Source organism: Streptomyces sp. NPDC096310, assembly GCF_044763125.1.
Lineage (GTDB): Bacteria > Actinomycetota > Actinomycetes > Streptomycetales > Streptomycetaceae > Streptomyces.
Genome location: NZ_JBIWFO010000006.1, coordinates 51,976 through 166,631 on the forward strand (window position 1 = coordinate 51,976; position 114,656 = coordinate 166,631).

Below are 114,656 nucleotides of genomic sequence, written 5' to 3' on the forward strand. Positions count from 1 at the left end.
CGCAAGCGTGCGGCCCAGGTGACGCCCGGGGGGGGGCCGCCCCGCCCCCAAACCAACCCCCGCAAAACCCCCGCCCCCCCCCCCCGCCCCCCCCCCCCGGGGGGGGGGGGGGGGGGGGCGCGGGCCCCCCCCACCCCTCCGTCGGTCTCCGTCACCCGGCCGGCCGCTGCCGGCCCGCCGGGTACGACCGGTCACGCTAGTCGTTGCCGCTGAGGATCGAGAAGAGCCGCAGCATCTCCATGTAGATCCACACCAGGGTCAGCGTGAGACCGAAGGCCGCCAGCCAGGACTCCTCGCGCGGAGCGCCGTACGCGACGCCGTCCTCGACCTGCTTGAAGTCGAGCGCCAGGAAGCACGCGCCGAGGATGATGCCGATGATCCCGAAGAGGATGCCGAGGCCACCGCTGCGGAAGCCGAGGCCGTCGCCGCCGCCGAAGACGCTGAAGAGCATGTTGGCGACCATGAGGAGCACGAAGCCCATCGCGGCGGCCATCACGAAGCCGTAGAAGCGGCGGGTGACGCGGATCCACCGCATCTTGTACGCGAAGAGCACGCCGGCGAAGACCGCCATCGTGCCCATCACGGCCTGGACCACCACGCCGGGCGCGATGTACGTGCTGACGACGTTGCTGATCACTCCGAGGAAGACACCCTCGAACGCCGCGTACGACAGGATCAGCGCGGGGGACGGCTTGCGCTTGAAGGACTGGATCATCGACAGGACGAACGCGACGAGCACGGCGCCGATGGCGATGCCGTACGACGTGCCCATGTTCGCCGGGTCGACCGGCAGCAGCACCCAGGAGAGGACCGCCGTGAGCACGACCGTGCCCAGTGTCATCCCCGTACGGGTGACAACGTCGTCGATGGTCATGACACCGGTGTTCGGCGGTGCCTGCGGCGTGCCGACCGGGGTGCCCTGCTGCTGCGCGTAGGGGTTGGTCGCGTACGGGTTCGTCGCGTACGGGTTGGTTCCTACGGCGGGGCCCCCGGCCTGCGGCGCCGCGTTGAAGCCCGCGTGGCCGTTGTCGCGGCTGAAGCCCCGTCGCGAGAAGACCGGGTTGCTGCTCCTCATCTCACTCCTCCATGGCCACCCAGCGCGGCCTTGCGTCAAGAGTAATGGGAGAGCAAAGCGTACGTCCTAGTGCTCGGGGAGGATCTTTCGCCGAATCCGGACGCTCACGGCGTGCCGCTCGTCACAAAAGCCACCCAAAGGGACCGCGACGCCGACCGGCACGTGGCGCGTGATGTGCCCGGAGCCGGACTTGAACCGGCACGCCCCCGAGGGGCAGCGAGGTTTAAGCTCGCCGTGTCTGCATTCCACCATCCGGGCAAGGCGCGCGACGCCGCGTTGGCACAGGAGCCTATCGGGACACACCACTCGAACAGCCGAGCGCCTACCCGATGTTGTCTTATTTTATTGACGTCTGAGGGTGCGTCAGGGCACGTAACGAGCCATCGGCACATGCCGGGCGCGGGTGGTCATCTCGTACCGAGGCACACGAGAATGACGAAAAGTCGCCGCCCGGTCACGCATCCGGCACAGGCACCACCCGGGGCGTACGCCGGGGCGCCTCCGGCGCACAGGTGGGCGCGCGGGCGGCCGGGGGTTCTCCGGAGATCGTACGTACCTCCTCTCAGGGGCGGTGTCATACCCGAGGAGGAGAGCGCGCCCCTGTGGGTCAGACCCAAGAGGGCCCCGGGAACGGGCATCGGGAGGGACGCCTTGGGGGGTCCGGCGAGAAGAGGATGGAGGAGTCCGCCGAGGGAGGGATTCCTCCGTCCGCGGAGCCCAGCCGCCGGCCCAGCCCCGGTCCCGTCCTGACCGTCCGACAGGAGTTCTTCCGTGACCACCACCCCGCTCGCCCACCGCGCCACCACGGTGGCCGCTCGCGCCTCCGATCTCTCGAAGGTCTACGGAGTGGGCGAGACCCAAGTGGTCGCGCTCGACCATGTCTCCGTCGACTTCCGCCAGGGCGAGTTCACCGCGATCATGGGCCCGTCCGGCTCCGGCAAGTCCACGCTGATGCACTGCGTGGCCGGCCTCGACAGCTTCAGCAGCGGCTCCGTCCGCATAGGCGAGACCGAACTGTCCACCCTGAAGGACAAGAAGCTCACCCAGTTGCGCCGGGACAAGATCGGCTTCATCTTCCAGGCGTTCAACCTGCTGCCGACCCTGACGGCCCTGGAGAACATCACGCTCCCCATGGACATCGCCGGCCGCAAGCCCGACAAGCGGTGGCTGGACCAGGTCATCACGATGATCGGCCTCTCCGACCGGCTCGGCCACCGGCCCACGCAGCTCTCCGGCGGCCAGCAGCAGCGCGTGGCCGTCGCCCGCGCCCTCGCCTCGCAGCCCGAGATCATCTTCGGTGACGAGCCGACCGGGAATCTGGACTCGCGCTCCGGCGCCGAGGTGCTGGGCTTCCTGCGCAACTCGGTACGGGAGCTGGGCCAGACCGTCGTGATGGTGACGCACGACCCGGTGGCCGCGTCCTACGCGGACCGGGTGATCTTCCTCGCCGACGGGCGCATCGTCGACGAGATGTTCGCGCCCAGCGCCGACGGCGTGCTGGACCGGATGAAGGCGTTCGACGCCAAGGGCCGCACGAGCTGACCGGACGCCCGCCCAGCCCGACCGTACGGCCGCCGTTCCGACCGTACGTCCGTACGCCCGCGCTTCCGTAGTTCCGCAGGTCCGTACGTCCGTACGCCCGGCGCCGTACGCGCCGCCCCGTCCCCTCCGGCCCACCCTCACCAGGACTTCCATCATGTTCCGTACCGCCCTGCGCACTGTGCTCGCGCACAAGGCCAGGCTGCTGATGACCGTGCTCGCCGTCATGCTCGGCGTCGCCTTCGTCTCCGGCACCCTGATCTTCACCGACACCCTCGGCAGCGCCTTCCGCAACCAGTCGTCGAAGAGCTACAAGGACGTAGCCGTCTCCGTCACCTCCTACGACCTCCGCGAAAGCGACGACCCGGAGGACCGCAAGGCCGGCCCGGGACTCGGCAAGGCCACCATGGACCGGATCAAGGCCCTCGACGGGGTCGCCTCCGTCACCGGGCGCGTCGTCGGCTTCGCCGGGGTCGCGGACCCCGACGGCAAGCTGATCGGTGACGGCTGGTCCAACACCGGCTCCAACTTCTCGCCCGGCGAGAACGGCAAGGACCCCGCGTACACCTTCACCGACGGCTCCGGCCCCCGCGAGGACGGCCGGATCGCGCTCGACAAGGACACCGCCGCCAAGGGCGAGTACAAGGTCGGCGACACCGTACGGGTCGCCACCAACGGGCCGGTGAAGGAGTACACCCTCTCCGGTGTCTTCACCACCGAGGACGGCGCGGTCAACGCGGGCGGCAGCCTGGTCCTCTTCACTCCCGAGGTCACCCAGAAGCTCTATCTGGAACCCGGCTACTACGAGAGCGCCACCGTCACCGCCGCCCCCGGCACCTCCGACGCCGCCCTGCTCACCGCGGTCGAGAAGCTTCTCCCGAAGAACGCCGAGGCGGAGACCGGCGACGCACTGGCCGAGAAGCAGGCGAAGGACATCGAGTCGGGTCTCTCCGGCCTCAACCAGATGCTGCTGGCCTTCGCCGCCATCGCCCTGTTCGTCGGCGTCTTCCTGATCTCCAACACCTTCACCATGCTGGTCGCCCAGCGCACCAGGGAACTGGCGCTGATGCGTGCCGTCGGCGCCTCCCGTAAGCAGGTCAAGCGCTCGGTGCTGGTCGAGGCGACCATCGTCGGCCTCATCGCTTCGGTGATCGGCTTCGCCCTCGGGCTCGGCCTGGCGATCGGACTGCGCGGTCTGATGGACTCGTTCGGCGCGAAGATCCCGGCCGGACCGCTGATCGTCTCCCCGGTCGCGATCGCCGCCGCCCTCGGCGTCGGGGTACTGATCACCGTGTTCGCCGCCTGGCTGCCGGCCCGCCGGGCCGCGAAGATCCCGCCGGTGGCGGCGATGAGCAGCGTGCACGCCGTGGCCACCACCAAGTCCCTCGTCGTACGCAACTCCATCGGCCTCACCATCGCCCTGCTCGGCGCCGCCGGGATCCTGACGGGCGCGAACATCGGCTCCGACGGCCGGTTCATCCTGGCCGCGGGCGGGTTCCTCACGATGATCGGCGTCATCGTGCTGATCCCGCTGCTCTCCCGGCCGGTCATCGCGCTCGTACGGCCGCTGCTCGTACGGGTCTTCGGGGTGTCGGGCAAGCTGGCGAGCCAGAACGCCGTGCGCAATCCGCGGCGTACCGGAGCCACCGCCTCCGCACTGGCCATCGGGCTCACCCTGGTCACCGCTCTCACCGTGCTCGGTGTCACGATCGGCCAGGCCATCGACCAGATGACCACGGACAACATCAAGGCCGACTACATGGCCTCGATGGCCAACGGCAGCCCGCTCGACCCGAGCGCCCTGAGCGCGCTGGAGAAGGCGCCCGGCGTCAGCGCGGTCTCCCCGCAGCAGGGGGTCGACCTGGAGATCAAGGGCGAGTACGAATCGGCCTCCGCGGTCACCCCCGGGGACATCGAGAAGGTCTTCAACCTCACCACGGTCTCCGGCTCGCTCGGCTCGCTCTCCGGCAACGCGCTCGCGGTCGCGGAGGACACCGCGAAGTCCAAGGGCTGGAAGACCGGCGACACCGTCCAGGTGAAGTACACGGACGGGAAGACCGCCGACCTGGAGATCGGCGCGATCTACCAGGGGAACGAGTTCCTCTCCCCGCTGCTCATCTCCCAGGACCTGGCGAACCCGCACGAGACCAAGCAGTTCATCCGCGAGGTGTGGGTGAAGATGGACGGCGGCGCGAGCAGCGCCCATGAGCAGGCCCTCGTGGACGCCCTGGGCAAGAACCCGGCGATCACGCTGATGGACCAGCAGGACATCAGGAACCAGACCAGCGGCCTGATCAACACGGCGCTGAACATCATGTACGGCCTGCTGGCGATGGCCCTGATCATCGCGGTCCTCGGGGTCGTCAACACCCTGGCGATGTCGGTGTTCGAGCGGCAGCAGGAGATCGGCATGCTGCGCGCGATCGGTCTGGACCGGCGCAGGGTGAAGCGGATGATCCGGCTGGAGGCCGTGGTGATCTCGCTCTTCGGCGCGGTGGTCGGTGTCGGCCTCGGCACCTTCCTGGCCTGGGCCGTCGGTCAGACGATCAAGAACGCGATCCCCGGGTACGCACTGTTCATGCCGTGGGACAGGATCGCGCTCTTCCTGGTGCTGGCCGCCCTGGTGGGTGTCCTGGCCTCGCTGTGGCCCGCGCGCAGCGCGGCGAAGCTCAACATGCTGACGGCGATCAAGACCGAGTAGCGGCGCACCGGCGGGCCTCCTCCGGGGGCCCGCCGGGGTGTACGGACGGGGTCGGCCCCCTGGCGGTTCCTTCGCCAGGGGGCCGGCCCTTCTCCGTACGTGTGCCGGTGTCTCACGTGCTCCAGAGTCGGGCCCGCAGCTCCATCCCGGACGCGCCGCCGTCCGGGGGCCGGACGGCGAGGATCTGGTTGACGCCGATCCGGTTGCGTTCGAAGGCGAGCGCGGACGCCGCCATGTAGAGGCGCCAGACGCGCGCGCGGCCCGCGGAGGTCGCGCGCACCGCCTCCGCCCAGTGCTCCTCCAGGTTGGCCACCCAGCGGCGCAGGGTCAGCGCGTAGTGCTCCCGGATCGACTCGACGTCGCGGGCCTCGAAGCCCGCTTCCTCCAGGGTGGAGACGGTACGGCCGAGCGGCGCCAGTTCGCCGTCGGGGAACACGTACGAGTCGATGAAGTCGTCGATCTGGTACTGCCCCTCGTCCTTTTCGGGGCGCCGGGCGATCTGGTGGTTCAGCAGCCGGCCGCCCGGCTTGAGCAGGCCGTAGAGGTCGTCGGCGTACTCGCGGTACCGGACCGAGCCCACGTGCTCGGCCATCCCGATGGAGGAGATCGCGTCGTACGGGCCGTCCCGGACGTCCCGGTAGTCCTGGACGCGGATCTCGATACGGTCCGTCAGCCCCTCCTCCGCGATGCGCTTGCGGGCGAACGCGGCCTGCTCCCTGGAGAGGGTGACGCCGGTGACCCGGGTGCCGTACTCGCGGGCCGCGTGGATGGCCATGGAGCCCCAGCCGCAGCCGACGTCCAGGAGCCGGTCGTCCTGCCGGAGGCCGAGCTTGCGGCAGATCAGGTCGAGCTTGTCGCGCTGTGCGTCTTCGAGGGTGAAGCCGGGATCCGCGTCCCAGTAGGCGCAGGAGTAGACCATGGACGGGCCCAGGACCAGGGCGTAGAAGTCGTTGCCGACGTCGTAGTGGTGGCTGATCGCCTCCTTGTCACGGCGTCTGGTGTGCAGGCCGCCGTGCCGGCGTCTGATCTCCTCGACGGGCGGGGCGGGCGGCGGCCAGGGTCCGGCGATCTCCACGAGCCCGCGGGCCGCGGCGCGCATCCGGGGGTCGCGTACCGGGTGGACCTTGTGCTTGTCGTCCCCCTCGGCGTCGTGCTCCCAGATGAGCCCGGCGAGACGTTCGAGGACCGCGTACAGATCACCGTCGACATCGATCTCCCCCGCGACCCAGGCGCGTGCGAGCCCCAGCTCGCCGGGTTTCCAGAGGAGGCGGCGCAGGGCCCGGCGGTGCCGGATGATCAGGGTGGGGGCGCCGGGGGGACCCGATTCGCTGCCGTCCCAGGCGCGGATACGGACCGGGAGCGGGGCCCCCAGCAACTCTTCGGCAAGAGTGGTCAGCCGCAGCGCGGCGTCGGCCATGGCGTACACCTCCGTGGTGGTGGATACCGGACATGCTCAACACCACGTAAACACCGGTCGGGTACGGATGCAGTCCCGGTGGAGGGCAATGAGACAGCAAAATACTTGCATCTACCATGGACTTCGGCCGGGTGCGGCTCCCCGCCTGTGACCCCGTACCCCCGGCCCGTACCCTTCGCCGACTCCCGCGCCAGTCGCTTCCCGGCCTTTCCCCGGCCTCTCCGGGCCTTCCTGGCGCCGGTGGATCCAGAACGGGCCTGCTGGTCCGTCAGAGCGACCGGTCTACGCCGGAACACGCGGGCCCGGACCGCCGGTACGGGCGGTCGCGGGCGGGCCCGCGTGGTGCGGGCATGCGGAAGGGCCGTCCGCACCACGGATGGCGGACGGCCCTTTCGGTACCGCGTGCGTCAGGAGGCCTTGGCCTTCTCCGCGGGCGCGGGCGCGGGAGCGGCCGACGCGGCGGCGGGCGCCGGGGTCGGCTTCGCGGCCTCGTAGAACTCCTCGCGCGGCGTCTGCATGGCGCCGAGCGAGACGACCTCGCGCTTGAGGAACATCGCGAGCGTCCAGTCGGCGAAGACCCGGATCTTGCGGTTCCAGGTCGGCATGGCCATGCCGTGGTACCCACGGTGCATGTACCAGGCCAGCCGGCCCTTGACCTTGATCTTCATCTTGCCCATGACGATCATCGCGACGCCCTTGTGGACCCCGAGACCGGCGACCGCGCCCTTGTTGGCGTGGCTGTAGTCGCCCTGCGGGAAGCCACGCATGCCCGAGATGACGTTGTCGCCGAGGACCTTGGCCTGGCGCAGCGCGTGCTGGGCGTTGGGCGGGCACCAGGCGTTCGGGTTGCCGGCCTTGCGGCCCACGAGGTCCGGGACCTGGGCGTTGTCGCCGGCGGCCCAGATGTAGTCGGTGCCCTGGACCTGGAGCTTCTCGCTGGTGTCCACGTGGCCGCGGGGGCCGAGCGGCAGACCGTAGCGGGCGAGCGCCGGGTTCGGCTTGACGCCCGCGGTCCACACGATGGTGTTGGAGTCGACCTCAAGGCCGTTGTTGAGCACGACGTGACCGTCGACGCAGGAGTCCATGCCGGTCTTGAGGTAGACCTCGACACCGCGGCCTTCGAGGTGCTCCTTGCCCCAGGCGCCCAGCTTCGGGCCTACCTCGGGGAGGATCTTGTCCGCCACGTCCACGAGCAGGAAGCGCATGTCCTCGCGCTTGACGTTCGTGTAGTACTTGGCCGCGTCGCGCGCCAGGTCCTCGACCTCGCCGACGGTCTCCGCGCCGGCGAAGCCGCCACCCACGAAGACGAAGGTCAGCGCCTTGCGGCGGACCTCTTCGTCGGTCGTCGAGTCAGCCTTGTCGAGCTGTTCGAGGACGTGGTTGCGCAGCCCGATGGCCTCCTCGATGCCCTTCATACCGATGCCCTGCTCGGCGAGGCCGGGGATCGGGAAGGTGCGGGAGACCGCGCCGAGCGCGACGACGAGGTAGTCGAAAGGCAGCTCGTAGGCCTCGCCGACGAGCGGCGCGACCGTGGCGACCTTGCGGTCCTGGTCGATGGTGGTGACCCGGCCGGTGAGCACCTCAGCCTTGGGCAGCACGCGTCGCAGCGGGACGACGACATGCCGAGGCGAAATGCTGCCGGCGGCGGCTTCGGGGAGGAAGGGCTGGTACGTCATGTACGAGCGAGGGTCGACGACCGTGACGGTCGCCTCCCCGTAGCGCATCTTCTTCAGAATGCGACGAGCTGCGTACAGGCCTACGTACCCACCGCCTACAACGAGGATCCTGGGACGCTCCGTGGTGCTCATGCCATCGAGTATCCACCCCCCTCGGAGGGGGTGCTCGTGAGCCCCTTCACAAGGTGTCACCCCCCTCGTGTTACACTGCGCGGCTCACGTGATCCAGGTCATGGTGCACCAGGGGAACCAGACGGGGCGTTTGGACGTTGCATACCCCTCGTGAGCTGGCCATTCCACCGCCCCCGGACACCGAACCAGCCATACGATTCACGCCGTCGCGAGGGGCCGGGAACCGGCCGGTACAAGGGCACGGAGGGCTCGCGCTCCTGACAGCGGGGCCTCCCGGGCGGACCCGGACCCCCACCGGAGCGTTTTCCTTGTGAAGAAGTTCACGAACTTTCCGGCGGGGGCCTTCCCTCAGTCCCGGGTCATGGCATCAGACCCGGGTGGCGGCGTTCATCAGGTCGGTGAAGTTCCGGCTGTACGCGTCGTACGGAGCGGCGCCCTCCAGGCGGAGCAGCGCCTCGTCGTTCCGCTGGAGCGAGGCGTAGTCCAGGTTGTGGGAGCCGGTGAAGGTCCACTTGGTGTTGGTGTGGCCCGCGTATGTCCCCTCGACCAGGAAGTACTTCGAGTGCACCAAGTGGCCGTCGGCGGTGTTGAGCTGACGGATGTCGATGTTCTGCCGGCCGGTGAGCTTCGCCGCGTCGTTGCTCTCCGCGTACACGATCCGGATCGCGCAGCCCTGGGCGGCCATGGACCGCAGCTTCTCCGCGACCTCGTCCCGGTGCAGCGCGAAGGCGGCCACGCTCACCTTGCTCCTGTCCGCGCAGGAGACATTGCCGAGCAGGCTCACCACGATGTCGCCACTGCTCTGCGGGAAGAAGTAGTACTTCTCCGTGCCGACTTTTCCGCTGGTGAAGTAGTTGGCGTTCTTCTTCATCGCGGCCAGGTCGTTGAAATACCCCACATACGCCGTGTAGAGATCGGTGTTGCCGACGACGGTGTAGGCATTGTTCCAGTATTTCGCGGTGTTGAGACTTGTCTGGTTGGCCGATGTCTGGATGACGACGTCCTCGGCCTCTCCCGCGCTGCCGATCCGGGAGAAGGTGAAGAATTTATTGTGATTGATCATCGAACTGTGACCGGTGGCGATACACGCGCCACCCGCCGTGCAGACCCGCGCCCACGACGTGGCGGTACGGTCCGTCCCCAGGTCGGCGATGAGGCTCTTGGCCGCCGCCGAGTCGGCGTACTTGGCGTCGAGCACGACCCGGATCATGACCCCGCGCGCATGGGCGGATTTCAGCGCGTTCGTGTAATCCTGATCGTTCAGGGCGTAGAGCGCGCCACGGATCAACCGCCCGCTCTGGGTCTTCCCGATGGCGTCGATGATGTGATTCTTCACTGCGTTCTGCGCACCCGCCGAACCCTGCGGATCATTGAACACGGCCCCCGTGGAAATCGGCGGATCGGCCTGTACGGCGGAGGCCGTACCACCCGTGATCATCGTGCCGACGAACGCCGTCACCACCGCGGCCATTCCCGCTCTCGACAACGACCGGCGCACGCGGACAGACTTATACGGAATCAAGAATTCCCCCCGTTTCGATTCACCCGGTAATCCCGGGATGAAGAGGCGCAATGTTTTCACGCGGATCACGGGGGTGTCCATAGGATTCGGGCCTCGCCGTCAAGGTCGGCGGCCGGCGCGACGTTTGCCGCGCCATCTGACAACGGGCCGCCCCGAGTCCGAGGACCCGGGGCGGCCCGTTCACTTCCGCAGCGTCACGCCCCGTCGAGTGCGCACTCCCAGGCGATGCCGTCCAGGATGTCGTGTTCGCTGACGACGACCTCCTGGGCGCCGGTGCGTTCCATGATCGAGAGCAGGACGAGGGCGCCCGCGCCGATGACGTCCACCCGGCCCGGGTGCAGCACCGGGATCGCGGCCCGTTCCGCGTGGGTGGCGGTGAGGAGGCGGTCGGTGATCTCCTTGACCCGCCCGTAGGGGACACGGGAGCGGTGGATCGCCTCGGAGTCGTAGCTCTCCAGGCCCAGCGCGATCGCGGCCACCGTCGTCACCGAGCCGGCCAGGCCGACCAGCGTACGGGGCTCACGCAGCGGAACGGCCTGTTCCGCGAGGTCGAGGGCCGCCTCGATGTCGGTGCGGATCGCGGCGATCGCGGCGGGCGTCGGCGGGTCGATGACGGCGCCGTCCCGTACGAGGTGGCGCTCCGTCAGCCGGACGCAGCCGATGTCCACCGACCGCGCCGCCCGTACCCGGTCGTCCCCGACGACGAACTCGGTGGAGCCGCCGCCGATGTCCACCACCAGAAAACTGTCCCGCCCCGGCAGCTCCTTCGTCGCGCCGGTGAAGGAGAACGCCGCCTCCTGGTCGCCGGTGATCACCTCGGGCTCCACACCCAGGATGTCCAGCACCCCGCGCACGAAGTCGTCACGGTTCTCGGCGTCGCGCGAGGCGGACGTGGCCACGAAACGGATCCGCTCCGCGCCGTGCTCGGCGATGACCGCCGCGTACTCCTGGCAGGCGGCGAACGTACGTTCCAGCGCCTCCGGCGCGAGCCGGCCCGTCCTGTCGACGCCCTGACCGAGCCGGACGATCGTCATCCGCCGGTCGAGATCGACCAGTTCGCCTGTTTCCGGGTGGACGTCGGCGACCAGCAGGCGGATCGAGTTCGTACCGCAGTCGATGGCCGCGACCCTGGTCATTCCGCCCCCGCCCCGGCGCCGGACGGCCCGGACACGCACGGCGTGACGCACGGCCCCTTCGCCCACCACTCCGGCAGCATCGCCAGCGCCTCGTCACCCAGCGGGTTCACTCCGGGCCCGGCCGCCAGCGAGTGGCCGACCAGGACGTGCAGGCACTTCACCCGGTCCGGCATGCCGCCCGCGCTGGGGAAGCCCTCCAGCACCTCGATGGCGTCGCGCCGCGCGAGATAGTCCTCGTGCGCCGCGCGGTACGCGGCGGCCAGCTCGGGGTCGGTCGCCAGGCGCTCGGTCATCTCCTTCATGACGCCGTTCGCCTCCAGCGTGCCGATGGCCGAGGCCGCGCGCGGGCACGTCAGGTAGTACGTCGTCGGGAAGGGCGTGCCGTCGGGGAGCCGCGGCGCGGTCTCGACCACGTCCGGCTGTCCGCAGGGGCAGCGGTGCGCGATGGCGCGCAGCCCGCGCGGCGGGCGGCCGAGCTGTTCCTTGAAAGCGGCGACGTCCGCCTCGGTGGGCTCGGTGCGTACGGTCTGCGGAGGGGGCGTCTTCATGCCTGCCTGGTTCTGCCGTTCCGGATTCTTGTCGTGCGGTGCCGTGGTGACGGGGTGGGGAAGGGGGGATCGCGCGTGGGGAGGACACGTACCTCACGTGCCGGGACGGTCCGCCTCGTCCACGCCGTCCAGGACGTTCGAGTACCAGGGGCGGTCCGCCGCGCCCTGGTCCGCGCGCCGCTCCTGGGCCGCCTCCGGGTCGATGACGGTGAAACCCGTCTCCCCCGGCCGCAGGTAGTGCAGATGCTCACGGGCCAGCCGCTCGATGTACGCGTCGTCCTGGAGCCGCGCCTTCTCGTCGCGCAACTCGTCCACCTGCCGCTCGGCCTCCTGACTCAGCCGCTCCTGCTCGGCGATCTCGTTCCGCTGCGACACGTACTCCCGCATCGGATACGCGAGCGCCACCACCAGGGTGCAGACCACCAGCGCGAGGAAGGCCGCCCGTCCCGTGAGCCGGGAGCGGCGGTCCTGTCTGCGGTTCTGCGAGCGGTAGACCCGCGCCGCGGTCTGCTCACCGAGCAGCCGCAGTCTGGTCGAGGTGGAGAACCGGTCCCGGTTCCCGGCCATGGCCCGCCTCCCCTGTCATGTACGTACGTCCCCGGATACGGTACGGGACCGCGGCCGGGGACGTACGGACGACGGGCGGACGGCCGCCCGTGACGGGTTACGGGTTACGGGTTACGCAACCTCTTCGGCCTCAGCCGTTCGCGGAGCGGAACCGCGGGAACGCGCTGCGGCCCGCGTACACCGCCGCGTCGTCGAGGATCTCCTCGATACGCAGAAGCTGGTTGTACTTGGCGACGCGGTCCGAGCGGGCCGGGGCGCCGGTCTTGATCTGACCGCAGTTCACCGCCACCGCGAGGTCGGCGATGGTGACGTCCTCCGTCTCACCGGAACGGTGGGACATCATGCACTTGAAGCCGTTGCGCTGGGCCAGCTCGACGGCGTCCAGCGTCTCGGTCAGCGAGCCGATCTGGTTGACCTTGACGAGCAGGGCGTTGGCCGAGCCCTCCTCGATACCGCGGGCGAGACGCTCCGGGTTGGTGACGAACAGGTCGTCGCCGACGATCTGGACCTTGGCGCCCAGCTTGTCGGTGATGATCTTCCAGCCGGCCCAGTCGTCCTCGAAGAGCGGGTCCTCGATGGAGACGAGCGGGTAGGCGGCGACCAGCTCCTCGTAGTACTCGGTCATCTCGGCGGCCGAGCGCGACTTGCCCTCGAACTCGTACGAGCCGTCCTTGTAGAACTCGGACGCGGCGACATCGAGCGCGAGCGCGATGTCACGGCCGGGGACGTAACCGGCCTCCTTGACGGCTTCGAGGATGAGGTCGAGCGCGGCGCGGTTGGACTCCAGGTTGGGCGCGAAGCCGCCCTCGTCGCCCAGGCCGGTGGAGAGGCCCTTCTGCTTCAGGACCTTCTTGAGCGTGTGGTAGACCTCGGCACCCCAGCGCAGCGCCTCGGAGAAGGACTCCGCGCCGATCGGGGCGATCATGAATTCCTGGATGTCGACATTCGAATCGGCGTGCGAGCCGCCGTTCAGGATGTTCATCATCGGAACGGGCAGCAGGTGCGCGTTCGGGCCGCCCAGGTAGCGGAAGAGCGGGAGGTCGGACGCCTCGGAGGCGGCGTGCGCGACGGCGAGCGAGACACCGAGGATGGCGTTGGCGCCCAGCGAGCCCTTGTTCTCGGTCGCGTCCAGGTCGATCATCGCCTGGTCGATCAGCCGCTGCTCGGTGGCGTCGTACCCGACCAGCTCCGGGCCGATCTGCTCGATGACGGCGAGGACGGCCTTCTCGACACCCTTGCCCAGGTAGCGGTTGGCGTCTCCGTCGCGGAGTTCGACGGCCTCGAACGCACCGGTGGAGGCACCGGAGGGGACGGCAGCACGACCCGTGCTGCCGTCGTCGAGGCCGACCTCGACCTCGACCGTGGGGTTGCCTCGGGAGTCGAGGATTTCCCGGGCTACGACGACGTCGATGGACGGCACGAGCATCTCCTTCTGGGATGTGACGCGTGGGTGCAGGGTCTCTTGGCCTTGCGACATGAGCCTAACCGGCTCCGGGTCATCGGCCAGCCGGTGCCCGCCCCCTAAGACGCTCCCTGCGCCCGGCCGGGCGACCTCAGGCCCGGCGCCGTGCCCGGAAAGGCCCCGGCCCGGCGCGTACGGGGGTGACGCGCCGGGCCGGGGAGGACGGGTCAGCTCAGGTGGAGCTGCTGACCCGGGTAGATGACGTCCGCGTCGGGGACGATGTCCTTGTTCAGGTCGAAGACCTTCTCCCAGCCGCCCTTGACCTTGTGGGCGGTGGCGATCTTGGAGAGGGTGTCGCCGGACTTGACCTTGTACTCGCCGTCACCCTTCTTGATCGTGGTGGGACGGCTCTGGCCGCGCGAGGCCGGCTGCGCGTCGTCACGGCTCGACTGCTGCGCCTGCTGGCTCGGGGCGGACTTCTGCGTACCGGAGTTGCCGGAGCTACCGGAGTTGCTGGAGCTACCGGAGTTGCTGGAGCTGCCCGAGTTGCTGGAGCTGGAGGAACCGGAGTCGGAACCGGAACCGGTCGAGCCGCCGCCGTACGAGGCGCCGGAGAGGTTCACGCCGCAGTTCGGCCAGGCGCCCTTGCCCTGGCCCGCGAGGACCTTCTCGGCGACGGCTATCTGCTGCGACTTGGAGGCCTGGTCGGCGCGCTGGGCGTAGGAGGTGCCGCCGTACGCGGCCCAGGTGGAGGGGGTGAACTGCAGGCCGCCGTAGAACCCGTTGCCGGTGTTGATCGACCAGTTGCCGCCGGACTCGCACTGGGCGACCTGGTCCCACTCGGAGGCGGAGGCGGCGGAGGCGGCGGTGGCACCGAGCAGGGGGGCCGCGACGGCGGCACCGGTGATCCCGGCGAGCGTCGCGTAGCGGACGGCCTTGGACGGGCGACGGTGCTTGGCCTTGCTGGAACGCAGCAGCATGGAACACATCTCCTCACCGACGCCTACGAGGTGAGCTGTCGGGTTCGGGCCAATGAGTTGCCCGGCCGCGTGTTCGCACACGCGGCTTCACCCCAAGCCGGCCTCCGGACGTCTCTCGGCGTCCGGGCCCGGCGCAAACCTATGGGTCCCCCGCTCCTGCCTTCGGCGCTGTAAGCGACGATTACTCCCCCCGACCGACGGCAGGATTCGGCGTGACGGTCGACGAGGCCCGCGGTGCGAGCGGTTCAGACCGTAATCACAGCCCTGCCGGTTGTTCAAAGGAGCACATCCCGGAAAAAACGCCCTTACCTCCTCCGACGGACAATAGGTTTCCGCAGGTGGGAACCGCATTCGCCCAACCGCCGGGGAGAAGAGCCCGAGTTGCGGCAAAGAGACCCTTGTCTCACTTGCGCAGAAGTGGACATACGGTCGCTAACTGACCGCGTTCCGCCCGGAGATCGGAGGCGCTGGCCAGGACGGACACAGCCGAGGGGGCGTCAACGGGGCACCGTTCAACGGCAGTCACCCGCACCCGCCCCGGAGCCACCGGCTCCGCTCGCGCGAGGGCTGCGCGCCGATGCCGGAACGGGTGGCTCCGGTCACCGGGCCCGGACACGCCGATCCCGGGGCGGGCCGCTCCGGATGTCGCAGCGGCCCGCCCCGGGATCGGTGGCCCGGGATCGGTGTGGACGGATCAGACCCAGCCGCCGATGACCTTCTGCCCGCCGCTCGCCAGGGAGAGGTGGCCGCCGACCGTGGTGACGACCCGCTCCACCTCGCGCTCCACGCCCTCCGTCAGCTTGCCCGCGTCGCGCGACCCGCCGCCGGATCCGCGGGACGCGCGGCTGTCCGCGCCGCGCTCCTCGGCCGTACCGCCCGGCGTCGCGCTCTCGTCGGCCGCCTGGCCGCGGTGCTTGCCCTTGGACGCGTCGCCCTTGCCGTCGGCGTCGTCCTCGCCGGCCGCGGAGCCGGTGGCCCCGGGGCTCGGGCTGGTGGCGTCCGGGGACTCGTCCCCGTCCCGCGCCGTCCCCGTACCCGTGCCCGCGCCCTTGCCGGGCGTGCCGTCGGTCGACGGCGATGTGCTCGCGGACGGGTCGGACGACGGGGCTCCGGACGGGTCGGCGCTCTCGCCCCCGCCCGTCACCCCTTCCACGATGCCGGAGACGGCGCCGCCGACCGCCTTCGTCAGCCCGGAGACGCCGGCGCAACTGGACCACGCCTGCGCCCCCTGGGCGGCGAACACCTTCTCCGCCACGGCTATCTGCTGCGAGCGGCTGGCCAGGTCGGGGCGCGCGGCGTAGTCCGCGCCCCCGAACTCGTCCCAGGTCTCCTGGGACATCTGGAGCCCGCCGTAGTACCCGTTGCCGAGGTCGGCGCTCCAGGTGCCGCCGCTCTCGCACTCGGCCACGTGGTCCCAGGTGGAGCCGTCCGCCGCGCTGGCGGCGCCCGCGCCGAGCAACGGGATCGCGATCGCGGATCCGGCCACCCCGGCGGCGACGAGAAGTGCAGGGGCCTGACGAGGTCGACGGTGTCGGCCGTTCCGGGACATGCGGTTGCCTTCCGTGTGACTGTCAATTCAACTCCGGCATGGTGTTGCCGAGTCGTCGTGAACGTAGCGGTACTCGAATGCTTGTCACAAGTCGATGCAGCGGAGATCACGCGAAAGTCACAGTATTGACGATCCGTCAGGCAATTACGGGCCGGACAATGGCGCGAACTGCACCGGAAGTGTGCGCAATCCCCTCATGATGAGCCCGCCGCGCCAGCGCAAATCGGAAGGATCTTCCGCAAGCCGCACATCGGGAAGGCGGGTCAGCAGCGTGGCGATCGCGGTCCGCCCCTCCACGCGGGCGAGCGGCGCGCCCAGGCAGTAGTGGATGCCGTGCCCGTACCCGAGGTGCTGATTGTCACGGCGCCCGAGGTCGAGCACGCCGGCGTCGGGGAAGCGCTCCGGGTCGCGGTCGGCGGCGGCCAGCACGACCAGGACGGGGTCGCCCGCCGCGATCCGCTGCCCGCCCAGGGTCAGCGGCTCGACGGCGTACCGCCAGGTCGCCATCTCCACGGGCCCGTCGTACCGGAGCAGCTCCTCGACCCCGGTCGCCAGCAGCCCGGTCTCGCCGGCGGCCAGGGAACTTTGCAGGCGTTCACGTTCGGCCGGATTTCGCATAAGCGTGTACATGCCATTACCGATGAGATTCACCGTGGTCTCAAAACCGGCGAACAGAATGATAAAGGCCATGGCCGCGGCCTCGTTCTCGGTCAAATGCTCACCGTGATCGCTCGCCCGGATCAGACCGGAGATCAGATCGTCGCCCGGATTCTCTCTTTTACGGTGGATGAGTTCGGCCAGATAGCCGCGCATCTTCTTGACCGACCGGGCGACCCCGCCGCGCGGTCCGCCCGCATGGCGAATCATCATGCCCGCCCAGTCCCTGAAGTCGTCCTGGTCCTCGGGCGGCACGCCGAGCAGATCACAGATCGCGTAGATGGGCAGCGGGAACGCGAAATCGTGGATCAGATCCGCACTGCCCCGCTCGGCGAAGCCGTCGATCAGACGGTCGGTCAGCTCCTGCACACGCGGCGCGAACTCGGCTACGCGCCGGGGCGTGAACGCCTTGGACACCAGCCGGCGCAGCCGGGTGTGGTCGGGCGGGTCGATGTTCAGGAGGTGCGTCATCAGCTCCGCCTTGCGCTCCCCGGGGATGCCCGTCTTCCCCCGGGCGTGCGCCGGCTCGGCGTGGTGCGTGGGGTTCTTGGAGAGCCGCGCGTCGGCGAGGGCCTGCCGGGCGTCCCCGTACCGGGTCACGAGCCAGGCCTCGACCCCACTGGGCAACACCGTGCGGTGCACGGGGGCGTGTTCGCGCAGCCAGGCGTACGCGGGGTAAGGGTCGGTGGCGAACTCCCAGGTGAAGAGGGCGGGAGCAGCGCTGGCAGCGGGATTCTCGGACGCATCGGACACGCCCCGACCGTAACCGCTGCCGCATACGGCCCCGGGCCGAGGGGCGCACGCCTCGTACTCCTGACGCGCCGGTGCACCGACGGCCCCCTTACATACCCCGTTTACGCGCCCGACGTGCCCCCGGGCGCGCGCTCAGCGGCCAGGATCCTGTCCCTGTATACGCGAGCCGCCGCGCGCAGCGCCGTCTCCGGGTCGACGCCCGCCCTCTCCGCCCGTACGGCCAGGGCCAGCAGCTCGTACCCGATGGACTCGCCCTCCGGGAGCGCGACCTCCAGACCGGCGGTCCGGGCGCGGCCCGCGAGCTTCGCGGCGAGGGCGAGCCCCGGCTGACCGAGCGGTACGCCGTCGGTGACCGAATCGCGCTGCTTCTCGACCGCTTTCATCCGGAGCCAGTGCGCCTTGACCTCCTCTGGGGTGTCGGCGTTCGCGTCACCGAAGACATGGGGGTGGCGATGGATCAGCTTCTCGACGATCGTGCCCGCGACGTCGTCGATGGAGAACGCCCCGCTCTCCTCGCCGTCCTCCCCCGGCTCCCCCGTCCCCCCTTCTGGGCCCTCCTGGGCGATCCGGGCGTGGAAGACGACCTGGAGGAGTACGTCCCCCAGCTCCTCGCGCAGCTCGTCGGCGTCGCCGTCCTCGATCGCCTCGACCAGTTCGTACGCCTCCTCGATGGCGTACTTGGCGAGCCCCTTGTGCGTCTGGCCCGACGACCAGGGGCACTCGTTCCTGATCCGGTCCATGACCTGGACGAGGTCGAGGAGCCGGGCGCCCGGCAGGTCGTACGAGCCGGGCAGCAGCTCCAGGTCCGGCATCCGGACCCGGCCCGAGCCGGCCAGCCGCGCGAGGCCGTCCGTCAGCGCCGCGTCCGTCCCGTCCCCGCCGGCGGCGGGGATCACCACGACGGTACGGCCGCCGGCGCACGCCTCGACCAGGTCCCGCGCGCCCGGCGCGGTGTGCTCGACGGTGACGCCGGCCTCGCGCAGATACGGCAACTGCGGATGGCCGGCGTCGGCGCACACCACACGGTCGGCCGCGTGCAGCGTCTGCCAGGCCGGCCAGGACAACAGGCCGGGCGCGACCCGGTGGCTGGCGGTCAGCAGGACGATACGGCCGGGGGCTGCGGGAGCTTCGTCTGTCACCTCTCGAACCTACCTCCGGCCGCACCCCGCCCGGCGCACGGGCCCATCAGGACCCGGGGCCGCGACGTCAGGCGTCCGAGGGCTGCTGCTCCGGGGCCTGGCGGGTGACCTGGGTGATCCACGGCGTCTTCGTCTCGCCGAGCCGCACCTCCTGGTCGTTCCAGCTCCCGTACCGCGGGTTGACGTCGATACCCATCGCCTTCGACGTCTTCGTCAGCTCGGCGAGGACCGTCTGCTGTCCCTCCGGGGTCGAGGTGTTCGCGCCGAACGCCCCCGCGACCTTGGTCAGCAGCACCTCGCGGCGGATCGCCGCGTCGATCTGCCCGGAGGAGAGCGCGCCCTGCTGGAGCAGCATCGCGGCGAACCGCTGCTCCCCGCCCGACTGGGCGGCGGCCCGGGCGCGGGTGTCCTGGATCTCCTTGCGGCTGACGCCGACCCCGGCGTCGTCGGCGGCGCGCTGGAGCACCCGGTCGAAGATCATGCTGTTCAGCTTGGCCTGGCTGAGCTGCGCGGTGTCCTTGATGAGCTGCGCGGACTCCGGTGTGGCCCGCTGCGCGTCCCGTACGTCCCGTACCGCGGACTGAAGCGTGGACACCTCGATCCGCTGCCCGTCGACGACCGCCGCCGCCCCGGGATGGGCGTCACCGCCGCAGGCGGTGAGCAGCGGGGCCGCGGCGAGCAGGGCGACGGACAAGGAGAGCGCGGTGCGACGGCGGCGGTGCAAAGGGGGCCTCCCGGGGAGATTGTGCGGCGATGCACAAGACCTTGCAGTGATCGATGGTAGGCAGTGGACGTGGTGTGGGCCACTGCTTCGACCAACGATTCGCGAGCGGATCGGGGCACGTACCGACGCGGGACCGCCGATTCCGGCCCTCGGGAACCGAGTCCAGGATGCGAACCCGCTCACCCTCCCACCGCCGCGGGACGGCGGTGGCGACAACGGCCCCGTCCGGCCGGGCCGGGCGTGGGCCGCGCCGCGTAACCGCCGTGCGCGCCCACCCATGTCCCCTGCCGGTGTCCCGGTCCGCGCCCGCGCGGGATCTCGGCGTACACCACCACCACCGCCACCGCCACCGCCAGGCCGGCGAGAGCGAGCGGGCACGACTCCCCACAGGACGGATCCCGGTCACGGGTTCCCCCGCACAGTCTCCCCGGAGCCGTCACCCGGACGGAGTTCGGCCCACACCGTCTTGCAGGGCGGCGGCCCCGGCACGACACCCCACGCATCGGCGAGCGCGTCCACCAGGATCAGGCCACGCCCCGACTCGTCCTCCGTGACCACGCTCCGCGCCGCGACGGGCAACGCCTCGGACCGGGCGTCGGTCACCTCGATACGCAGCGTGCCGGACGCCCGCAGGACCAGCGCGACCCGGAAGTCCCGCCCGGCGACCCGCCCGTGCGACGCGGCGTTCGCCGCCAGTTCGGCGATGATCTGCGCCGCGCGCTCGACGGGCACGTCCCACGTGCGGAGCTGCTCGACAGCGAGCAGCCGCGCGAGCCGCGCGCCTCGGCGGGTGGAGGACAGCAGGACACGGAACTCGCGGGCGGAGGGCGCGGGTTGCGGCGTGGGGGGTGACGTGGCGTTTTTGAGGTTCACGTCACACAGCGTGGCCGGATGTGCGTAACCTGACCAGTGACGGCGCACTTACGGACGGTGACTGTCTCTTGCCTGGTCCGGCCCTGTCCGGGCCTGTCCATGGGGGCCATCCATGCGCTGACGCCGATGTTGTGGCATACGGACATCTCGGAGGTGTGTGCGGTGAGTACGGACATGGACGGTACGGACCCGGTGGCGGACGGAGCGGACGAGCCCGACTGGGAGCCTGGACTTGAGGACGACGACTCGGGCTCCGTGGTGGCGGCGGTGGGCCGGCAGATCAAACTCTGGCGTACCGGCGCGGGGCTGAGCCAGGCCGAGTTGGGTGAGGCGATCGGCTACGGCGAGAACCAGGTCTACAAGGTGGAAGCCGGGAAGCGCATCCCGAGGCCGGAGTTCCTGGACAGGGCGGACGAGGTCCTGGGGGCGGGCGGCAAGATCGCGGCGATGAAGGAGGACGTGAAGGAGGCCCGGTACCCGAAGAAGATCAGGGACCTGGCGAACCTGGAGAAGCGGTCCGTGGAGCTGGGTGCCTACGGCAATCACAACCTGCACGGCCTGTTGCAGACGAAGGAGTACGCGCGAGCCCTGTACGACATGCGGCGCCCCACCCTCTCGCCGCGCGACCTCGAACGGTACGTGGCCGCTCGGATCTCCCGGCAGGAGATCTTCACCCGCGAACCGGTCACAGCCCTCTCCTTTGTCCAGGAAGAGGTCACGCTGACGCGTCCTCTCGGGGGCAGAATGGTGTTGCGGCGCCAGCTCGAACATCTGCTGGAAATCGGCCGGTTGCGCCATGTCGAGATCCAGGTGATGCCGACGGACCGCGAGGACCATGCCGGGATGGGTGGTGAGCTCCAAGTACTGAAGCTCCGGGACGGCGGGACAGTGGGATACGTGTCAGGGCAACTGACCACCCGTCTGTTCTCCGCCCCGAAGGAGGTCCAGACCCTGGAGCTGCGATATGGGATCATCCGATCCCAGGCTCTCAGCCCACGGGAGTCGCTGGCCTTCATCGAGAAAGTGCTGGGGGAGACATGACCCGCGAGGCGTCGACAGGGACCACGCCCGAACCGCAGTGGTTCAAGAGCAGCTACAGCGGCAGTAACGACAACGACTGCGTGGAGGTCGCGTCGGCACCCCACGCAGCCATCCTGGTCCGCGACTCCAAGAACACCCACCGCCCCCACCTCCACTTCACCCCCGAGGCTTGGGCCGCCTTCGTGGCAGTGCGGGCCGGTATCAAGAGGTAACTGGCCTGACCCGGAGATGCATTGGTCGCCGCAGGCCCGCCCCCTCCCTGATCCGATGATCGCGCCTCCGGGCCGGGCGTCAAGGGCGCTCCTGCGTCGCGTCGGCTTCGCCGATGTCGCTGCGCTCCACCCTTGACCCCCGCCCCTCCACCGCTGGAACAGGCAGAGGGGAGGGGGCGGGGGGGGAAGGGTCCACTGGAAAACACCTCTGTTCCGTCGGCGGGTTGCAGGCTGCCGGGCCGGTTCGCCCTGCGGGGCGCGCGGCAGTGGAGTGGGGTGGCCCGGCTTTCGTCAAGCGGCTCCCCACCGCATGCGTGTTGGGCTTCATGCCCCGCTGGTCACCCGCCATTGGGGGAGGCCAGCCATACCCGGGGGCCCGACGGGCTTAACCGGCGAGGCAGATGTGACATGCGGGGCGGCAGTGGTGCCCCGGAGGGGGTAGCTGTACCGGAAGTCCCGCATGGGTGCGCTTTCAGTACAGACCATGGAACAGGAGTGGTTCCAGGGCCTTCTGGCGGCTCCAGGGGACCCTGGGAAGAACCCCGGGCGGCTCACGGAGCCTCGGGCGGCCCACGCAGTCATGGATGGCCAGCCGCTCACCACCCGGCCCAACCACCCACGGCGAGTGACCAGCGGGGCATGAAGCCCAACCGCTACCCGGTCGGCGGACGCTTGACGAAAGCCCGGCTGCCCCACTCCACTACCGCGCGCCCCGCAGGGCGAACCCACCCGGCAGCCTGGAACCGACCGGTAGGACACGCGCGTTTCCCAGGGGACCCCTCCCCCCGCCCCCTCCCCCTGCCTTATTCAGCGGCGGAGGGACGGGAGTCAAGGGTGGCCGAAGGCCATCGCGCAGCGACGCGACGCAGGAGCGCCCTTGACGCCCGGCCCGGAGGCGCGACCATCGGATCAGGGAGGGGGCGGACCGCCCGCACCACACACCCCCGGCCCACCCCGACAGGCCCCCGGCCACGCCCCCGCCCCGCCTCGGGCCCGACAGGCCCTCGGCCCCGCACCCCACCAAGCGCCACCAGCTCCGCTTCCAGCCACGGGCCGGCCCCGGGCTGTTCACCGCCCGTTCGCGGACGGCTCCGCCGTCGGTGACCCGGCAGCCCCGGCAGCCTCGGCGGCCCCGCCGACCCCGGTAGGCGCCGGGGCGGGTGCCGGGTCGCGGGGGAGCATGATGGCTCGCGAGACCAGGAAGGTGATCGGGACCGCCCCGCCCGCCGCGAGCAGCGGAGCGAAGCGGCTGCCGAGGTGCAGCACGTCGACGAGGACATAGACGCCGACCGTCGTGATGAGGAGGTTCGCCGCGTTGGTGAGCGGGAAGAGCAGGAACTTCCGCCAGGTCGGGCGGGTCCGGTAGGTGAACCAACTGTTCAGGAAGAACGAGCCGATCATGCTCAGCCCGGAGGCGACGAGGTGTGAGGCGACGTACGGGAGCCGGGTCAGCAGGAGCAGGTAGAACGCGTAGTACGTGCCCGTGTTCGCCGCTCCCACGAGCGCGAATCGCACCATCTGGCTACGGACCGTCATCCGCGTACGGGCTCCTCCCCCCTGGTTACGGCAGAGCGCGGCCGGGCGCCGCACCTCCAGGAGTGTGACACAGCGGGGTGGACCGGCCCTGTTCACCACGACACCGCGCCCACCAGGAAAGACCGCCGTCGCGCCATGCCCGCGTCGCCTGTGCGTCACCAACCCTTCACTCATTGAGCATGGCGGTGTGGTCCGCCGCGACCTGACGAGGCGTAGTTTCCGCGCCATGTCCTCCCTTCTGAGCAACCGGCTGACGCGGCGGATCCTCCGTCCGGCCGCCGCCCTGGTCGACCGGCGCATCCGGCGATCCACCGGACCGCTGCGCTCCGACCTCGACACCCTCCAGCGTGAGATCACGGAACTGAGGAGTCAGAGTTACGCCTTCGGCCTGTTGTTCGACAAGACGGGCCGCAACGGATCCCGGGTGCCGACCCCCGGCCAGTTCGACACCCTCGTACGCCAGATCACCCAGACGACCGGGAAGGACGGCACCCAAGCGCGCCGTAACGTCACCGTCGCCTTCCGGCAGTTGATCGCCCTGGAGGCGCTGGGCCTGGGCAGGCTCGCCGGGTCCACCTCGAATGTCTGCGGCAAGCTCGCCACGGTGCCACTGCTCGACCCGCCGAACGAGGACGTCCTGGAGATCGGCACGCTCTACGGACTCTTCTCGGCCTCGCTGGCGCGGATGCTGCACCGGGCCGGCACGGAGCCCCGGCTGACGATCGTGGATCCCCTGGTGGGCAGCCAGCTCCAGCCGGGCACGAAGGAACCGGCCGATCCGACCGGCACCCCGGTGCGGATGGACGTCGTACGCGCCAACCTCACGCTGGGCGGCACACCGGGCGCCGAGGCCCGGGTGCACCAGGGGTTCTCGGGCGACCCCGAGGTGCGGGCGGCGGTCTCCGACCGGGCGTACGGAGTGATCGTCGTGGACGGCGACCACTCCATGGAAGGGGTCCTCGCCGACCTGGAGTGGGCCGAGGAGATCGTGGCGCCCGGCGGGATCGTCGTCCTGGACGACTACGGCGACGCCAACTGGCGGGGCGTCCAGCAGGCCACCGAGAAACACCTCGCGGCGGGCGACTCACGGCTGGAGATGCTGGGGCAGGTCTCCACATCGGCCTTCCTGCGGGCCCGCGCCTGACCGGCCCCCCGGCCCCCTGCCGCCCCGCCCCCGCCGCTACGCCCGCAGTCCCGCCCCCGTACGTACGGGCGTCAGCCGCCGCACTGGGCCAGCATCGTCTCCTTGTCCGCCGTGGTCACGGGCAGTTCGTACTTGAGCGCGACCTGGGCGAACCGTATGGCGTAGGAGCAGTGGATCCGCTCGCTCGGCGGCAGCCAGTCCGCCGGGCCCGAGTCACTCTTGGAGCCGTTGGTGGCGCCGTCCACGGGGACGAGGTTGAGCGGATCATTGGCGAGCTGCTTCCGCTTGGCCGCGTCCCACCTGGACGCACCCATCTTCCAGCCGTAGGAGAGCGGTATCACATGGTCTATCTGGACCTTGGCCGCCGCCTCCTTGCGCCACTCGATCTCCTTGCCCGTGTACGGGTCGTTCAGGTTCATCGAGACGACGATGCAGTCGGAGCCGGAACGATACTTCAGGTCCTTCCCGTCCCTGGCGAGCAGGTCGTTGCGGGTGTCGCAGCCGTTCCCGGCCAGCGGCACACCGTCCGCCGTGTCCATCCAGGCGTAGCCGAACTTCTTCCGGTCGTAACCGGAGCTGGAACCACGGCTCTTGGTGGTCACCTCCTCGATGACCTCCAGCCCGGCCTTCTTGTCGGCGTCGGAGGTGAGCGGCGCCAGCCCCGGCTTCGTACCGTCGTCGTTGCCCAGCGGACTGGCCCCGAACGCACCGGCCTCGGCGCCGCCTCCGCCGCTGCCCGCGGATCCGGCAGTACTCGACGCCGACGCCGAGGGGGACTCCTTGGCGCCCGATTCCAGCTCCTCCGCGCACCCCGCCAGCGCCAGGACGGAGAGGGCGAGGGCTCCGCCCCGCAGGACGGTTCGCGCTATGTGTTCGTCAACTCTGCTCACCCCGGAACCTTAGCGTCTGCAGGCCACAGAAACCCTCCTCACGTGCGGTGATGACGGGGCGTCAGGCCTTACCGTCAAGGCGCGTCATGACGGCTGTGTGTCGCCGCCCCTCTCCCCGCCCCGGTGCAGCGCTTCGAGGCGGGCCAGTTCCTCGTCCGTGAGCTTCAGCGCGCCCGCCGCCACGTTGGCCGTCAGGTGGTCCGGGTTGCCGGTGCCCGGGATGGCCAGGACGTGGGGGCCCCGGGAGAGGGTCCAGGCGAGGCGGATCTGTGCGGGCGAGGCGTCGTGCGCCTCGGCGACGGCGAGGAGTTCGGGGCTCTCGGCCGGCCCCGCGCCGCCCGCGCCCGCTTCGCGGCCCGCGCCCGCGATCGCGTAGAACGGCACGAACGCGATGCCCGCCTCGCCGCAGAGCCGCAGCAGCGCGTCGCCGTCCGCCGCGCCGATGCCGTACGGGTTCTGGACGCAGACCACCGGCGCGATCGCCCGCGCCTCGGCGAGCTGCTCCGGGGTCACGTTGGAGACCCCGAGATGGCGGATGAGCCCGGCGTCCCGCAACTCGGCCAGCGCCCCGAAGAGTTCCGCGATCGAGCGGTTCCCCCGGGTGCGCAGATTGACCACGTCGAGGTGGTCCCGGCCGAGCTGGCGTATGTTCTCCTCGACCTGGCCGCGCAGCTCCCTCGGCGTGTCGGCCCACACCCACTCGCCGGTGTGATCCCGGCCGGGACCCACCTTGGTCGTGATCACCAGGTCCTCGGGGTACGGCGCGAGCGCCCGGTTGATCAGCTCGTTCGCGGAGCGCAGCCGGGAGAAGTAGAACGCGGCGGTGTCGATGTGGTTCACCCCCAGCTCCACCGCGCGGCGCAGCACCCCGATCGCCCGGTCCCGGTCGCTCGGGGTGGCGTCGGCGCCGAACGCCGCGCCGTGCTGCGGCAGGCGCATCGCGCCGAACCCCATCCGGTGGACGCTCAGGTCGCCGAGCCGCCACGTACCCGCGTCGGACGCGGTGATCTTCTCCGAAGTCGTCATGGACGGAGTCTCCCACCGCTCGCCAGGCGCCGCCGGAGCCTGTGGATAACTCCGGCACCCCGCCTCAGCCCAGGATCGTCGCCAGGAACTCCCCCGTCCACGCCAGCAGTTCCCGCCCCACCGTCGGCTTTCCGCCGATCTTGCCGGTCGTCGGGCGTGGCACCAGGATCTGGCGAGTGGCCGGCTTGATGACCGTACGGGGATGCAGCCGCTTCAGGCGCAGCTCCTGCGACTCCCGCAGCTCCACCGGCGCGAACCGGATGTTGGAGCCCTGGAGCACGATCTCACCCACCTCGCACGCCCGCGCCAGCATCCGCAGACCCGCCACCAGCAGCAGGTTCTCCACCGGCTCCGGCAGCTTGCCGTAGCGGTCGGTCAGCTCCTCCCGTACGGCGGCGATGTCGGCCTCCGTGTTCGCGGAGGCGATCGCCCGGTACGCTTGGAGGCGCAGCCGCTCGCCCGGGGCGTAGTCGTGCGGAACGTGTGCGTCCACCGGGAGTTCGATCTTGACCTCCAGCGGGGCCTCCTCCTGCTCCCCGCCGTCCAGCGCCGCCCGGTAGTCCGCGACCGCCTCGCCGACCATCCGTACGTACAGGTCGAAGCCGACGCCCGCGATATGGCCCGACTGCTCGCCGCCCAGCAGATTGCCCGCGCCGCGGATCTCCAGGTCCTTCATCGCCACGTACATGCCCGCGCCCATCTCCGTGTGCTGGGCGATGGTCGCGAGCCGCTCGTGCGCGGTCTCCGTGAGCGGCTTCTCCGGCGGGTAGAGGAAGTACGAGTAGCCGCGCTCGCGCCCGCGCCCGACCCGGCCGCGGAGCTGGTGGAGCTGGGAGAGGCCGAAGTTGTCGCCGCGCTCCACGATCAGGGTGTTGGCGTTCGAGATGTCGATGCCGGACTCGACGATCGTCGTGGAGACCAGCACGTCGAACTTCTTCTCCCAGAAGTCGACCACGACCTTCTCCAGCGCGGCTTCGCCCATCTGTCCGTGCGCCGTCGCGATCCGCGCCTCGGGGACGATCTCGCGCAGCTTCGCCGCCGCGCGGTCGATCGACTCGACCCGGTTGTGGATGTAGAAGACCTGGCCCTCGCGAAGCAGTTCGCGCCGTACGGCCGCGCCGATCTGCTTCTGTTCGTACGGTCCGACGAATGTGAGCACCGGATGCCGCTCCTCCGGCGGCGTGGTGATCGTCGACATCTCGCGGATGCCCGTGACGGCCATCTCCAGCGTGCGGGGGATGGGCGTGGCGGACATGGTGAGCACGTCGACATTGGCACGGAGCTTCTTGAGCTGCTCCTTGTGCTCCACGCCGAAGCGCTGCTCCTCGTCCACGATGACCAGGCCCAGGTCCTTGAACTTGGTCTCGGAGGAGAACAGCCGGTGCGTGCCGATGACGATGTCGACGGCGCCCTCGCGCAGCCCCTGGAGGGTCGCCTTCGCCTCCGTGTCCGACTGGAAGCGCGAGAGCGCCTTCACGGAGACCGGGAACTGCGCGTACCGCTCGGAGAACGTCCCGAAGTGCTGCTGCACCAGCAGCGTCGTGGGGACGAGGACCGCGACCTGCTTGCCGTCCTGGACTGCCTTGAAGGCCGCCCGTACGGCGATCTCCGTCTTGCCGTAGCCGACGTCGCCGCAGATCAGCCGGTCCATCGGGACCGTCTTCTCCATGTCCTCCTTGACCTCGGCGATGGTGGAGAGCTGGTCGGGCGTCTCCACGTACGGGAAGGCGTCCTCCAGCTCGCGCTGCCAGGGCGTGTCGGGGCCGAAGGCGTGCCCGGGGGCGGCCATCCGGGCCGAGTAGAGCTTGATCAGGTCGGCGGCGATCTCCTTGACGGCCTTCTTGGCGCGCGCCTTGGTCTTCGTCCAGTCCGCGCCGCCCAGGCGGTGCAGGGTCGGGGCCTCGCCGCCCACGTACTTGGTGACCTGTTCCAGCTGGTCGGTCGGGATGTACAGCCGGTCGCCGGGCTGGCCGCGCTTGGCCGGCGCGTACTCCACCAGCAGGTATTCGCGGGTCGCGCCCTGCACCGTACGCTGCACCATCTCCACGTACCGGCCCACGCCGTGCTGCTCGTGGACGATGTAGTCGCCCGGCTCCAGCGTCAGCGGGTCGATGGTCTTGCGGCGCTTGGCGGGCATCCGGGCGCCCTCCTTGCCCGCCGCCTTCTGCCCGGAGAGATCGGTCTCGGTGAGGACGGCGAGCTTCAGCCCCGGGTCGACGAAGCCGTAGTCCATCGAGCCGCACGCCACATGGACGACGGACGGGACGATCTCGGCGAGCCCCCCGGCCGTACGCGCGCCCGGGGTGTCGAGCCGCGCGGCGATGCCCTCGCCGCCCAGGACCTCGACCGTACGGGACGCCGTGCCGTGGCCCTCGGTGACGAAGACGGTCCGCCAGCCGTCCGCGAGCCAGCCCTTGGTGTCGGCGAGGGCGCGGGCGGTGTCGCCGCGGTACGACTCGGGGGCGTGCATGCCGAGCGTGATGGCCTCGTCACCCAGCTCCTCGTCGACCGCGAAGGGGGAGACGGACCACCACATCATGCCCAGCTCGCGGGCGTGGTCGCGGACGTCCGCGACGGACCACAGGGAGGCCGCGCCGACATCGATGGGCGCCTCCCCGCCGCCCGCGCCGGCGGCCCAGGACGCCGCCAGGAACTCCTGGCTGGTCGCGACGAGGTCGGCGGCCCTGGTCCGGACCCGCTCGGGGTCGCAGACCAGCGTCATGGAGCCCTTGGGGAGGACATCGAGCAGCAGCTCCATGTCGTCCACCAGGACCGGAGCGAGGGATTCCATGCCCTCGACGGCGATCCCCTCGGCGATCTTGCCCAGCAGATCGCCCAGTTCGGGGTGGTCCTCGGCGAGCGCGGCGGCCCGTTCCCGTACCTCGGGAGTGAGCAGCAGCTCACGGCAGGGCGGCGCCCACAGCCCGTGCTCGGCGACCTCCAGGGAGCGCTGGTCGGCCACCTTGAAGTAACGGATCTCCTCGATGTCGTCGCCCCAGAACTCCACCCGGAGGGGGTGCTCCTCGGTGGGCGGGAAGACATCCAGGATGCCGCCGCGTACGGCGAACTCGCCGCGCTTCTCGACCAGCTCGACCCGCGCGTACGCGGCGGCGGCCAGCGCCTCGGTCACCTCGCCCAGATCGGCGCTCTGCCCGCTGCGCAGGGCGACGGGCACCAGCTCACCGAGCCCCTTGACCTGCGGCTGGAGCACGGACCGCACCGGCGAGACCACGACGCTGACCGGCCCGGCCGACGGATCGTCCGACACGGGGTGCGCGAGCCTGCGCAGTACGGCGAGGCGGCGGCCCACGGTGTCGGAGCGGGGCGAGAGCCGTTCGTGCGGCAGCGTCTCCCAGGACGGGTACTCCACGACGGTGTCCGGATCGAGCAGCGACCGCAGTGCGGCGGCCAGATCCTCGGCCTCCCGCCCGGTGGCGGTCACGGCCAGCACGGGCCGCCCCGCCTCCCGCGCCAGCGCGGCCACGGCGAAGGGCCGCGCGGCCGGCGGCCCGACCAGATCGACATGCGTGCGGTGACCGTCGGTGGCGGCCTTCACCGCTTCGGCGAGCGCCGGGTCCTTGATGACGGCGTCGAGCAGACCGTGCAGGCTCATGAAGGGGGTTTCCGTCCAGATCCGGTGAGGCGTGTGGGTCGTAAGGGTCGTAAGGGTCGCGGGAGGGGGCAACGCGAAGGGCCCGACACGTCGCACGGGCCGGGGTTCTCCAGCGTACGACGCCGGTACGACAGCCGCGGCCGGAGCGCGTGAGGGGGCGAGGAGGTGGCCGCTTCTTGCCGGTACCGGAGGGGTGCGCGCGGCGCGGGTGCGCTCAGCACGGGTGCGCTCAACAGTGCACCCTTTCCTGTGACGTTGCGCATATGCCAGACTGCTTTGCGTTACGACAGTTCGGGAGGCTTCACGAAAGGGGCCGACATATGGGTACGCACGGGGACGGCAAGGGCGGGACCGAGGGCGACAAGAAGCAGTCGCCCCGCGAAGGGGACGGCAGGTGGACCAAGCCGGTCACCAATCCCCCGAAGAAGAAGGACACGTGACCTGACATGAGCACCCCGGCGCGCCTGCTGGAGATCTTGACCTCCCAGGGGGCGGTCCCCACCGGATGGGCGGACACAGTGGGCGCCGTCCGGCGTGAGTTGTTCCTGCCGGACACGATCGAGGCCGGAGGTTTGACGATCTCCCGGAGCGAGAGCCCGGAGCGGTGGCTCGCGGCCGTCTACGACGACCTGCACGTCATCACCCAGGTCAACGACGGCCGGGAAACCCCTGAAGGCACCTACCGGTTGCCGACCTCGTCCAGTTCCCTGCCGAGCATCATGCTGGAGATGCTGGACCTCCTGGAGGTACGGGAGGGACAGCGCGTCCTGGAACTCGGCGCGGCCACCGGCTACAACGCGGCCTGGCTCGCCCACCGCCTGGGCTCGGACCACGTCACCAGCGTCGACATCGACCCCGCACTGGCCGAGCAGGCCGCCAGAAACCTCGACGCGGCCGGTTTCCACCCCCAGGTGTTCTGCGGGCCCGGCGAGTACGGCCGACCGGACGGGGCTCCCTACGACCGCGTCATCGCCACGTACACCGTGCCCGAAGTCCCGTATGCCTGGGTCGAGCAGGCACCCACGGGCCGGATCATCACCCCCTGGGGCGGGAGTTTCTTCCCGTACAGCTTCGCTGTGCTGGACGTGACCGACGGCGAGGCACACGGCCGCTTCACGGGATACCCCGCCTTCATGCGCACCCGCCGGAACCGTCCGCACCGGGGTTATCTCGCCGACTTCCTGCATCACCGGGAGGAGGCCGCCGAGTCCCGTACGGACCTGTCGCCCCTCAGTTTCGACGGCGACCCCGACGCCCTGTTCTTCATCGGCCTCGACCTGCCCGACGCCTGGTACATGAGGGTCGACGCGGACAACGGCAGCGGCGAGGCGACCTTCTGGATCCTGGCGGACGACCGAAGGTCCTGGGCGGCGGCCGACCATGCCCCGGGGGCCGGCGAGTACGTGGTCACGCAGTACGGGCCACGCCCCCTGTGGGATGAGGCGCAACGCTCCTACCGGCGCTGGGAGAAGCGCGGCCGCCCGGAACGCGACCGCGCCGGCCTGAGCGTCACGCGCGACGGCGAACGGGTATGGCTGGACACGCCCGGCGACGTCGTCCGGTAGCGTCCGCTGTTCGGCACACGCAATCGGGGTGGGCCAGAGGTGCGTTGGGCACCGCGGGCCCGCCCCCTCCCTGATCCGATGATCGCGGCTCCGGGCCGGGCGTCAAGGGCGCTCCTCCGTCGCGTCGGCTCCGCCGATGGCCTCCGGCCACCCTTGACCCCCGCCCCTGCACCGCTGGAAAGGCAGAGGGGAGGGGGCGGGGGGAAGGGTCCACTGAGGGACTGCTCTGTTCCGTCGGCGGGTTGCAGGCTGCCGGGCCGGTTCGCCCTGCGGGGCACGCGGCAGTGGAGTGGGGTGGCCCGGCTTTCGTCAAGCGGCTCCCCACCGGATGCCGGCCGGGGCTCATGCCCCGCTGGTCACCCGCCGTGGGTGGAGAGGCCAGGTGACCTCGGGGCGGGTGTGACATGTGGGGCGGGGGTGGCGCTCAAAGGGGGGTGCGTGGACCGAGAGTCCCGGATGGGGGAGCTTTTGGTACCCATGAGCGGAACAACGGGCACCCAACCCCCAACCCGACAGGCCTCCGCCTGAACCCGCACCCGCCACCCGACAGTGACCAGCGGGGCATGAAGCCCAACCCCCATCCGGTCGGCGGACGCTTGACGAAAGCCGCCACCGCCCCACTCCACTACCGCGTGCCCCGCACGGCGAACCGGCCCGCAGCCTGGAGCCGACCGGTAGGACACCGGTGTTCCCCAGTGGACCCCTTCCCCCCCCGCCCCCTCCCGAAAAGCTCTCCCAGCGGCGCAAGGGTGCGGGTCAAGGGTGGCCGGAGGCCATCGGCGGAGCCGACGCGACGTAGGAGCGCCCTTGATGCGCACCCTGGAGCCGCGACCATCAGAGCTGGAGGGGGCGGACCGCCCGCCACAACACACCCCGGGCCCGCCCCGACAGGCCCCCGCCTCAACCCCGACAGGCCCCGACACCCCGACAGGGACGCACCCCGGCCCCGATGGGCGTTGGAGGACGTCCACCGGGGCCGGGGTGACTACCGTACCCGCGTACGTACGCGCGTGCGCATGCGCGGTCGTACGCCCTGGTCCGGCTACTCCGTGGCGATCGCGTTCAGGACGTTCATGCGGCCCGCCCGGAATGCCGGGATCAGTGCTGCGAACAGGCCTACGAAGGCCGAGGCCACGAAGACCGTGGCGATGGTGGGCCAGGGGATCTCCAGGATGCCCAGACCCTCCAGGGCCAGTAGTTTCTGGGCCGAGGTGCCCCAGCCCAGGCCCAGCCCCAGGCCCAGCAGCGCGCCGAAGAGGGCGATGACGACCGACTCCAGGCGGATCATGCGGCGGAGCTGGCGGCGGGAGAGGCCGATCGCCCTGAGCAGGCCGATCTCGCGGGTGCGTTCGACGACCGAGAGGGCCAGGGTGTTCACCACGCCCAGCACGGCGACGACGATCGCGAGGGCGAGCAGGCCGTAGACGATGTTGAGGAGCTGGCCGATCTGGTCCTTCAGGTCCTGCTTGAAGTCCGTCTGGTTCTGCACCTTGTACTGCGGATAGGCGGCCAGCGCCTCCTTGAGCGCCGCGTACGCCTGTTTCTCCTTGCCGTCCTCCGCCGCCGCGAACATGATCATGTTCTTGGGGACCTTGTCGGCCGGCAGATACCGCTCGACGGTCGTGATGTTGACGTACATCGCGCCCTTGTCCACATTCACATCGTCCGAGGTGATCGCCGCGACCTTCAGCTTCGCGGTCCGCCCGCCGGCGAAGGCCACCGTCATCTCGTCGCCGACCTGGACGCCGTGCCGCTCCGCATAGCCGTCGCCGACCGACATCGCGTCCTTGCCGTACGCCGCCGTCAGTTCACCGCTGACGGTCTCGCGGCGCAGGTCCGTCGCGTACGTCGGGTCGGCCGCCGAGAGGCCGGCGCTGTCCGTCGTCCCGTCCGGCGCGGTCATCCGGACCTCGACCCACTTGTACTCGGTGAAGTGCGCGATGTCGGGCGCCTTCTCCAGCGCCGCCTGGGCCTGCGGCACGATCGGCTGGCCACCCGCGCTCTGGATGATGAAGTCCGCGCCGACCGACCGGTCCAGCTCGTCCGTCGCGGAGGCGACCATCGAGGAGCCGACGACCGACAGACAGGCCACCAGGGCGAGCCCGATCATCAGGGCCGCGCCGGTCGCCCCCGTACGCCTGGGGTTGCGCAGCGCGTTGCGCTCCGCCATCCGGCCGACCGGGCCGAACACCCGCAGGACCAGCGCGCCGAGCACCCGCACCAGCCCGCCCGCGAGGAGCGGGCCGATCACGACGAAGCCGAGGAGGGTCAGGACCACGCCGACGCCGAGGTGGAGCGAGCCCTCGTCCGCCTTGTCCGCGCGCGCCGCCAGCAGCAGCGCGGCTCCGCCGGCGCCCGTCAGGATCAGGCCGACGACCGCCCGTACCCACCCGGAACGCCCGTCCGCCGGGGTTCCCGCGTCGCGCAGCGCGGCCATCGGGGAGATCTTCCCGGCCCGCCGCGCCGGTACGTACGCGGCGACGACCGTGACGACGACGCCGAGCACCAGGCCGAGTACCGGGGTCGTCCACTTCACCGTCAGGTCGTCGGTGGACAGGTCCATGCCGATGGAGGACATGAGTTTCATCAGCCCGACGGCCAGCCCCACCCCCGCCGCGACGCCCGCCACCGAGCCGGTGATCCCGAGGAGCACCGCCTCCAGCAGCACCGAGCGGTTGACCTGTTTGCGGCTGGAGCCGAGGGCCCGCATCAGGCCGATCTCGCGGGTCCGCTGCGCGACCAGCATCGAGAAGGTGTTGACGATGAGGAAGATGCCGACGAGGAAGGCGATCCCGGCGAAGCCGAGCATCGCGTACTTCATGACGTCGAGGAAGGAGCCGATGTCCGAGCGGTTCGCGTCCGCGGCCTCCTGCCGGGTCTGGAGCTGGTACGTGCCGGCCCCGAGCGCCGCCGCGACGTCCTGCTTGAGGCGCGTGTCCGTGACGCCCTGAGCGGCGGTGACGTTGAGGTGGGTGAAGCGTCCGGCCGTGCCCAGCAACACGCGCTGGGCGGTGGCGGTGGCGAAGAAGACGACGGTCGCGCCCGGGTTGGTGACGGTGAAGTCCGCGATCCCGGAGATCCTCGCCCTGACGTCGCCCGTGACGGCGATGGTGCGCAGTTCGTCACCGAGCGCGAGACGGTGCTTGTCGGCGGTGGCGGCGTCGATCATCACCTCGGTCGGGCCGCGCGGCGCGTGGCCGGAGGTGATCCGCATGGACCGCAGGTCGTTACGGGTCCAGTTGCCGGCGATGGTCGGGGCGCCGTTGCTGCCGCCCAGGTCCTTGTCCGCGTCGTCGACGACGGTCACGCTCATGCTGCTGACGGCGCCCTCGACGGACCGTACGCCCGCGGTCTCCCGTACGGTCTCGATCGTGGACGCGGGCAGCGACTCGGGCCGGCCGGTCTGCGAACTGCCCGATTCCGCGTCGGCCTTGGCCTGCTTCGGGCTGACCGTGACATCCGCCGAGGTCGCGGCGAAGAGCTTGTCGAACGTCGTGTTCATGGTGTCGGTGAAGACGAGCGTGCCGCAGACGAACGCCACCGACAGCAGGACCGCCACGGCGGAGAGCGCCATGCGTCCCTTGTGCGCGAGGACGTTGCGCATCGAGGTCTTGAGGACGGTCACGACGTACGCCCCCGGGCGTCGAAGTCCTTCATCCGGTCGAGCACGGCGTCGGCGGTCGGGCGCTCCATCTCGTCGACGATCCTGCCGTCCGCGAGATACAGCACCCGGTCCGCGTACGAGGCGGCCACCGGGTCGTGCGTGACCATCACGATCGTCTGGCCCAGGTCGTCCACCGAGCGGCGCAGGAAGCCGAGGACTTCGGCGCCGGCCCGCGAGTCCAGGTTCCCCGTCGGCTCGTCACCGAAGATGATCTCGGGCCGTGCGGCGAGCGCGCGGGCCACGGCGACGCGCTGCTGCTGGCCGCCGGAGAGCTGGGTCGGGCGGTGGTGGAGGCGGTCGGCGAGTCCTACGGTGTCCACGATCTGCCGGAGCCACGCGATGTCCGCCTTGCGGCCCGCGATGTCCATGGGGAGCGTGATGTTCTCCAGGGCATTGAGCGTCGGCAGCAGGTTGAACGCCTGGAAGATGAAGCCGACGCGGTCCCGGCGCAACCGTGTGAGCTGCTTGTCCTTCAGCCTGGTTATCTCGGTCTCGGCGAGGTGGATCTCGCCGGAGGAGACCGTGTCCAGTCCGGCGAGGCAGTGCATCAGCGTCGACTTGCCGGAGCCGGACGGGCCCATGATCGCGGTGAACTCCCCCCGGGCGATGTCCACGTCGACATGGTCCAGTGCGAGGACCCGGGTGTCGCCCGAGCCGTACGCCTTGACGAGCTGCCGCGCTCGCGCCGCGACGGCCGTCCGCCCTCCAGTACCCCCGTGCCTGGGGATGGTCACAGCCGTTGTCACGGTATATCTCCTCTTCCGCTTTTCATGCGATACGGGTTTTCCGCCCCCCGTGTCCGTAAGAACAACTTAAGGAGCGGGGAACGGCCCGCACGTCCTCCACCGGGACGAACGGCCCCTGGCGAGACGTAAGGAGGTACCCCTAGGGGACTCCACCCGCGGAGGGACCCGCCGACGGGCCCCGGGCGCCCCCTTTCGTCCCCTCCCGCCCTGTGAGGTGCGGGTGAGAAGGTGTCCCCGACCAGATACGTGTACGGGGAAGGGAACTTGTGAGCGGCTCCGGAGGAAGTACCGAGGGCACGGAACACACCAAGGACACGGGCCCTGCGGAGGCGATACCCGGCGGGCCGCGCACCCCCCGCGGGCGCGGTCCCGTCGTCGCCGCGCTCATGCTCGGGATGGCGCTCGCCGCGCTCGACGGCACCGTCGTCTCCACGGCCGTCCCGCAGATCGTCGGCGATCTCGGCGGATTCGCCGTCTTCTCCTGGCTGTTCTCCGGCTATCTGCTCGCCGTCACGGTCACCCTGCCCGTGTACGGAAAACTCTCCGACACCCTCGGACGCAAGCCCGTACTGGTCGCCGGGATCGTCCTCTTCCTCATCGGCTCGCTGCTCTGCGCCACCGCCTGGAACATGGCTTCCCTGATCGCCTTCCGCGTCGTCCAGGGCCTGGGCGGCGGGGCGCTCCAGGGCACGGTGCAGACCATCGCCGCCGACCTCTACCCGCTCAAGGAACGACCCAAGATCCAGGCCAAGCTGTCGACGGTCTGGGCCTCCTCGTCCGTGGCGGGCCCTGCGGTGGGCGGGTTCATCGCGGGGTACGCGGACTGGCGCTGGATCTTCCTGATCAACCTGCCGGTCGGGGCGGTGGCGCTCTGGCTGGTCGTCAGATACCTCCACGAGCCGCACCGCGCCCGGAGCGGTACGGATACGGCACGCGGTACGGGGACGAGGGCGGGGACGGCAAGCGGTGCGGGTACGGGACGGGCGCCCCGTTCCCGGCCGCGTATCGACTGGGCCGGCGCCGTGGGCGTCTTCGCGACCGGCGCGCTGCTGCTCACCGCGCTCGTCCAGGGCGGGGTCGCCTGGCCCTGGCTCTCCGCACCGTCGCTCGCGTTCCTCGGCGCCAGCGCGTTCCTCGCCGCGTTCACCGTCGTCATCGAGCGCCGGGCCGCCGAGCCGATCATCCCCGGGTGGGTCTGGCGCCGCCGCACCATCGCCGCCGTCAATCTCGCGCTCGGCGCGCTGGGGCTGCTGATGGTCGCCCCGACCGTCTTCCTCCCGACGTACGCGCAGTCCGTCCTCGGGCTCGGCCCGATCGCCGCCGGGTTCGTGCTCTCCGCCATGACACTGAGCTGGCCGGTCAGCGCGGCCTTGTCCAACCGGGTCTACAACCGCGTCGGCTTCCGGCAGACCGCCGTCATCGGCATCTCCCTCGCGACGCTGGTCCTGCTCTCCTTCCCTCTGCTCCCCTACCCCGGGCACGCCTGGCAACCGACCCTGATCATGCTGCTGCTGGGCGCGGCGCTCGGGCTGTTCCAGCTTCCGCTGATCATCGGGGTGCAGTCGACGGTCGGCTGGGCGGAGCGGGGCACGGCCACCGCTTCCATCCTCTTCTGCCGGCTGATCGGCCAGAGCGTGGGCGCCGCGGTGTTCGGCGCCGTCGCCAACTCCGTACTCTCCGAACGGCTGGCGAGCGCGCCCACGCCCGGTCTGCCCGAGGACGTGGACGGTGTCGCGCGGGCCCTGGAGGATCCGGCGTCCCTGAGCGCCGAGGCGGCGGAGTATCTGCGCCGGGCGATGGACACGGCCGTCGACCATGTCTACGTGGGCGCGGCGGGGGCGGGCGCGCTCGCCCTCCTCGCCCTGCTCCTCCTCGCGCCGCGCCGCTTCCCGGTGCTCCCGGACCCACCTGCGGACCAGCAGGACCCTTAGGGGCCGTACGCGGGACCCTCAGGGCCCGTACGCCCGGGAAGAGCGGGCGGCCCCGGTGCTCGGTGCTCAGGCGAAGGCGTCGACGCCCGTCAGCTCGGCGGACCGCTCCCACAGGGCGCGCCGCCGCGCCGGTACGACGACCCGGGCGCCGGCGGCGGCCAGCGCCCGGGTGGTCTCCAGGCCGATACCCGAGTATCCGCCGGTCACGAGCGCGGTCTTCCCCGTGAGATCGATCCCGCGCAGCACGTCGTCGGTGGTGCTCCGTGCCCCGAAACCCGAACCGATCCGGTGCTGGTCCGGGTTCCGACAGGGGTTCGGGTCCGGGCTGTGGTGCTCATGCGTGGTCATGTCGTGAAAGGTACGAATTGGAATGCTCTCCAAGTCAAGCCGCCACGGCACCACGACCCGACGTACTCCCCACGTGCCCCGTCACTCCTCCGTCGGGGCCCTCCCCGTCAGCGCCGCCAGACTGTTCCGTACGTGCGCCATGTGCGCCCGCATCTCCTCGCGCGCCTCCTCGTGCGCCCGTACCAGCCGCTCCGTGTCCCGCGCCACCGAGTCCGCCCGCGCCCTGGCCTGGGCCTTCAGCTCGTCCGCCTGGTCCTGCGCGTCCTCCTGGCGGTGCCGCGCCTGTTCGCCCGCCGCCGACAGCCCCCGCTGCGCCTCCGTCAGCTTCGCCTGCGCCCGTGCGGTGCGTTCGGCCGTGTCGGCCTCCAGCACCGCCTCCCGCGCCGCGATCTCGCGGTCCGCCGCCGCGAGCCGTTCCGTGTGCTTCTGCTCCAGCTCCTCCAGCAGCCGCTCCGTACGCCGGCGCACCTCCTGAAGCTCCGCGAGCGCCTCCGCCCGGCGCTCCGCACCCTCGTTCCGCGCCTCGTCGCGCGCCTCGTCGGCCGCGTCCTGCGCCGCCTCCACCACGCGCTCGGCGTGCGCCTCCGCGTCCCCCCGTACGCCGGCGGCATGTTCGCGCGCGGCCTCGCGTATGTTCACCGCCTCGGACTCGGCCGCCGCGAGCGCCGCCCGGCACTCCTCGCGCACCTCGGCCCGCAGGGTCTCGTCCTCCTGCCGCGCGAGCGCCAGGATCCGCTGGGCGCGGCGGCCCAGATTCTCGTACGTCGGCGGCTCCAGCGCCGCCACCCGCGCCGCGAGTACTTCCGCCTCGCCCACCATCCGGTCGGCCAGCGAGGTGAGTTGCGCGACGCGCTCCAGGGCGTCGTCGCGGTCCTGGGTCAGCGCGGCGTACTCCCGGTCGACCTGTTCGGGACGGTAACCACGACCACGTACGGGCACGAAGCCATGATCCGACAACGGTGCACCACCCATCTTGAAGGCCCTTCTCGGGCGAACCACAGAGTCACAGCTCAGGGTCGGGTACAGCGAGGCGCCCACCGCCGTGCGGTGGGCGCCTCGGTCATCCGTACCGACGCGTGTGTTCTAACGAACCGTCACAGCAATCCGTCCCACATCTGCTCCAGCAACACCGACCACCAGTTCTCCGGCGACGACAGCGCCGCCGGGTCCAGCGCCGCCAACTGCGCCTGGAAATCGACGGTCCAGCGGCCCGCCTGCTCCGGGGTCAGCCCGAAGCGCAGCCGCCACATCCGTCCCAGCAGCGCCAGCGAGCGCGTGAACTCCGGCAGTCCGGTGTTCACGAACTGCGGCGCCACCGACTGCCCGCCGGGCCCCGCCTCCACCGGTACGGCCATGATGTGCGCCGTACCGTACTGGACGCAGAGCGCCCGTCCGAAATCGCTGCCCATCACCAGGTACGAGCCCGCGTCCGGAGCCGCCGGCACCTGCCGCTGCGCGGCCAGTTCGGCCAGCGTCGGCACCACCGGCTGCGGGGGCTGCGCCCAGAAGAACGGCCCGAAGTCGGCCGGCAGCCCCGCCCACACCAGGGTGCGCGCCACCAGCTCGGGCACGCCCTGCCGGGACACGGCGCGCTGGTCGAACCGGCAGATGCCCTGGGGGCCGAACGCCGCCGCCAGCTCCTGCGCGATCCCCTCGGGCGGCACCGGCGGCGCGGGCGCCACCTGCGGCAGCGGCGCCCGGACCGGCGCGGGGCGCGCGGGACCGTCGGCGACCTGATGCAACTCGCCCTGGTGGGTGAGGAGATGCTGCATGCCCTGCTGCCTGCTGGCGTGGTCCTGACCGTACGGGGCGACGCTGGTGATCCGCACCTGCGGCCAGGTCTCCCGGATCATCCGCGCGCAGTAGCCGCCGGGCAGCTCGCACGACTCCAGCTCCGTGTGGAGTTCGAGCACCTGCTGCGGCGGCACGTTCATCCCGCGCAGTTCGTGCAGGATCTGCCACTCGGGGTGCGGGGTGCCGGGTGCGGAGCGCCGGATGATCTGCGCCTCGGAGCCGTCGGGCGCGCGGTAGCGCAGCACGGCCTGGTAGCCGGGGCCGACGGTCGGCAGCCCCGACGGCTGCGGCGGGTAGCCGTACGGCGGGGGTACGGACCCGGTGCCACCCGGGACTCCGGGGGCCCCGGGAGCCCCGGGCGGCATGCCCGGGGGCATACCGGGGGCGCCGGGCGGGCCGGGCGGCCGGGGGGCCGAGGGCGGCGGTACGGGGCCACCGCCCGTCCGGCCAGGTCCCGCCAGCATGGTCGCGGCGTGGTGGACACCGCCGGGCGGCGTACCGGGGGCTCCCGGGGCGCCGGGGGGCTGCGGGGGCCGGCCGCCGGGGATGCCCTGGCCCTGGCTCGGGTCGGCGAACATCGTGGCCGCCTGGTGCACCCCGCCCGGCGGGGTGCCGGGAGGTGTACCGGGAGCGCCGGGCGGGGCCGGCGGCGGGCCGGGCGGCTGCGGGACGGAGGAGCCGATGCTCGGCGCGAGCTGCGTCGGCAGGTAGCCGCCGGCCGGGGCGCCGGGCGTCCCCGGACCCGAAGGGCCCGGCGGGGCGGCGGGCGGCGGGGTCGCACCGGGCACACCCGGCGCGCCGGGCGGCGGCGGTACCGCCCCGGCGCCCCCGCGCGTGCCACGCGGCGGTACGGAGGCCTTGCTCGTCGCGGCATCGGCGATGTCACCGTTGCCGGAGCCCGTTCCGGGAGCGCCCGGGGTGCGTGGCGCGCCCGGAGCGCCAGGAACGCCCGGAGCACCCGGCGCACCCGGAGCCGGCGCACCCGGAGCACCCGGGGCGCCCGGTGCCGGGGTTCCGGCCTCCGGGAGGTTCAGCGCGGACGCCAGTGCCGTACGCGGCAACTGGCTGCCGCCGGACATCAGCGCGGTCGGCGCCTCGGCGGCCACGCTCGGCGGCGGGGTGTCATCGTCGTCGGCACCGGCGAGCGGCGGCGCGAAGACCGTCGCGGGCAGCGGTACGGAGCCGCCGTCCGGCGAGGCGGACGACTCGCTGGTGTCGATCCCGGTCCAGGGCGTCGCCCCGGGCGGCGGGGCGGGCGCCGAGGCGGGCACACCGTCGTTGGCGGTGGGCTCGTACGCGGCGGGGCGGGCCGAGCTGCCCTGCGAGGCGTTGGCCGGGGGCGCCCCGGCCGAACCGGCGCCGAGGGAAGCCCCGGCGCCGAGGGAGCCGCCGCCACCAGCGGCGAGGGAAGCGCCGCCGCCGAGCGAGCCGCCACCAGGACCGCCGGACGCCGAAGCCCCTGGAGCACCCGGAGTACTTGAAGCCTCTGGAGCACCTGGAGCACCTGAAGTACGGGAAACGCCTGGAGCACTTGGAGGACCTGAAGCACGTGGAGCGCCCGGAACATCCGGAGCGGCGGACGGGTCCGCCGGCTTCCTGCGGTCCGGGATGCCGATCTTGTCGGCCGCGTCCTGCAACCACTCCGGCGGCGTCAGCAGGAACGACGTCTGGTTCAGGTCGATACGCGCCGGCGCCTCGGGCGCCGCGGCGGCCTGCGGCTCGCCCCGCGTCCCGTACTCCTCCTCGTACCGGCGGATGACCTCGCCCACCGGCAGCCCCGGCCACAGCGTGGCCTCACCGCTGTCCCGCGCGATCACCAGCCGCTGCCGGCCGCCGTCGGACGTCGGACCGTTCTCGCGGTCCTCCGCCCATGCCACGAAGCCGAGTTCGAACTCCCGCACCCGCACCTCGCGGTGCTGGTAACCGGGCGCGTCGCCGTTCACCCAGTCTTCCGCGCGCTCCTGCGCCTGCGCGAAGGTCACCACCGCGCTCACCCCTCCACCGGGACGGCGCGCGCGAAGCCGCCGTCCACCATCAGGTTCGCCACGGTCTCCAGCTCCGGCGGGCTGCCCGCCAGCCGCAGCAGGAACGCGTCGAAGTCGTCGCCGCACTCCAGGAGCAGCCGCTCCACCCGCTCCTGGACAGCCCAGCCGTCCCGGTCCCGGGCGTCGTCGTACGCGGAGAACCAGACCGAGCCGGCCCGTTCACCCCGTACCTTCACCGCGAGCAGCCCGCCCTGCACGAAGGCGACCGCCAGATAGTCCTTGGTGAGATGGTCCCGCAGGCACTTGTTGACGTACACCAGGTCGTTGACCGCGGCCTCGTCCCGCACCGTGAAGAACGGCTGGTCCACCAGGAGCCCCAGCTCCGCGTCGAGCGCGGCGCCCACCGGGGCGCAGCCGCCGGCCGCCTTCAGGAACGAACGGTAGGCGCCGGGCAGCCGGTAGCCCAGGTCCTCCTCCGCGCCCTGCACCTGCTGCTCGCTCACCGACACCGACGTCTTCGGCAGCCCGAAGTGCACCGGCCGGGTCTCCTGGAGCGGACGCGTACCGCGCTTGCCGTGGTCCACCTGGGCCGTCGCCAGACCACCGTGGTGCCGCAGCAGCGCCTTGACCTCGGCCGGCACCAGCTCCATCCGGCGCGTACCCGCCACGTGGTGCCAGGTCCAGCCGTGCGGCGTGGCCACCGGCGTGATCGTGTCCCACAGCTCGTGGCCCGCCGCGGCCAGCGCCGCGTTCGCGGACACGTAGTCCGTCAGCCGCAGTTCGTCCACGCCGAACCCCTCGGGGGGCTCGGCTATCTCCGCGGCCGCGCGCGCGTACGGCGCGAAATCCGGGTAGCCGTCGGCATCCACCCGTACACCTCTGGGGTGCCGGGAGGCCCGGACCGGGTCCGGGAAATGCACGACCTGCCCGGCATAGGCCGCGTTCGGTGGCGCGGCTTGCTGCCCGAGCCGACCTGTCGTCATGGCGGTTGCCCCCTGCTGCGCTTCCGGCTGGTTCCACAGCCCTGGTTCAGGACAGCCTATGCGGTGGGGCAAGAGGCGCCTGCGACACTCCTCCCCCGGCCCGATCCCGCCTCTTCCCTCCGGCCTGATCGCGTCCCCGCCGGGCCCTCGCCCCGCCTCCGGCCGGTGACAGTCAGCTACGTCCGCCCCTCGGCGGTGACCGGCCCGCCGGGGTCCTGCCCGCTCCTCGCGCCCGGTGACCAAGCGGCACACCCCGCGTGACGCAGCGACGATTCCGCGTCATGATCCGCACCGATCCTCGCCGATCTACCCGGATCGGATCCCCGGTTTCCCCACAGTGCGTCACATTTGGCAGGCTGTCCCAGCAACATGGGGGCGTGACACCGACGGCTACCGGCCGCCGGTGAGGGGAGGGGACCAGCACCATGCACACCGCACAGCACACGGAGCGCACCGAGTACGCCGCTCCGCGCACCACCGGCGGGGCCGACGCCTCGGGGGCCCCCGTCGCTCCGCGGGCCCCCGGCGACCCGCGTCTGAGCTGGCGTTCCACCGAGGCGCAGCTCCCGCCGACCGTCCGGCAGCGCAGGGACGGCATCCTGCCGGCCGTGGCCGCCGCGCTCTCCGTCCGCGGCGAGACCCTCACCTGCACGGCGGGCAAGGCCGACCAGCCGCCCGCCCTCCACCCCCTCGTGCAGGACTTCCTCGACACCCTCACCAGCGGCCAGCGCGAACGGTTCACGGGCCGCTGCCCCGAGGCCATACTGCTCTCGCGCCATCTCACCGCCGCCGAGGCCGGCCGCTCCAAGAGAGCGAGACGAAAACCCCTGACCCACGGCGAGGCACGGCGCTCCCTCAAGCACGCCAAGCTGACCGCGCGCCGTATCCGCGAGGACGGCGACCCGCTGCACGGCAGCTACGCCCCGCCCTGCCGTTCCTGTACGGCGCTCCTCGCCCACTTCGGCGTACGGTCCGTCGACCCCACCGAGAACGGCTGACCATGCCCGACCTCCAGCGCACCGGCCACCCGTACCCGCGGCAGCCTCCGCACGCGCACACCAGCACCCGCTTCCCCGTCCCCGTGGACACCGCGCTGCGCGACGCCGGCTGGCAGCCGGGCCGCTGGGACATACAGCGGGCCGAGGAGTGGGCGGATGTCCTGCGCGCCCACATCACCCCGGCCGGCCACCGGCTCAGCGTCTTTCCGGCCGCCGTCGAGGCGTGGGCCGAATTCGGCGGCCTGCGTATCGCCGCTCCGGGCCCCGGCCGTCAGATCGCGCCCGCCGTGCTGCGGATCGACCCCACCGCCGGGCTCCATCACGCCCGTACCCTCACCGATCTCGGCCGGTCGCTGGAGACGGAGCTGAGCCCGCTGGGCGAGGAGGGCGAGGGGCAGGCCGTTCTGGCCATCGACAGCGAGGGCCGTGTCTACAGCATCGACCACACCGGGGACTGGTATCTGGGCCCTGACATCGACCTGGCTCTGAAGACACTGATCACCGGCCTCGAACCGGCCCGTCTGACCTCCCCCTGAGACACCCCTCGCCCGTCACGGAGGGTTACCGGTGCGGGTGGGCCCCGCTCCCGCCGCGCGCCATCGCGCGTCCTCGTGGGTGACGTACGCCACCACTTCCGGGGACGCGGAGCGCTGTCGCGCCCAACTCCGCCACCGGGGCCCGGATGTGACGGAGGGACGCACGTCCCGTTCGGGCACCTCACACCCCCGCCCTCGATCACCTGTACGAAAAAAGTCGCTGACCGGGGACAACGCGGCTAGAATATTCGAACGAGAGTACGAGACAGGCATCGGCCGGGTGACTGAACGGGGTGGAGTGACGGAGGCGCGGCATGACGGGCTACACGCATCTGCACGTCGCGTCCGGATACTCCGCCCGCTACGGCGCCGCCCACCCCGAGCACCTGGCCCAGCGGGCGGCCGAGCGCGGCATGACCGCGCTCGCGCTCACCGACCGTGACACCGTCACCGGCACCGTGCGCTTCGCACAGGCCTGCGCCGCCACCGGGATCCGCCCCCTCTTCGGCATCGACCTCGCGGTGGAACCCCTCGCGCCGCCCCCGCCCGCACAGCGGACCCGTACCCCCGCGCGCGGCGGCGCCCATGTCGTCGAACCCGCCCTGCGGTTCGTCCTGCTCGCCCAGGACCGGGCCGGCTGGGCACGGCTGTGCCGCATCACCTCCGCCGCGCACGCCGGAACCGCCTCCGGCGCGGCACCGGTGACCGTCGGGTGGGACGCCCTGCGCGCATACGGCGGCCCCGGCCTGACCGTGCTGCTCGGACCGGTCTCCGAACCGGTACGGGCGCTCGCGGCCGGCCGGGAGGACGTCGCGGCCCGGCTGCTGGCGCCATGGCGGGAGATCTTCGGCGACGGGGTACGGCTGGAGACCGTCCTGCACTCCCGGCCCGGCACCGCACCGGGATCGCTGCGACTCGCCGCCCGCACCCTGGCGCTGGCCGACCGTACCCGTACCACCGCCGTGCTCTCCAACGCCGTCCGCTACGCCGACCCCGACCAGCACCGGCTGGCCGACGTCCTGGACGCCGCCCGGCTGCTACGGCCCATCGACCGGCGGAGCCTGGACGGCGGCCGGCGCTGGCTCAAGGACGAGGCGGCCATGACGGACGCCGCCCGGCAGATCGCCGCATGCGCCGGAACGGACCCCCGGCGGGCGGACCGGCTGCTCGCGGACACCGCCGCCACGGCGGACGCGTGCACCGTCGACCCCGTGGCCGATCTCGGCCTGGGCACCCGGCACTTCCCGGAACCGGCCGTGTTCGGCGCCGGGCCCGCGAACGGCGGGGACGGCACGGACGGCGCCGCGCGCCTGCTGCGCCAACGCTGCGAAGCCGGGCTGATCCGCCGCGGCCTCGACCGGGACCCCGCCGTACGCGACCGGCTGGACGAAGAACTGAACGTGATCTCGACACTGAAGTACGACTCGTACTTCCTCGCCGTCGGCCAGGTCGTCGCCGACATCCGCGAACTGGGCATCCGGGTCGCGGCCCGCGGCTCCAGCGCCGGCTCGATGGTCTGCCACACCCTCGACATCGCCACGGCCAACCCCCTCGACCACCGGCTGCTGTTCGAACGCTTCCTCAGCCTGCGCCGCGCCTCCCTCCCCGACATCGACATCGACGTGGAATCCGCCCGGCGACTGGAATGCTACGACGCGATCTTCACCCGGTTCGGCCGCGAACGGGTCGCGGTCACCGCCATGCCCGAGACCTACCGGGCCCGCCGCGCCCTGCGCGACACCGGACTGGCGCTCGGCATCGCCCCCGCCGACATCGACCGGATCGCCAAGAGCTTCCCCCACCTGCGGGCCTCCGACATCACCAGCGCCCTCGCCGAACTCCCCGAACTGCGCCCCCTGGCAGCCGAAGCCGACCGGTACGGACCCCTGTGGGAACTCGCCGAAGGACTCGACTCCCTGGTCCACGGCATGGCCATGCACCCCTGCGGAGTGATCATCAGCGACGCCACGCTCCTGGACCGGCTGCCCGTACAACCCACCCCCCAGGGCGACTACCCGATGGCAATGGCCGCCAAGGAGGAGATCGAAGCCCTCGGCAACATCAAACTCGACGTCCTGGGCGTACGGATGCAGTCCGCGATGGCCCACGCCGTCGCCGAAATCGAACGGGCCACCGGCGACCACATCGACCTCGACAACCCCGAACACGTCCCCCTCGACGACGTCTTCGCGTTCAAACTCATCCAGGAAAGCCAGACCATCGGCCTGTTCCAACTCGAATCACCCGGCCAGCAGGACCTCCTCTCCCGGCTCCAGCCCCGCGACCCGCAGGACGTCATCGCCGACATCAGCCTCTTCCGGCCGGGACCCGTCGCCGGAGGCATGCCCGAGCGGTACATCGCCGCACGCCACGGCGGCACACCGAAATACGCCCACCCCGACCTGGAACCGGTACTCGCCGACACCTACGGCGTGACCATCTGGCACGAACAAATCATCGAAACCCTGACCGTACTGACCGGCTGCGACCGCGCGATGGCCGAAATCGCCCGCCGCGCCCTCGGCGACAAGAACCGGCTCCCCAAGATCAAAACCTGGTTCCACGACCGGGCCACCGCCCGCGGCTACGACACCACCGTCCGCGACGAGGTATGGAGAACCGTCGAATCCTTCGGCGCCTACGGCTTCTGCCGCGCCCACGCCGTCGCCTTCGCCGTACCCGCCCTCCAGAGCGCCTGGCTCAAAGCCCACCACCCGGCATTCCTCCTCGCCGGCCTCCTCGAACACGACCCCGGCATGTGGCCGCTGCGCGTCATCGTCGCCGACGCCCGCCGCCGCGGCGTCCCCGTCCTGCCCGTCGACATCAACCACTCCACCGCCCGGCACACCGTGGAAAAAACCGACAGCGGACAGTGGGGCGTACGCCTCGCCCTCTCCGCCGTCCACGGCATCAGCAAAGAGGAAACCACCCGGATCGAAGAAGGCCGCCCCTACGGATCACTCTCCGACTTCTGGCAACGAGCCAGGCCCAGCAGACCCGTCGCCGAACACCTCGCCGAAATCGGCGCCCTCACCCCCCTCCACGACGGCCGCCTCACCCGACGCGACCTGCTGCTCCAGATCACCGAACTCCACCGGGCCACCCGCACCCGCACCGCGGGCGAAGGCCAACTACCCCTCTCCACCGAAGCCGTCGGCGGAGCCGAACCCAGCGGCCTGCCCGAAATGACCGGACGCGAAGCCCTCAGCGCCGAACTGACCACCCTCGGCATCGACGTCTCCCAGCACCTGATGGACCACCACCACCGGCTGCTACGGGAGATCGGCGCCACCGACGCGGCCCACCTGAGCCAACTGCGCGCCGGCCGACAAGTCCTCGTCGCCGGAGTACGCGCCGCCACCCAGACCCCACCCATCGCCAGCGGCAAACGCATCATCTTCGTCACCCTTGAAGACGGCTCCGGCCTGGTCGACCTGGCCTTCTTCGAAGACTCCCACCCCGCCTGCGCACACACCGTCTTCCACAGCGGACTCCTGCTGGTCCGCGGCACCGTCCAGGTACGCGGCACCCGCCGCACCGTCGTCGGCACCATGGCCTGGGACCTGGACCTCATCGCCGCCACCCGCCGCGACCACGGCCCCGAAGCCGCCCTCGCCCTCCTCGGCGCCGACCACCCGCACCCCACCCCCGCACAGCCCCGGCGCACCCTGGCCGACGGCACCACCGGCGCCCGCCTCCACCCCTACGCCGACCTGCTGCCCGCCGGCAGCCGCACAGCCGACCTCAAGAAACTCGGCTACACAAGCCCGGGGAGCGCGGGATGACCACACGCCGACACCACATCGCCCACCTCCACCTGCACGGCATACCCGACGAAGAACGCTACGCGGACGCACTCGACCTGCTGACCGGCATCACCCCCCACGTCCGGGCCATCCCGCCCACCGCCGTCCAACTCGACCTCACCTCGGCGCTCCGATACTTCGACCTGCCCCCCTACGACCTCGTCCACCTGGCGAAACTACGACTCAAAGCCCTCTACGGCATCGACAGCAGCGCCGGCCTCGCGGACAACCGCATGCTCGCCACCATGGCCGCGGACGCCTCCGCCCCCGGAGAAACCACCTGGGTCCCCGCCGACCACGCCGCCGACTGGCTGCGCCCCCGCCCGCTCACCGCACTACCCGGCACCGGCCGCACCACCGCGGCCACACTCAGCGGCTACGGCGTCCACACCATCGGCCAGGTCACCGCACTGCCCGCCACCACCCTGCAACGCCTCCTCGGCGCCGGCCCGGCCCGACTGCTCGCCGAACGCGCCCACGGCCACGACCCCCGCCCCTTCGTCCCCAGAGAACCCGCCCCCCACCTGACCACCGACCTCGTCCTCGACCGGGACTGCCTCGACCCCGCCCAGCACCACCGCGCCGTCCTCGGCCTCGCCGACCGGACCGGCCAGCGGCTGCGCCAGGAAAAACAGGTGGCCGCCCACCTCACCCTCACCGTGCGCTACGCCGACCGCAGCTCCACCACCCGCACCCGCGCACTCCAGGAACCCACCGACCACTCACCCGCCCTGGTCACCGCCGCCCTCGGCCTTCTGACCGCCCTCGGACTCCAGCGCGCCCGCGTCCGCGCCTTCACACTCCGCGCCGACAACCTGCGACCCGCCACCGCCGCCTTCCGACAGCTCACCCTCGACCCGGGCGACGCCCGCGCCCGCGCCATCGAAGCCGCCGCGGACCGCGGCCGCCACCGCTTCGGCCCCAAAGCCGTACGCCCGGCCGTACTCGCCGACTGACACACCCGTCACACGGCCCCGTACAGACGGCGGGGCGGCGAGGGGCACCCCAGCCCCCTCGAACTCACGCAGCGGCACCCCGCCGGTCCGGCAGCACCGCCGACACCCGGAAACCCCCCGCATCCGTCTCCCCCGACACGAACACCCCGCCCAACGCCGTCACCCGCTCCCGCATCCCCACCAGCCCATTCCCCCCACTCGGCAACCCCGCGTCCTGCGCACCACCATCCGAAGGCCCGTTCTCCACCTGCATCGCCACCTCCGCCTCCCGATGCGCGAGCCGGACCATCACCTTCGCCCCCGCCGCATGCTTCAGCACATTCGTCAGCGCCTCCTGCACCACCCGGTACGCGGTCTGCTCCACCTCCCGCGCATACGGCCGCGACTCCCCCTGCACCATCAGCTCCACCACCATCCCCGTATCCCGGGACTCCCCCACCAGCGCCTCGATATCCCCCATCCCCGGACCATCCTCGGCCGCCGCCGCGGCCGCCGCGGCCGCCGCCAGCCCCACGGACGCCAACGGCACCACCGACGCCGCCCCCGCCACCCCGTCCGCCCGCCGCGACGCCACCTGCTCCCCCGCCCGCAACACCCCCAACATCTCCCGCAACTCCGTCAACGCCTGCCGGCCCATATCCCCCACCAGAGCCGCGTTCTTCACCGCCTTCTGCGGATCCTTCAACGCCACCGCCTGCAACGCCGCCGCATGCACCACCATCAAACTCACCCGATGCGCCACCACGTCATGCATCTCCCGCGCGATCCGCGTCCGCTCCTCCGTACGCGCCCACTCCGCCCGCTGCTCCGCCCGGTCGGCCAGCAACGACAACTCCTGCTCCAGACTGTCCGCCCGCTCCCGCAAGCTCTCCATCAGCCGCCGCCGCGCCCCCACGTACAACCCCAGCAGCAACGGCGGCGCCGTCAGCCCGACCGACATCAGCACCGCGACCACCGGCACATACCAGCGCGCCGAGTCGATCCCCGTGTCCACCACGTTCCGCGACATCCGCACGGCCGTCACGATCAGCGTCCCCGCGAACGACATCCCCGCCAGCGCCCCGATGATCCGGCGCGGCACCTCGGAAGCGGCCAGCGTGTACAGGCCGACCAGGCCCATCAGATAGCCCATCTCCGCCGGCGTGATCGCGATCGACACCAGCACCACCGCGAACGGCCACCGCCGCCGCACCAGCAGCATCGACCCGGCGATCAGCCCGAACAGCACCCCCACCGGCACCGGCAGCACCGCGGTCTGGGCGAACTGCGCCCCCTGCAACCCGCACTCCAGGGCCGACACGACCGCCAGCCCCACGTCCAGCGCGACACTCCGCCGCCGCCCCCACCACCAGTAGCCACGGGCAGCCATGCCCGCAGAGTCCTGGTGTGCCCCCGTTGTGGTCATGTCTCCCAGCCTAAGGGGGCCCGCACCCCGATATCCGGCGACCTCGGGACCCCGGATCAGGGGCTGCCCGGTCATCCGGGTCTCTCAAAGCGCGGAGCTCTACCGTCGCGTCGAGGGCTGGTGGTACGGCATAGTAGGAGCCACCAGCTCGACCGGTAGGAAAATGTCCGGTTGATACCGGCTTGCAGTCCCCTGTGGTGTAATCGGCAACACGGGTTACTTTGGATAACTTGTTCCAGGTTCAAGTCCTGGCAGGGGAGCATCCGCATGCGGGTCCCGACCTCACCGGTCGGGACCCGTCCTCGTTTACGCCCCGCTACCCCCCGGTATCCTGCGATTGACCATCACCCGAAGCCGAAGGGCATCCCCGTGAGCGCCAACCGCCCGGCAGCCGTCATCGTCCTCGCAGCGGGTGAAGGTACCCGCATGAAGTCGAAGACCCCCAAGGTCCTGCACGAGGTCTGCGGGCGCTCGCTCGTCGGACATGTCGTGTCCGCCGCGCAAGAGCTCGACCCGCAGCAGCTCGTCGTGGTCGTCGGCCACGCCCGCGCGCAGGTCGAGGGCCATCTCTCCGCGGCGTACGCGGGTGTGCGCACCGCCTACCAGGCCACTCAGCTCGGCACCGGGCACGCCGTGCGGATGGCGCTCCAGGAGCTGGGGAGCACGCCGCACGGGACCGTGGTCGTCGTCTGCGGTGACACCCCGCTGCTCTCCGGGGAGACGCTGAACGCGCTCGCCACGGCGCACGCCGCCGACGGCAACGCGGTGACGGTGCTGACCGCCGAGGTGCCGGACGCGGCCGGGTACGGGCGGATCGTGCGGGACGGGGCGAGCGGCGCGGTCACGGCGATCGTCGAGCACAAGGACGCGACGGACGCGCAGCGGGCGATCCGGGAGATCAATTCGGGGGTGTTCGCGTTCGACGGGCAGTTGCTCGCGGACGCGCTGGGCAAGGTGCGTACGGACAACAGTCAGGGTGAGGAGTACCTGACGGATGTGCTGGGCATCTTGCGTGGGGCGGGCCATCGGGTCGGGGCGTCGGTCGCCGGTGATCATCGGGAGATCCTGGGGATCAACAACCGGGTGCAGCTCGCGGAGGCGCGTCGGCTGTTGAACGAGCGGTTGTTGGTGCGGGCGATGCTGGCCGGGGTGACGGTGGTGGATCCGGCGTCGGTGTCGGTGGATGTGACGGTGACGTTCGAGCAGGACGTGGTGGTGCATCCGGGGACGCAGCTTCTGGGTTCGACGCATCTGGCGGAGGGCGCGGAGGTGGGGCCGAACTCGCGGTTGAAGGACACGGCTGTGGGTGTGGGTGCGCGGGTGGACAACACGGTGGCAGACGGGGCGGAGGTGGGCGAGGGCGCGATGGTGGGTCCGTACGCCTATCTGCGGCCGGGTACGCGGCTGGGGGTGCGTGCGAAGGCGGGCACGTATGTGGAGATGAAGAACGCGACGATCGGTGAGGGTACGAAGGTGCCGCATCTGTCGTATGTGGGGGACGCGACGATCGGTGAGTTCACGAACATCGGTGCGGCGAGCGTGTTCGTGAACTACGACGGTGAGGCGAAGCATCACACGACGGTCGGTTCACACTGCAAGACGGGTTCGGACAACATGTTTGTGGCGCCTGTCACGGTCGGGGACGGTGCTTACACCGCTGCGGGGTCGGTGATCACGAAGGATGTGCCGGCGGGTTCGCTGGCCGTGGCCCGTGGCCAGCAGCGGAATATCGAGGGTTGGGTGGCGCGGAAGCGTCCGGGGAGTGCTGCCGCGCAGGCGGCGGCGTCGGCGTCCGGGGGCGTCGCGGGGGAAAGCTGACCGGAAAGAGGCGCACCGATCACGGCGTACCGTGATAACTGCACATCTGCACGATTCGGCTGGCTTGCAGGGACGCCTCGCAGGGACGCGCGGGCTCGGCGGCCATCAACACGTCTGAGGAGACAGTGCTGTGACCGGGATCAAGACGACCGGCGAGAAGAAGCTGATGCTCTTCTCCGGCCGCGCCCACCCCGAGCTGGCCGAGGAGGTCGCGCGGCAACTCGGTGTCGGGATCGTGCCGACCAAGGCATTTGATTTCGCCAATGGTGAGATCTATGTCCGTTATCAGGAGTCGGCCCGCGGTGCGGACTGTTTTCTGATCCAGAGCCATACCGCTCCGATCAATAAGTGGATCATGGAGCAGCTCATCATGATCGACGCTCTGAAGCGGGCGTCGGCGCGGAGTATCACGGTGATCGTGCCGTTCTACGGGTATGCGCGCCAGGACAAGAAGCACCGTGGGCGGGAGCCGATCTCGGCGCGGCTGGTGGCGGATCTGATGAAGACGGCGGGTGCGGACCGGATCCTGACGGTGGATCTGCACACGGACCAGATCCAGGGCTTTTTCGACGGTCCGGTGGATCATTTGTTCGCGCTGCCGGTGTTGGCGGATTACGTGGCGGGGAAGGTGGACCGGTCGAAGTTGACCGTGGTCTCTCCGGACGCGGGCCGGGTGCGGGTGGCGGATCGCTGGTGCGACCGGCTGGGTGCGCCGCTGGCGATCGTGCACAAGCGGCGGGACAAGGATGTCGCGAACCAGGTGACGGTGCATGAGGTCGTCGGCAATGTGTCGGGCCGGGTGTGTGTGCTGGTGGACGACATGATCGACACCGGTGGGACGATCTGTGCGGCGGCGGACGCGTTGTTCGCGCATGGCGCCGAGGATGTGATTGTGACGGCGACGCATGGTGTGCTGTCGGGTCCGGCGGCGGACCGGTTGAAGAATTCGAAGGTGAGCGAGTTCGTGTTCACGAATTCGCTGCCGGATCCGGGCAATCTGGATCTGGACAAGATCACGGTGCTGTCGATCGCGCCGACGATCGCGCGGGCGGTGCGCGAGGTGTTCGAGGACGGTTCGGTGACGAGCCTCTTCGAGGAGCAGGCGTGATCGTCGGCCGCTGAGGGCCGGTGGCCGTTCGGCGGCCGCGGGGAGCCGGTGGCCTGCTGGAAGATCGATTTCTGGGGCGGCCTCTCCGCCGGGTAGACTCATCGGGTTGCTCGGCGAGGGAGGCCGCACCTGTGTGCGGCTGGTCCGTTATCGACGCGCTCTTCGTAGCAGGCCCGTTGTGGCCGGGTGACGGCCCGATTTCCTGTTCCGCGGGAATCCGCGTTACTTACGAGGAGTGCGTCAGCCATGGCTGAAGTGAAGATCAGCGCCGAGATCCGTACCGAGTTCGGCAAGGGTGTGGCCCGCCGTACGCGTGTCGCCGGCAAGGTCCCCGCGGTCATCTACGGTCACGGTGCGGACACTGTCCACGTCACCCTGCCGGGTCACGACCTGATGATGGCGCTGAAGACGGCGAACGCGCTGATCAGCCTGGACATCGAGGGCCGCAACGAGCTGGTCATCCCGAAGGCCGTGCAGCGCAACGCGATCAAGGGTCACATCGAGCATGTCGACCTGCTCGCGGTGAAGCGCGGCGAGAAGGTCACCGTCGAGGTCGCGGTGCACACCGAGGGTGACTTGGCGCCGGGTGCGAACCTGCTGGAGAACGTTCTCAACACGCTGACCGTCGAGGCCGAGGCCACGCACATCCCGGAGTCCGTCACGGTCTCCGTCGAGGGTCTGGACGCCGGTGCGTCGATCCTGGCGAAGGATGTCCCGCTGCCGGCCGGCACGACGCTGGTGACGGACGAGGACGCGGTGGTCATCCAGGTGCTGGCCGCGCAGGCCGAGGAGCCGGCCGCGGACGAGGCCGCTGCCGAGGGTTCCGAGGGCTGATCCTCCGGACGGTTTTCACGGGGTGGCGGGCCTTGCCGGGCCGGCCACCCCGTTCGCTGTATCCACCTTCTGTGTATCCACTTCTGTGTATCCACCTTCTGTTGTACGAGTGCGCGAGGAGAGACGGCGCGGATGACCACGGATGCCAATGCCCCCTGGCTGATCGTGGGTCTGGGGAATCCCGGGCCCGGTTACGCGGCCAACCGGCACAATGTCGGGTTCATGGTGGCCGATCTGCTGGCGGAGCGTATCGGCGGCTCGTTCCGGCGGGCGCAGAAGGCGCAGGCGCAGGTGGTGGAGGGCCGGCTGGGGGGTCCTGGTCCCGGGGGGCGGCGGGTGGTGCTGGCGAAGCCGGCGTCGTACATGAATCTGTCGGGTGGTCCGGTCACGGCGTTGCGGGATTTCTACAAGGTGGGGACGGCGCGTGTGGTGGCGGTCCATGACGAGCTGGACATCGACTACGGGGTGCTGCGGCTGAAGCTGGGTGGCGGGGACAACGGTCACAACGGGTTGAAGTCGATGACGAAGGCGATGGGGCCGGAGTATCACCGGGTGCGGTTCGGGATCGGCCGGCCGCCGGGGCGGATGCAGGTCGCGGATTTCGTGCTGAAGGATTTCTCGTCGGTGGAGCGCAAGGAGCTGGCGTATTTCGTGGATCGTGCGGCGGACGCGGTGGAGGCTCTGGTGATGGACGGGCTGGAGCGCGCGCAGAGCACGTACAACTCCTGACAAGCCCCCGCATTGCCGTGCTTTCCCCGGCCCGTGGTTTGACCGGGCGCGTTCCCATGGCCAAGGATCCCGCCCTATGAGCCCTGTGAGCCCTGGGAAGCGGAAGAAGGGGGCCGGCAAGGGGAAGCGCAAGCCGGCCCCGTCGGCCCGTATCGTCTCGTTCGGCCATCGGACGGTGATGGGCGCGATCGTTCTGTTGCTGCTGGTGGCGGGTGTGTGGACGTCGTGGGGCGACGCGCAGCACGTGGTGCTGTCCAAGGGCCGCGAGCACGGGACGCTGACGGTGACCGGGTGCCGGGACGGTGTGTGTTCGGGGCGGTATGTGGCGGACGGTCCGGGGGGTGAGCCGGGGCGGATGACGATCGAGGAGTCCGTCGCGGTGGGGAAGGGTGACCGGCTTGCGGTGGTGGTGAGGCCGGGGACGACGGAGCTGGTGCGTACGGGGACGGCGGGTCTGCTGTACGCGTGGGTGCCGCTGGGTGGCGCGCTGCTGCTGGCGTCGCTGGTGATCGGGGGCGGGCTGCGGCTGACGCGGACGGCGTGGGGTGCGGCGGTGGCGGGCGGGGTGCTGCTGGTGGCGACGTTCTTCGCGCTCTGAGCCCGCCACGTACGCCCGCATCCGCGGCTTCTGTACGTACGGCGTCCGCCCCCGCCCGGGGTTCCGGTGCGGGGGCGGACGCCGTCAGGGGCCCGGGTGGTGGGCCGGGGCCGGTCAGCCGGTGTTGCGGAGTCCGGCCGCGACGCCGTTGACGGTGAGCAGCAGGGCGCGGGCGAGCAGCGGGTCGGCGGGGTCGCCCTGCTCGGCGGCGGCGCGCTGGCGGGCGAGGAGCGAGACCTGGAGGTAGGAGATCGGGTCGAGGTAGGCGTCGCGGATGGCGAAGGTCTGCTGGAGCGCCGGGTGGGAGTCGAGTAGCTTCTCGCCGCCCGTGATGCGCAGGACTTCCTGGACGGTGAGGGCGTGTTCGGCCTCGATGGCCTCGTAGACGTGCTTGAGGTGGTCGGGGACGAGGGTGTCGACGTAGTGGCGGGCGATCCGCAGGTCGGTCTTGGCGAGGGTCATCTCGACGTTGGACAGGAAGTTGCGGAAGAAGTGCCAGTGTTCGTGCATCTCGTCGAGGACGGTGTCGGGTCCGGCTTCGCGGAGCGCCTTGAGGCCGGAGCCGACGCCGAACCAGCCGGGGACGATCTGCCGTGACTGGGTCCAGCCGAAGACCCAGGGGATGGCGCGGAGGCCGTCGAGGCCGGCGCCGGAGTCGGGCCGCCGGGAGGGGCGGGAGCCGAGGTGGAGGTCGGCGAGCTGGTCGACGGGGGTGGAGGCGAAGAAGTACGCGGGGAGGTCGGGGTCCTCGACGAGGGTGCGGTACGTGCTGTGGGCGGCGTCGGAGACGATGTCCATGGCGGAGTCCCAGCGGGCCAGGGCTTCGTCGGACTGGCGGGGCGCGGTGTGCAGGGCGGAGGCCTGGAGGGTGGCGGCGACGGTCAGTTCCAGGTTCTCCCTGGCGAGGGAGGGGATGAGGTACTTGTCGGAGATGACCTCGCCCTGTTCGGTGACCTTGATCTCGCCTTCGAGGGTGCCCCAGGGCTGGGCGAGGATCGCGTCGTGGGAGGGGCCGCCGCCGCGGCCGACGGTGCCGCCGCGGCCGTGGAAGAGGCGCAGCCGTACGCCGTGCCGGTGGGCGACGTCGCGGAGTCGGCGCTGGGCGCGGTGGATCTCCCACTGGGAGGTGGTGATGCCGCCGAACTTGGAGGAGTCGGAGTATCCGAGCATGACCTCCTGGACGTCGCCGCGCAGGGAGACGAGGCGGCGGTAGGAGGGGTCGGCGAGCATGTCGTCGAGGATGATGTCGGCGGCGCGCAGTTCGTCGGTGGTTTCGAGGAGCGGCACGATGCCGATCTTGGCCCAGCCTCCGTGGAGGTCGAGGAGTCCGGCTTCGCGGGCGAGGACGGCGGCGGCGAAGACGTCGTCGGCGCCTTGGCACATGGAGATGATGTAGGACTCGATGACTTCGGGTCCGAAGCGTTCGAAGGCCTGGCGGACGGTGTGGAAGACGCCGAGGGTCTTCTCGCCGGCGGCGTCGAGCGGGGCCGGGGTGGGGGCGAGGGGGCGGCGGGAGCGGAGTTCCTTGGCGAGGAGCTTCTGCCGGTAGTCGCGGGGCATGTCGGCGTAGCGCCAGGATTCCTCGCCGAGGCGGTCGAAGAGCTGGCCGAGCGCGTGGTGGTGGGCGTCGGCGTGTTCCCGTACGTCCATGGTGGCGAGCTGGAGGCCGAAGGCGGCGAGGGTGCGGATGGTGCGGTCCATGCGGCCGTCGGCGAAGAGGCCGCCGCGGTGTTCGCGCAGGGAGGTCTGGATGAGGGTGAGGTCGTCGAGGAGTTCGGCGGTGCCGAGGTAGTCGCGGCCGTTCTCGTGGGGGGTGTTCCTGGCCAGGCGTTCGCGGGTGTTGACGAGCTTCTGCCGGATGCAGGTGGCCTTGAGGCGGTAGGGCTCTTCGGCGTTGAGGCGCTTGTAGCGGGGGCTGATCTCGGGGAGCCGGACGAGGTCGTTCTGGAGGGAGTCGAGGAGTTCGTCGGTGGCGCCGGTGTAGCGGATGGAGTTGGAGAGCTGGCCGCGGAGGTGGTCGACGAGTTCGAGGGCGTCGGTGATGCCGTGCTCGTGCTGGAGGATCAGGACTTCGCGGGTGACTTCGGGGGTGACGTTGGGGTTGCCGTCGCGGTCACCGCCGATCCAGGTGCCGAAGGTGAGGGGGCGGGTGCCGGGGGGCAGCTCGACGCCGACGCGGTCCAGTTCGGCGACGAGGTCTTCGAGTACGTCGCCGACGGCGCCGACGTGCAGTTCGTCCAGGTAGTAAATGGCGTTGCGGGCTTCGTCGGCGGGTTCGGGCCGTACGACGCGCAGTTCGTCCGTCTGCCAGATCAGGTCGATGGATTCGGCGAGCCGCAGATCGTGGCGGCGCCGGTCGGAGGCGAGGGCGGGGGCTTCGAGGAGTTCCGCGATGCGGCGGAGCTTGTTGAGTACGGAGCGGCGTGCGGCTTCGGTGGGGTGCGCGGTGAAGACGGGCCGTACGTTGAGGTTCTTGACGGTCTGGCGCAGGTGTTCGGGGTCGGCGTCCTTGAGGCGGTCCGCGGTGCGGGCGAGGAGGCCGCCCTCGGCGGCGCGGCGTTCGCGCATCTCGCGGCCGCGGTGGACCTGCTCGGTGACGTTGGCGAGGTGGAAGTAGGTGGAGAAGGCGCGGACCAGCTTGCCCGCGGTTTCCAGGTCGGTGTCGCCGAGAAGCTCGGCGGCGGCTTCACCGTTCTCGCGCGTGAGGGCGCGGACCCGTTCGACGAGCTCAAGGAGCTCCGGGCCTTCCTGCCGTACGAGGGTCTCGCCCAGGAGGTCACCAAGACGGCGGATGTCTGAGCGGAGCTCCGCGCTGGCGGATGGGGTCTGGTCGGCACTGCTCACAGGTGCGGCTCCTTGCAGTGTTTGAGCACGTCTGGAGGGGTTCTGGAGACTTTGCGGACCGCGCTGTCCGACGGTCCAAGGATAGGTGGCCTTCGCCTGACGTTATCCACAGCCCTCTTGCCTCGTGGTTCGGCGCTGCCATACTTACGTTGCCGTAGGTTACGCACCTGTATCCGGGCTTCTGCCCGATTTCCGAGTACGAGCCCCCCACGTCCCCAGCTCACGCCCCCACGTTCCCGCCCCACGCCCCCACCGCCCCCCATCCCCCTCCTTCTCCCCATTCCCCACTCCTCACCCCAGGGATCCCCATGTCCACACCTCCTGACGTGATGAACGATTCCCCTCAGCCGTCACCCTCCGGCTCCACTCCGCTACCGTCGGCCACCGTCGGCGGTGAGAGCAAGGGCCCTCTGGAGCAGTTCGCGCTGCTCGTCTTCATCGTGGTGCCGTTCCTGGCCCTGCTGGCGGCGGTGCCGCTGGCCTGGTCGTGGGGTGGTGTGAGCTGGCTCGATCTGGGCCTGATGGTGGCGATGTACTACATCGGCTGCCATGGTGTGACGATCGGCTATCACCGGTATTTCACGCACGGCGCGTTCAAGGCGAAGCGTCCGCTGCGGATCGCCCTCGCGGTGGCGGGTTCGCTGGCCGTGGAGGGCCCGCTGGTCCGCTGGGTGGCGGATCACCGCAAGCACCACAAGTTCTCGGACGCGGAGGGCGACCCGCACTCGCCGTGGCGGTTCGGGGAGACGCTGCCCGCGCTGCTGAAGGGGTTGTGGTGGGCGCACATCGGCTGGCTGTTCGACGAGGAGCAGACGTCGCAGCAGAAGTACGCCCCGGATCTGATCAAGGATCCGGTGATCCGCGCGGTGTCGCGTCAGTTCGCGATGTGGACGCTGGTCTCGCTGATGGTGCCGCCGCTGGTGGGCGGGTTGGTGACGATGTCCTGGTGGGGTGCTTTCACGGCGTTCTTCTGGGGGTCGCTGGTCCGGGTGGCGCTGCTGCACCATGTCACCTGGTCGATCAACTCGATCTGTCACGCGGTCGGCAAGCAGCCCTTCAAGTCGCGGGACCGTTCGGGCAATGTGTGGTGGCTGGCGGTGCTCTCCTGCGGCGAGTCGTGGCACAACCTGCACCACGCGGACCCGACGAGCGCGCGGCACGGCGTGCTCAGGGGGCAGCTCGATTCGAGCGCCCGGCTGATCCGCTGGTTCGAGGTGCTGGGCTGGGCGAGCGACGCCCGCTGGCCCAGCTCCTCCCGTCTGGACTCCCGCCGCAAGAGCGCACCCGCCAAGGCATGATGGGCACCGTGGCGATCGACGGCGGTACGAGCAAGCAGGGCAGCACGGAGAAGTCCCGTCCCGCGACGGGCCGGCGGACCCGCCGGGTCCGGATGACCGGGGCGGAACGGCGCGAGCAGCTTCTGGACATCGGTCGTACGGTCTTCGCCGAGAAGGGTTTCGAGGCGACGTCGGTGGAGGAGATCGCGGCGAAGGCCGGGGTCTCCAAGCCCGTCGTGTACGAGCACTTCGGCGGCAAGGAGGGGCTGTACGCGGTGGTCGTGGACCGGGAGATGCGCCAGCTCCTCGACATGGTCACGAGCGCCCTGACGGCCGGCCACCCGCGGGAGCTGCTGGAGCAGGCGGCGTTCGCCCTGCTCGACTACATCGAGACGTACACGGACGGCTTCCGCATCCTGGTCCGCGACTCCCCGGTCGCCCAGTCGACGGGCACGTTCGCGTCGCTGATCAGCGACATCGCCACGCAGGTCGAGGACATCCTCGGCATGGAGTTCAAGAACCGCGGCTTCGACCCGAAGCTGGCCCCGCTGTACGCGCAGGCCCTGGTGGGCATGGTGGCGCTGACGGGCCAGTGGTGGGTGGACGCCCGCCGCCCGAAGAAGTCGGAGGTGGCGGCGCACCTGGTGAACCTGGCGTGGCACGGCCTGGAGAACCTGGAGCCGAAGCCGCGGCTCATAGGCCACCGGAAGGTCTGAGCGGGGGGCGGGCCGCGAGGTCGGCGTCGACGCTGGTGTCAACGCCGACAGGTGCGGTCACTCATGGTGATGACGCCTGTCGGTTTTTCGCCGCTACGGTGGAGATGCAGCGCCGATCATTGCGTCCATGGGAGGAATCATGACCGCCGAGCCAGTCAAGCCCGCGCACCAGTGGCCTGTGCCCCCGCAGGACGGCTACACCGTGGACGATCTGTTCACTTTGCCTGGACTCCCGCCTCACACCGAGTTGATCGACGGGAGCCTTGTCTTCGTGAGTCCGCAGCGCGATTTCCACAGCATTGTGATCGACATGTTGGTGACCGGACTGCGCCGCACCGCGCCGGCGGAGGTGAAGGTACGCCGGGAGATGACGGTGGTACTGGACCGCCGCAACGGTCCGGAACCCGACGTGTCCGTCGTTCGTGCCGAGGCGGTCACGAGCCGGAGCGTGACCCGTTTCCAGGCGGCCGATGTCCTGCTGGCCGTCGAGGTGGTTTCGCCCGACTCCGAGGCCCGTGACCACGAGAGCAAACCGCAGAAGTACGCGGCAGCGGGAATCCCGCACTTCTGGCTGGTGGAGATGGCCGGCACGGACGAGCACCCGGTCGTACGGGTCTACGAGCTGGACCCGGTGACGAAGTCGTACGCACTCACGGGGATCCACCACGACCGTCTCAAGACCGGCGTCCCGTTCACCGTCGACATCGACATCACGGGCGAGGCCCTGGACGCCCTCTGATCCCTGGTCCAGCCCGCGCGACGACTCGCGTACCGCTTGAGGGCCCCTCCTCGGCATCGTCCGCGCCCGGGGGCGCGGGCAGTTCATCTGACAGGATGGGCGCTCGCCGACAGAGGAGAGGCCCGTGTCCGCCCGCCCCAGCCTTCTCTACGTGACCGATCTCGGCTACCAGGCCGCGGGGCGGTCCCGCTACTGCGACGAGGACGTCTTCCTGACGTCGCGGCTCCGCGCGGACTTCGACATCGCCGTGTGCCATCCGCTGGACGCGGCGGCTCTGCTGGACCGCTTCGACGCGGCAGTCGTCCGCAACACCGGACCGGTGCTGCGTTACCGGAGCGAGTACGACGCTTTCCGGGCACACGCCCTGGCACGGGGCGCCCGGATCTACAACCCGCTGAACGGACGGGCCGACATGGCGGGCAAGCAGTATCTGCTGGACCTGACGGCCGCCGGTCACCCGGTCATCCCCACCGTCGACCGGCGCCCCGACCTGGGCCTGCTGCCCATCGCCGAGCAGTACGCGGTCAAGCCGAAGGCGGGAGCCGACTCGATAGGGCTCCGTTTCGTGTCCCGGGACGAACTGGACGGTCTCGCCTACGGCGACATTCTGGTCCAGCCGCGCGTCGACTTCCGTTACGAGGTCTCCTTCTACTTCATCGACGACGCCTTCCAGTACGCGTTGCACGCCCCCGACCCCGACCGGCGCTGGGCCCTTGAGCCCTACACGCCCACGGAGGCCGATCTGGTCTTCGCCCGGAGCTTCATCGTCTGGAACACGCTCGACCACGGCATCCAGCGGGTGGACGCCTGCCGCACCCGGGACGGCGGTCTTCTCCTGGTCGAGCTGGAGGACCTGAACCCGTACCTGTCCCTCGGCCTCGTCAGCGACCGGGTCCGCGACGCCTTCGTCACCGGTATGGCGGATTCGCTCCGGCGCTTCCTGGACTCCGGGCGCTGAGCACGGCGAACGCGACGCGCGTGACGCCCGGGTGATCGCCTCGCCGATGGCGAAACCCTTGGGTGTCGGCGCCGTCGGCTCCAGGAACTCCAGGCGGTTGCCCACGGGGTCCAGGGAGAAGAAGCGGCGGTGGCCGGGGAGGTCGGCGTCCCATGTCACCGGGGCTCCCCGTAGCTCCAGGCGGCGGGCGTATGCCTCGATGGCGGTGACGCGCAGGGCCGGGTGGGCCTTTTTCGAGGGGTGGAAGCCGGGTTCGATGCCCAGATGGAGCTGGACCGAGCCGGAGTTGTTGCGGAACCAGCAGCCGCCTCTCGCCGCCAGGGCCGGTGGTTTGGGGATCTCGGTCAGCCCCAGGGCGCCGGTGCAGTACGTGCGTAACGCCTCCTCCGACCCCGGCGGGGCCGCGAGTTGGACGTGGTCCAGGGCTGTCAGCATCCCGTTCACTCCCCCTTGCGGGCGACCGCGAAGAGGCGGCGGAACGGGAAGACCGTGCCGTGGGGGCCCGGCGGGTAGGCGGTGCGCAGGAGGTCCCGGTAGGCGGTGGTGAACTCCTCGGCCGCCGCCGGGTCGTCGGCCAGGGCCGTGAGGACCGGGCGCAGGGCGGTGCCCTTGACCCAGTCGAGGACCGGGTCCTCGCCGGGGAGGAGCTGGAGGTACGTCGTCTCCCAGACGTCCGTCTCGCAGCCGAGGTCCATGAGGCGCGTCAGGTACTCCTCGGGGTCGAGGACGCCGATGGCGCGCACGTTCAGGCGGTCCCGCCAGCGCGGGGCGGCGCACAGCTCGGCGAGGAGGGTGTGGCTGGGGGCCGTGAAGTTGCCGGGGACCTGGAAGGCGAAGGTGCCGCCGGGGGTGAGGGCGCCGGTCCAGGCGGCGAAGGAGTCGGTGTGGTCCGGGACCCACTGGAGGGCGGCATTGGAGACGATCAGGTCGTACGGTTCGTCCGGCGTCCAGCGCGTCGCGTCGCCGGGCCGGAAGTCCAGGGTGCCGCCGCCGGGCGTGGGGCCCGCGTACTCGGCGGTCGCGCGGGCCAGCATCTCGGGCGAGTTGTCGAAGCCGGTGATCCGGGCGGTGGGCCAGCGGCCGGCGAGGAGCGCGGTGACATTGCCCGCGCCGCAGCCGAGGTCGGCGATCCTGGGGACCTTGCCGGGGCCACCGGGCAGGTCGGGGATACGGGCCAGCAGGTCCAGGAAGGGGCGGGTGCGGTGGCCCGCGTGCCTGAGGTACTGGGACGGGTCCCAGGTCGGCGCGGCGGACGGGGACGACGACGGCATGGTGGTGTTCCCTCGCTGGTACGGAGCGGGCGGGCAGGGCCCGGCGGGTTCCTTTCCAGCCTGCACCCCAAAGTCTCTTGACGTCAAGAGACTTCATGTCGAGGGACCCTCTACACTGATCGCCATGGAGGATGAGGTCGACCGACTGGTGGCGGCATGGCGTCGAGAGCGTCCCGACCTCGACGTGGAGCCGCTGGAGGTGCTCAGCCGCGTGAGCAGGCTGGCCCGGCACCTCGACCGCGCGCGCCGGATCGCGTTCTCCGAGCACGGCCTGGAGCCGTGGGAGTTCGACGTACTGACCTCGCTGCGCCGCGCCGGCGACCCGTACCAGCTCTCCCCCGGCCAGCTTCTGACGCAGACGCTGGTCACCTCGGGCACCATGACCAACCGGATCGACCGGCTGGCCCAGAAGGGCCTGGTCGAGCGGTTGCCCGACCCCAGCGACCGGCGTGGCGTGCTGGTCCGGCTCACACCCGAGGGGCGGGACCGCGCGGATCAGTCGCTCGCCGGGCTGCTCGCCCAGGAGCGCGCGATCCTCGCCGAGCTGTCCGGTGCGCAGCGAGGCGAACTGGCGGGGCTGCTACGGCAGTTGACAGCGCCGTTCGACAACGTTCCCGGCTAGACCTCCGGAGCCCTCGGACCCACCGCCCGCGCAAAGCCCCGAGTCCAGTGTCGGCTGGCCGGCCTGGAGCCGTACCGCCATCGCCCGCGACCTGCTCACCGTGATCCGCCACCTGGGCGGCCCGGCCGTGCTCGTGGGCCACTCGATCTCCGGCGGCGCCGCCACCATCGCCGCCGCGCGGGAGCCCTCGCTGGTCACCGCGGTGGTCGAGTTGGCGCCGTTCACCCGCGAGCAGTCGGTCCGCCTCGGCGACCTGCGGGTGAAGCGCTTCCGGCAGGACATGGCGCGGCTGCTCGGCGCGGGCGTGTTCGGCAGCGTGCGGCTCTGGCGCTCTCGTATCTCGGTGTGGCCTACCCCGGCGTGAAGCCGGCCGACCGGGCCGAGCGACTGGGGCGTGTCGACTCCCTGCTGCGTGAGCCGGGCCCGATGGCGGCCCTGCGGGGCATGGGCCGCCGCGCCCCGGCCGACGCCGGCGCGCGGCTCGGCGATGTCCGCTGCCCGGTGCTGGTGGTGATGGGCACGCTCGACCCCGACTGGGCCGACCTTCACGCCGAGGGTTCGGCGATCGTCAAGGCCCTGCCGTGCGGTCTCGGTCGCCTGGAGATGATCGAGGGCGCCGGGCACTACCCGCACGACCACTTCCCCGACCGGGTGGTCCCGCTCGTGCTCGCCTTCCTCCGGTCGGAGGCCGCCCGTGCCCAGGGCCGGTCTGGATCCGGCGGCCGTGGTCGCGGCCGGTGCCGCCCTCGCCGACGAGGTGGGCCTCGCCCGTCTGACGATGGGCCTGCTGGCGGAGCGGGTGGGCGTGCGCGCCCGTCCCTGTACAAGCACGTGGGCGGCCAGGAAGAGCTCAACCGGCGTTATCGCGGCCCTGGCGTTGAAGCAGGCCGCCGACGCCGTCGGGGGCGCGGTCCAGGGGTACGCGGGCCGTGACGCCCTGGCGGCCGCGGCGCGCGCCTTCCGGGGCTTCGTCCTGGCGCACCCCGGCCGGTACGCCGCGACGATCGGCGTGGAGCCGGCCGGGCCCGACGATCCGATGGCCGCCGCGGCTCAGCGGCTGCTGGGCGCGTTCACTGCGGTCCTGCGCGGCTACGAGGCCGGGGAGCGGGACGTGGACCACGCCCTGCGCATGCTCCGCGGTCTCTGCCACGGCTTCGCCACGTTGCAGGCGGCCCACGGGTTCCAGTGGAGCGCCGACATCGACGAGAGCTTCGAATGGCTCATCGCCTTCGCGGACCGGGGCCCGCGCGCCATGTGCGGTGCCCAGGACCCGGAGCGTGTCAGCCCGCCGAGGTGATCTGGCGCGGCACCAGGTCGACCGGTCCGACGCCCGCCCTGCGGGCCAGCGCGACCGCGGCCAGCGTGGAGTGGACGCCGAGTTTGCCCAGCACGTTCTGCATGTGCGTACGCACGGTGTGCGGGGAGAGGAAGAGGCGTTCGGCCACGGCCTTGCGGCCCAGGCCGGCGACCATGCAGCGCAGCACCTCGCGTTCGCGGGGGGTCAGCGACTCGACCAGCCGTTCGCTCTCCGTACGGTGCTTGCGCGCGGCCGTCAGCTCCCGCAGGACGCCGGTGAGCAGCGCGGGCGGCAGATGGGTCTCGTCGCGCAGGACGCCCCGTACGACGGTGAGCAGCCGCTGGAGCGAGCAGTCCTTCGCGACCCAGCCGGACGCGCCGGCCTGGAGCGCGAGTGCGGCGCGGCGCGGGTCGTCCTTCTCGGCGAGGACGACCGTACGGACGGACGGCTGGCCGGAGCGGACCCCGGCGACCAGCGAGATGCCGTCGACGGGCGCGCTCTCGCCGTGGTCCGGTACGGCGCGCGCGACCGGTGCGGGCAGCGCGGGTCCTGCGGGCACGGCCGGCAGCGGGACGGGGCCGCCGTTCGCGTGCCCGTTCGTGAGCCCGGCCGGATGCCCGGTGGGCGTGCCGTGGACGGCGCCCGCGGCGATCGCGCCGAGGTCGGCGTCGACCAGCATCACATCGAATCTGCGCCCTTCCGCCGCCGCGCGGTCGAGGCAGCGCAGCGCGGCGGGACCGCTGCCGGCTGCCGCGACGTCGACGTCCGGCTCGGCCGCGAGCGCCGCTGCCAGCGACTCCGCGAAAATGCGATGGTCGTCCACCACCAGAACCCGGATACGTACCATGGACACCCCCTCAAGGTGGGGAGCGGACGGTGCGGGCACGGCGCCCGTGGTGCGGTGATATGTCAATGGCGCGGCCGCCGCCGCGTGTTGACCGATACCCCGCCCCGGGCGTCGTACCCGCTTGTCTCCACCCCTGATCAGCACCGGCCCCCACCGGTGCATGTGCATCAGCGTACGGGCGTCGGCCGGGAGGGGAAGGAATTTCGCAGAACTCGTTGGCCTGGTTGTTTATGGTGAGACTGATGTTTCGTATCGAGACAGAAGTCGACAAATATCGACGCCTGTTGTTCGGTGAATGATCGATCCGGTGGTCAGACGCGGTGCGCGCCCCGCGACGGGATCGCCGGGAAGATACGCGGCGCCGCGTACCCCGCCGCCGCGAACGCCTCCGTGACCGACTTGGCCGTCGCGTCGGACGTGTCCTCCTCGACCAGGACGATCGCCGAGCCGCCGAAGCCGCCGCCCGTCATCCGGGCGCCGAGCGCGCCGGCCGCCGTCGCCGAGGTGACCACCAGGTCCAGTTCCGCGCAGGAGACCCGCAGGTCGTCGCGGAGCGAGGCGTGCCCCTCGGTGAGGAGCGGGCCGACCGCGCGGACGTCGCCCGCGTCGAGCAGGTCGATGACCCGCTCGACCCGGTGGTTCTCGGTCACGACATGGCGGGTGTAGGCGCGTACGGTCTCGCTCTCGCCCGCCGCCGTCAGCCGGTCGAGGGCGGCGGGCAGTTCCCCGTACGGGATGTCCCGGAGCGCGGGCACCCCGAGCGCCCGCGCGCCCGCCTCGCACCCGGCGCGCCGCTCGGCGTACGCGCCGTCGCCCAGCTCGTGCTGGACACGGGTGTCCACGACGAGCAGCCGCAGCCCCTGCGCGGCGAGGTCGAAGGGGACCTGGCGCTGGGCGAGGTCGCGGGTGTCCAGGTGGAGGGCGTGGCCCTCGGCGCAGCACGCCGAGGCCATCTGGTCCATGACGCCGCACGGCACGCCGACGAAGTCGTTCTCGGCGCGCTGTGCGAGGACGGCCAGCTCGGTCGCGTTCAGGCCGAGTTCGTACAGGTCGTTCAGGGCGAGCGCGGTGACGACCTCCAGCGCGGCGGAGGAGGAGAGCCCGGCGCCGGTCGGCACGGTCGACGCGAGGTGGATGTCGGCCCCGGCGACGGGGTGGCCCGCCGCACGCAGCGCCCAGACCACGCCCGCCGGGTACGCGGCCCAGCCGGTGTCGGAGAGCGGGACGAGCGCGGCGGCGTCGAGCTGGACGATGGAGCCGGGGATGTCGGCGGAGTGCACGCGCAGGACATGGTCCGTACGGCGGGACACGGCGGCGACGGCCCGGTGCGGCAGGGCCAGCGGCATGACGAAGCCGTCGTTGTAGTCGGTGTGTTCACCGATCAGGTTGACGCGTCCCGGGGCCGCCCAGACGCCCTCGGGGGCGGTGCCGTACAGCCGCCGGAACTGCTCGGCCACGGCCGTGGCCGTGTCGCTGTCACCACCGGCCTCGTCCGTCCGGCCACCGGCGTTGGTGCCGCTCTCGCTCACCCTGGTTCTCCTTCGCTGGTCGTGCCTTGGTTCTTGTCGCGTGCGAACGCCCAGGCGTCCGCGACGATGCCCGTCAGGTCGGCGCGGCTCGGGCTCCAGCCCAGGCGGCGGTGGGCGGTGTCGGCCGAGGCGACGAGGACGGCGGGGTCGCCGTCCCGGCGCGCGGCCATGACCTCGGGGATGGGGTGGCCGGTGACCTTGCGTACGGTCTCGATGACCTCGCGGACCGAGAAGCCGTTGCCGTTGCCGAGGTTGCAGATCAGGTGCTCGCCGCCGGTGGCCGCGTCCAGTGCGCGCAGGTGGGCCTCGGCGAGGTCCGCGACGTGGATGTAGTCGCGTACGCAGGTGCCGTCCGGTGTCGGGTAGTCGTCGCCGTAGACGGAGATGGACGGGCGGGTGCCGAGGGCGACCTGGAGGACGAGCGGGATGAGATGCGACTCGGGGTCGTGGCGCTCGCCGGCGGTCGCGCCGGAGCGCGCGGCGTACGCGCCCGCGACGTTGAAGTAGCGCAGCGAGACGGCCGCGAGGCCGTGCGCGACGCACTCGGCGCCGATCATGTGGTCGACGGCGAGCTTCGTGGCGCCGTACGGGCTGGTCGGGGAGGTCGGGTCGGTCTCCGTGATGGGCGTGGAGACGGGCTCGCCGTAGGTCGCGGCGGTGGACGAGAAGACCAGCGTCCGTACGCCGGCGGAGCGCATCGCGGCGAGCAGCGCCATGGAGCCGCCGACGTTGTTCTCCCAGTACTTCTCGGGCTTGGCGACGGACTCGCCGACCTGGGAGGAGGCCGCGAAGTGCAGCACGGCGTCGTACGAGGGATCGAGCCACTGCGCGGCGTCCTGGATGCGGCCCTCGATGAACTCGGCGCCCTCGGGGACCCCGGCGCGGAAGCCGGTGGAGAGGTCGTCGAGCACGGTCACCGCGTGCCCCGCCTCCAGCAGATGGGCCGCGACCACGCTGCCGACATATCCCGCACCGCCCGTGACCAGGTACTTCTTGGCGCTCACTCGCTCGCTACCTCTCGCAGTCGCTCGGCCGCGGCCTCCGGCGGCACATCGTTGATGAACACACTCATGCCGGATTCGGAACCCGCGAGGAATTTCAGCTTGCCGGAAGTGCGGCGGATGGTGAAAAGCTCAAGGTGGAGCGCGAAGTCGTCCCGTCCGGCGGCCCGGAAGGGGGCCTGGTGCCAGGCGGCGATGTACGGCGTGGGCGGTTCACCTTCACCGAAGATCCGGTCGAAGCGCCTCAAGAGTTCCAGATACATCTGTGGAAACTCTGTGCGCGCCGCGTCGTCGAGCCCGCGCAGGTCGGGGACGCGCCGCTTGGGGTACAGGTGGACCTCGTACGGCCAGTGCGCCGCGTACGGCACGAACGCGACCCAGTGCTCGCCGTCGAGCACGATCCGGGACCCGTCCGCGGCCTCCTTCGCCACGAGGTCGTCGAAGAGGTTACGGCCGGTCGCCTCGCGGTGCGCGGCCACGGAGCGGAGCATGAGCGCGGAGCGCGGGGTGACGAAGGGGTACGCGTAGATCTGCCCGTGCGGATGGGCGAGCGTCACGCCGATCTCGGCGCCGCGGTTCTCGAACGCGAAGACCTGCTCGACCTGCGGGAGTTCGGCCAGCTCCGCGGTGCGGTCGGTCCAGGCGTCGAGGACGAGGGCGGCCTGTTCGTCGGTGAGGTCGGCGAAGGAGGCGTCGTGGTCGGAGGTGAAGCAGACGACCTCGCACCGCCCGGAGTCCCCGGCGAGGGAGGGGAACCGGTTCTCGAAGACGGCGACGTCGTACTCCGGCTCGGGGATCTCACTGAGCCGCCCGTCCCGGGACGGGCAGAGGGGGCACTCGTCGGCGGGCGGGTGGTACGTACGCCCCTGCCGGTGCGAGGCGATGGCGACGGAGTCGCCGAGGAGCGGGTCGTGTCGCACCTCGGAGGTGGTGGCGACGGGGCCGAGCGGCCGGCGGTCGGGGGTGTCGCGGACGGCGTCGTCCCGGGAGTCGTAGTAGACGATCTCGCGCCCGTCGGCGAGTCGGGTCGACGTCTTCTTCACTACGGAACTCCCTCGCGCTCCAATCAAACAAAAGCAAACACAAGAAATCACAAATCGACAGTCGAGGTCAAGAGGGAGGACTTCCGATCAAGGGCGAAGAACGGGCACCCGGACGCGTATACGCGACGTATCCTGGTTGCGTGAACGACTCAAAAGACGTGATGATCCGTGTCCCCGACAGCGTCCGCAACCGCCTCGCCGTACTGGCCGAGGCCCGCTCCATCTCCATCAGGGCCCTGCTCCAGGAATTCGCGGAGTCCACGCTCACGCCCGAGGAGCGTGAGGAGAAGGTGGCAGCAACGAAGCGCTACATCGCCGAGCACTTCGGTGTCCACGTCACCGAAGCCGACCTCGAAGCTGCCCGACGCCGGGTCCGCGAGTCGAACTCCGGCCAGGAAACCGCCCCCACGACCGAGCAGCGAGCCGCCTGATGCTCCAGCACTTCATCCTGGACGATCCGACACTGATCGCGCTGGGCGGCGGAAACCACGCGGCATCCAGCCTGATCGTCATCGGCCAGGAGGACCCCCACCTGCGCCTCCTCGTCCCCACGCTGTGCATCGTCGAAGCCGATCGCAAACGGGAAGGAGTCGGAATCCACGCCGGTTCGCTGGACGTGTTACACACCGTCGACCTGGATTTCCCTTCGAGCTTACGGGTCGCTGAACTGGCCCGTGCGGGAGTATCTCTCGGGATCGCGCACGCCGTGGTGACCGCTGCACCGACACTCGACCGTCCGAGCGGCGCGACCATCGCGACGGTCGCGCCCGAGAACTACGAGGGCCACGACGTCACCGTCTCGGACCTCAACAAATAACCCCCTCGGAACACGAGGGCCCCGGCTCTCAATCGATCGGATCCGGGTCCGTCGCCGGATGCGCGCGCGCCGTCAGGACCGCGGCGCGGTCCAGGAGGCCCGTGCGGGCCGCCAGGGCCGCGGCCTCCAGGCGGGAGCCGACGCCCAGTTTCATCAGGACCCGTTGCACATGGGTCCTGGCCGTGCTCGGCGCTATGCCCATGCCCGCCGCGATCAGCCGCGTGTCCTCGCCCTCAGCGACCCTGACCAGCACCTCGATCTCGCGCGGCGTGAGCATCCGCAGCAGTCGCTGGCCCTCGTCGTCCGGCTGCGCCGCCGGGTTGAGCAGTTCCGTGAACGCGCCCTGGAGGAGCTGTGGCGCGACCGCCGCCTCGCCCGCCCGCGCCTTGACCATGGCCCGCTCGACGCCCTCGATGCGCTCGTCGTGCCGTACGTAGCCGGACGCGCCCGCCGCGAACGCCGCCGCGATACCGCGCGGGCTGGGCACCGGGCCCAGCACCACCACCGCCACCTGCGGGCGGTCCCGTTTGATCCGTACGATCGGGTCGAACGCGCCCGGCTCCGCCGGTGCCGCCGTACCCAGCAGGCACACCTCCGGCGCCCTGCTCACCACCAGCTCCGCGACGCCCGCCGTCGGCGCGGCCGCAGCGAGCACCCGGTGCCCCCGCAGCTTCAGCGCGGAGGCGAGCGCCTCGGCCAGCAACCTGTGATCGTCGACCACCATGAGCCGCACGCCCATCGAGCAACCCCCCATCCCCCGCTGGTCCCTGACCCCCCGACCTCTGACCCGGCAAGCTACACGCTTGTTCGACATCGCGCGCGCCTTACCGGGCAGAAGCCCCCCGGATCAGCGAAATTCGTCTGGTTCAGGGCAAGTTGACCTCACATTCGGCCGCTCCGGGGACGCGAAGGGATCACTCCCTGATCACGCGTGAGCGGCCCTGCCGTCACCCGGCGGGGCCGCTCTGTCCGTCGTACGGGCGGGCAGGGCCGCCAGGACCGTGACGCCCGGCGGCGTCCGGCGTCAGCGCGTCGTGAACATCACCGCGAGGAACTTCTTCCGGCTGCTCGACGCGGACGGCTCGCTCAGCATGACGTCGGAGATGAACAGCCGGCCGTCGCTGTACAGCAGCTCCGAGTAGTCCTCGCTGAAGTTGGACTCCAGGTTGTCGAGCGAGTCGTCGGACGGGTTCTGCATCAGCACCGTCTGCTTGAACGTTCCGCCGTCGACGGAGACGATCTGGCCGCCCTCACCATAGGGGGGCCGCTTGTAGGCGATGATGTTGCCGCCGTCCATGCGCAGCGGGGAGATCGTGTACGTACCGCCCGCGTCGGCCCGGTCCGAGGTGGTCTTCCCGGTGGCCAGGTCGTACGAGATGATCTCGTTCGTCTCGCCGTAGTCCTCGCCGTCCGCGTCGTGCTCCTCGGTCGGCAGATAGAGCCGGTCGTTGCCGACCACCAGGCGCTGGCACTTCTCGACCTCGGTGGCTCCGCACTCCGCCGACATGTTCCCCGCCGGGAACTTGGCGCGCAGCTTGCCGGTCTTCTCGTCGATCGAGAAGAAGTCCGAAATGCTGCTGGCGCCGGCCGCGGTCTCGCCCACGTCGGCCGCGACGACGAGCGGCTTGGTGGAGATGATGCCCGCGTACTTGACGCCGACCGGCATCTTGAACGTCGAGACCACGGCGCCCGTGAGCGGGTTCAGGTTCTGGATCGAGACCTGCGGGTCGTCGTACGAGCCGCACTTGCGGGCCGCGACCAGCCCCTCACCGCCGCCGTACCCCATGTCGTAACAGCCCTCGGCGCTGGCCTCCGGCTTCCAGCGGACGGAGCCGTCGGCGACGTCGAAGGCCGCGCCGCCGTCCGTACCGCCCGCCGCGACCGTCGAGCCGCTGAGCGTGACCTCGTTGAAACTCGACTTGCTGTCACCGGAGTTGGAGCCCGTGACGGACTTGCTCCAGAGCAGTTTGCCGGCCGCGAGGTCGATCACGCCGACCTCGGTGCACTGCTGGTAGTCCTTGTCGTTGGCGCGCTTGGCGGGCTCGAAGGCGATCGCGGTCCGGTTGTCCTTGGTGACATGCTTCGTCGCCGCGCAGACCTGGCCGGGCAGCGGGATCGTCCAGAGCCGGCTGTTCTTGTCCCGGTCGTACGCGACGATCTCGTTGACGCCCGTCTTCACATAGGCGGTGCTGGTGAGCCAGGAGCCGCTGACGTCGGTGATGCCGACGACCTCGGGCACCGGGAGCTGGTAGCCGAGCTTCGACTTGGTGTTGGACGGCGCCTTCTCGGTGCCGCCCCCGAGGTTCTTGGTGCCGCCCGAGCCGCCCGTGCCTCCGTCGGCGGAGCCGCCGGACGCGCCGGCCGAGGAGGCGTTCGTCTCGCCGCCGCCGGAGGAGGACGCGTACCAGATGCCGCTGCCGATGATCAGCACGACGGCGACGGCCGCGGCGGCGATGATCTGCGTCTGGCGGTTCGGCTTCCTGCCGCCGCCGGGACCGGCCGGGGCGCCGGGACCACCGGGGCCGGCCGGGGCGCCGTACGGGGGCTGTTGCGCGTACGGGCCCTGGGGCTGCGTGGGGTACCCGTATCCGGGGTGGCCGGGCTGCTGCCCAGGCTGACCGGACGGGCCGGGCTGACCGGGCGGTCCCGGGTAGCCGTACCCCTGCGGGTACCCGTACCCCGGGTTCTGCGGGGGCGGCGTCGGCGCGCCGAAACCGCCGGGCGGCGGGTCCTGCGGGGCGCCGAACCCGCCGGCCGGGGGCTCCTGCGGGGGCGGGCCCGCCGGTGGAGGCGGCTGGTTGGGCGGTGGCGGAGGGGGCTGCGTCATGGCGTACGTACCTCGGGAGATCCGGAGAAGAACGGAGAGGGAGACAGAGGGGGACGGGAGCGAGGGACGGTCAGTCGGCGAAGACCATCATGGTCTTCACCTGTAGTTCCTCTTTGTCGTTGCTCGCGCTGACCCGGCCGCTGGCCAGGTAGAACCGGCCGCCCGCGTAGAGGTACTTCGCCGAGTAGAAGGAGCTCTCGATCTGGGACGTCGACGCCGGGTGCTGCTGGATGACCTTCGGGGCGCCGCCCGTCGGTGCGATCGTCGCGACCGTGCCGCCCTTGTCGTACGAGGCGTCCATGTAGACGAGGACCTTGCCGCCCTCCATGCCCAGCGGCGTCATCGTGCGGCCCTCCGGCGCCTTCGAGCGCCAGGTGGACTTCCCGGTGGCCAGGCTGAAGGCGACGACCTCGTTGGTGCGTGAGGTGCTCGACGCGGGCGCGGTCGCGATGTAGAAGTTGTTCGCGTCGGCGGCGACGCCGACGCAGCCTTCCAGGTTCTGGCCGAAGACGATGAAGCCACCGCCGCAGTTCGGCTGGAACTTGTCCTTGCCGCCTTCGAGCTGCGAGCGCAGGGTGCCGTTCGCGTTGAGCCCGAGGATGCTCCAGGTGTCCTCGTCGCTGTTCTCCACCGAGATGACCAGCGGGTTGACGGAGTAGACCTTCTGGAGGTCCCAGCCCTTCTTGAGCTGGTACGACCACTTGGCCTTGCCGGTGGTCGCGTCCAGCTCCGAGACCCGCTTGTCGTCCAGACCGCAGTCCATGCCGGCTATCAGCTTGGCGCCGCCGGCGAACGACTCGGGCTGACAGTCGCCGTCCTGCTTGCCGAAGAGCTCTTTGCCGTCGCTGACGCGGTAGCCGTCGGAGTTGCTGGAGCGGCCGACGGCGACGGTGTCCCCGCTGATGGCCAGCGTCAGTTCACTGACGAAGTCCCAGTTCCCGTGCTTGGTGACGGCCTTCTTCCAGCCGGCCTTGCCGGTGTTCAGGTCGATCATCTGGAGCTGTGTGCACTTCGCGTCCTCGGAGTTGTCGTCCTTGAACGCGATGACGATCTTGCCGTCGTCGGTCGCCGAGTGGGGCGCGGCGCACACCGGCGCGGCCGTCGGGACCGTCCACTTCTTCTTGCCGTCGCTCGCGGCGTAGCCGACGACCGACTTGTACATGGCCTTGACGACGGTGTCGCCGACGAGCCACGGGCCGTACACGTCGGCGCCGTTGCGCGGCAGGTCCACATCGTTGGTCTGGAGCCAGGCGATCTTGGATTCGCCGTCCTTGCGTCCGGCGTTGAGGTCGTCGTTCGCCTCCCGGCCGCTGCCGCTGCCGTCGCCCTGGTCGACCTCGCCGCCGCCGTCGGACGACGTGGTCGGGTCGGCGCCCTCGCTCTTGCCCGCGACCGGCTGCTTGTCCTGGCCGTCGTCGTCACCGCTGCCGGCGAACCACACACCGCCACCGATGACCAGCAGCGCGGCGACCGCCGCCGCGACGATGACTCCGGGCCTGCCCCAGCTGAAGTTCTTGGCTCCCCCGGAACCGCCGGGGCCGCTGCCGAGGGGCGCGGTGGGCGGGCCGGGGTGGCCGGGATAGCCGTAGCCGGGCTGGGAGTTGTACGGGCCCGGCTGCTGACCGTAGGGGCCGGGCTGCTGGTACGGGCCGGGCGCCTGACCGTACGGGCCCGGCTGCTGGTACGGGCCCGACTGCTGTCCGTACGGACCCGGCGCCTGACCGGGCGCCTGGGGGTAGCCGTAGCCGGGCTGCGGAGCGGGCGGCCGGCCTGGCGGCGTCGGCGGCTGGGCGGGCGCCTGGGGCGGCATCGGCGGCTGGGTCGGCGGCTGCGCGCCCCCGTACGGGGCGTTCTGCGGCGGACCCTGAGGTGAGGAATCCTGTGGAGCTCCGAAGCCCCCCTGCGGCGGCTGCTGGTTGGGTGGCTGGGTCATCAGCGCTTTCCCCCTGTTGCTGCGGAGCACGGCCCGGTCGGACTCCCCCGCGATCCCGGCGGCCGGACGGAGCGGTCGGCCGGAATGGAGCGATTCGGGCGTGGATTCCGCATCGTCACATCAGTCGAGCGGGGCTTCTTTGTATCACTCGGACTGCTGTACGGTACGGGCCGGTCCAGCCCCTGTACCCAAGGGAGGACCGGCCCGTGACGCGCTCGTTATGCGCTCTGCACACCGTCTCTACGCATTCCCCTACGCGTCCTCCGCCAGCTCCAGCCAGCGCATTTCCAACTCGTCGCGCTCAGCCTTGAGTTCACGGAGCTGCGCGTCCAGTTTCGCCACCTTCGCGAAGTCCGTGGCGTTATCGGCGATCTGCTGATGGAGGGTCTTCTCCTGCCCGTCCATCTTGGCGACCTGCCGCTCGATCTTCTGCAGTTCCTTCTTCGCGGCGCGGTTGTCCTTGGCGGAGACCGTTCCCCCGTCCACGGCGGCGGCCGGCGAGGCGGACGCGGCGGGCGCCGGGACGGCGGACTCGACGAGCCTGCGGCGGCGCTCCAGGTACTCGTCGATCCCGCGCGGCAGCATCCGCAGGGCGCGGTCCCCGAGGAGCGCCATCACCTTGTCGGTGGTCCGCTCGATGAAGAACCGGTCGTGGGAGATGACGACCATGGAGCCGGGCCAGCCGTCGAGCAGGTCCTCCAACTGGTTGAGCGTCTCGATGTCGAGGTCGTTGGTGGGCTCGTCGAGGAAGAGGACGTTCGGCTCGTCCATCAGCAGCCGCAGCAACTGGAGCCTGCGCCGCTCACCGCCGGAGAGGTCGCCGACCGGAGTCCACTGCTTCTCCTTCGTGAAGCCGAACTGCTCGCAGAGCTGCCCGGCGGTCATCTCCCGGCCCTTGCCGAGGTCGACCCGGTCCCGTACCTGCTGGACCGCTTCGAGCACCCGCAGCGTCGGCTTCAGCTCCGTGACCTCCTGGGAGAGGTACGCCAGCTTCACCGTCCGGCCGACAATGATCTTCCCGGCCTCGGGCTGGACATCGCCCTGGCTGCGCGCGGCCTCGGCGAGGGCGCGCAGCAGGGAGGTCTTGCCCGCGCCGTTCACACCGACCAGGCCGATCCGGTCACCGGGGCCGAGCTGCCAGGTGAGATGGGTGAGCAGCACCTTGGGACCGGCCTGGACGGTGACGTCCTCCAGGTCGAAGACCGTCCGGCCGAGCCGGGCGTTGGCGAACTTCATCAGCTCGGAGGTGTCGCGCGGCGGCGGCACGTCGGCGATCAGCTCGTTGGCCGCCTCGACGCGGAAGCGCGGCTTGGACGTACGGGCGGGGGCGCCCCGGCGCAGCCAGGCCAGCTCCTTGCGGACCAGGTTCTTCCGCTTGACCTCCTCGGTCGCCGCGATGCGCTCGCGTTCGGCGCGGGCGAAGACGTAGTCGGAGTAGCCGCCCTCGTACTCGTGCACCGTCCCGCCCTGGACGTCCCACATCCGGGTGCAGACCTGGTCGAGGAACCACCGGTCGTGGGTGACGCAGACGAGCGCGGAGCGGCGGGCGCGCAGATGCTCGGCGAGCCAGGCGATGCCCTCGACGTCGAGGTGGTTGGTGGGCTCGTCGAGCACGATCAGCTCGGGCTCGCCGATCAGCAGCTTGGCGAGCGCGATCCGCCGCCGCTCGCCGCCGGAGAGCGGGGCGATGACGGTGTCGAGCCCCTGCGGGAACCCGGGCAGGTCGAGCCCCCCGAAGAGCCCGGTGAGCACATCGCGGATCTTGGCGTTTCCGGCCCACTCGTGGTCGGCGAGGTCGCCGATGACCTCGTGCCGGACGGTGGCGGCCGGGTCGAGCGAGTCGTGCTGCGTCAACACCCCGAGCCGCAGCCCGCCACTGTGGGTGACGCGCCCCGTGTCGGCCTCCTCCAGCTTGGCGAGCATCCGGATGAGGGTGGTCTTGCCGTCGCCGTTACGCCCGACGACGCCGATCCGGTCCCCCTCGGAGACGCCGAGAGAGACACCGTCGAGCAGCGCACGGGTGCCGTACACCTTGGTGACTGCCTCGACATTGACCAGATTGACGGCCATCAACGCTCCTGTACGGGGGAAACTCGACCGGTGGGCCGACCGACGTCCCAGCGTAGTCGCCCCGCGCGGTACGGCCGCCTGCGGTGGTTCACGGCCCCCGCCGCCGCCTTCCGGCCTCTCTTTGCTTGAGGGAACGCCCTCCCGAATATGATCGTGCCCGCCGCACGGTCGCCGTGCACGGCATCGAGGGGGAGGAACGCATGACGTACGACCTCAATATTTCCGCAGGAGACCTGAGAGCCTCGGCCGGGGCGGCGGACACCCTGGTGACGGATCTCCAGCCGCTCCTGAAGAAGGCGGTGGACGACTTGACCACCGCTTCGGATTCCTTACGCCACTGGACCGCCGGCCCGCGGATGGCGGAGACCGCCGAAGGCTGGGGCAGCGCACTCGGCGCGCTGCGCGACAACCTCACCCAGCACGGGCAGGGACTGCGGCTGCTCGCGAGCGGCCGCGACATCATGGAGCAGGAAGTTCTCAGCTCTTTCAGGGGCTGGTGAGGCAGGCGCGATGCCGGAGAACTTCACGCGGTTGTTCACTCAGGATTTCTCGGATCTGGATGCAGCGGTCTCCTCCTGGAAGAAGCTCGCCGAGGCACTGGGAAAGACCCGGACCGACAGCGGCAAGCGGGTGACCGGTCCGCTCCACAAGGCGCAATGGACAGGCATCAGCGCCACCTACGGCTTTGACGCGATGGAGGCCACCGAGAGCAAGCTGGGCACGGCACAGCTCGACGCCCAGTTGATCACCACCGTCCTGGACACCCTCCAGACCAAGATGGAGGCGGCCCAGCGCAGGCTGCGCAACGCGGTGGCCGATGCCGAGGCGGCGGGGCACACGGTCCGGGACGACGGCTGGGTGGAACCGAAACAGGCCCTCGACCCCACGTACCGCAACGACCCCGACTACGCGGGCCTCCAGCAGCAGGCCAACACCGGGCTCGGCGGCTTCCGCGCCCGTATCGACGAGGCCGTCACCGACGCCGAGACCGCCAGCTACCAGGCGGCCGAACTCCTGCACCAGATCGACCCGTTCGACCTGGACAAGCGGTACGGCGGCGCGAACGCCCAGGAGGACGCCGCCCGGGTCGCCGAGTTCGCCGGGATCGACCAGAAGGACATCCCGGACGGCAAGGACCCGAAACAGGCGGCGAAGTGGTGGGCCGGCCTCGGCGAGGACGACCAGCGCCTCTACCTGGCCGCGTTCCCGGACCAGCTCGGCACAGTGGACGGCCTGCCCGCGACCACCCGGGACCACGCCAACCGGACCGTGCTGGACATGAAGCTCAACGACTACGCGCTGCGGGAGGGGGAGCTGGGCTACCACGACCGGAGCAGCTATCGCTCGCTGAGCGCGCTCAAGGACCGTCTGGACAAGACGGACACCGCCCCCGCCCATAAACAGCTCTATCTGCTCGGCTTCAGCACCGAGAAGGACGGCCGGGCCATCGTCGCCGTCGGCAACCCGGACACGGCCAGGCACACGGCGGTGCAGGTACCGGGCACGAGCAATCAATTGGACAACGTGGGCAGCCAGATCGACCGGGCCGAGAAATTGCAGAGCGCGGGCGCCACCTGGGCCGGGGGCGGGAGGAAGGATGTGTCCGTCATTTCCTGGCTGGACTACAACGCCCCGGAAGCCAACTTCGATCCCTCCGATCCTGAACTCAATCTGGGTATCGCCACCAAGGGCCGGGCAGAAGACGGCGCCGAAGGTCTTCGCGACTTCACACACGGCCTCCGGGCTGCTCACGAGGGTGAACGTTCTCATCTGACGGTCCTCGCACACAGTTACGGCTCCACGACCGCAGGAGCCGCGGATGCCGGGGGCCGGGGGCTGGACGCGGACGACATGGTGGTCGTGGGAAGTCCGGGACTGACGGTCGACCGGGCGGATCAGCTCCACATCGACCCCGAGCATCTGTGGGTAGGGGCTGCTCCCGACGACATGGTCTCCAATTTGACGCCTGACTTCGCGCTGGGCGCCGACCCCAAACAGTCCGACTTCGGTGCCCAGCGGATGTACGTGGACACCGGTGGGCACAGCGGCTACTGGGACGACGGCAGTCAGAGCCTGGAGAACCAGGGACGCATCATCGCCGGCAAGACACCGAAAGACGGAGGACCGGGCTGATGGCCCTCAAGCGCCCTTTTTCCTCAACCGTGTTGCGCCGGGGCACCACAGCCCTGGTCCTGACCCTGGTCCTTGGAGGCTGCATGTCCGACAGCGGAATCAACGATCCTCTCCCCCGCATGAGCAAGGAAAAGGCCGAAGAGTGGGCCAGGCACTGGACCGAATCCATGGCGAGGACCGCCCAGGCCGAGATCGAGCCCGAGACCGATCCCGAACTGCCCGCAGCGAACTTCACCAACTGCATCGGCAAGAACGGTGAGTCTGCCGACGACGGAAGATTCACGCTCCGCTACAGCGTGCGGGCCAAACTGCCCAGGGAGCGGCAGGCCGAGGCCATCCGCGCGGTCAGAGACACGCTCAAGGAGAAAGGCTTCGAGATCCAGGGCTACCGGTCGGATCCCAGCAAGGACCCCGCCAATCTGGTGGATGCCAAACACCCGAAGGATCACCAATTCGTCTCGGCTGGAGACCTCGACGACAAACGCATCGTGCTGATCGTGAGCACCCCCTGCCTCCTCCCGCCCGGCGTCAAGCAGCAGGATCTCTGACACCGCCGCAGCGACGACGCTTCACCCCGCCGGTATCCAGCCGGTGGCCCGGCAGTGGCGGCACGGGATGATCACGGATCGGCCCTGGCGCAGGGAGCGGAGCAGGCGGTGGCCGTCGCAGTCTTCGCAGAGGGTGGGTCTCGGAGTGCCGTGCCGCAGTACGGGTGCGGGGAGGCGCCTTATCGCGTGGAGCTTGGCAAGGGCGGTGAGTTGGCGCCGTTCCCACGAGGTGGCGGACCGTACGGAGGCGCGACGGGCGGCCCAGGTCAGTCCCGTGGGGCGGGCCAGATGCACGAGGTCCCCGACGAAGCCCGTGACGTGGCCGGGCATCTCGTGGGCGCGGTCGTACACGACCGTCCCGAACGTCATCCCCTCCCTCGTCACACCGTCCATGCCCGCCGCCCCTCCACCCGTCCCCGCGCCCGCCGACGGCGGTGAAGGCGGGCGAGGGTGAGCAGGGCGTCCCACATCTCCGGCGTCGGCACGGACACCGGGGCGGGGACGGAGATACGCGTAGGCGCCGGGGCGGGCGCGGTGCGTCGCCCGAGGAGGCCGCGCACGAAGCGCTTCATCGCGGCAGCCCCGCCGTCAGGCGGAACCTGGCCCATACGCATTTGGTGAACGCCCCTTTCCGGCAGCCCCAGTCGGCGGCCAGTGCCGCGACGAGAAGCAGACCGCGTCCTCCCTCGGCCTCTTCGGACCAGTCCGTGTTCAGGACCGGGAGTCGGTCCCGGTCGGGGTCGGAGACCTCCAAGACCACCGCGTCACCGTCGACATGAACGCTCACCTCGATCTCGGCGAGCGCCACACGGCAGTGGACGATCGCGTTGGTGACGAGTTCACACACGGCCGACTCGACGTCCGGGGCGAGATGGTCGAACCCCCATTTCTCCAGGGCCGCCCGGACCCGGGCGCGTACGGCCGGCACTTGTCTGCGGCGTTTCGGAACGCGGAAGGTGTCGCGGAGTGGCTCCGCCGTAAGGGCTGCGGGCATGACGTACCCCCAAGCTGACGCACGGTCATTTCACGCCAGGTAGCAGAGTGCTCACGGCGCGTGCCACGAGGCTAGAGCGAGACAAGCAACTTCCACAAGCTCAAACTTCTGCACACGTGCACGGTTACTTCTATCGTGTGACCCGACCCCATGGGGCCTTCAAAGGGGCAGACTTGGGCGCGAGTGAAGAGAGAGGCGACGAAATGCCCGCAGGTGGTAAGCCGACCGTGCGCAGTAGGCGGTTCGGCCGCAAAATGCAGCGCCACAGGGTCGGCGCGGGGTTCGATCAGTCACAGGCTGCGGAGTTCATCCACGGTTCCAGATCCAAGATCAGCCGCATGGAGGACGGAATCACCACGGCCAGGCCTGCGGAAGTCTTGCTGTTGCTGGACCGATACGGCATTACGGACGAAACGGAGCGCGGCCACCTGGTGTGGCTGGCCAAGAATTCCGGCCATCGCGGCTGGTGGCTCAACTTTCCGGAGCTGTCGGAGAGTTATCGCAACCACATCTCTCTGGAGGATGACGCCACGTTCATCCGCGAGTGGCAGACGGTGCTGGTTCCCGGGCTCCTGCAAACAGCGGCGTACACCGAGCAGATCTCCACACTCGCTCCCCACTCGGTCCCACCCGATGTGGTGGCTCAGTTCGTCAAGGTCCGAGAGGCGCGACAGGCGAAGATCGAGGAGGGCGGCACCAGCTACGCGGTCATTGTCTGGGAGCCCGTCGTGACCCTCTCGCTGGTCCCTGACGATGTCCACCGACAGCAGTTGGAGCATCTCCTCAAGGCGGGAAAACGGGGGAACGTCACCCTTCAGATCCTCCCCGTGTCGGCAGGAGTGAAGGCAGGCATCGCCTACCCGTTCTCTTCGTTCTCCTTCGACAGCCAACCCACCGTTGAAGCCGTCGCCATCGAAAACCTTCGGGGCGCGTCGATCCTCGAAGCAACGGACGACCTGACCGCTTACGCCAGTGTGTTCGAACGTCTACGATCAGAAGCACTGTCACCGGATGCAAGTGCCCGGCTCATCCGGCGCGTACTGCGGAGCAGCAAGGAAGAAGCATCGTGAACCTTGAGGTTGCAGGCCCATTCCGGAAGTCGTCCTACTCGGGTCACGACAGCAACTGCGTCGAAGTGGCCCCCACCGCCACCGGCGGCCGTGCCGTACGAGACAGCAAGGACCCCGCCCGGCCCTCCCTCAACTTCGCCCCCGCGCCGTGGGACGCCTTCCTGACGGTCGTCGCCACGGACAGTGGCGAACGTCGCGTCTGAGAGCGCCACATACGACGCCGACGTGCCCCCGGCAAGTACCGACGAGCACCGGGACCGCTTCTGCGGAGTCGAGCCGATCTGCCGCGTACCGACCCGGCACAGCTGCAAGATCGCCCGGCGGCAAGAAGGTCATCACCACCCTCCCGGACCCGGCCGCCGCCCGGGCCCCGGACCGCGTCGACCGTGACTTCGTCGCCCCGGCCCCGGACCGGACCTGGGTCGCCGACTTCACACACGTGGCCGCCTGGGCCCGCGGCGTCTATGTCGCCTTCGGCGTGGACACATGCTCCCGCCGCATCGTCGGCTGGTCGGCCTCGCTGTCGAAAGAGACGGAACTCGTCCTGGACGCCTTGGACATGGGCCTGTGGCAGTGCGATCGCGAGGGCCGCCCACCGGCGCCGGGCCAGCTGATTCATCACTCCTGTGCGGATTCTCAATTCACGTCGTTACGCCTGGCCGAACACCTGGACGCGGCCCGGATCGCGGCCTCCATCGGGGCACATCCCACCCGTCGAATACGAAGCCAACTACTACCGAGCAACCACGTAACCCCAGCTCACAGCCGCACGAAGAGATGGCCCAAGGTATCTGTTCAGCGAAGCTCAGGTTTTGCCGAGCGTGACATGAGTTCCTTGATGGCGTCCTGCGGTGATTTTCCTCCGTGGACGATGCTGACGACCGTCTCGGTGATCGGCATGTCGACGCCGTGGCGCCGTGCCAGATCGAGGACGGACTCGCAGGAGGAGACACCTTCGGCTGTCTGCTGAGTGACTGCGGCCGTCTCGGACACCGTCAGACCACGGCCGAGGTTGGCGCCGAAGGTGTGGTTGCGGGACAGTGGCGAGGAGCAGGTGGCGACGAGGTCGCCCATGCCGGCGAGCCCGGCCAGGGTCTGCGGATTGGCGCCCATCGCGTGGGCGAGGCGGGTGGTCTCGGCCAACCCCCGGGTGATCAGCGCGGCCTTGGTGTTGTCCCCGAGTCCTACGCCGTCGGCGATGCCCACGGCCAGGGCGATCACGTTCTTCACCGCGCCGCCGAGTTCGCAGCCGATGACGTCGGTGCTGGTGTAGGGGCGGAAGTAGGGTGTGTGGCAGGCTGCTTGGAGCCGCTGGGCGACGGCCATGTCCCCACATGCGACGACGCTCGCGGCGGGCTGCCTGCGGACGATCTCGCCCGCCAGGTTCGGGCCGGAGATGACCGCGATCCGTTCCGGCCCGGCGCCCGTCACGTCCGCGATCACCTCGCTCATCAGCTTGGCCGTGCCCAGCTCGACGCCCTTCATCAGGGAGACGAGGACGGTGTCGCCCGCGATGAGCGGAGCCCATGCGGTGAGATTGGCCCGCAGGCTCTGGGCGGTGACGGTGAGGACCGCGACGGCGGCTCCCTTGGCGGCCTCCGAAGCGTCTGCCGTCGCCGTGATACCGCTCGGGAGGGTCACGTCCGGGAGGTAGTCCGGGTTCACGGACGTGGCGTTGATGGTGTCGACCAGTTCGGGGCGGCGCCCCCACAGCGCCACCTCACAGCCCGCGTCGGCCAGGACCATGGCGAACGCCGTGCCCCAGGATCCAGCACCGAATACGGCAATACGAGGCATCAGCCGGTCTACCTGCCCTTCGTGTCGCGCCCCTGGACGGATTCGTCAGGCCGCAGCGGGAGAGGGCGCTTTCTCGCCGCCGGGCCGCCTCAGCGTAACGGCGACGGAGCGCCGGTCTGCGAGGGTGCGTGATCTCGTGCGGGCCTCGGCGAGCATGCTCTGAGTCTGGTCGTCGCCGAGGTGCTGCCGCAGGTCTGCCTCGTGGCCGATCCACAGCCGGTACAGGCGCTGCCACATGGCTGGTTCCCCCGGCCGCTCCTCCTCCGATTCCAGTTCTGGACGAGTCATTCCGAAGTAGCGTCGTCCGCCCCTTGGGGCGGGCGGGGAGGTGTCAGGTGCACCGCACTCGCTGCGCTCGCTCCGTCTCGGCGCATTGAACGGTCCTTCGGATGCCGAGCGCAGCCGCAAGGCGGAGGAGGGAAGCGACGCGGGAGCGGATGGGGTCTCCCCTGGTCGAGCGAAGCCGAGACCTTGGGGATGACCGACGACAACGCCGCGGATGTGCGTGCATGGCACCTCCCCGCAGACGGGACTTCGGAGTGACTCGTCGAGGACCGGCTCCGCAAGGATGAGCGCCATGCTCCACGCACGCGCCTCCCGCGCTCACGCACGCGCGGGAAACACACTGGCCAGCCAGCGCGCCGAGCGCGCCGCGTTCGACGCCTACGACCGAGCCGGCTCACCGGGCGACGAACCAGGATGCGTCTACTGGATCGACCGCGACGAACTCCACGGTTGGGCCGCCACGAATGCCCTCGATCTCCAAGACCCCCGCCGTGCACTCACCCACCACGCCGCCATCGCCACTGCCCACCGGACGGGTACACGCGAACAGCCGCATCCCCGCACCGCCGCTCTGCGCCTCACTCGCGAGGCCGACGCTCATCTCGCGCTCGGCGACATCGACGCCGCCGTGCACACCGCCGACCAGGCAGTACGGACTCTCGGCGGCGTCACCTCCTCGCGGGGAACTACCATCATCATGGGGCTGAAGGACAAGCTTGCCGCCCACGCAACTCCCCTCGTACGGAACTTCCTGGGAAGCGTCTGATCACGCCGCGCTCGCCGATCCCGCAGCCGGCTCCGATGGCCGCGGGCGCCCTCTCCTGTGCCGCGAAACCGCCACCGCCCAACGACTCAGCTGTTTTCAGCCGCTCTTCCGACGGATCGCCCACGATCAGCGACTCGACGCTCAGATGGGACGTTCTTCGCCACGAGTCCGGCCCTTCCGGGACTACGCAAGCACGCGGCGCTCATCGGCGCGGCCTGAGCGCGGGCTCTCCACGTCCATGATCTTCCAGTCGTCGGCGGCAGGCCCTCGAACGTCGCGCCCATCGGCTCGGCCGTCCCTCGAATCCCCTCTCGGCCACGGCTTGATCCACGGCGACGCCTACCCGGACAACACCACCGTCGCACCCTCCGCCGGAGAGGCCGCCACCCGGGCCGTACGGCAGGTTCCCGAGGCCAGCAGCGCCTGGGCCAACTCGTCGGCGGCCTCGGGCGACTTGGCGAGGAACGCCGTCGTCGGCCCCGAGCCCGAGACCAGGGCCGCCAGCGCGCCCGCCGCCGTGCCCGCCGCCAGGGTGTCCGCCAGGGACGGGCGCAGGGCGAGGGTCGCGGGCTGGAGGTCGTTGGACAGGGTGGCCGCCAGCGCGGTGGCGTCGCCGGTGCGGAGGGCGTCGAGCAGCGCCGGGTCGGCGGCCGGGGGCGGTACGGGGGTGCCGGCGGTGAGGCGGTCGAACTCGCGGAAGACCGTCGGGGTGGAGAGCCCGCCGTCCGCGACCGCGAACACCCAGGGGAAGGTGCCACCGGTGTCCAGGGGGGTGAGCTGTTCCCCCCGCCCGGTGCCCAGCGCCGCGCCGCCGATCAGGCTGAACGGTACGTCGCTGCCCAACTCGGCGCAGATCGCGAGGAGTTCGTCCCGCGAGGAGTGCAGCGACCAGAGCGTGTCACAGGCCAGCAGGGCGCCCGCGCCGTCCGCGCTGCCGCCCGCCATGCCGCCCGCCACCGGGATGTCCTTGGCGATATGGATATGGACGGCCGGGTCGATGCCATGACGCTCCGCCAGCGCGAGCGCGGCGCGTGCCGCGAGGTTCGTCGCGTCCAGGGGGACCTGGGCGGCGTCCGGGCCCTCGCAGGTGATCCGGAGCGTGTCGGCGGGCGTCACCGTGATCTCGTCGTACAGGCCGACGGCGAGGAAGACATTGGCCAGGTCGTGGAAGCCGTCGGGGCGCGCGGCGCCCACCGCGAGCTGGACGTTGACCTTGGCCGGGACCCGTACCCGTACCCGCTCCCGGCCGGTCACGCGCCCGCCTCCTTCGACTCCGCGATCCGCGCGAACTCCTCCACCGTCAGCGACTCCCCGCGCGCCTGCGGCGAGACGCCCGCGGCCACCAGCGCCGCCTCCGCCGCCGGGGCCGAGCCCGCCCAGCCGGCGAGCGCCGCGCGCAGGGTCTTGCGGCGCTGCGCGAAGGCCGCGTCGACGACCGCGAAGACCTCCGTCCTGGACGCCGTCGTCTTCACCGGCTCGGTACGGCGTACGAGCGAGACCAGCCCGGAGTCGACGTTGGGCGCGGGCCAGAAGACGGTCCGGCCGATCGCGCCGGCGCGCTTCACGTCCGCGTACCAGTTGGCCTTGACCGACGGCACCCCGTACACCTTGTTGCCCGGTGCCGCGGCCAGCCGGTCGGCGACCTCGGCCTGGACCATGATCAGGGTGCGTTCGATGGTCGGGAAGTGCTCCAGCATGTGCAGCAGCACGGGGACGGCGACGTTGTACGGCAGGTTCGCGACCAGCGCGGTCGGCGCCGGGCCCGGCAGCTCCCGTACCCGCATCGCGTCCGAGTGCACCAGCGCGAAGCGCCCGGCGCGGTCCGGCATCCGGGCGGCGATCGTCGCGGGCAGGGCGCCCGCGAGGGTGTCGTCGATCTCCACCGCCGTCACCCGGTCCGCCGCCTCCAGCAGCGCCAGGGTCAGCGAGCCGAGTCCGGGGCCGATCTCCACGACCACGTCGTCGGGGCGCACCTCGGCGGTGCGGACGATCCGGCGGACGGTGTTGGCGTCGATGACGAAGTTCTGCCCGCGCTGCTTGGTCGGGCGTACGCCCAGCGCCGCCGCCAGTTCGCGGACGTCCGCGGGCCCCAGCAGGGCGTCGGAGGCGGTGGCGGGCGGGGCGGTGGGGGCGTCGGAAGGGACGCCGGAGGGGGCGTCCGGTACGTCGGGCTCAGTGGTGCTCACCCGGTCAGCCTACGGCCGCAGTGCGGCCACGGGCTCGCCCCCCGCTGTACGTAGAGCTTCTTCGCGCGGTACGTCTGCTCGGCGGCCGGGGCGTCCTGGGGGCGTCCGCTGCCGCCGAGGGCGTGCCAGGTCCCGGTGTCGAACTGGTAGAGCCCGCCGTAGCTCCCCGACGCGTCCACGGCGTCCGGCCGCCCGCCGGACTCGCAGGCGGCGAGCCCGCCCCAGTTGAGCCCGTCCGCGCCCGCGACGGACGCCGGCGCCGTCTTCGTACCGACCCTGACCCGCTGGGTGACCGGCGCGCGCACCGTCTGCGTACGGATTCTGCGAGGTTTCTCGCGTACGCCGTTGACGGTGCGCAGCGCGTACGTGATCCGGCGGGCGCCCTGGTGCCCCCGCTGGTCGACGATCTCTGTGCCGCGCGGGAGCGCCGGGTCCTCGGTGCGCACGGTGTCGTACGGGACGGCCTCCTCGCGGGTCTCCTCGCCCGCCGTGACGCGCAGGACCGTGACGACCTGGCCGTCGCGCGGGAAGCTGTCGCCCGGTACGGAGGTGGTGTCCTGGCCGCGCAGGACGATCCCGGCCTCGGCGAGCGCTTCGGCGACGGTCGCCGCGTTCGTACGGAGCGGGTGTTCGCGGCCGTCGGCCAGGAAGGTGAGGGCGCGCTCGGTCCGTACGTCGAGGGCCAGGCCGTGGCGGGCGATGGCGGCGGAGCGCGACACGGAGAGGTAGGCGCCCTCGGCGCGCACCCCGAGCTGGCGCAGCGCGCCGTCGACCGTGCGGGCCGTGGTCCAGACGCGGCGGCGCTGCCCGTCGAGGGTGAGCAGGACGGGGCGGCCGTAGCGGACGACGACCTCGTCGCCGTGGTCGAGCGGGGCGCCCGGCGCGGGGGCGACGATGTCGTGCGGGCCGACGGCGACGCCCTCGTGGGCGAGGAGTTCCCCGACGTCGCCGGCGAAGGTGTGCAGCGTGCGGGGTTCGCCGTCGACGCTCAGCCGTACGCCCTTGTCATGGACGACGAAGGCGGAGGTGCCGCCCGCCAGGAAGGCGACGACGAGGGCCTGCGGGAGCAGCCGGCGCAGCGTCTCGGGGGTCGCGGGGGCGGCGGGGCCGCGGCGCCGGGAGGGAGCGCGGCGCCCGCCGCGTGTCGCACGGTGACTGCCCTGTGCATTGCTCACGACGCTCCACGGGATCCGGTGCGGGATGCCCCCGGACCCTAGCGGAGCTTCGGTCACTCTCCAAAGCGACTCGGCTACCCAGCGTACCCATCCGCACAGGGGTGCGATTCGGCGGGGGGGACCGCTGCGACGCGACCGGGGTTCAGTAATCGAACGCCCGGGCCGTGTTCCGCGCGATCGCCTCCGCCATCGCGTCCTCGCCGATCCCCCTGACCTCCGCCATGGCCCGCAGGGTGACGGGAATGAGATACGGGGCATTCGGCCGCCCCCGAAAGGGCGCGGGGGTGAGAAAAGGTGCGTCGGTCTCGACCAGGACAAGGTCGAGCGGCGCTACGGTGAGCGCGTCACGCAACAATTGAGCGTTTTTGAAGGTGACATTTCCTGCGAAGGACAGGTAATAACCGGCTGCGGCACAAATCTCGGCCATTTCGGCGTCGCCGGAATAACAATGGAAAATCGTGCGTTCCGGAGCGCCTTCCTCCGCGAGGATACGGAGCACGTCGGCGTGCGCCTCACGGTCGTGGATCACCAGCGCCTTCCCGTGGCGCTTGGCGATCTCGATGTGCGCGCGGAAAGAGCGCTCCTGCGCCGCCCGGCCCTCGGGCCCCGTACGGAAGTGGTCGAGCCCGGTCTCGCCGACGGCCCGTACCTGCTCCAGCGCGGCCAGTGCGTCGATCCCGTCCAGCGCGTCGTCCAGCGCCGCGTCGCCACCGGCCTCGCGGGCGCCCTGGCGCGACCAGCCGTCGGGGTCGCCGTGCACGAGGCGCGGCGCCTCGTTGGGGTGGAGCGCGACCGCCGCGTGGACGCTGTCGTACGCCGCGGCCGTCTCGGCGGCCCAGCGCGATCCCTTGAGGTCGCACCCCACCTGGACCACCGTCGTCACCCCGACCGAGGCGGCCTTCTCCAGGGCCTCCGCGACGGAGCCTTCCTGCATGTCCAGGTGGGTGTGCGCGTCCGCGACCGCCACCCGCAGGGGTTCCGGCAGCGGGGGCGGGGCTTGCTTCGAACTCATGGGCGCGATCCTACGGGGGTCCGGCCCGCCGGGATCCGGACGGACCGGAAGGGCGGTACCGGCCCCGCGCGCTCACGGCCGGTGATGGTGCTGGAACGGGTGCAGCAGGTCGGAGAGGTGCCAGTGGTGGTGCCCCTCGGTGGGCTCCCCGGCGAATCCGGCGGGTATCTCCCCACCCGGCGCCTGGGCGGGTATCTCCTCGCCCGGCTGCCCTTCCGTGCCCGCGCCCCCCGTGTTCCCCGTGTCCCCGGCCGCCGGGGCCGGAGGGGCCGCCTTCGCCGTCCCGGAGGTCTTCGCCGGGTGGTGCTGCTCGGTCATCAGCGCCCGCACCGACGAGACCTGCCCGGACCTCATGATGCGTACGACATGGCCGCCGCAGTTCTGGCAGCTCGGGCTGGAGAGCGGGGAGGGAACCCGCACCCCGTCCGTCTTGTACACCACGACATTCCGGCCCGAGCCGTCGACATGATGCTCTATGTCGTAGGCCTGCTCCCAGCCGTGTCCACAGCGCATGCAACAAAAGGCATATGCCTCGTGAACTACGGCGGTGCCCGTGATCTCACTCATGCCAGCTCCTCTCCACTGACCCAGTGGACGCCTTCGAAGGCGGGAGCGCATCAGCGCCTGTCGATTATTGGATGGGTCTTGGCCTTCTCATGTCCCAATGACCCGGCACGCGGTCTGCGCTTTACATTTCACGATAGTCCTTTACCTTTCGCGGGGGCCGTGCGCGCCGCGTTTTTTGACGCGACGACAGCATCGAACACCTCCCGTTTGGGCAGCCCCGCCTCGACGGCGACGGCGGCGATCGCCTCCTTGCGCCGCTCGCCCGCCTCCTCCCTCACGCGTACCCGCCGTACCAGCTCGTCGGCGTCGAGATCGCCGGGTACCGGGGCAGGGGCGCCCGCCACGACGACGGTGATCTCGCCCCGTACGCCCTCGGCCGCCCACGCCGCCAGCTCGCCCAGCGGGCCGCGCTTGATCTCCTCGTACGTCTTGGTCAGCTCGCGGCAGACGGCGGCCCTGCGCTCCGCGCCGAAGACCTCGGCCATCGCGGCGAGCGTGTCGTCGAGCCGGTGCGGGGCCTCGAAGTAGACGAGCGTGCGCCGCTCGCCGGCCGCCTCGCGGAGCTTGCCCAGCCGCTCGCCCGCCTTGCGCGGCAGGAACCCCTCGAAGCAGAAGCGGTCCACGGGCAGCCCGGAGAGCGCCAGCGCGGTCAGGACGGCCGAGGGCCCCGGTACGGCCGTGACCCGGATGCCCTGCTCGACGGCGGCCGCCACCAGCCGGTACCCGGGGTCGGAGACGGACGGCATGCCCGCGTCCGTGACCAGCAGCACCCGCGCCCCGCCCGTCAGCGCCGCCACCAGCTCGGGCGTCCTCGCGGACTCGTTCCCCTCGAAGTACGACACGACCCGCCCCCGGGTGTGCACCCCGAGCGCCTGGGTGAGCCGGCGCAGCCGCCGGGTGTCCTCCGCGGCGATCACCTCGGCGCTCTCCAGCTCGGCCGCGAGCCGGGGCGGGGCGTCCGCGACATCGCCGATGGGCGTGCCCGCGAGGACCAGCGTTCCGGGGGAGGCCGAGCCGCTGGTCGCGGAGGTCGTCGGGGCGGCTGTCGGGGGCGGTGTTCCAGGCGTCGCAGTCACATCCGCCATCCTCGCAGGGCCGGACGCACGCCTCGCACAGCGGCGTTCCCTACGATGGCGCGGTGACCAGTACTGCGCCAGAAGCCCTCCAGGGGCACGACGCCGACGAGAAGCAGCCCTCATGGCCTCAGCGGCTGCGCCGATTCGGCCATGCCCCGCGAGCGGTGACGGGCCTGCGCGAACGCCTGGTGCCGCCCTACACCCGGCCCTCGGACCGGCTGTGGGCCGTGCTCGGGGTGCCGGCTCCGATGACCGAGCGGCTGGTCCGCTGGTCGGCGTGGGGCGGCCCGGCCCTCGTGGCGCTGGTCGCGGGTGTGCTGCGGTTCTGGAACCTGGGCAGCCCCAAGGCGGTGATATTCGACGAGACGTACTACGCCAAGGACGCCTGGGCCCTGATCAACCAGGGGTACGAGGGGAGCTGGCCGAAGGACGTCGACACGTCGATCCTGAAGGACCCGTCCTCCGTCCCGGTACCCGCCGACCCCGGCTATGTGGTGCATCCGCCGGTCGGCAAGTGGGTCATCGGCCTCGGTGAGCAGATGTTCGGCTTCACCCCCTTCGGCTGGCGCTTCATGGTGGCGGTGCTCGGCACGCTCTCCGTGCTGATGCTCTGCCGGATCGGGCGGCGGCTCTTCCGCTCCACCTTCCTGGGGTGCCTGGCGGGCGCGCTGCTCGCGGTGGACGGCCTGCACTTCGTGATGAGCCGCACGGCCCTGCTCGACCTGGTGCTGATGTTCTTCGTACTCGCCGCGTTCGGCTGTCTGCTGATCGACCGCGACCGCTCCAGAGCCCGGCTGGCGGCGGCGCTCCCGGTGGACGAGGAGGGCGTGCTGCGCCCGGACGCCTCGGTCGCCGAGGGGCTGCGCCTGGGGTGGCGGCCGTGGCGGTCGGCCGCCGGGCTGATGCTGGGCCTGGCCTTCGCGACGAAGTGGAACGGGCTCTACATCCTGGCCGCCTTCGCGGTCATGACGGTGCTGTGGGACGTGGGCGCGCGGCGTACGGCGGGTGCGGTACGGCCGTACCTGGCGGTGCTGAAGCGGGACATCGTCCCGGCGTTCTTCTCGACGGTGCCGGTCGCGATCGCCACGTACATCGCCTCCTGGACCGGCTGGATCGTCACCGACAAGGGCTACTTCCGGGACTGGGCCACGACGGCGGGCAAGGGCGGCCACTTCACCTGGCTGCCGGACTGGGTGCGCAGCCTGTGGCACTACGAGTACGAGGTGTACCAGTTCCACATCAACCTGACGTCCGGCCACACCTACCAGTCCAACCCGTGGAGCTGGATCGTGCTGGGCCGCCCGGTCTCGTACTTCTACGAGGACCCGGCCGCCGGCCAGGACGGCTGCCCGGCGTCGACCGCCGGGAAGTGCGCCCGTGAGGTGCTGGCCATCGGCACACCGATGCTGTGGTGGGCGGGCGCGTTCGCGCTCTGCTACGTCCTGTGGCGCTGGTTCTTCCGCCGCGACTGGCGCGCCGGCGCGATCGCCTGCGCGGTGGCGGTCGGCTGGGGCCCCTGGCTCCTCTACCAGGAGCGGACGATCTTCCTCTTCTACGCGGTCGTCTTCGTCCCGTACCTCTGTCTGGCGGTGGCGATGATGATCGGCGCGATCCTGGGCCCGCGCGGCGCGGACGAACGGCGCAGAACGATCGGCGCGGTCGGCGCGGGCGTCCTGGTCCTGCTGATCGCCTGGAACTTCATCTACTTCTGGCCGATCTACACGGGCGAGGCGATCCCGCTGGAGTCGTGGCGCAACCGGATGTGGCTGGACACCTGGGTGTAGTGCCCCCGAGGGGGCGGATCCGGCGGCCGGGCAGCGGTCGCCTCCCCCCGGATCCTGGTGTAGATCTGTCCGTATGGCCCGATTGGCCCGACGACCAGGCGAGCCCCGGCCCTCAACCGGCCCACGGTCCTGGTGGCGGGCCGGGTTCTGGTCGCGCGTCGGGGCATGGCTGCGGAGCCGGCCCTGGCAGCGGAGCCGGTCCTGGCCGCGGATCGGGAACAGGAGCGTCGCCGGGCAGGTCTTCGTCTTCCAGGCCGTGATCGTGCTGCTGCTGGTGGCCGCCGCCGCGACCGCCGTCGTCCTCCAGGCCCACCGGGACAGCCAGCAGGAGGCGACGAACCGTTCCCTCGCCGTCGCCGGGACGCTCGCGAACTCCCCCGGCATCGTGGCCGCGCTGCGCTCCCCCGACCCGACCGCGATCCTCCAGCCGCGCGCGGAGGCCGCGCGCAGGCTCTCCGGCGTCGACTTCGTCGTGGTCACCAACGCGCGGGGCATCCGGTACACCCACCCCAACCCGGCCCGGATCGGCCAGCACTTCGTCGGCAACCTCAAGCCCGCGCAGGAGGGCCACGCCTTCACGGCGCGGAACACGGGCACGCTGGGGCCCGCCGTGTACGCGGTGGTGCCGGTCTTCGGACCCGGCCACAAGGTCATCGGCCTGGTCTCGGCCGGGATCACCATCGCCAAGGTCAGCACCGCCGTGGAACAGCAGCTTCCGGTACTTCTCGGGGCGGCCGCCGGCGGCCTGCTGCTGACCACCGCGGGAACGGTGTTCATGAACCGCCGGCTGCGCCGGCAGACCCACGGGCTCGGCCCGGCCGAGATGACCCGGATGTACGAGCACCACGACGCGGTCCTGCACGCCGTACGCGAGGGCGTGCTGATCGTCGGCGGCGACGGCCGGCTGCTGCTCGTCAACGACGAGGCGGCCCTCCTGCTCGGCCTCCCCCCGGACCCGGAGGGCCGGTACGTCTCGGAACTGGGGCTCTCCCCGGAGACGGCACGGATGCTCACCTCCGAACAGGTCGCCGACGACGAGGTGGTCAACGCCGGGGAGCGGCAGCTCGTCCTCAACCGCCGCCCCACCGACCGGGCCGGCGGTCCGGCCGGCTGGGTGACCACACTGCGCGACTCCACCGAGCTGCGCGCGCTCTCCGGGCGGGCCGAACGGGCCCGCGGCCGGCTCGCCCTTCTCTACGAGGCGAGCACCCAGATCGGCACCACCCTGGACGTGACGCATACGGCCGAGGAGCTCGCCCGGGTGGCCGCCCCCCGCTTCGCGGACTTCGTCACCGTCGACCTCGCGGAACCGGTCCTGAGCGGCAAGGAGCCGGGCCCCCGGGCCGGGGAGGCGCTGCGCCGGATCGCCGTGCACGGGATCGCGGACGACTCACCGCTCTACCGGGTCGGCATGGAGTTCAGCCTCGTGGCGTTCTCCCCGCAGAGCGAGAGCCTGGCCATCGGGGAGCCCGTACTCACCACCGATCTGCGCTCCTCGGACACCTGGAGGCGGCACGACCCCGGGCGCGGCGAACTCCTGCTGGAGTACGGGTTCCACTCCTTCATCACCGTTCCGCTGCTGGCCAGGGGCGTCATGCTGGGGATGGTCAACTTCTGGCGGGCGCGGCGCCCCGAACCCTTCGAGCAGGACGACATCTCGCTGGCCGGTGAGCTGGCCGCCCGGGCGGCCGTGTGCATCGACAACGCGCGCCGCTACACGCACGAGCACACGATGGCGGTGGTGCTCCAGCACAGCCTGCTGCCCAACCGGCTGCCGGAGCAGAGCGCCCTCGACCTCGCCTACCGCTATCTGCCGGCCGAGTCGGGCGTGGGCGGCGACTGGTTCGACGTCCTGGCCCTGCCGGGCGCGCGGGTGGCGCTGGTGGTGGGCGACGTGGTCGGGCACGGGGTGCACGCGGCGGCCACGATGGGGCGGCTGCGGACGGCCGTCGCCAACTTCTCGGCGCTCGACCTGCCGCCCGAGGAGCTGCTGGGACATCTGGACGAGCTGGTCAGCCGGATCGACGAAGAGGAGGAGGACGCGGACGCGCCGGGCGAGGACGGCACGGCGCCCCGGCCCTCCGAGGGCAGGACCGCCGTCACCGGGGCCACCTGCGTGTACGCGGTCTACGACCCGGCCTCCGGGCTCTGCACGGTGGCCCGCGCCGGACACCCGCCGCCCGCCCTGGTCCATCCGGACGGCACCGCCGATTTCCTGGACCTGCCTGCCGGGCTGCCGCTCGGGATCGGCGGGCTGCCGTACGAGACGACGGAGTTCACCCTGGAGGAGGGCAGCCGGCTGGTGCTGTACACGGACGGGCTGGTCGAGGACCGCGCACGGGACATCGACGTGGGGTTCGCACAGCTGCGGGCGACGCTCACCGGGACCCCCGGGCAGGACCCGGACGCCACCTGCGAGGCGGTGCTCCACGCGCTGGTCCCCGACCGGCCGAGCGACGACATCGCCGTCCTCGTCGCCCGCGTCCGCCGGCTCGACGCGGACCGGATCGCCGAGTGGACGGTGCCGCACGACCCGGCGGCGGTGGCCGCGGTACGCGCCGAGGTCAGCCGCAGGCTCACCGACTGGGGGCTTGCGGAGGCGGCGTTCACCACCGAGCTGGTGCTGAGCGAACTGATCACCAACGCCATCCGGTACGCCTCGGGGCCCATCGGGGTCCGGCTGCTCCGCGACCGTACGCTGATCTGCGAGGTCTCCGACACCAGCGCCACCTCCCCGCATCTGCGCGCCGCCGCGGCCACCGACGAGGGCGGGCGGGGGCTCTTCCTGGTCGCGCAGTTCGCCGACCGGTGGGGGACGCGGTACACGGCGCGCGGCAAGGTCATCTGGACGGAGACGGCGCTGCCGCGCGGCGGCTGCTGACACCCTGCGCGCCGGTCCGGGCCTCTGTAGCAGTCCGGTAACGCTCTCCTCCTGTGACTCAACCGTCCCGTAGAGTTCCGAGTCGATGACTTCCTTGAACATGTTCAGATGTTCGAGGGGGCTCCTGGGGAGGGGTGACCGCCACTCATGCGCAGTGGAGCGAAGACCGCCGTCATAGGCGGAGTGTTTCTCGTGTTCGCCGGTGGAGTGGGTTACGGCGCGTACAACGTCTACAACGGGATGACCGGCGGCAGCGCGGACGCGGAGACGAAGTCGGCGTCCAGCGAGGTCAAGACCGGACCGCTGAGCGCCGCCGAGATCGGCCAGGCGTCCAAGGACTTCCTGGCCAAGTGGGCGGAGGGCGGCGACGCGGCGGCCGTCGCGCAGCTCACCAACGATCCGACCGCGGCGACGCCCGTCATCGGCGCGTACCGCACCGAGGCCCATGTCACCGACGCGGTGATCACTCCGGGCCCGGCGGTCGGCGCGAAGGTGCCGTTCACCGTCAAGGCGAAGGTCGAGCTGGACGGCGCGAGCAAGCCCTGGACGTACACCTCGGAACTGACCGTGGTGCGCGGGCTGTCGACAGGCCGGCCGCTGGTCTCCTGGGCGCCGTCCGTGATCCACCCGAAGCTGACCAAGGACACCCGCCTCGAAACGGCGCAGGCGTCCGTACCGCCCATCAAGGCGGTCGACCGCAACGGCGTCGAGCTGACGAAGGAGAAGTACCCGTCCCTCGGGTCCATTCTCGACCAGCTCCGCGAGCGATACGGCAAGGAGGCGGGCGGCTCGGCCGGCGTCGAGCTGACGCTGAAGAGCGACACGGGCGCGGACGGCACCACCGGCCCCGACGCCACCGCCGACGAGAGCCTGCTGACCCTCTCCCAGGGCAAGGAGGGCACGCTGAGGACGACGCTCGACGCGAACGTCCAGGCCGCCGCCGAGACCTCGGTGAAGAAGTTCAGCGAGGCGTCGGTCGCGGCGGTCAAGCCCAGCACGGGCGAGATCCTGGCCGTCGCGAACAACCGTGAGGACGGCTTCAACGCGGCGATGCTCGGCAAGCAGGCCCCCGGCTCCACGCTGAAGATCATGACGGCCGCGATGCTGCTGGAGAAGGACCTGATCGGCGCGGACCGGACCGCCGAGTGCCCGAAGAACGCGATGTACATGGGGCGCACCTTCAAGAACCTGGACGACTTCTCCATCGACGGGCAGCCGTTCTCGCAGAGCTTCGCCCGCTCCTGCAACACCGCCTTCATCAAGCTGATCGACGACGTGGACGACGACGGCGCCCTGACCAAGGAAGCGGCCGAGGTCTTCGGGATCGGCCTCGACAACTGGAAGACCGGCGTGGCGTCCTTCGACGGCTCCATCCCCAGCTCGTCGGGGGGCGAGGCGGCGGCCCAGTACATCGGGCAGGGCACGGTCCAGATGAACGTGCTCAACATGGCGTCCGTCACGGCCACCGCGAAGAACGGCGCGTTCAAGCAGCCGGTCATCGTCTCCCCGTCGCTGGACGACCGGGAGATCGCGACGGCGGCACGCTCGCTGCCGTCGGGCGTGGCGCAGCAGTTGCGCTCCATGATGCGGCTGACGGCGACGAGCGGTACGGGCGCGACGGCGATGGCCGGGCTCGGCGGCGACAAGGGCGCGAAGACCGGCTCCGCGGAGGTCGACGGCCAGGAGACGTCGAACAGTTGGTTCACGGGCTACCACAACGACCTCGCCGCGGCGGCGGTCGTGGAGGCCGGCGGCCACGGCGGCGACGCGGCGGGACCGGTGGTGGCGGCGGTGCTGACGGCGGGGTGAGGGAACCAGGGGCCCGCGGGCAGGGGACATGACGCCGCTCGTCGTGACAGCGGTCCTGACGGCGGCGCTGACCCACGCCACGTGGAACGCGATCGCCCACAGGATCGAGGACAAGCTCGTCGCCTTCACCCTGATCAGCGGCGGCGCGACGGTCCTCGGCGCGGTCATCGCCTGCTTCGTGCCGCTGCCCCTGGCGGCGGCCTGGCCGTATCTGCTCGTCTCCGCGCTGCTGCACGTCGGCTACATGGTCCTGCTCATGCGCTCGTTCACCCTGGGCGACTTCGGCCAGATGTACCCGATCGCACGCGGCACGGCGCCGCTGGTGGTGACCGTCGTGGCCGTCGCCCTCGTCGGCGAGTCGATGGACGCCTGGCAGACGGCGGGCGTCGTGGTCACCTCGACGGGCCTGGTGGGCCTGGCCCTGTGGGGCATCAGGGACGCCCGCGCGACACCGCGGTGGCCGGCGCTGCTGGCCGCACTGGCGACGGGCGTGTCGATCGCCGCGTACACGGTCGTGGACGGCGTGGGTGTGCGCAACGCGGGCTCATCGCTCAGCTACATCGCCTGGCTGCTGATCCTGGAGGGCATCCTGATCCCGGCGTACGCCCTGTACGCCCGCCGGGGCCGCCTCCTCCCCCAACTCCGCCCACACGCCGCACGGGGCCTGCTCGGAGCGGCCCTCTCGACGCTCGCCTACGGCCTGGTCCTCTGGGCCCAGACCCGCGCCCCCCTGGGCCCGGTCTCGGCGCTGCGGGAGTCCTCGATCCTCGTGGGCGCGGTGATCGGGGCGGTCTTCTTCAAGGAGCGCTTCGGCACACCGAGGATCGTCGCGGCGGGCCTGATGGTGGTGGGCATCGGGCTGATGCTGCACGCGAGCTGAGCGCGGCGCGGGTGTTCAGGCCCGCCGTACCGCGCTCACCAGAAGGGTGCCGGCGGCGCGCGGCCCGGCGACCGTGGACGGCAGCGTGTCCACGCTGATCCCGGTGAATCCGGCTCCGTCCAGGAGCTTCACCCAGACGTGCTCCTGGAGCACCCAGCGGCGCATGGTCGTCGCGGCCCCCTCCGGAGTCCTCGCCGGGACATCGGCGGCCACGACGTCCGGCTGCGCGAGGCCGCCACCGAGGTAGTGCGCCAGGGTGGAGAACACCAGCCGCCCACCGGGCTTGAGCGCGGTGGCCGCCACCGGCAGCAGAACCCGCGGGTCGGTGAAATCGAGCGCGCCGAAGACGCTGTACAGCACGTCGTGGGCACCGTCCGCCGCATGGAGATACGGCACGGCCCCGGACCGTACGACGCGCAGGCGCGGCGCGAGGTGGCCGAACAGCTCGACGGCCATGTCGTACTGCGCGGGCGAGGCATCGACGGCGACGACCTGGGCGGGCCCGTACCGGGCGGCGAGATGAGCGGCATGCCGCGCGGCCCCGGCACCGAGATCCCCGACGACCCGCCCGCACAGATCCCCCAGAACTTCCGTCCCGGGACCACTGTCCTGCCCCCAGCTCCAGCGAAACGCATCGGGCACCGCACGGTCGTGCCCGGCGCGGATACGGCCGTAGTGATGCCAGAGGTCCGAGGAGATGGTCGTCACCCACACGATCCTGACGGGCCCGGCCGCGCGCCGGGCCGGTTCCGGGGAATCTCACCCGGGCGTGCGACGTGCGACACGGGCGCTACGGCTCCTCACGGGCAAGGCCCGACCGGAAGGCGGACCAGGCGACGGGCGAGAGCCGGAGCAGCGGGCCCTCGGGGGCCTTGGAGTCGCGGACGGCGACGATACGGGGCACGTTGAGGGCTACCTCTATGCACTCGCCATCCCCGCTGCTGTAGCTGGACTTGGCGAACTCGAAGAGCGACACGGGTGCTACGGCTCCTCACGCACAAGGCCCGACCGGAAGGCGGACCAGGCAGCGGGCGAGAGCCGGAGCAGCGGGCCCGCGGGGTTCTTGGAGTCGCGGACGGCGACGGTGGCGGGGACGTTGAGGGCTACCTCTATGCACTCGCCCGTCTGGTTGCTGTAACTGGACTTCCTGAAGAGGAACATGGTCACTCAGACATTTCTTTGCCGATGCTCTCGATGAGCTGCATGGAACTGTGCGGTGAGAGCGTGACAGCGCACAGGCGCCCGAAGAGGTCCGTGTAAGCCGCGCTTTCCTCCAGCCCTTCGACCCACGCCGTGGACTTGAGGCCGTCCATGTGCACGACGTCCACCGCTCCTTCCTCGGCGAACGAGAGAATGTTGAAGGGACCTCCGACGGCAGGGTAGCCACCTACCCGGAAGGGCAACACCTGAATCTGGATGTGCGGCAGTTCGGCCAGCTCACGCACGTGCGCAAGCTGCCGCATCATCACCTCCGGGCCTCCGACGAGTTGGCGGAGCGCCGCCTCCCAGATCACCGCGTGCACTCGCAAGGGTGCATCACCGTGGAGGCGGGCCTGTCGCCTTCGTCGTACGTCGACAAGTTGCTCGATCTGATCGATCTGCTCCGCCGAGATCCCGGGCACGGTCATGGCGCGGATGTAGTCCGCTGTCTGGAACAACCCCGGGATGACCGAAAGCTGCCAGAGACGCACCTTCAGCGCCACGTCTTCCATGGCGATGTACTCACGCAGATTCCCCGGGTCGAGATCCTTCCACCAGCCTCTCGTTCTGCGGCGCTCGCGATCCAGCTTGGCCAGACCCAGCAACCCCTCGACGACCTCCTCGTCCTCAACTCCGTACAGCTTGCACAACGCCACGATGTCGGGATCCCGGAAGGGCACCCAGCCCCGCTCCATCTTCGCCACCTTGGCCGTGTGAGCGCTGAGCACCATGGCCGCCTGTGACTGATTGAGCCCCACAGCCTCTCTGAAGGCCAGCAACTGGCCACCCAACTGGCGTGCCAGGACTGTTGATACCCGGTTGCCCGCTTTCACGTGCCGGTTCGTCATCACGCGCCCCCTCTCCTCATCGCGCACAGTCTGCAACAGCCATTCGACGCTCAGCAATCACCCGTGCGGGGAGAATTCGTCCCGTGCAGTTGTCCGGGCATGATCGGGCCGCTACGTTCGGTATCCAATCGCTCGCACTGCGGAGCCACGTGGTGGAAGTGCACCGCCCTGCCCTGCCCCGGAACGGGTACGGCCCGGCGGCATCGCCACTGCCATGCGCATCCCCGTACGGGCAGATCCGACCGCACACGGAGGTGCGCGTTCATGACCGCAGCCCAGGAAGTACCAGCCCCGGGGCCCGAGTTCGGGCCCGTTCTGAAGGTGGATTCGCTGGACTACACGCCGGTCGCCGGCAGTGTGTCGCTGGCCCGGTGCCGTACGGGACGGCTGGTGACGGAGTGGGGGCGGCCCGAGTTGTCGTGGTCGGCGGCGTTGCTGGTGAGTGAGCTGGGGACCAACGCCCTGCTGCACGGGTGTCTGCGGGACCGGTTCTTCCGGGTGCGGCTCGTGCTGGGCGCCACGACGCTCCGTATCGAGGTCACCGATCCGCGCGGCGAGCGGTTGCCGGTGGTACGGGCCGCCACCGACCAGGAGTGTTTCGGCAGGGGCCTGTTGATCGTGGAGCAGGTCGCCGACCGATGGGGGGTGGCGCCCCTCACTGTCGGCAAGACCGTGTGGTGCGAACTGTGGGCGCCGCCCGTCAGCGGCCCCGGCGGGCGTTGAGGCGGGCGGCCTGGCGGGTCAGGTGGTCGCGTTCGGCGAGGTTGGGGGCCTGGTGGGCCGCCTCCGTGTAGAGGCGTGCCGCCGTCTCCGGGTCGCCGTCGCGTTCGTGGAGGTACGCCGCCACCGCCGCGTGACGGGGCAGCGAGGCGTCCAGTCCGGCGAGTGCCGCCAGGCCGGCGCGCGGCCCGTCGGCCTCGCCCACGGCGACCGCGCGGTTGAGCCGGACGACCGGGCTGTCGGTCAGACGGGCGAGCTCGTCGTACCACTCGACGATCTGCGGCCAGTCGGTCTCCCCGGCGGTGGGCGCGTCGGCGTGGAGGGCCGCGATGGCGGCCTGGGCCTGGAACTCGCCCAGCCGGTCGCGGGCGAGGGCCGCCTGGAGGATCCGGACACCCTCGGCGATCGACGCGGTGTCCCACCGGCCGCGGTCCTGCTCGGCGAGCGGGACCAGGCCCCCGTCGGGCGCCGTCCTGGCGGCGCGCCGGGCGTGGTGGAGCAGCATGAGGGCGAGCAGCCCGGCCACCTCGGGGTGGTCGACACGGGCGGCGAGCTGCCGGGTGAGCCGGATGGCCTCGGCGGCGAGGTCGACGTCACCCGAGTAGCCCTCGTTGAAGACCAGGTAGAGGACGCGCAGCACGGTGGCGACGTCGCCGGGCCGGTCGAAGCGCACGGTGGAGACGGTGCGCTTGGCGCGGCTGATGCGCTGCGCCATGGTCGCCTCGGGCACCAGATACGCCTGGGCGATCTGGCGGGTGGTCAGCCCGCCGACCGCGCGCAGGGTGAGCGCGACCGCCGACGCCGGGGTCAGCGACGGGTGGGCGCACAGGAAGTAGAGCTGGAGCGTGTCGTCCACGGCGGGCGCCGGCCCCGGCACCGGTTCCTCCTCGACGCGGTCCTCGCGCCTGCGGCGGGCGGTGTCGGCGCGCGTCGCGTCGAGGAACTTGCGCCAGGCCACGGTGACCAGCCAGCCCTTGGCGTCCCGCGGCGGATCGACGGTCCAGACCCGGAGCGCCTCGACCAGGGCGTCCTGTACGGCGTCCTCGGCCGCCGCGAAGTCGGCTCCGCGGCGGACGAGGACGGCGAGCACACCGGGCGTGAGGCTCCTGAGCAGAGCCTCGTTCACCGACGAGGTCACTCCGTGATGGTGGGCGGCGCGGACAGGAACGGACGCACCTCCAGCCACTCGTGGATCGGCCTGCCGCCCGCCCCCGGGGCGGCCGACAGCTCTCCGGCCAGCTCCACGGCGCGCTCGTAGCTGTCGACGTCGATGATCATCCAGCCGGCGATGAGGTCCTTGGTCTCCGCGAACGGTCCGTCGGTGACCGGCGGGCGCCCCTCGCCGTCGTAACGGACCCAGGCCCCCTCGGGGGCGAGCGCCTGGCCCTCGACGAACTCGCCGGTCTTCTCCAGCCGGGCCGCGAAGTCGTTCATGTACTGCATGTGCGCCGAGATCTCCTCGGGGCTCCACCGGTCCATCGGCACGTCGTTGACGGGAGCCGGGGCGCCGCGGTAGTGCTTCAGCAGCAGGTACTTCGCCATGGTGGTTCTCCTCGGTGCTCGTGCGACCCATTGTGGTCGCCTTCACGCCGGGGACGGAGCCGGACGCGGGTTCTCGACATCGCCGCCCGGTTTTTTTTCGGGCTCTTCCGGATGAGCCCGGTGAGCCGTCCCGCGGGTCGCGCGCCGCAGGACGGCCGGAAGCCCTGGCAACGGAGCTACCAGGGCTTTTGGCCGACGCCGCGAGCGTACGTAAGCGTGCGTACTCGGCGGCGCGACTGGGAAAAGCTTGCCGGAGAGTCGTTGGTCAGTACGGGCGGGCCCGCTTCGCGAAGGCCGGGGCCACCTGGTCCTGGGCCACGCGGGGGAAGGCGACCGTGTTCGGGTCGCCGTCCGAGACGTACCAGTTCTTGCCCTCGGCGAGCTTGTCCAGCCAGCGGGACGAGCCGAACTCGGCGTCCGCGTCCTTGGGGCCCGCCGAGCGGATCCGCGGGATCGCGCCGGGCGTGAACGCCTTGTCGAACGGCGAGACCGAGGGGTTGGCGCCCACGAGGTACACCCCGTCGTAGCGGTAGCCCGTGCCCTTCGCGGCGACCCCGGCCTGCTGGGGCATCGCCCCGAAGGGCAGCGCGAGGGAGGTGACCCGGTCCCCGCCCCCGGCGGTCAGGATGGCCTGCTGCCCGGCGGCGATGGCCTTCGCGGCGCCCGCCTGGTCCAGGGAGCCCAGGTTCTGGTGACGGTCGGTGTGGTTGCCGACCTCGTACCCGTTCTTCTTCAGCCAGGTCAGCGCCTTGGCGGAGCCGGTGGCCGAGAAGGCGTCCGCGTTGACGAAGAAGGTCGCCACCGGCTTGAACCCGGGGTGCTTCTTCGCCGTCTCCGCGAGGATGGCAACGGCCGTGCCCGGCACCGGCTTTCCGTCCTGGCCCAGGCGCACCTGGCTGTTGGTCGAGTCGTCGAAGGTGAGGACCACCGGGTGCGTCCCGGCCGGGATGTCGATACGGCCCGTCTGGAAGTCGCGGGCGGTGACCGGAACGTACTTCTCCCGGGCGAGGCGTTCCAGCTCGGCCCGGAAGTCGGCCGGCGTGCGGTCGTAGACGCTCGCCGGCTTCTCGGTGAGCTGGTGGTACATCAGCACCGGCACCTGGCCCAGCTCATTGACCCCGATGCCGGCCGGGTCCTTCACGGCGACGTGGGAGGCCGCCGCCTGCGAGGCCGGCGCCTGCCGCCCTCCGGCGGCCGGTGACGACCCCGGGGAGCAGCCCGAGGCGAGCAGAACGGCGCCTGCCAGGGCGCAGAGCGGTACGAGCGGGTGACGCATGGGGGCCTCCAAGGCGAACGTGTCGCGGCATCCTTACCGGCGGCGGAAGCCCCCGTACCGCATCGTCGCCTGGATGGCGCAGCCACCACGCCGGGGGCGATCGCGGCCGTTCGTGTGAAATCCGGCCGGAGACAGGAGGGGTGACCCGGCGGCGGGGCAATCAATGGAGTCACCACCGAGCGTCGCCGCAGCGGCGGCAGGCCCGGACAGAGCACGAAGGGCGCATGATGGTCACGAAAACGCGTTTCATATCGAATTCCGCCTCCTCCTACCGTCCCCCCCGTCCCGCCCGCCGCCGCGCCCTGATAGCGATGGCCGGGGCGCTCTCCCTCGCCGGGGCCGGTGTCGGAGCCTGGACCTTCCTCACGCCGGGTCCGGGTGTGCAGGGTCTGGCCGACGGCGCCTTCCTCGACGGGCGCAAGGCCGCGCAGGTCACCGCGTACCTCAACGCCAAGGCGGCAGGCCGCAAGGACAAGGTGCACGCGACGCTCGACGGCACGGTGGTTCCCGTCACGGCCGAGGGCGCCCGCCTGAAGCTCGGCCTCCCCCGTCTGAAGGAGGGCCGGCACACCCTGGTGGTGGAGGGCGACAGCAGCCTCCCCTTCGCCTCGTACCAGAAGGTCGTGGGCTTCACCGTCGACACCAAGGCCCCCGAGCTGAAGGTGGCCGACCCCGAGATCAAGAACGTCGCCTCCCCCGTGACCTCCACCGGCAAGGCCGCCGCGGGCACCAAGGTGACCGTCACCGGCCGGGCCTCCGCCGACGCGAAGGTGACCGTCGACGGCAAGGAGGTCTCCGTCGACAAGGCCGGGACCTTCACGGTCTCGGTGCCCAAGGGCATCCCCTCCGTGACGGTGAAGGCCGTGGACCGTGCCGGGAACGCCACCACCAGGACCGTGTCCACCCGGGGGCGCCGCCCCATGATCCGTGCCGCGCACATCACGGCCATCGGCTGGGGCGACAAGACCCTGCACGACAACATCCTCGCGCTGGTCCGCAGCGGCAAGCTCAACGCCGTGGAGCTGGACATCAAGGACGAGGACGGCGAGGTCGGATACGCCTCCCAGGTGGCGTTGGCCCGTGAGATCGGCGCGGCCAAGGGCTACTACGACGCCCGCAAGGCGGTCGCGGAGCTGCACGCGGCGGGCGCCCAGGTCATCGGCCGTATCGTCGCCTTCCGCGACCCCAAGCTCGGCGCGGCGGCCTGGAAGGCCGGCAAGCACGACCAGGTCGTGCAGACCCCCGACGGACAGGCGTACAACGGCGGCCACTACGGCAACCTGTCCTTCACCAACTTCGCGGACCCCGCGGTCCGCAAGTACAACCGGGACCTCGCCGTCGAAGCGGCTCAGCTCGGCTTCGACGATGTCCTCTACGACTACGTGCGCCGCCCCGACGGCCCGCTGTCGAAGATGCGGTTCCCGGGCATCGGGTCCGCCACGCCCGAGCAGTCCATCACCTCGTTCGTCGCGGACACCCGCACCGCGCTGCGCCCGCACGCCACGTACCTCGGCGTCTCGGTCTTCGGCATAGCGGCCACCCGGCCCCTGGAGATCGCCCAGGACATCGGCGCCCTGGTCAAGGTCAGCGACTACATCGCGCCGATGGTCTACCCGTCGCACTGGGGTCCCGGCGAGTACGGCGTCGCCAACCCCGACACCGCGCCGTACGCGATCGTGCAGCGCTCGCTCGCCGACTTCGGCCGCCTGGCGAAGGGCACGCAGACCGAGATCGTCCCGTGGCTCCAGGACTTCTCGATGGGCAGCACCTACGGGCCGGCCCAGGTGGCCGAGCAGATCAAGGCCGCGGAGGCCAACAAGATGCACTCCTTCATCCTCTGGAACGCCGGCGCCCGCTACCAGGGCGCGGCGCTCCAGCAGATCGCCGCGCACTGACGCGCCGCCGCTGGACGGTGTCCCGACGGGCCCGGGCCGGAACTCCGGTCCGGGCCCCGCCATGTCACCGGAGAGCGCGCGTCGATCAGGCGCCGGTGAAGCGCGCGACCTGGTCCAGGGGCGCGCACAGATCGGCGCCGGGGGCGCCTGTCGGGGCGGGCCCCGCACCGGTCCATTCGGCGGCACTTTCGCAACACACCTGATGCGCCGTCCGACGGACCATGATTCGTCGCCTCCGCCGTGGTCTCATCCGACGCGGAGGTGTTCATGTGATGGGCAGAAAATCACAAAAAGAGGTAACCGGATACGACCGGACAGCCACACCACGGCGCCGGCTGCTCACCGCCGCCGCGTTCACGCCGGTGCTGGCCGCCGCCGGTACGGGCCCCGCCCTGGCGGGTGCCCGGGAGACCACAGGCCGAAAGGGCGGCGCGCGGGTCACGACGGCGGAGCCGGTGCGGCCCGTGGCCACCACCCCGGCGGACTGGAAGGGCGTCGCCAAGGCTCTGGGCCGGGCGGGCAGTCTGGTGAACGACGTCATGTACCGCACCCGTTTCCCCCGCCATGACCTGAACGTGGTCTCCCAGGGGGTCAGGGTGTCCCCCGGTCTCGCCCTCGCGTCGCACATCGGGTTCATCCGTTACGCCGACGGCAGCACGCTCGCCATGGGCGACATGGCGGTCACCGAGGACGAGTTGCAGCCGGTGAGCGACGCGCTGATCGAACACGACATCGCCCAGACCGCGATCCACAAGCATCTGCTCGCGCATGACCCGGACATCTGGTGGACCCATGTGCACGTCCACGGCCGGAACCCGATGGCCATGGCCCGCGGTTTCCGCGCCGCGTTCGACGCCACCGCCACACCGCCCGCACGGCCGTTGGAGCCACCACCGCCCCTCGATCTGGACGTCAGGGCCATGGACGACGTGCTGGGCACCGAGGGCGTCAACGACGGCGGGATCTACAAGTCCGTCTTCGCCCGCCGCGAGACGATCGTCGAGTACGGCATGGCGCTCCCGGCGGGGGTGGGTTCGACATCGGCCTTCAACTTCCAGCCCCTGGGCGGCGGCCAGGCCGCGGTCAACGGCGACTTCGTCATGATCGCCTCGGAGGTCCAGACCGTGCACACACTGCTGCGGAACGGCGGGATCAGTCTCGTCGAACTGCACAACCACGCGCTGTCGGAAGAACCCCGCCTCTTCTTCACCCACTTCTGGGCCGTGGGCGACGGCGTCGAACTCGCCAAGGCGCTGCGCCCCGCGGTGGACGCCACCAATGTCGTACCCGTCGAGAACTGAGACCCGACACCCCCCGGCGCCGCCCGGCCGGGCCGCCCCCTCGGCCGGCCGGGCAGCGGGAAGCGGGCCGGCTCCCATCTCGGCCACTTGTCCTACGGGTGGCGGCGGTCCCGGGTGATGAGGGCTCCGTGGCCTTCGAAGCGGCGCGGTCCTCCCCGTACCGCCGGCTGCTCCGCCGGCTCAGCTTGCCCGTTCATCTGATTCGGCGGCATCATCCCCGGCTGCTCCATCCGGCGATGACGCCGCCGCCCGTACCGCCCGCACCAGGGCCTGGGGCCGTGCGTCCGCCGTCACGCCTCTGCGCAGGCCGTTGGTGACGTAGCCGAAGGCGATGCCCGACTCCGGGTCCGCGAACCCCAGTGAGCCGCCGCTGCCCGGGTGGCCGAAGGAGCCCGGGGCCAGGAGGGGGGCGGCCGGGCCGTGGAGCATGAAGCCCAGGCCGAAGCGGGTGTTGACGACGAGGACGCGGTCCGGGCCCGCGGACTCCTCCGTGCGCGCCAGGGTCAGGGTGGCCGGGGCGAAGAGCCGGTGGCCGTCGACCGGGCCGATCATCGCCGCGTAGCAGCGGGCCAGCGCGCGGGCGGTGGAGATGCCGCCGGAGGCGGGGAGTTCGGCGGCGCGGTACACCGGGTCGTTCTCGTCGAAGCGCGGCTCCACGATGTCGAAGGCGCGGCGCGTCAGCGACTCAGGGTTCTGGTACGCCTCCGTCACGGACCGCTTGGGCCGCAGCCGCAGCGCCCCGCCGACCGCCGACGGCTCCTCGATCCGGGCGGTCCGCCCGACCCGGTGGGCCTCCTCCTCGGGCAGCCCGATCCAGAAGTCCAGGCCCAGCGGGCGGGCGATCTCCTCGGCGATCCAGCGGCCGACGCTGCGTCCCGTGACCCGCTTGACCAGTTCGCCGACGAGCCAGCCGTAGGTGTGCGGGTGGTAGCCGTGGTCGGTGCCCGGCTCCCACAGGGGGCGCTGCGCGGCGAGCGCGCGCGGGCCCGACCCGCCGTCCATCGCCTCGGCCGGGGTGAGCGTACGGTCGAGCACGGGCAACCCGGCGCGGTGCGCGAGGAGATGCCGTACGAGCACCCGCTCCTTGCCCGCGGCCTTGAACTCCGGCCAGTACGTGCCGACCGGCGCGTCCAGGTCGATCTGCCCGCGCTGGTGCAGCAGGAGCGGTACGGCGGCGGCGATGCCCTTCGTCGCGGAGTGGACGACCTGCGCGGTGTCCAGCGCCCAGGGGGCCGCCGTCCGCTGCTCGCCGTTCCCGGCACCGGGGTCGGGGGCGGGGTCGGCGTCGCGGGTGCCCGCCCACAGGTCGACGACCTTCCGCCCGTCGCGGTAGACGGCGACCGCCGCCCCGCGTTCACCGAGCCGTTCGAAGTTCCGTACGAACGCGTCCCTGACCGGCTCGAAGCCCGCCGCCACCGTGCCCTGGACGTCCACGCCCGTACCCCTGCCCGTGTCTCCCGTCGCGCCCCGTCGGCACGACCCCCTCTATGGTGCAACGGGCACGGCGTGCGACACGATCCGGCACAACGGGCCCCGGGCCGGAAAGCCGCCGTGAAACCGACTCTTAACCTGGCGTTCGCGCCCGTACGGACCGAGGGTCGAAACCGAACGGCAGCTCCAGCCGATGCGCCCCCATCAGCGCTTCGTCACCGAGGAGTTCACCGGTGGGCCCGTCCGCGACGATGACGCCGTCGCTCAGGATCACGGAGCGCGGGCAGAGTTCGAGCGCGTACGGGAGATCGTGTGTGACCATCAGCACGGTGATGTCCAACGAGCGCAGGATGTCGGCGAGTTCGCGGCGCGATGCCGGATCCAGGTTGGACGAGGGCTCGTCCAGGACAAGGATCTCCGGCTCCATCGCGAGGACGGTCGCCACCGCCACCCGCCGCCGCTGCCCGAAGGAGAGATGGTGCGGGGGCCGGTCCGCGTACGACTCCATCCCGACCCGGCCCAGCGCGGTGACCACCCTGGCCGCGAGTGCGGCGCCGCGCAGCCCGGCGGCGGCCGGGCCGAAGGCCACGTCCTCCCGTACGGTCGGCATGAAGAGCTGGTCGTCCGGGTCCTGGAAGACGATGCCGACCCGGCGCCGGATCTCGGCGAGGTGCCGCTTCCCGACGGGCAGCCCGGCGACCGCGACGCTCCCCGCGCCCGCCGTGAGGATGCCGTTGAGGTGCAGGACGAGCGTGGTCTTGCCCGCGCCGTTGGGGCCGAGCAGCGCCACCCGCTCGCCGCGCGCCACCCGCAGGTCGACACCGAAGAGGGCCTGGTGGCCGTCGGGGTACGCGTACGCCAGTCCGGCCACCTCCAGGGACACCGGAGTCCCCGGAGAGGGCGTCGTACGGTCCTCGCTGCGGCTCATCGGGTCCTGGCTCATAGGGTCCAGCCAAGCAGACGGACCGCGAGCGCCGTCACCGGGAGCGCGGCGGCGTACGCCCACTGCGCGCGCGACGCCGTCACCTCGTCGATGACCGGCATGCTGCCCGTGTACCCCCGGCTCACCATCGCCAGGTGCACGCGCTCCCCGCGCTCGTACGCGCGGATGAAGAGCGCCCCCGCCGACTTGGCCAGCACGCCCCACTGGCGTACGCCCCGCGCCTCGAAGCCGCGCGAGCGCCGTGCGATCGACATCCGGCGCATCTCGTCGGCGATGACATCGCCGTACCGGACCATGAAGGACGCGATCTGCACCAGCAGCGGCGGCAGCCGCAGCCGCTGGAGGCCGAGCAGCAGGGCGCGCAGTTCGGTCGTGGAGGCGAGGAGTACGGAGGCGGCGACGCCCAGCGTGCCCTTCGCGAGGACGTTCCAGGCGTCCCAGAGGCCGGGCACGCTCAGCGGGACGCCCGCCAGCCGGATCTGCTCGCCGGGCACCACGAACGGCATCAGTACCGCGAAGGCCACGAACGGCACCTCGATCAGCATCCGCCGCAGCAGCAGCCCGGCGGGGATCCGGGCCACGGCGGCGACCCCGGCCAGCAGCGCCGCGTACAGAGCGAACGCCCAGACGGCGGTGCGCGGGGTGGAGACCACCACGAGGACGAAGCAGAAGACGGCGGCGAGCTTGCAGTGCGGGGGCAGGGTGTGGACCGTTGAGTGACCGTGCCGGTAGAGGCGGTGCGCGTGGCCGGCGCCCATGTCAGGCGCTCTCCGTCGGGGTGGGTACGGGGGCCGTGGCGGTACGGCGGCGGCGTACCGCCCAGAAGACGCCGCTGCCCACGGCGACCGTGGCGCCCACCCCGATCAACCCGGCGAGGCCGCCCGAGATCCGGGCGTCGGCGATGTCCCTCACGCCGTAGTCGGCGAGCGGGGAGCCGGCGGTGTGGTGCTCGTCCGTCTTCTTGTCGATGCCCTGGTCGGCGGCGACCTTCTCCAGCCCGTCGGGGTCGGCGGAGGCGTAGAAGGAGACGAATCCGGCGAGGACGACGGCGGTGGCCAGGCCCGCCGCCCAGACCGTACGGGTCGGGCGCGCCGAGGGGACCACGGGGGCCGCGGGCGCCGCGTCGACCAGTTCCCCGCCCACCCGCAGCTTGAGCGGCGCGGTCAGCCCGCGCGCGCCGTACACCAGGTCAGGGCGTACGGCGATGACCGCGCCGACCGTCAGCGCGGTGATCGCGGCCTCGCCGATCCCGATGAGCAGATGCACGCCGACCATCGCGGTGAGCGTCCTGCCGAGCGGCACGTCCGACGTGCCGCCGATCGCGTACAGGCCGGTGAAGGCGAGCGCCGCCGCCGGTACGGAGACGAGCGCGGCGGCGAACGACGCCAGGGTCACGGAGCGGCGGGTGCGGGGCAGGACGGTGACCAGGCCGCGGAAGAGGACGTACGCGACGGCGGTGGTCACCACGGCCATGTCGGTGATGTTCACGCCGAGCGCGGTGAGCCCGCCGTCGGCGAAGAGGATGCCCTGCATCAGCAGGACGACGGAGACGCAGAGGACACCGGTGAAGGGGCCGACGAGTATCGCGGCCAGCGCCCCGCCCAGCAGATGGCCGCTGGTCCCCGCGGCGACGGGGAAGTTCAGCATCTGCACGGCGAAGATGAAGGCGGCGACGAGTCCGGCGAGCGGCGCGGTGCGCTCGTCCAGTTCGCGGCGCGCGCCGCGCAGGCTGACCGCGACGGCGGCAGCGGCGACGACACCGGTGGCGGCGGAGACGGGCAGGTCGATGAATCCGTCGGGGACATGCATGGCGCCTGATGATACCGCCCTCTTGCGAACTCCTTGCAAGAGCAGACGTTGTGCGATTTCAGCGACTCCGTCGAAATTCGCGACTTCATCGACCCCGCCGGCTCTGCCGATCCCGCCGATTCCACCGAATCCGCCGATTCCACCGAATCCGCTGATTTCGCCGGGGATCCGATCGAGCCCCTGCGGACCCGCAGCACTTGCGGAGTCCTATATGTACGATTAAGAGTTAAAAGTCCGCCCATGATGAAGGAGGCGCAGCCGATGTCTCCCGTCGTCGAGCAACCGGCCACAGCCCGTGTCGTCACGGACTCCCCCCATCTCAGGACCGTCCCCGTCATCCTCCGCTACGACGGAGCTGATCCGCTCGCCCTGCGTATCGTCTTCCCGCCCGAGGTCTCCCAGGACCGGGACCGCGGCGAGGTGGTCTGGGCCTTCGCCCGGGACCTCCTCGACGCCGGTCTGCGGATGCCGTCCGGTGACGGCGACGTCCAGGTCTGGCCCTGCGGCCGGGCCCAGACCGTGGTGGAGTTCCACTCGCCGGACGGGGTCGCGGTGGTGCAGTTCGACTCCGTCGCGCTGCGCCGGTTCCTGCGGCGCGCGTACGCGATGATCCCGGCGGGCCAGGAGCGCCACGACATCGGCGACGTCCACGGCATCGAGGCCGGGCGCGCGCCCGCGCCCGCCGCAACAGCCTCCGCCGCCACCAGGGCCCCCGGGGCCGCCTCCGGCCCGGCCGGGCCGGCCGGGTCCGGACCGCTGCCCCGCACCTGACTCGGGCCGCCCCCCGACAGAGCGCCCCACGACAGAGCGAGCGGCCCGGCCCGTACCCCCTGGGAAGGGGTGTACGGGCCGGGCCGCTCACCTGCTCCGGCTCCCGTCCCCACGGCGCCGGCGCGGTCCGGGGCCGCCTGCCGCTCAGTCGGCGGCCCCGGAGCTGGAGGGGTTCCTCAGACGCGTACCAGCTCGCGATCCGCGCCCGGACCGCCGTCCGAACCGCCGGAACCGTGCGAGGCGTCCGCACCGTGCTGGTTCAGCGCCTCGCCCTCGACATCCACGTTGGGCAGCGCGCGGTCGAGCCAGCGCGGCAGCCACCACGCCTTCTTGCCCAGGAGCGCGAGCGCGGCCGGGACAATGGCCATACGGACCACGAACGCGTCGACGAGGACGGCGAACGCGAGCGCGAATCCGATCATCTTGATCATCGACTCGCCGGCGCCGATGAAGCCCGCGAAGACGGCGATCATGATCGCGGCGGCCGCCGTGACCACCCGCGCGCTGTGCCGGAAGCCGGTGACGACCGCCTCGGCGGGCCGCTCGCCATGGACGTACGCCTCCCGCATGCGGGTGACGAGGAAGACCTCGTAGTCCATGGCCAGGCCGAAGACCACGCCCACCATGAGGATCGGCATCAGCGCCATCACCGGACCGGTCTGCTCGACCCCGAACAGACCCGCCAGCCAGCCCCACTGGAAGACCGCGACAACCGCGCCGAGGGTGGCGACGACGGAGAGCAGGAAGCCGAGAGCCGCCTTGAGGGGGACGAGCACCGACCGGAAGACCACCATCAGCAGCAGGAACGCGAGGCCGACGACGAGTGCGAGATACGGGACCAGCGCGTCGTTCACCTTCTGCGCGAAGTCCACGTTCATGGCGGTCGCACCGGTGACCAGGACCTCGGCCCCGTCGTCCGACTTGATCGTGGAGCCCGCGTCCCGGATGGAGTGGACCAGTTCCTCGGTCCCGGCCGAGGACGGACGGTCCTTCGGGATCACCGTGATGGTCGCGGTGTCACCGGCCTTGTTGAGGGTGGCGGGGGTGACGGCCGCGACGCCGGGCAGCTCCTTGACCCGCTCGGTGACCTCGGTGGCCGCCGCCTTGGCGTTGTTCTCGGCCTTGCCGTCGACCAGGACGATCAGCGGCCCGTTGAAACCGGGGCCGAAGCCGTCGGAGAGCAGGTCGTACGCCTTGCGCTGGGTGGTGCTGGGCGCCTGCGAGCCGTCGTCGGGCAGGCCCAGCTCCAGAGAGGTGGCCGGAAGGGCCACGACACCGAGGCCGAGGACCGCGGTGACCAGTACGGTGACCGGACGCCGCAGCACGAAGCGCGCCCAGCGGGTGCCCATGTTGGGCCTCGCCGCGGCGTTCTCCCCAGCGGCCGGGTCCGCGGCCCGGCTCTCCATCGCCGCACGGGCCTTGCGGCCGTGCACCCGCTTGCCCGCGAAGCCGAGCGCCGCGGGGACCAGGGTGAGCGCGATGAGCACCGCGAGCACCACCGTGCCGGCGGCGGCGAAGCCCATCTTGGTGAGTACGGGGATGTTGACGACGGCCAGCCCCGCGAGCGCGATCACGACCGTGAGTCCGGCGAAGACGACAGCGGACCCGGCGGTGCCGACGGCCCGTCCGGCCGCCTCCTCCCGCTCCCTGCCCTCGGCCAGCTCGGCCCGGTAGCGCGAGACGATGAACAGCGCGTAGTCGATGCCGACCGCGAGGCCGATCATCATCGCCAGGCTGGAGGAGTTCGTGCCCAGGTCAAGGGGGTTGGCCAGCGCGGTGATCGCGCAGATGGCGACGCCGACACCGACGAGCGCGGTGAGCAGCGGCAGCCCGGCCGCGACCAGCGAGCCGAAGGTGACGAGGAGGACGACCGCGGCGAGGGCCACACCGATGACCTCGGTGATCCCTCCGATCGCGGGCTCCGCCTGGAGGGCGTCCCCGCCGACCTCCACCGTCAGCCCCTGGGCCCGCGCGTCGCCGCCGGTCTCTTCGAGCGCGGCACGGGTCGCGTCGGTCAGCCTCGCCATGTCGACCTTGTACGAGACCGAGAGGTAGGCCGTCGTACCGTCCTGCGAGACGGCCCGCGTGGCGTACGGATCGGTCACCGAGGCGACCTGGTCGGAGCCGCTCTTCAGCTCACCGGTGATCTTCTGGACCTCGGCCTTGTGGCCGGCGTCGGTCATCTTCTCGCCGTCGGGTGCCTTGAAGACGACGCGGGCGGTGGCGCCGTCGGCGCCGGCTCCGGGGAAACGCTGGTCCAGCAGGTCGAAGGCCCTCTGGGCCTCGGTACCCGGTATGGAGAAGGAACTGGCGGTGGCGGTGGACGCGGAGGCCGCGCCGACTCCGGCGAGCGCCAGCAGTGCCACCCACACCAGGGCGACATAGTGGCGGCGCCGGAAGGCGAGCCGTCCGAGCTTGTGGAGGAACGTGGCCACGAGGGCGTACTCCCAGGTCTGTGAAGGGGAACAAGGGCGTGGGGAGCCGTCCCGACGGCGAAGAGCGGATACGCG

At 71.1% G+C, this 114,656-nt stretch carries 93 protein-coding genes, 2 tRNA genes, 5 pseudogenes and 1 riboswitch; of the genes and pseudogenes, 41 read left to right on the forward strand and 59 right to left on the reverse strand.

What is annotated here, in order from left to right; genetic code table 11:
• Positions 1-196 precede the first annotated feature (196 nt).
• The gene (locus ACIQ7D_RS15135) at positions 197-1,075 is read right to left on the reverse strand and encodes a Bax inhibitor-1/YccA family protein (RefSeq protein WP_403937561.1); all 879 of its coding nucleotides are present in this window, start codon (positions 1,073-1,075) and stop codon (positions 197-199) included.
• Positions 1,076-1,250: 175 nt separating this feature from the next.
• Positions 1,251-1,333, reverse strand: a tRNA-Leu gene (locus ACIQ7D_RS15140).
• A gap of 513 nt (positions 1,334-1,846) precedes the next feature.
• Between ACIQ7D_RS15140 and ACIQ7D_RS15145 the strand changes: the two genes are divergently transcribed.
• Positions 1,847-2,617, forward strand: coding sequence for an ABC transporter ATP-binding protein (locus ACIQ7D_RS15145; RefSeq protein ID WP_403937563.1), 771 nt, complete (start codon positions 1,847-1,849; stop codon positions 2,615-2,617).
• A 154-nt stretch (positions 2,618-2,771) separates the two neighbouring features.
• Positions 2,772-5,315 (forward strand): ABC transporter permease, encoded by a 2,544-nt coding sequence (locus ACIQ7D_RS15150; protein ID WP_403937565.1) that lies wholly within the window; start codon positions 2,772-2,774, stop codon positions 5,313-5,315.
• A gap of 112 nt (positions 5,316-5,427) precedes the next feature.
• On the opposite strand, the gene ACIQ7D_RS15155 is transcribed toward ACIQ7D_RS15150, so the two are convergent.
• The 13 genes from ACIQ7D_RS15155 to ACIQ7D_RS15215 form a co-directional block, all read right to left on the reverse strand.
• Positions 5,428-6,732 carry a class I SAM-dependent methyltransferase gene (locus tag ACIQ7D_RS15155; protein WP_403937567.1) on the reverse strand — a complete coding sequence of 435 codons (1,305 nt, stop codon included), beginning with the start codon at positions 6,730-6,732 and terminating at the stop codon, positions 5,428-5,430.
• A 407-nt stretch (positions 6,733-7,139) separates the two neighbouring features.
• Complete coding sequence (locus ACIQ7D_RS15160; RefSeq protein ID WP_403937569.1) at positions 7,140-8,540, reverse strand: NAD(P)/FAD-dependent oxidoreductase; 1,401 nt, start codon at positions 8,538-8,540, stop codon at positions 7,140-7,142.
• 367 nt (positions 8,541-8,907) lie between these two features.
• Positions 8,908-10,011 (reverse strand): phospholipase D-like domain-containing protein, encoded by a 1,104-nt coding sequence (locus tag ACIQ7D_RS15165; RefSeq protein ID WP_403937571.1) that lies wholly within the window; start codon positions 10,009-10,011, stop codon positions 8,908-8,910.
• A 245-nt stretch (positions 10,012-10,256) separates the two neighbouring features.
• The gene (locus ACIQ7D_RS15170) at positions 10,257-11,198 is read right to left on the reverse strand and encodes an exopolyphosphatase (protein WP_403937573.1); all 942 of its coding nucleotides are present in this window, start codon (positions 11,196-11,198) and stop codon (positions 10,257-10,259) included.
• A complete protein-coding gene (locus ACIQ7D_RS15175) occupies positions 11,195-11,746 on the reverse strand; it encodes a DUF501 domain-containing protein (RefSeq protein ID WP_403937575.1) in 552 nt (183 codons plus the stop codon). The genes ACIQ7D_RS15170 and ACIQ7D_RS15175 overlap by 4 nt, the downstream gene beginning before the upstream one ends.
• A 93-nt stretch (positions 11,747-11,839) precedes the next feature.
• The gene (locus ACIQ7D_RS15180) at positions 11,840-12,313 is read right to left on the reverse strand and encodes a septum formation initiator family protein (RefSeq protein WP_403937577.1); all 474 of its coding nucleotides are present in this window, start codon (positions 12,311-12,313) and stop codon (positions 11,840-11,842) included.
• 130 nt (positions 12,314-12,443) lie between these two features.
• Positions 12,444-13,739, reverse strand: a complete 1,296-nt coding sequence (gene eno / locus ACIQ7D_RS15185) for a phosphopyruvate hydratase (protein WP_403937579.1) — start codon at positions 13,737-13,739, stop codon at positions 12,444-12,446.
• Between the two features lie 203 nt (positions 13,740-13,942).
• Positions 13,943-14,692: a transglycosylase family protein gene (locus ACIQ7D_RS15190; protein WP_403937891.1), complete on the reverse strand. Its 750-nt coding sequence runs from the start codon at positions 14,690-14,692 to the stop codon at positions 13,943-13,945.
• 8 nt (positions 14,693-14,700) lie between these two features.
• A riboswitch (cyclic di-AMP (ydaO/yuaA leader) is annotated at positions 14,701-14,873 on the reverse strand.
• Between the two features lie 516 nt (positions 14,874-15,389).
• On the reverse strand, positions 15,390-16,244 hold the full coding sequence (locus ACIQ7D_RS15195; RefSeq protein ID WP_403937581.1) for a transglycosylase family protein: 855 nt from the start codon (positions 16,242-16,244) through the stop codon (positions 15,390-15,392).
• A 144-nt stretch (positions 16,245-16,388) separates the two neighbouring features.
• Positions 16,389-17,654, reverse strand: a complete 1,266-nt coding sequence (locus ACIQ7D_RS15200) for a cytochrome P450 (protein WP_403937583.1) — start codon at positions 17,652-17,654, stop codon at positions 16,389-16,391.
• Positions 17,655-17,755: 101 nt separating this feature from the next.
• Positions 17,756-18,793 (reverse strand): nucleoside triphosphate pyrophosphohydrolase, encoded by a 1,038-nt coding sequence (locus ACIQ7D_RS15205; protein WP_403937585.1) that lies wholly within the window; start codon positions 18,791-18,793, stop codon positions 17,756-17,758.
• 67 nt (positions 18,794-18,860) lie between these two features.
• On the reverse strand, positions 18,861-19,517 hold the full coding sequence (locus ACIQ7D_RS15210) for a SurA N-terminal domain-containing protein (protein WP_403937587.1): 657 nt from the start codon (positions 19,515-19,517) through the stop codon (positions 18,861-18,863).
• 402 nt (positions 19,518-19,919) lie between these two features.
• Positions 19,920-20,390 (reverse strand): ATP-binding protein, encoded by a 471-nt coding sequence (locus ACIQ7D_RS15215; protein WP_403937589.1) that lies wholly within the window; start codon positions 20,388-20,390, stop codon positions 19,920-19,922.
• Positions 20,391-20,564: 174 nt separating this feature from the next.
• Between ACIQ7D_RS15215 and ACIQ7D_RS15220 the strand changes: the two genes are divergently transcribed.
• Both ACIQ7D_RS15220 and ACIQ7D_RS15225 read left to right on the forward strand, forming a co-directional pair.
• Complete coding sequence (locus ACIQ7D_RS15220; protein ID WP_403937893.1) at positions 20,565-21,431, forward strand: helix-turn-helix domain-containing protein; 867 nt, start codon at positions 20,565-20,567, stop codon at positions 21,429-21,431.
• Complete coding sequence (locus ACIQ7D_RS15225; RefSeq protein ID WP_403937591.1) at positions 21,428-21,643, forward strand: DUF397 domain-containing protein; 216 nt, start codon at positions 21,428-21,430, stop codon at positions 21,641-21,643. The genes ACIQ7D_RS15220 and ACIQ7D_RS15225 overlap by 4 nt, the downstream gene beginning before the upstream one ends.
• 1,068 nt (positions 21,644-22,711) lie before the next feature.
• Here the strand turns inward: ACIQ7D_RS15225 and ACIQ7D_RS15230 are convergent.
• Entirely contained in the window at positions 22,712-23,179 is a 468-nt protein-coding gene (locus ACIQ7D_RS15230; RefSeq protein WP_403937593.1) for a GtrA family protein, read from the reverse strand.
• A gap of 226 nt (positions 23,180-23,405) precedes the next feature.
• Here ACIQ7D_RS15230 and ACIQ7D_RS15235 point away from each other — a divergent pair, with 226 nt between their 5' ends.
• Entirely contained in the window at positions 23,406-24,323 is a 918-nt protein-coding gene (locus ACIQ7D_RS15235; protein ID WP_403937595.1) for a class I SAM-dependent methyltransferase, read from the forward strand.
• A 71-nt stretch (positions 24,324-24,394) separates the two neighbouring features.
• Here the strand turns inward: ACIQ7D_RS15235 and ACIQ7D_RS15240 are convergent, their stop codons facing one another.
• The 3 genes from ACIQ7D_RS15240 to mfd form a co-directional block, all read right to left on the reverse strand.
• A complete protein-coding gene (locus tag ACIQ7D_RS15240) occupies positions 24,395-25,213 on the reverse strand; it encodes an HNH endonuclease family protein (protein WP_403937597.1) in 819 nt (272 codons plus the stop codon).
• An 84-nt stretch (positions 25,214-25,297) separates the two neighbouring features.
• Positions 25,298-26,239, reverse strand: a complete 942-nt coding sequence (locus ACIQ7D_RS15245) for an oxidoreductase (RefSeq protein ID WP_403937599.1) — start codon at positions 26,237-26,239, stop codon at positions 25,298-25,300.
• 64 nt (positions 26,240-26,303) lie between these two features.
• Positions 26,304-29,852 carry a transcription-repair coupling factor gene (gene mfd, locus ACIQ7D_RS15250; RefSeq protein ID WP_403937601.1) on the reverse strand — a complete coding sequence of 1,183 codons (3,549 nt, stop codon included), beginning with the start codon at positions 29,850-29,852 and terminating at the stop codon, positions 26,304-26,306.
• A 446-nt stretch (positions 29,853-30,298) separates the two neighbouring features.
• On the opposite strand from mfd, the gene ACIQ7D_RS15255 reads away from it, so the two are divergent.
• Positions 30,299-31,417 carry a methyltransferase domain-containing protein gene (locus tag ACIQ7D_RS15255; protein ID WP_403937603.1) on the forward strand — a complete coding sequence of 373 codons (1,119 nt, stop codon included), beginning with the start codon at positions 30,299-30,301 and terminating at the stop codon, positions 31,415-31,417.
• Between the two features lie 1,042 nt (positions 31,418-32,459).
• Here the strand turns inward: ACIQ7D_RS15255 and ACIQ7D_RS15260 are convergent.
• Complete coding sequence (locus ACIQ7D_RS15260; protein WP_403937605.1) at positions 32,460-35,042, reverse strand: ABC transporter permease; 2,583 nt, start codon at positions 35,040-35,042, stop codon at positions 32,460-32,462.
• Positions 35,039-35,827 carry an ABC transporter ATP-binding protein gene (locus ACIQ7D_RS15265; RefSeq protein WP_403937607.1) on the reverse strand — a complete coding sequence of 263 codons (789 nt, stop codon included), beginning with the start codon at positions 35,825-35,827 and terminating at the stop codon, positions 35,039-35,041. The genes ACIQ7D_RS15260 and ACIQ7D_RS15265 overlap by 4 nt, the downstream gene beginning before the upstream one ends.
• A gap of 266 nt (positions 35,828-36,093) precedes the next feature.
• Between ACIQ7D_RS15265 and ACIQ7D_RS15270 the strand changes: the two genes are divergently transcribed.
• On the forward strand, positions 36,094-37,758 hold the full coding sequence (locus ACIQ7D_RS15270) for an MFS transporter (protein WP_403937609.1): 1,665 nt from the start codon (positions 36,094-36,096) through the stop codon (positions 37,756-37,758).
• 114 nt (positions 37,759-37,872) lie between these two features.
• On the opposite strand, the pseudogene ACIQ7D_RS15275 reads toward ACIQ7D_RS15270, so the two are convergent.
• The 4 genes and pseudogenes from ACIQ7D_RS15275 to ACIQ7D_RS15290 all read right to left on the reverse strand — a co-directional run.
• A pseudogene (locus ACIQ7D_RS15275) lies at positions 37,873-38,106 on the reverse strand (SDR family NAD(P)-dependent oxidoreductase); the annotation flags it as partial.
• A gap of 81 nt (positions 38,107-38,187) precedes the next feature.
• On the reverse strand, positions 38,188-39,045 hold the full coding sequence (locus tag ACIQ7D_RS15280) for a cellulose-binding protein (protein WP_403937611.1): 858 nt from the start codon (positions 39,043-39,045) through the stop codon (positions 38,188-38,190).
• 155 nt (positions 39,046-39,200) lie between these two features.
• Positions 39,201-41,885, reverse strand: coding sequence for an SUKH-4 family immunity protein (locus ACIQ7D_RS15285; RefSeq protein WP_403937895.1), 2,685 nt, complete (start codon positions 41,883-41,885; stop codon positions 39,201-39,203).
• Positions 41,886-41,890: 5 nt separating this feature from the next.
• The gene (locus ACIQ7D_RS15290) at positions 41,891-42,868 is read right to left on the reverse strand and encodes an SMI1/KNR4 family protein (protein ID WP_403937613.1); all 978 of its coding nucleotides are present in this window, start codon (positions 42,866-42,868) and stop codon (positions 41,891-41,893) included.
• Positions 42,869-43,293: 425 nt separating this feature from the next.
• Here ACIQ7D_RS15290 and ACIQ7D_RS15295 point away from each other — a divergent pair, with 425 nt between their 5' ends.
• From ACIQ7D_RS15295 to ACIQ7D_RS15310, 4 genes are all read left to right on the forward strand, one after another.
• Complete coding sequence (locus ACIQ7D_RS15295) at positions 43,294-43,866, forward strand: YwqJ-related putative deaminase (protein WP_403937615.1); 573 nt, start codon at positions 43,294-43,296, stop codon at positions 43,864-43,866.
• A 2-nt stretch (positions 43,867-43,868) separates the two neighbouring features.
• Positions 43,869-44,402 carry an SUKH-3 domain-containing protein gene (locus ACIQ7D_RS15300; protein ID WP_403937617.1) on the forward strand — a complete coding sequence of 178 codons (534 nt, stop codon included), beginning with the start codon at positions 43,869-43,871 and terminating at the stop codon, positions 44,400-44,402.
• Between the two features lie 314 nt (positions 44,403-44,716).
• On the forward strand, positions 44,717-48,187 hold the full coding sequence (locus tag ACIQ7D_RS15305; protein ID WP_403937619.1) for a DNA polymerase III subunit alpha: 3,471 nt from the start codon (positions 44,717-44,719) through the stop codon (positions 48,185-48,187).
• Positions 48,184-49,164 (forward strand): ImpB/MucB/SamB family protein, encoded by a 981-nt coding sequence (locus ACIQ7D_RS15310; protein WP_403937621.1) that lies wholly within the window; start codon positions 48,184-48,186, stop codon positions 49,162-49,164. Before ACIQ7D_RS15305 ends, ACIQ7D_RS15310 begins: the two co-directional genes overlap by 4 nt.
• 64 nt (positions 49,165-49,228) lie before the next feature.
• Here the strand turns inward: ACIQ7D_RS15310 and ACIQ7D_RS15315 are convergent, their stop codons facing one another.
• Entirely contained in the window at positions 49,229-50,569 is a 1,341-nt protein-coding gene (locus ACIQ7D_RS15315; protein ID WP_403937623.1) for a sensor histidine kinase, read from the reverse strand.
• A 188-nt stretch (positions 50,570-50,757) separates the two neighbouring features.
• Here ACIQ7D_RS15315 and ACIQ7D_RS15320 point away from each other — a divergent pair.
• The 6 genes from ACIQ7D_RS15320 to ACIQ7D_RS15345 all read left to right on the forward strand — a co-directional run bounded on the left by ACIQ7D_RS15320 (position 50,758) and on the right by ACIQ7D_RS15345 (position 55,656).
• Positions 50,758-50,829, forward strand: a tRNA-Gln gene (locus ACIQ7D_RS15320).
• 109 nt (positions 50,830-50,938) lie between these two features.
• Positions 50,939-52,387 (forward strand): bifunctional UDP-N-acetylglucosamine diphosphorylase/glucosamine-1-phosphate N-acetyltransferase GlmU, encoded by a 1,449-nt coding sequence (gene glmU / locus ACIQ7D_RS15325; RefSeq protein WP_403937625.1) that lies wholly within the window; start codon positions 50,939-50,941, stop codon positions 52,385-52,387.
• 130 nt (positions 52,388-52,517) lie between these two features.
• Positions 52,518-53,495: a ribose-phosphate diphosphokinase gene (locus ACIQ7D_RS15330; RefSeq protein WP_403937627.1), complete on the forward strand. Its 978-nt coding sequence runs from the start codon at positions 52,518-52,520 to the stop codon at positions 53,493-53,495.
• A gap of 246 nt (positions 53,496-53,741) precedes the next feature.
• Positions 53,742-54,329, forward strand: a complete 588-nt coding sequence (locus tag ACIQ7D_RS15335) for a 50S ribosomal protein L25/general stress protein Ctc (protein ID WP_403937629.1) — start codon at positions 53,742-53,744, stop codon at positions 54,327-54,329.
• A 132-nt stretch (positions 54,330-54,461) separates the two neighbouring features.
• Positions 54,462-55,058: an aminoacyl-tRNA hydrolase gene (gene pth, locus ACIQ7D_RS15340; RefSeq protein WP_403937630.1), complete on the forward strand. Its 597-nt coding sequence runs from the start codon at positions 54,462-54,464 to the stop codon at positions 55,056-55,058.
• A gap of 178 nt (positions 55,059-55,236) precedes the next feature.
• Positions 55,237-55,656, forward strand: coding sequence for a hypothetical protein (locus ACIQ7D_RS15345; RefSeq protein ID WP_403937897.1), 420 nt, complete (start codon positions 55,237-55,239; stop codon positions 55,654-55,656).
• 114 nt (positions 55,657-55,770) lie between these two features.
• Here ACIQ7D_RS15345 and ppc read toward each other — a convergent pair whose 3' ends face one another.
• Positions 55,771-58,500, reverse strand: coding sequence for a phosphoenolpyruvate carboxylase (gene ppc, locus ACIQ7D_RS15350; RefSeq protein ID WP_403937632.1), 2,730 nt, complete (start codon positions 58,498-58,500; stop codon positions 55,771-55,773).
• A 308-nt stretch (positions 58,501-58,808) separates the two neighbouring features.
• On the opposite strand from ppc, the gene ACIQ7D_RS15355 reads away from it, so the two are divergent.
• From ACIQ7D_RS15355 to ACIQ7D_RS15370, 4 genes are all read left to right on the forward strand, one after another.
• Entirely contained in the window at positions 58,809-59,798 is a 990-nt protein-coding gene (locus ACIQ7D_RS15355) for an acyl-CoA desaturase (protein ID WP_403937633.1), read from the forward strand.
• Positions 59,798-60,493 (forward strand): TetR/AcrR family transcriptional regulator, encoded by a 696-nt coding sequence (locus ACIQ7D_RS15360; RefSeq protein ID WP_403937899.1) that lies wholly within the window; start codon positions 59,798-59,800, stop codon positions 60,491-60,493. Before ACIQ7D_RS15355 ends, ACIQ7D_RS15360 begins: the two co-directional genes overlap by 1 nt.
• 139 nt (positions 60,494-60,632) lie before the next feature.
• On the forward strand, positions 60,633-61,232 hold the full coding sequence (locus ACIQ7D_RS15365; RefSeq protein ID WP_403937635.1) for a Uma2 family endonuclease: 600 nt from the start codon (positions 60,633-60,635) through the stop codon (positions 61,230-61,232).
• Positions 61,233-61,356: 124 nt separating this feature from the next.
• Complete coding sequence (locus ACIQ7D_RS15370) at positions 61,357-62,190, forward strand: hypothetical protein (RefSeq protein ID WP_403937637.1); 834 nt, start codon at positions 61,357-61,359, stop codon at positions 62,188-62,190.
• Between the two features lie 69 nt (positions 62,191-62,259).
• Here the strand turns inward: ACIQ7D_RS15370 and ACIQ7D_RS15375 are convergent.
• Both ACIQ7D_RS15375 and ACIQ7D_RS15380 read right to left on the reverse strand, forming a co-directional pair.
• A pseudogene (locus tag ACIQ7D_RS15375) lies at positions 62,260-62,625 on the reverse strand (glyoxalase); the annotation flags it as partial.
• A gap of 5 nt (positions 62,626-62,630) precedes the next feature.
• On the reverse strand, positions 62,631-63,461 hold the full coding sequence (locus ACIQ7D_RS15380; RefSeq protein WP_403937640.1) for a trans-aconitate 2-methyltransferase: 831 nt from the start codon (positions 63,459-63,461) through the stop codon (positions 62,631-62,633).
• A gap of 124 nt (positions 63,462-63,585) precedes the next feature.
• On the opposite strand from ACIQ7D_RS15380, the gene ACIQ7D_RS15385 reads away from it, so the two are divergent.
• The 3 genes and pseudogenes from ACIQ7D_RS15385 to ACIQ7D_RS15395 all read left to right on the forward strand — a co-directional run bounded on the left by ACIQ7D_RS15385 (position 63,586) and on the right by ACIQ7D_RS15395 (position 65,380).
• The gene (locus tag ACIQ7D_RS15385) at positions 63,586-64,083 is read left to right on the forward strand and encodes a MarR family transcriptional regulator (protein WP_329823396.1); all 498 of its coding nucleotides are present in this window, start codon (positions 63,586-63,588) and stop codon (positions 64,081-64,083) included.
• 40 nt (positions 64,084-64,123) lie between these two features.
• Positions 64,124-64,782, forward strand: a pseudogene (locus ACIQ7D_RS15390) (alpha/beta fold hydrolase); the annotation flags it as partial.
• Between the two features lie 25 nt (positions 64,783-64,807).
• Positions 64,808-65,380: pseudogene (locus ACIQ7D_RS15395) on the forward strand (TetR/AcrR family transcriptional regulator).
• On the opposite strand, the gene ACIQ7D_RS15400 reads toward ACIQ7D_RS15395, so the two are convergent.
• From ACIQ7D_RS15400 to galT, 4 genes are all read right to left on the reverse strand, one after another.
• Positions 65,364-66,227 carry a LuxR C-terminal-related transcriptional regulator gene (locus ACIQ7D_RS15400; protein ID WP_403937642.1) on the reverse strand — a complete coding sequence of 288 codons (864 nt, stop codon included), beginning with the start codon at positions 66,225-66,227 and terminating at the stop codon, positions 65,364-65,366. The pseudogene ACIQ7D_RS15395 and the gene ACIQ7D_RS15400 overlap by 17 nt on opposite strands.
• Before the next feature lie 311 nt (positions 66,228-66,538).
• Entirely contained in the window at positions 66,539-67,684 is a 1,146-nt protein-coding gene (galK, locus tag ACIQ7D_RS15405; protein ID WP_403937901.1) for a galactokinase, read from the reverse strand.
• A 68-nt stretch (positions 67,685-67,752) separates the two neighbouring features.
• Positions 67,753-68,760: a UDP-glucose 4-epimerase GalE gene (gene galE, locus ACIQ7D_RS15410; RefSeq protein WP_403937644.1), complete on the reverse strand. Its 1,008-nt coding sequence runs from the start codon at positions 68,758-68,760 to the stop codon at positions 67,753-67,755.
• Positions 68,757-69,800: a galactose-1-phosphate uridylyltransferase gene (galT, locus tag ACIQ7D_RS15415; protein ID WP_403937646.1), complete on the reverse strand. Its 1,044-nt coding sequence runs from the start codon at positions 69,798-69,800 to the stop codon at positions 68,757-68,759. Before galT ends, galE begins: the two co-directional genes overlap by 4 nt.
• 140 nt (positions 69,801-69,940) lie before the next feature.
• Between galT and ACIQ7D_RS15420 the strand changes: the two genes are divergently transcribed.
• A complete protein-coding gene (locus tag ACIQ7D_RS15420) occupies positions 69,941-70,231 on the forward strand; it encodes a hypothetical protein (protein ID WP_403937648.1) in 291 nt (96 codons plus the stop codon).
• Entirely contained in the window at positions 70,231-70,617 is a 387-nt protein-coding gene (locus ACIQ7D_RS15425) for a hypothetical protein (RefSeq protein WP_403937649.1), read from the forward strand. Before ACIQ7D_RS15420 ends, ACIQ7D_RS15425 begins: the two co-directional genes overlap by 1 nt.
• Positions 70,618-70,645: 28 nt before the next feature.
• Here ACIQ7D_RS15425 and ACIQ7D_RS15430 read toward each other — a convergent pair whose 3' ends face one another.
• From ACIQ7D_RS15430 to ACIQ7D_RS15445, 4 genes are all read right to left on the reverse strand, one after another.
• Complete coding sequence (locus tag ACIQ7D_RS15430) at positions 70,646-71,356, reverse strand: LuxR C-terminal-related transcriptional regulator (RefSeq protein ID WP_403937651.1); 711 nt, start codon at positions 71,354-71,356, stop codon at positions 70,646-70,648.
• A 285-nt stretch (positions 71,357-71,641) separates the two neighbouring features.
• The gene (locus ACIQ7D_RS15435) at positions 71,642-73,444 is read right to left on the reverse strand and encodes a PQQ-binding-like beta-propeller repeat protein (RefSeq protein WP_403937653.1); all 1,803 of its coding nucleotides are present in this window, start codon (positions 73,442-73,444) and stop codon (positions 71,642-71,644) included.
• 70 nt (positions 73,445-73,514) lie between these two features.
• Positions 73,515-75,377 (reverse strand): PQQ-binding-like beta-propeller repeat protein, encoded by a 1,863-nt coding sequence (locus ACIQ7D_RS15440; RefSeq protein ID WP_403937655.1) that lies wholly within the window; start codon positions 75,375-75,377, stop codon positions 73,515-73,517.
• A gap of 252 nt (positions 75,378-75,629) precedes the next feature.
• Complete coding sequence (locus ACIQ7D_RS15445; RefSeq protein ID WP_403937657.1) at positions 75,630-77,447, reverse strand: ABC-F family ATP-binding cassette domain-containing protein; 1,818 nt, start codon at positions 77,445-77,447, stop codon at positions 75,630-75,632.
• 200 nt (positions 77,448-77,647) lie between these two features.
• Between ACIQ7D_RS15445 and ACIQ7D_RS15450 the strand changes: the two genes are divergently transcribed.
• From ACIQ7D_RS15450 to ACIQ7D_RS15460, 3 genes are read left to right on the forward strand one after another with little or no spacing between them, the layout of a single operon-like run.
• The gene (locus ACIQ7D_RS15450; RefSeq protein WP_403937659.1) at positions 77,648-77,947 is read left to right on the forward strand and encodes a hypothetical protein; all 300 of its coding nucleotides are present in this window, start codon (positions 77,648-77,650) and stop codon (positions 77,945-77,947) included.
• Positions 77,948-77,978: 31 nt separating this feature from the next.
• Positions 77,979-79,580, forward strand: a complete 1,602-nt coding sequence (locus ACIQ7D_RS15455) for an alpha/beta hydrolase (RefSeq protein ID WP_403937661.1) — start codon at positions 77,979-77,981, stop codon at positions 79,578-79,580.
• Positions 79,580-80,128: a hypothetical protein gene (locus ACIQ7D_RS15460; RefSeq protein ID WP_403937663.1), complete on the forward strand. Its 549-nt coding sequence runs from the start codon at positions 79,580-79,582 to the stop codon at positions 80,126-80,128. Before ACIQ7D_RS15455 ends, ACIQ7D_RS15460 begins: the two co-directional genes overlap by 1 nt.
• A 21-nt stretch (positions 80,129-80,149) precedes the next feature.
• On the opposite strand, the gene ACIQ7D_RS15465 is transcribed toward ACIQ7D_RS15460, so the two are convergent.
• Positions 80,150-80,521: a hypothetical protein gene (locus ACIQ7D_RS15465; RefSeq protein WP_403937665.1), complete on the reverse strand. Its 372-nt coding sequence runs from the start codon at positions 80,519-80,521 to the stop codon at positions 80,150-80,152.
• Positions 80,522-80,696: 175 nt separating this feature from the next.
• Positions 80,697-81,122 (reverse strand): ATP-binding protein, encoded by a 426-nt coding sequence (locus ACIQ7D_RS15470; RefSeq protein WP_403937667.1) that lies wholly within the window; start codon positions 81,120-81,122, stop codon positions 80,697-80,699.
• Between the two features lie 173 nt (positions 81,123-81,295).
• Between ACIQ7D_RS15470 and ACIQ7D_RS15475 the strand changes: the two genes are divergently transcribed.
• From ACIQ7D_RS15475 to ACIQ7D_RS15485, 3 genes and pseudogenes are all read left to right on the forward strand, one after another.
• Positions 81,296-82,192 carry a helix-turn-helix domain-containing protein gene (locus ACIQ7D_RS15475; protein ID WP_403937669.1) on the forward strand — a complete coding sequence of 299 codons (897 nt, stop codon included), beginning with the start codon at positions 81,296-81,298 and terminating at the stop codon, positions 82,190-82,192.
• A complete protein-coding gene (locus ACIQ7D_RS15480; protein ID WP_403937671.1) occupies positions 82,189-82,395 on the forward strand; it encodes a DUF397 domain-containing protein in 207 nt (68 codons plus the stop codon). Before ACIQ7D_RS15475 ends, ACIQ7D_RS15480 begins: the two co-directional genes overlap by 4 nt.
• Positions 82,341-82,877 (forward strand): annotated as a pseudogene (locus ACIQ7D_RS15485) (DDE-type integrase/transposase/recombinase); the annotation flags it as partial. The gene ACIQ7D_RS15480 and the pseudogene ACIQ7D_RS15485, both read left to right, overlap by 55 nt.
• 110 nt (positions 82,878-82,987) lie before the next feature.
• Here the strand turns inward: ACIQ7D_RS15485 and ACIQ7D_RS15490 are convergent.
• Together ACIQ7D_RS15490 and ACIQ7D_RS15495 are read right to left on the reverse strand one after the other, a co-directional pair.
• Positions 82,988-83,989, reverse strand: a complete 1,002-nt coding sequence (locus ACIQ7D_RS15490; protein WP_403937674.1) for an NAD(P)H-dependent glycerol-3-phosphate dehydrogenase — start codon at positions 83,987-83,989, stop codon at positions 82,988-82,990.
• Positions 83,990-84,034: 45 nt separating this feature from the next.
• Positions 84,035-84,277 (reverse strand): hypothetical protein, encoded by a 243-nt coding sequence (locus ACIQ7D_RS15495; RefSeq protein WP_403937676.1) that lies wholly within the window; start codon positions 84,275-84,277, stop codon positions 84,035-84,037.
• Between the two features lie 289 nt (positions 84,278-84,566).
• On the opposite strand from ACIQ7D_RS15495, the gene ACIQ7D_RS15500 reads away from it, so the two are divergent.
• The gene (locus ACIQ7D_RS15500) at positions 84,567-85,040 is read left to right on the forward strand and encodes a hypothetical protein (RefSeq protein ID WP_403937678.1); all 474 of its coding nucleotides are present in this window, start codon (positions 84,567-84,569) and stop codon (positions 85,038-85,040) included.
• Positions 85,041-85,379: 339 nt separating this feature from the next.
• On the opposite strand, the gene ACIQ7D_RS15505 is transcribed toward ACIQ7D_RS15500, so the two are convergent.
• The 6 genes from ACIQ7D_RS15505 to rsmI form a co-directional block, all read right to left on the reverse strand.
• Complete coding sequence (locus ACIQ7D_RS15505; protein WP_403937680.1) at positions 85,380-86,294, reverse strand: 4-(cytidine 5'-diphospho)-2-C-methyl-D-erythritol kinase; 915 nt, start codon at positions 86,292-86,294, stop codon at positions 85,380-85,382.
• Complete coding sequence (gene rsmA, locus ACIQ7D_RS15510; RefSeq protein WP_403937903.1) at positions 86,291-87,136, reverse strand: 16S rRNA (adenine(1518)-N(6)/adenine(1519)-N(6))-dimethyltransferase RsmA; 846 nt, start codon at positions 87,134-87,136, stop codon at positions 86,291-86,293. Before rsmA ends, ACIQ7D_RS15505 begins: the two co-directional genes overlap by 4 nt.
• 86 nt (positions 87,137-87,222) lie before the next feature.
• Positions 87,223-88,659, reverse strand: coding sequence for a ubiquitin-like domain-containing protein (locus ACIQ7D_RS15515; RefSeq protein ID WP_403937683.1), 1,437 nt, complete (start codon positions 88,657-88,659; stop codon positions 87,223-87,225).
• Positions 88,544-89,413, reverse strand: a complete 870-nt coding sequence (locus tag ACIQ7D_RS15520; RefSeq protein ID WP_403937684.1) for a TatD family hydrolase — start codon at positions 89,411-89,413, stop codon at positions 88,544-88,546. Before ACIQ7D_RS15520 ends, ACIQ7D_RS15515 begins: the two co-directional genes overlap by 116 nt.
• 72 nt (positions 89,414-89,485) lie before the next feature.
• Positions 89,486-89,980, reverse strand: a complete 495-nt coding sequence (locus ACIQ7D_RS15525) for a hypothetical protein (protein ID WP_403937686.1) — start codon at positions 89,978-89,980, stop codon at positions 89,486-89,488.
• 128 nt (positions 89,981-90,108) lie between these two features.
• Positions 90,109-90,975 (reverse strand): 16S rRNA (cytidine(1402)-2'-O)-methyltransferase, encoded by an 867-nt coding sequence (rsmI, locus tag ACIQ7D_RS15530; protein WP_403937905.1) that lies wholly within the window; start codon positions 90,973-90,975, stop codon positions 90,109-90,111.
• A 143-nt stretch (positions 90,976-91,118) separates the two neighbouring features.
• On the opposite strand from rsmI, the gene ACIQ7D_RS15535 reads away from it, so the two are divergent.
• From ACIQ7D_RS15535 to ACIQ7D_RS15550, 4 genes are all read left to right on the forward strand, one after another.
• The gene (locus ACIQ7D_RS15535; protein ID WP_403937688.1) at positions 91,119-92,840 is read left to right on the forward strand and encodes a dolichyl-phosphate-mannose--protein mannosyltransferase; all 1,722 of its coding nucleotides are present in this window, start codon (positions 91,119-91,121) and stop codon (positions 92,838-92,840) included.
• A 73-nt stretch (positions 92,841-92,913) separates the two neighbouring features.
• On the forward strand, positions 92,914-95,721 hold the full coding sequence (locus ACIQ7D_RS15540; protein ID WP_403937690.1) for a SpoIIE family protein phosphatase: 2,808 nt from the start codon (positions 92,914-92,916) through the stop codon (positions 95,719-95,721).
• 147 nt (positions 95,722-95,868) lie between these two features.
• Positions 95,869-97,530, forward strand: coding sequence for a penicillin-binding transpeptidase domain-containing protein (locus tag ACIQ7D_RS15545; RefSeq protein WP_403937692.1), 1,662 nt, complete (start codon positions 95,869-95,871; stop codon positions 97,528-97,530).
• Positions 97,531-97,558: 28 nt separating this feature from the next.
• A complete protein-coding gene (locus ACIQ7D_RS15550) occupies positions 97,559-98,410 on the forward strand; it encodes an EamA family transporter (RefSeq protein WP_403937694.1) in 852 nt (283 codons plus the stop codon).
• Positions 98,411-98,425: 15 nt separating this feature from the next.
• Here ACIQ7D_RS15550 and ACIQ7D_RS15555 read toward each other — a convergent pair whose 3' ends face one another.
• From ACIQ7D_RS15555 to ACIQ7D_RS15570, 4 genes are all read right to left on the reverse strand, one after another.
• On the reverse strand, positions 98,426-99,118 hold the full coding sequence (locus tag ACIQ7D_RS15555) for a class I SAM-dependent methyltransferase (RefSeq protein ID WP_403937696.1): 693 nt from the start codon (positions 99,116-99,118) through the stop codon (positions 98,426-98,428).
• Between the two features lie 82 nt (positions 99,119-99,200).
• A complete protein-coding gene (locus tag ACIQ7D_RS15560; RefSeq protein ID WP_403937698.1) occupies positions 99,201-99,386 on the reverse strand; it encodes a DUF397 domain-containing protein in 186 nt (61 codons plus the stop codon).
• Between the two features lie 5 nt (positions 99,387-99,391).
• Entirely contained in the window at positions 99,392-99,571 is a 180-nt protein-coding gene (locus ACIQ7D_RS15565; RefSeq protein ID WP_403937906.1) for a DUF397 domain-containing protein, read from the reverse strand.
• 2 nt (positions 99,572-99,573) lie between these two features.
• Positions 99,574-100,458 (reverse strand): helix-turn-helix domain-containing protein, encoded by an 885-nt coding sequence (locus tag ACIQ7D_RS15570; RefSeq protein ID WP_403937908.1) that lies wholly within the window; start codon positions 100,456-100,458, stop codon positions 99,574-99,576.
• Between the two features lie 264 nt (positions 100,459-100,722).
• Here ACIQ7D_RS15570 and ACIQ7D_RS15575 point away from each other — a divergent pair, with 264 nt between their 5' ends.
• Positions 100,723-101,181, forward strand: coding sequence for an ATP-binding protein (locus ACIQ7D_RS15575; protein ID WP_403937700.1), 459 nt, complete (start codon positions 100,723-100,725; stop codon positions 101,179-101,181).
• Here the strand turns inward: ACIQ7D_RS15575 and ACIQ7D_RS15580 are convergent.
• From ACIQ7D_RS15580 to ACIQ7D_RS15590, 3 genes are all read right to left on the reverse strand, one after another.
• Positions 101,159-102,304 (reverse strand): RNA polymerase sigma factor, encoded by a 1,146-nt coding sequence (locus ACIQ7D_RS15580; RefSeq protein WP_403937910.1) that lies wholly within the window; start codon positions 102,302-102,304, stop codon positions 101,159-101,161. The two genes, ACIQ7D_RS15575 and ACIQ7D_RS15580, sit on opposite strands and share 23 nt — an antisense overlap.
• An 8-nt stretch (positions 102,305-102,312) precedes the next feature.
• On the reverse strand, positions 102,313-102,720 hold the full coding sequence (locus tag ACIQ7D_RS15585; RefSeq protein ID WP_403937702.1) for a YciI family protein: 408 nt from the start codon (positions 102,718-102,720) through the stop codon (positions 102,313-102,315).
• Positions 102,721-102,985: 265 nt separating this feature from the next.
• Positions 102,986-103,996 (reverse strand): polysaccharide deacetylase family protein, encoded by a 1,011-nt coding sequence (locus ACIQ7D_RS15590; RefSeq protein WP_403937704.1) that lies wholly within the window; start codon positions 103,994-103,996, stop codon positions 102,986-102,988.
• A 311-nt stretch (positions 103,997-104,307) separates the two neighbouring features.
• On the opposite strand from ACIQ7D_RS15590, the gene ACIQ7D_RS15595 reads away from it, so the two are divergent.
• Both ACIQ7D_RS15595 and ACIQ7D_RS15600 read left to right on the forward strand, forming a co-directional pair.
• Positions 104,308-105,891, forward strand: a complete 1,584-nt coding sequence (locus tag ACIQ7D_RS15595) for a putative glycoside hydrolase (protein WP_403937706.1) — start codon at positions 104,308-104,310, stop codon at positions 105,889-105,891.
• 272 nt (positions 105,892-106,163) lie between these two features.
• Entirely contained in the window at positions 106,164-107,192 is a 1,029-nt protein-coding gene (locus ACIQ7D_RS15600) for a DUF1259 domain-containing protein (RefSeq protein WP_403937708.1), read from the forward strand.
• Between the two features lie 180 nt (positions 107,193-107,372).
• On the opposite strand, the gene ACIQ7D_RS15605 is transcribed toward ACIQ7D_RS15600, so the two are convergent.
• From ACIQ7D_RS15605 to ACIQ7D_RS15620, 4 genes are all read right to left on the reverse strand, one after another.
• On the reverse strand, positions 107,373-108,626 hold the full coding sequence (locus tag ACIQ7D_RS15605; protein ID WP_403937710.1) for a serine hydrolase domain-containing protein: 1,254 nt from the start codon (positions 108,624-108,626) through the stop codon (positions 107,373-107,375).
• A 130-nt stretch (positions 108,627-108,756) separates the two neighbouring features.
• Entirely contained in the window at positions 108,757-109,551 is a 795-nt protein-coding gene (locus tag ACIQ7D_RS15610; protein ID WP_403937912.1) for an energy-coupling factor ABC transporter ATP-binding protein, read from the reverse strand.
• Between the two features lie 11 nt (positions 109,552-109,562).
• The gene (cbiQ, locus tag ACIQ7D_RS15615) at positions 109,563-110,324 is read right to left on the reverse strand and encodes a cobalt ECF transporter T component CbiQ (RefSeq protein ID WP_403937712.1); all 762 of its coding nucleotides are present in this window, start codon (positions 110,322-110,324) and stop codon (positions 109,563-109,565) included.
• Position 110,325: 1 nt separating this feature from the next.
• Positions 110,326-111,375 (reverse strand): energy-coupling factor ABC transporter permease, encoded by a 1,050-nt coding sequence (locus tag ACIQ7D_RS15620; RefSeq protein WP_403937714.1) that lies wholly within the window; start codon positions 111,373-111,375, stop codon positions 110,326-110,328.
• A 261-nt stretch (positions 111,376-111,636) separates the two neighbouring features.
• On the opposite strand from ACIQ7D_RS15620, the gene ACIQ7D_RS15625 reads away from it, so the two are divergent.
• Positions 111,637-112,146 carry an SsgA family sporulation/cell division regulator gene (locus ACIQ7D_RS15625; protein ID WP_403937715.1) on the forward strand — a complete coding sequence of 170 codons (510 nt, stop codon included), beginning with the start codon at positions 111,637-111,639 and terminating at the stop codon, positions 112,144-112,146.
• Positions 112,147-112,322: 176 nt separating this feature from the next.
• On the opposite strand, the gene ACIQ7D_RS15630 is transcribed toward ACIQ7D_RS15625, so the two are convergent.
• Entirely contained in the window at positions 112,323-114,581 is a 2,259-nt protein-coding gene (locus tag ACIQ7D_RS15630) for an MMPL family transporter (protein ID WP_403937716.1), read from the reverse strand.
• Positions 114,582-114,656 lie beyond the last annotated feature (75 nt).

Excerpts from the sequence above, each read along its gene's own strand:
- ACIQ7D_RS15135 (WP_403937561.1), bottom strand. The coding sequence starts at position 1,075 with ATGAGGAGCAGCAACCCGGTCTTCTCGCGACGGGGCTTCAGCCGCGAC.
- ACIQ7D_RS15365 (WP_403937635.1), top strand. The coding sequence starts at position 60,633 with ATGACCGCCGAGCCAGTCAAGCCCGCGCACCAGTGGCCTGTGCCCCCG.
- ACIQ7D_RS15255 (WP_403937603.1), top strand. The coding sequence starts at position 30,299 with ATGAGCACCCCGGCGCGCCTGCTGGAGATCTTGACCTCCCAGGGGGCG.
- ACIQ7D_RS15245 (WP_403937599.1), bottom strand. The coding sequence starts at position 26,239 with ATGACGACTTCGGAGAAGATCACCGCGTCCGACGCGGGTACGTGGCGG.
- ACIQ7D_RS15430 (WP_403937651.1), bottom strand. The coding sequence starts at position 71,356 with ATGGGCGTGCGGCTCATGGTGGTCGACGATCACAGGTTGCTGGCCGAG.
- ACIQ7D_RS15595 (WP_403937706.1), top strand. The coding sequence starts at position 104,308 with ATGGCCGGGGCGCTCTCCCTCGCCGGGGCCGGTGTCGGAGCCTGGACC.
- ACIQ7D_RS15450 (WP_403937659.1), top strand. The coding sequence starts at position 77,648 with ATGACGTACGACCTCAATATTTCCGCAGGAGACCTGAGAGCCTCGGCC.
- cbiQ (WP_403937712.1), bottom strand. The coding sequence starts at position 110,324 with ATGGGCGCCGGCCACGCGCACCGCCTCTACCGGCACGGTCACTCAACG.
- ACIQ7D_RS15180 (WP_403937577.1), bottom strand. The coding sequence starts at position 12,313 with ATGGCCGGGAACCGGGACCGGTTCTCCACCTCGACCAGACTGCGGCTG.
- ACIQ7D_RS15165 (WP_403937571.1), bottom strand. The coding sequence starts at position 10,011 with ATGGCCGCGGTGGTGACGGCGTTCGTCGGCACGATGATCACGGGTGGT.
- ACIQ7D_RS15170 (WP_403937573.1), bottom strand. The coding sequence starts at position 11,198 with ATGACCAGGGTCGCGGCCATCGACTGCGGTACGAACTCGATCCGCCTG.
- ACIQ7D_RS15345 (WP_403937897.1), top strand. The coding sequence starts at position 55,237 with ATGGGCGCGATCGTTCTGTTGCTGCTGGTGGCGGGTGTGTGGACGTCG.
- ACIQ7D_RS15230 (WP_403937593.1), bottom strand. The coding sequence starts at position 23,179 with ATGACGGTCCGTAGCCAGATGGTGCGATTCGCGCTCGTGGGAGCGGCG.
- ACIQ7D_RS15590 (WP_403937704.1), bottom strand. The coding sequence starts at position 103,996 with ATGCGTCACCCGCTCGTACCGCTCTGCGCCCTGGCAGGCGCCGTTCTG.
- ACIQ7D_RS15445 (WP_403937657.1), bottom strand. The coding sequence starts at position 77,447 with ATGGCCGTCAATCTGGTCAATGTCGAGGCAGTCACCAAGGTGTACGGC.
- ACIQ7D_RS15355 (WP_403937633.1), top strand. The coding sequence starts at position 58,809 with ATGTCCACACCTCCTGACGTGATGAACGATTCCCCTCAGCCGTCACCC.
- ACIQ7D_RS15305 (WP_403937619.1), top strand. The coding sequence starts at position 44,717 with ATGACGGGCTACACGCATCTGCACGTCGCGTCCGGATACTCCGCCCGC.
- ACIQ7D_RS15520 (WP_403937684.1), bottom strand. The coding sequence starts at position 89,413 with ATGAGTTCGAAGCAAGCCCCGCCCCCGCTGCCGGAACCCCTGCGGGTG.
- ACIQ7D_RS15470 (WP_403937667.1), bottom strand. The coding sequence starts at position 81,122 with ATGCCCGCAGCCCTTACGGCGGAGCCACTCCGCGACACCTTCCGCGTT.
- ACIQ7D_RS15195 (WP_403937581.1), bottom strand. The coding sequence starts at position 16,244 with ATGTCCCGGAACGGCCGACACCGTCGACCTCGTCAGGCCCCTGCACTT.
- ACIQ7D_RS15465 (WP_403937665.1), bottom strand. The coding sequence starts at position 80,521 with ATGGACGGTGTGACGAGGGAGGGGATGACGTTCGGGACGGTCGTGTAC.
- ACIQ7D_RS15550 (WP_403937694.1), top strand. The coding sequence starts at position 97,559 with ATGACGCCGCTCGTCGTGACAGCGGTCCTGACGGCGGCGCTGACCCAC.
- ACIQ7D_RS15610 (WP_403937912.1), bottom strand. The coding sequence starts at position 109,551 with ATGAGCCGCAGCGAGGACCGTACGACGCCCTCTCCGGGGACTCCGGTG.
- ACIQ7D_RS15460 (WP_403937663.1), top strand. The coding sequence starts at position 79,580 with ATGGCCCTCAAGCGCCCTTTTTCCTCAACCGTGTTGCGCCGGGGCACC.
- ACIQ7D_RS15400 (WP_403937642.1), bottom strand. The coding sequence starts at position 66,227 with ATGGTACGTATCCGGGTTCTGGTGGTGGACGACCATCGCATTTTCGCG.
- ACIQ7D_RS15310 (WP_403937621.1), top strand. The coding sequence starts at position 48,184 with ATGACCACACGCCGACACCACATCGCCCACCTCCACCTGCACGGCATA.
- ACIQ7D_RS15150 (WP_403937565.1), top strand. The coding sequence starts at position 2,772 with ATGTTCCGTACCGCCCTGCGCACTGTGCTCGCGCACAAGGCCAGGCTG.
- ACIQ7D_RS15235 (WP_403937595.1), top strand. The coding sequence starts at position 23,406 with ATGTCCTCCCTTCTGAGCAACCGGCTGACGCGGCGGATCCTCCGTCCG.
- ACIQ7D_RS15175 (WP_403937575.1), bottom strand. The coding sequence starts at position 11,746 with ATGAAGACGCCCCCTCCGCAGACCGTACGCACCGAGCCCACCGAGGCG.
- mfd (WP_403937601.1), bottom strand. The coding sequence starts at position 29,852 with ATGAGCCTGCACGGTCTGCTCGACGCCGTCATCAAGGACCCGGCGCTC.
- ACIQ7D_RS15545 (WP_403937692.1), top strand. The coding sequence starts at position 95,869 with ATGCGCAGTGGAGCGAAGACCGCCGTCATAGGCGGAGTGTTTCTCGTG.
- ACIQ7D_RS15495 (WP_403937676.1), bottom strand. The coding sequence starts at position 84,277 with ATGACTCGTCCAGAACTGGAATCGGAGGAGGAGCGGCCGGGGGAACCA.
- ACIQ7D_RS15600 (WP_403937708.1), top strand. The coding sequence starts at position 106,164 with ATGGGCAGAAAATCACAAAAAGAGGTAACCGGATACGACCGGACAGCC.
- ACIQ7D_RS15335 (WP_403937629.1), top strand. The coding sequence starts at position 53,742 with ATGGCTGAAGTGAAGATCAGCGCCGAGATCCGTACCGAGTTCGGCAAG.
- pth (WP_403937630.1), top strand. The coding sequence starts at position 54,462 with ATGACCACGGATGCCAATGCCCCCTGGCTGATCGTGGGTCTGGGGAAT.
- ACIQ7D_RS15300 (WP_403937617.1), top strand. The coding sequence starts at position 43,869 with ATGCCCGACCTCCAGCGCACCGGCCACCCGTACCCGCGGCAGCCTCCG.
- ACIQ7D_RS15290 (WP_403937613.1), bottom strand. The coding sequence starts at position 42,868 with ATGACGACAGGTCGGCTCGGGCAGCAAGCCGCGCCACCGAACGCGGCC.
- ACIQ7D_RS15440 (WP_403937655.1), bottom strand. The coding sequence starts at position 75,377 with ATGACCCAGCCACCCAACCAGCAGCCGCCGCAGGGGGGCTTCGGAGCT.
- ACIQ7D_RS15295 (WP_403937615.1), top strand. The coding sequence starts at position 43,294 with ATGCACACCGCACAGCACACGGAGCGCACCGAGTACGCCGCTCCGCGC.
- ACIQ7D_RS15220 (WP_403937893.1), top strand. The coding sequence starts at position 20,565 with ATGGACGGTACGGACCCGGTGGCGGACGGAGCGGACGAGCCCGACTGG.
- ACIQ7D_RS15625 (WP_403937715.1), top strand. The coding sequence starts at position 111,637 with ATGTCTCCCGTCGTCGAGCAACCGGCCACAGCCCGTGTCGTCACGGAC.
- ACIQ7D_RS15540 (WP_403937690.1), top strand. The coding sequence starts at position 92,914 with ATGGCCCGATTGGCCCGACGACCAGGCGAGCCCCGGCCCTCAACCGGC.
- ACIQ7D_RS15155 (WP_403937567.1), bottom strand. The coding sequence starts at position 6,732 with ATGGCCGACGCCGCGCTGCGGCTGACCACTCTTGCCGAAGAGTTGCTG.
- ACIQ7D_RS15380 (WP_403937640.1), bottom strand. The coding sequence starts at position 63,461 with ATGCCGTCGTCGTCCCCGTCCGCCGCGCCGACCTGGGACCCGTCCCAG.
- ACIQ7D_RS15620 (WP_403937714.1), bottom strand. The coding sequence starts at position 111,375 with ATGCATGTCCCCGACGGATTCATCGACCTGCCCGTCTCCGCCGCCACC.
- ACIQ7D_RS15570 (WP_403937908.1), bottom strand. The coding sequence starts at position 100,458 with ATGACGAACCGGCACGTGAAAGCGGGCAACCGGGTATCAACAGTCCTG.
- ACIQ7D_RS15565 (WP_403937906.1), bottom strand. The coding sequence starts at position 99,571 with ATGTTCCTCTTCAGGAAGTCCAGTTACAGCAACCAGACGGGCGAGTGC.
- ACIQ7D_RS15490 (WP_403937674.1), bottom strand. The coding sequence starts at position 83,989 with ATGCCTCGTATTGCCGTATTCGGTGCTGGATCCTGGGGCACGGCGTTC.
- ACIQ7D_RS15225 (WP_403937591.1), top strand. The coding sequence starts at position 21,428 with ATGACCCGCGAGGCGTCGACAGGGACCACGCCCGAACCGCAGTGGTTC.
- eno (WP_403937579.1), bottom strand. The coding sequence starts at position 13,739 with ATGCTCGTGCCGTCCATCGACGTCGTCGTAGCCCGGGAAATCCTCGAC.
- ACIQ7D_RS15585 (WP_403937702.1), bottom strand. The coding sequence starts at position 102,720 with ATGGCGAAGTACCTGCTGCTGAAGCACTACCGCGGCGCCCCGGCTCCC.
- ACIQ7D_RS15500 (WP_403937678.1), top strand. The coding sequence starts at position 84,567 with ATGCTCCACGCACGCGCCTCCCGCGCTCACGCACGCGCGGGAAACACA.
- ACIQ7D_RS15435 (WP_403937653.1), bottom strand. The coding sequence starts at position 73,444 with ATGACGCAGCCCCCTCCGCCACCGCCCAACCAGCCGCCTCCACCGGCG.
- ACIQ7D_RS15315 (WP_403937623.1), bottom strand. The coding sequence starts at position 50,569 with ATGACCACAACGGGGGCACACCAGGACTCTGCGGGCATGGCTGCCCGT.
- ACIQ7D_RS15575 (WP_403937700.1), top strand. The coding sequence starts at position 100,723 with ATGACCGCAGCCCAGGAAGTACCAGCCCCGGGGCCCGAGTTCGGGCCC.
- ACIQ7D_RS15160 (WP_403937569.1), bottom strand. The coding sequence starts at position 8,540 with ATGAGCACCACGGAGCGTCCCAGGATCCTCGTTGTAGGCGGTGGGTAC.
- ACIQ7D_RS15425 (WP_403937649.1), top strand. The coding sequence starts at position 70,231 with ATGCTCCAGCACTTCATCCTGGACGATCCGACACTGATCGCGCTGGGC.
- ACIQ7D_RS15525 (WP_403937686.1), bottom strand. The coding sequence starts at position 89,980 with ATGAGTGAGATCACGGGCACCGCCGTAGTTCACGAGGCATATGCCTTT.
- ACIQ7D_RS15385 (WP_329823396.1), top strand. The coding sequence starts at position 63,586 with ATGGAGGATGAGGTCGACCGACTGGTGGCGGCATGGCGTCGAGAGCGT.
- ACIQ7D_RS15515 (WP_403937683.1), bottom strand. The coding sequence starts at position 88,659 with ATGCCCCGTATCTCATTCCCGTCACCCTGCGGGCCATGGCGGAGGTCA.
- ACIQ7D_RS15360 (WP_403937899.1), top strand. The coding sequence starts at position 59,798 with ATGGGCACCGTGGCGATCGACGGCGGTACGAGCAAGCAGGGCAGCACG.